Here is a 114,335-nt window from a genome sequence, read left to right on the forward strand (position 1 = left end):
GTGGCGACAACATCACCACGTCTACCAGCGAAGGCGGCACCGAGCGCGAGATCTTCAATCAGTTCAAATACGTCGTGCAGTCTGGCCCGGCCAAAGACCTGAGCGTGAAGCTGCGCAGCTCGATCCTGCGTGTTTCGCAGAAATCCAGCGAGTACAACGTCAGCGGTAACGAACTGCGTGTATTCGTGGATTATCCGATCAACATCTTCTGATGCCTGATCAAGTGTAAGAAACATGAGAAAAACCCCGACTGGTTCGGGGTTTTTTTTCGACGGTTTTTCGATGGAAACCGGAAAAAACCGGTGTTTTTGTCATGTAAAAGTTGTTTTCAGGTGACTGCAAACGCCGTTTCAAACAGGGCTTTAAATGCCTGAAATTCTTTCTCATGGACGCAAATTCTCCACCTAATAGATTAGGCCGCTCAACGCAGCGGAGAATTTGGTAATGATCGTTTTGAACAGAGAAGTGGGCGAATCGCTACGGCGCGACAAATATGTCAACGTCCAGGGTGGTGACTTCAATCTCTACGGTCATTTTGCCGACTTCGTCAGACTGACCAAAAGTTGGGAAAACATGGAGCCTGACAGTTACTACGGTCAGGCCGAAGCCGGCATGCGTTACCGTCGTTACAGCGACTTTGAGTACAACCCGAAGACGCGCGAGTTGAAGCAACTCGAACATCGCGCCTATGTGCAATCCAAGGAAAACAACGCCTATGTCGGCGGCCTGGTGCGGCACTTTCAGGACTTTTCCGATGAAGTGATTACTTCGCCGGTGATGCGCAGCCTGATCGACACCGATTTTGAAGTGTACAAAAGCGTACTGCCGGAAGAGCTGCACGATGAAATCTGGCAGTGCCAGATCCATCAGATCCGCATCGAGATCAAACCCGGCAAGCAGTTGGAAATCACTCCGGAAGGGATCCACTGCGATGGCTATCCATTCAGTGGTGTGCACTTCTGGGGCCGCAACAATGTCGAGGGCGCGGAGAGTCGTCTGTACGACATCCACGAGCACCAATTGGCGTCGACCACCTACCAGGAAATTCTCGACACCACTTACTTTCTCGACCGCGACATGCGCCACTACGTGACGCCAGCGCGCAACAATCACACCCATGCCATGGCGTATCGGCAGATTCTGGCGATTTCCTTCTCGCGGCCCGGGACCGCTTTCGACATTGTTCGCTAATCAGATCACCCCAATCGACGGCGTCGAGTGCTCGACGCCGGTGGTGCTGCGACGCGCCACGGCCAAGGATGCGCAGCGCATGGAGCGCTTCTTCCGCCAGTTCGACGAAGTGTCCTTCTGCGAATGGCAGGACGCCAAGTGCCTGCGCGGCGTGCTGATCCAGAAAACCACCACGGCGTATCTCGCCTTCGATGTGGACGGCGAAATCGTCGGCGCAGTGCTGGGCGGCATGCTCGGCAGTCGCGGCACCATCAATCATCTGGCAGTCAGCCCGCGCTATCGCAGTCAGGGTGTCGGTCAACGGCTGGTTGAAGCGGCCTCATCCGATATGAAACGGGTCGGAGTGTTGCGGATGTTTCTGTTCGTCGACGATGCTAACCTCGCGGGCAAGCGTTTTTGGACCGCCCAGGGTTTTTGCGAGCCTCATGGCGAACGGACATTTGAGAGGGATCTATGAATGAAACGTCCGGCAGTGCGCCGTTGATGGCTGCCCATCAGCCATCGCGCACGTTTGCCGAAGCCAGCCCGGTGGTCGCCGGGTATTTCACGGTGTCATTCGTGTTCGGGCTGATGGCCGTCAACGCCGGGTTGCCGATGTGGCTGCCGGTGGCGATGTGCTTGTTTGTGTATGCCGGCGCATCGCAATTCGCCGCGTTGGCGCTGATCTCCAGCGGCGCTTCGCTGACCACCATTGTGCTGACCACGTTCCTGATCAACGCGCGACACATGTTGATGTCGGTTTATATGGCCAAGGCCCTGCGCGCACTCGGTTTGAGCCGCATGGAGCGCTGGGCTTATGCCGGTGGTCTGACCGATGAATCCTTCGCGTTCCACAGCGTCAAACTCGGCACTGGCGCGCCAGTCAATGTGCGCTATTTGATCGGCTTCAACCTGTTCTGCCACACCTCGTGGGTGCTTGGCGGTTTGCTCGGCGCGGTCTGCGCGCAGTACGCGGCGCACCTGATCAAATATCAGCTCGACTACGCACTGACGGCGATGATGCTCTACGTGCTGGTGTCGCTGTGCAATACGCGCAACAAACTCATCGCCGCCGGGGCTGCGGTGCTGTGCATGGGCGCGCTGAGCCTCGTCGGTAGCTCGCCGTTCAATGTGTTTATCGCCACGTTTGTGGGCTGCGGAGTGGGTGTATGCCTGACCAAACGTTCCTGATTCTGGTGGTTGCGCTGATGATGGCCGTGACCTTTCTGCCACGCGCCTTGCCACTGCAAGTCAACACCGAGCACTGGCCGCCGTTTATTGCGCGAGCGCTGGAATACCTGCCGGTGGCGATCGTCGCTGCGATCAGCCTGACACCCCTGTTGATCAAGGATCAGCACATACAGCTCGATCGCCCGGAATTCTATGCCGCAATTCCGACGTTGTTATGTGCGTATTTCAGCAAAAACCTCTTTCTCAGTGTGGCGGTTGGGACGGCTGCGTACATTGCGCTCGGCTCGTTCATGTAACGGCAGATCGACAACGTCGCTCAGCGCCTGGCTCGACAACTCCGGATTGTTCACCGCCAGGCGTACTTCGAGGAAATCCTCGAACCCGGGGAAAATCGTCAGACCGTTCTTCTGCGCGGCCTCACGGGAGACCATGCCGACCGCATCCATCTGCGTGATCAGCGACAGCGTCAACGTTTCACTGCACGAATAGACCATGCGCTGGCCGTTCTCGTGATTGCCCAGCCCAGCGTCGAGAAAGCGCAAAAAGCTGTGGGAATACGGACAATCTTCCGCAGGACGTACCTGAAACTTATTGCCCAGCAACGTCAGCGGATCGTTCTCCTGGCCGCAATGTGCACCGACCACCTGCACCTGCACATCGGGCAGGACGATGCTCGGCAAACCCGGCCGCTGCGGACCGATCAGCACCGCAAGATCAAAGTCCTCATTTTTCAGCTTGCTGAGGTTTTCCATCGACTCGGCGTAGCTGAATTCCATCTGATAATCGGGAAACACCTCGATCAGGCGTCCGATCATTCGCCGGTTGAAGTCCGGCGACAAGGTGTTGTTCAACGCAACCTTCAACGTGCGCTGGCCCGGCACTTTCAGCGCCTCGACTTTTTCTTCCATCTGTCGCGTGGCAATCAGCACTTTGTCCATATAGGGCGTCAGCTCAGTGCCTTGCGGCGTCAGCGTGAGCCCTTTGTTGGAACGTCGAAACAAGCGGAAACCGAACTGCTCTTCGACCTTGTTCAACTGCGCGGCCAACGCCTGCACAGTCAGGCACGAATGCTCGGCTGCGGCCGACAATGAGCCGGTCTGCACGATGCGCATGAGGTTGCGTAAGGTTCTGCTATCCATGGGTAATGCCCTCTGAAGTGGGCTGGGTATTGTTGTTTACGAGACTGCCGGTCAGGCGCCATATGCTGGCTATATTCCTGTACCTGAGCATAGTTGTCGCGGGTTTAGTAGCGAATTGATGTCCTCGCCGATGGCTGGAGGCTGACACAGGATCGGGGTTTTTGGTGACGTGGGGGTGATGGGGGTCAAAAAAAGTGCCCGGATTGAAGGGTCCGGGCACTTTTTTTCGTTTGGAATCTAATAGCTGTGGCGATTTTTCCCACATTCGTTCGGCAGCAATCCTTCCCGATACCAGAAGCGTCCGATTGCAAACGAGGATGTAGCTGATTTACCCCGCCGCCAAAACCCAGCGAAATATGGACTTGTTACTTCGAGGATTTTGTTAAGGCCGAATCTATTGGAATTAAGGATATTTCCGCCTAGCGAAGGCGCGACCGGGTGGGGTACCAATGAATTTGCCAGGAAAGCGCGCTACTCCCAATCAAACCAACTGGAAATCCCTTGGTTTACCGGACATACGCGATATAGAAGTGAGGTTATTGAATTCGAATGCTCGAGAAATTCCTGGTGCTACAAGTTTGGAATTGGCTTGGGAGCAGGTTGCGTTGGGGTTTGGGTTGTCGGAAGGCAAGAGTTATTCCGTTATACAAACGCCTTACGTCGCAGTCACTGTCAGACGCGAATATCTATTACATATCGTGGAAAAAAGGCCCAATGCGCGAGAGCGATTCACCGAGTTTGCATTGGATACCGTTCAGAATCCGTTGGAAATCTGGCAAATTTCCTACGATGACGGTTCGATACGACTGGCATTTATCGGTGCGTACAACACGAAATATCAGATGCTTGTGGTGATCCACGCTGACTATGGACACTCTCTCTGGAATTTCATGAACTGCGACAAGAAAGCCTTGAATAAGCATCGCCACGGGATGCTGGTGTATCAGCGTTTCCAAAGCGCCAAACAAAAAAAGCAGCCTGAAGAGGCTGCTTTTTCTGAGGTGGGCGCTTGATATTGTGCTCCCTCAAGCAGGGGAGAAGAGGTCTCACCCGAGCGCTGATATTCAGGTCATCAACGGGGTTCCTAACGCCGACTATTACCACCTGAAGGCAGTCGGTTTCGCGCTCTTGGGGCCGATTCTCTGTCAGGCGTATTGGCAAGTCAAACGGAAAATAGATAATAGGTATCCGCATATGAAGAACTTTATTGGCTTGGTTCATATGTGTACTAATCTTGATGTGTCACATAACGAGTTGGTAACGATCTGATGCCTACTTCACCTCCAGCCCTCACCCCACGCGAACAACTCGACGCCCCCGAAGCCGGCCGCGTCGCGCTGAAGTTCTTCTTCAACCTCATGGAGCGTTGGGGCTGCAGCGCTGAGCAGCAACGCACATTGCTGGGCGGTGTCGGTAACACCACGTTCTACAAATACAAACACCTGCCGAACATACGTCTGCCTAACGACACCCTTGAGCGGATCTCCTATCTGATGGGTATTCACAAGGCGCTGAGCATCATCTTCAGCAATAGCCGTGAACGCGCCTACACGTGGGTCAGCAGCCCGAACACGGCGGCGCCGTTCAATGGGCAAACGGCGCTGGATTACATGCTGGCTGGGCGCGTGATCGATATCGCCGACGTTCGCCGCTACCTCGACGGGGTGCGCGGTTGAAAGTGCCTGATTTGGTGGATGTGCAATGGCCGCGAGCCTACCGGATCGTCAACAGCAGCTTCCCGCCGATTGCGCTGTTCGAAGATGTGCTCGATCCCGAAGACCTGGAAGTTGCCTACGCGCTGGAAGCGCTGACCAACGATCGCCTGATCGAACAGGCCGGGGTTCTCGCCCGTGTGAGAACCGAAGACCGACTCTCCGGCCCCGGCTCGACTCCGGTGATGGCTGCGTTTACCCACATCGGCAAACGCAGTCGATTCTGCGACGGTACCTTCGGCGTTTACTACGCTGCGAGCAGCCAGGCAGCAGCCATCGCCGAGACCTGTTATCACCAGGAGCGATTTCTTGCGGCAACCCAGGAAGCGGATCTTGAGTTGACCATGCGGACTTACGTCAATCGGGTGGTTAAAGCGTTACACGACATTCGTCACGATCACCCCGAGCTACACAATCCGGATCCGGAGGCTTATGGGCCGTCTCAGCTATTCGCCCGTCAACTGCGCGAAATCGAGTCGTGGGGTCTGCTCTACAACAGCGTTCGCCTGCCGGGCCATGAATGTGTCGCCGCGTTTCGACCTCCAGCTGTATCGATTCCGAAACAGGGCAAGCATTTGCGGTATGTGTGGAGTGCGAGTCAGCAGAAGATTTCGTTTGTGCTTGAGATCAGTCAGGTCTGAAACGCAAAAGCTCTCGCATCGGCGAGGGCCTGACACCGGCGTTTACATCAACGGCTTGTCCGGCGGCGCATCCATCACTTTCACTACATCATCGATCAGCGCTTTGCTCAATTCCTGCAAATACTGCGAGGCATAAGCGTGAAGATCAGGGTCGCGCGAGACTGAAGTGTCCGTAGTGAGTAATCCTCTCAGGCCCGGTCGCTGAATTGGCAGTGACGAACTGGACGGTTGCTTGAGGGAGAGCCGATGCACAATCGTGGCTAGTAGTGGCTTTGCTTGGCTTCTCGTTACAACAAATTTCTCAGGATTTCGTGCCATGCGTTTTGTCGGTCATGGCTTGTCCTTAGCCTTTTCCAAGCAATAAAACGAGGAGATCAGCGATGGTCGATGAACTGGAGCAATTCCAGCAGGACTTACTGGAGTCTGTACATCAGATGAAGGCCGGTGAGGCCGCGCGCGTAACCCACGTACCGTTTTCTGCGGCGGAAGAACCGAGCGTCGAAGCGCCAAGCGATATTGGATTGGGAAGCCTGATTTCCATTGAGTCCGCCAGTTAAGGACACTGAGAAAAGCTGTTTAAGCTATTACACATTTTTATGGGCACGTCATAATTATTGCCAGTTCATAATTTGGCATAAAGACGGAAATTTGAGCTTAGGGAGTGGTGCTTTCTGAGGGAAGGACGTCAGGCGAGTAGATCGACATGCGAGGAAAGGAGGCGCTATTTCTACCGAAGCAGAAACGCTGCCAAAAATATAAACACCCCAGAAACAACAAAGCCCCTGCATTTCTGCAGGGGCTTCGTTTGTATGGTGCCGGCACCAGGAATCGAACCCGGGACCTACTGATTACAAGTCAGTTGCTCTACCATCTGAGCTATACCGGCGTTGTGGGCGACGATTATAGCGATTGGGTGGTTTCTGTAAACCCCTGAATTCAGACTATTTTTGCGGGAGGCCGGATCATGCCCGGCGCAGCACGTTATGCAGTTTCTGCAGAGCACGCCAGGCGCGATTGTTCTGCATGGCGTGGAGTTGCGCTTCGGCGCGTTCGGCGCGTTGTGTGGCGGCGCTGATTTGGGCCAGGGCGTCGGCTTCGCTGGGGCTGACGGGGTGGGCGAAAGGGTGGCCCAGGCACAGCTGGAAGTTGTCGAGCTGGCAGGGCGGCATGTCGAAGGCCGGTTTGAGGTTCAGGTGTTCGTCGGCGAGAAAATAGCTATTGAGGCCGTCGAAGCAGACGTTCTGGTAGCCGGCGTCGGTGACCAGGTGTTCCCAGGTGTGGTCACGTTCGAACGGGGTTTCGATAAGGATAAGCCACGGGCGGAAGCGACTGAAGTCCATGCCGCGCAACACGGTTTCTTCGTGGCCTTCGACGTCTATTTTGAGGAAATGGATGGGGCGGTCGGCGGCGTGTTCTTCGCAGATCGAGGTCAACGTGCGGGCCTTTACGGTCAGGCTCTGCACCTCCAGGCCACGCTCCTTGCGCTCTTGAGCGATCACCGGGTCGGCGGTGGACAGGCCGGTTCCGGGAATACCATAGAAGGTGATTTCCCCGGGCGCATCGCTGGCGATGCATTGCAGAATGGTATCGCGTGGGCGTTGCTGGACCAGGGCGTCGTGGAAGCTTTGCATCGGCTCGATGTTGATGCCGCTCCAGCCGCGATCATAAAAGGCCTTCGTCACTGAATCATGGATTGGATCGTTGGCGCCGACGTCGATGTAGAAGCCGTTTTCAAAGAATTTGAGTGCGCGCCACAGGCGGATGTCTTCGAAATTCTGTGCATATGAAATGAACGTCACGGTCGCTCCCTGTCAGTGGTTTGTTCTTATTGGTTGCAGTGCTGCCTGCCCGGTGTGAGCTTGTATAGCAAGGGCGGAGGGTGGGCGCAATTTACTCCTGAAACAGTCCGTCATTCGGCGGTTATGTCATTTCGATCTGAAGCTTATGCACAACGGGAAGCTGCATCGGGGCGCCTGCGGGGGATTTTGTGGACGCATTCTCAATTTGTTCGCAAATCCCTGTTTTACAGGTTTTTTATTTATATGAACAAAAAATGACCAGTGCTGTTAAGGGCTCGTAACAGGCGTGGATATTGGATCCATGGGAAATCCATCAACAGAGTTATCCACAGGTTGGAGCGTTTAAGCGCGTTCGGCCAATAGCAGCAAATTACGGGGTGTGAGTGGGGCTGCGCAAAAAGTGCCGAGACGTACAGCGTAGCCTTGTTCTTCCAGAAAAACGGCTCGGTCCAGATTCAGCCAAAGCTCCAGTGGCCGTCGGAACAATCCTCGGAGCAATTCCAGGTTGCGAACTTCGGCCAACCGCTGCCAACCGGCCGCTTCCAATGCTGACCAATCTGGCGAGCCGATTGTGGATAACTCTTTGAGTGCGGCCAGATCGCGACAGTAATCGGCGAACGGTTTATCCAGCCAGGCACTGGGCAGAGATGGCGTCGGCAGGTATTCGTCGACGCCGCGCACTTGGCGTTGCAGCAGGTCGAAAGCCAGGCGGCGGGCCATGGAAATGTCGCGCTGACGTCGGACGCGTGCACCGGCGGTGACGGTTTCGCTCATCGGTAGCGCCAGATCTTCCAGCGAGAGCTGTAGGAGTGATCGCGAGCCGGCACGGGACAATGCCTGATATTCGCTGCGGCGGATGCGGTTGTAGCAACAAGGTGCGATCGCCATTTGTTGGCATCCGGCAGCGCTGGCCAGTTGCATCAAGCGCACATGAAGATCACCGCAGGCATGGAGAGCGACGGGCGTGTGAGCGGCGTTCAATACGGCTGAGGCGTCCGCCGCCAGTACATCCTGTTCCACGTGCAAAGCGTGCAACTGATGAAGCTGACTCAACGCCTGCCCGCTGGCGACCAATAAAGGATCGTATTCAACGCAAGTCAGTTGCTGCCCCCCGCCCAACAAGCGTCGTCCCAAATGCCCCTTGCCCGAACACCAGTCCAGCCAATGCGTCGGCTGCGAGGCGAAAGACAAACGACTGGCAAACGCCTCGATCTGCTGCCACTTGCGTCCAGGCACGTCGACATTCAATCGATGTCCGGCGGCTTCGAGCGCGTGTTCCGGTAGCTCACCGACCGCGCTCAACTCAGCCGACAACGCCGCCAATGAAGCGAACGGCTCCGGCGCATCGACAAGATCAGCAGGTTGGTTGTGAGCACTTTCCGCGTCTTCCAGCGACCGTCCGCGCAGCCACAAGGCCAGTTCCGGGTAGGACGCTTCCCAATCAAGCGAAAGATGAGTGAACGGTCGAGGTTTCCACAACGCCTGATGCGTTGTGAGAAATGTGTCCAGCGCCGTGAAGCGGGCGAGTAAGTCCTCGCCCGTCAGCACGTGGGAAATGTCAGCGCCCTTGGCAGGCATCGACGCGCAGCCAGCGCTCCAGCAGCTTGAAGCCGCGTACGAGAACGTAAGCCATCAGCAGATAGAACACGCCAGCAGCGAAGAAGATTTCCACCGGCAGATAGGTGCGGGCGATGATCGTGCGTGCCATGCCGGTCAGTTCCAGCAAAGTCACGGTGCTGGCCAGCGCACTGGCCTTGAGCATCAGGATCACTTCGTTGCTGTACGCCGGCAGGCCGATGCGCGCAGCACGCGGGAGGATGATGTAGAACATCGCTTTTGGCTTGGACATGCCCAAGGCTCGCGCCGCTTCGATCTCGCCCGGCGGAATCGCCTGAATCGCCCCGCGCAAGATCTCGGCGATGTACGCCGCCGTGTGCAGGGTCATGGTTACCGTTGCGCACCAGAACGGATCGCGCAGGTACGGCCACAATGCGCTTTCCCGCACCGCATCGAACTGCGCCAGGCCGTAATAGACCAGGAACAGTTGAACCAGCAACGGCGTGCCACGGAAAAAGAAGATGTAAGCGTAGGGCAGCGAGCGCACGTACCACAGCTTCGAAGAGCGGGCGATGCCCAGCGGAATCGCCAGCAGCAGACCGGCGATTACAGCGATGGCCACCAGTTCCAGGGTCAGGGTCGCGCCCTGTGCCAGTTTCGGCAGCCACTTGATGATCACTTCCCAGTTCATTAAGCGCTCCTCGCAAAGCCGCGAGCGGCGCGTTTTTCCAGGAAGTGCATGCCGGTCATCGCCAGCACGGTCAGGCCCAGGTACATGATCGCGGCGACCATATAGAAAGTGAACGGTTGTTTCGACACGGTCACGCCGATTTGCGCGTGACGCATGATTTCTTCCAGGCCGATCACCGAGACCAGTGCGGTGTCTTTCATCAGGATCATGAACAGATTGCCCAGGCCGGGCAGGGCGATGCGCCACATCTGCGGCATGATCAACCGGGTGAAGATCCGCCATTTCGACAGGCCCAGGGCCTGGCCGGCCTCACGGTGGCCTTTGGGAATGGCGAGGATTGCACCACGGAACACTTCCGTGGCGTAGGCGCCGAAGCACAGGCCGAGTGCGATCACGCCGGCGGCGAAGGCGTTGAGTTGCAGGTCGGGGTTGCCGAAGAATTCACCGAGGGCGCGCATCAGGTTGACCGTACCGAAGTAGATCAACAGCACCCAGAGCAATTCCGGGACGCCGCGCACCAGGGTCGAATAGGTGCCGCCAAGCCATTGCAGCGGCTTGTACGGGGAAGTCTTGGCCAAGGCGCCGAGCAGGCCGAGCACCAGTCCCAGGCACAGGGCGGTGAGAGCCAGTTGGACGGTCATCAGCGCGCCGGCAGCGAGGGCCGGGCCGAATCCGTAGAGGTCGATAATCATGGAATTCTGTTCAAATTGCGGCAGGCAAAGTCGGGAGCCGGCGCCGTTGCATCACGGCGCCAGTCCCACAGGTCAGGATCAGTAGATGCTGAACGGGAAGTACTTGTCGTTGATCTTCTTGTAGGTACCGTCTGCGACGATTTCCTTCAGGGCGGCGTTCAACTTCTCACGCAGGGGATCGCCTTTACGCACAGCGATGCCGATCTTGTCGCTTTCTACAACAGGGTCACCTTTGAACTCGTAGTTCTTGCCAGCGTCGCTTTTCAGCCAGTCATAGTTGGCATACTTGTCGGCGAGGATCGCGTCGACACGACCGGAGGTCAGGTCGAGGTAGGCGTTTTCCTGGGTGTCATAGAGTTTGACGCTGAGATCGCTGCCGTAGGTGTCATCCAGCCAGGTCCCGGCCAGGGTCGCACGCTGTGTCCCGATGGTCTTGCCTTTCAGCGAGTCCTTGTCGGTTTTGAAGTCGACGTTTTTCGGTGCGATGAACTGCAGCTTGTTCGAGTAGTACGGGTCGGTGAAGTCGACCGCGCCTTTGCGCTCGTCGGTGATCGACAGCGAGGAGATCAGGAAGTCGAACTTCTTCGCGTTCAGGGCCGGAATGATGCCGTCCCAGTCGGAAGTGACCACGGTGCATTCGACTTTCATCTTCGCGCACAGGGCGTCGCCGATGTCTTTGTCGAAGCCGACCACGTTGCCGCTGGCGTCTTTATTGTTGAACGGCGGGTAAGCCGCTTCGATGCCCATCTTCAGGGTCTCGGCCATGGCACCGGCGCTGAACGCGAGGGTGACGGTGGCGGCCAGGAAGACCTTTTTAAAATTCTGCATGCATGTTGCTCCGTTAGCGGTTGCTGGACATGAATTGTTTGCAGCGCGCCGAAAGCGGGTTTTCGAACACCTGCTGAGGCGATCCTTGCTCTTCTATAAGGCCTTGGTGAAGGAACACCACTTCGCTGGAGACCTGACGGGCGAAACCCATTTCGTGGGTCACGAGCAGCATGGTGCGGCCTTCTTCGGCCAGTGCGCGGATGACACTAAGTACTTCCTGAACCATTTCCGGGTCAAGCGCCGAGGTGGGCTCGTCGAACAGGATCACCTTCGGCTGCATCGCCAGCGTGCGGGCAATCGCCGCGCGTTGTTGCTGACCACCGGACAATTGCGCCGGGTAGGCGTGGCGCTTGTCGGCGATGCCGACCTTGGCCAGCAGCGCTTCGGCGACTTCGATCGCCTCCGCTTTGCTCTGGCCGAGCACGCGACGCGGTGCCTCGATGATGTTGTCGAGGATGCTCATGTGCGGCCACAGATTAAAGTTTTGAAACACAAAACCAATCTCGGAGCGCAGGCGGTTGATCTGCTTGCCATCGGCGGCAACCAGTTCGCCATTTTTGGCGGCCTTGAGCTTGAGTTCTTCACCGGCCACCAGAATCTGGCCTTGGTGCGGGTTTTCCAGCAGGTTGATGCAACGCAGGAACGTGGACTTGCCGGAACCGGAGGAACCGAGGATCGAGATCACATCGCCGTCGCGGGCGGTCAGCGAGATGCCTTTGAGCACCTCAAGCTGTCCGTAGCGTTTGTGCAAGTTGCGGATTTCAAGCGCGGGCGTGGCCTCAGCCATGTGCGTTCCTCATATATGTTGCGCTCCTGCTGTTGGATGGCCTTCCTGGCGAGGCGGCCAAGCTAGCATAGCGTTTCAATGGCAGCCAACAGCGCTACGAGCGGTTAACGGGTGGCATGTGGCAGGTTGTCGCATCGGCACAGCAGACTGTCGCCCCATCAACAACCGAACGGGTGTTTGATCGTGCAAACCCGTGGGTGTCGCGTAAAAAAAGGCGCGATGTTGCCAGCTTTGGCGGGGTGTTGGAAGCGCTATCCGGCCGAACGTTCCTGATTCGCCCTTTTATTGTGCATCCCACACTTTTTCAGTGTGTTTCTGGTGCGCGAATTCGTCCTGAAAGTGAGTCGCAGGGTAACGCTCTGGCGAATCGCCATTAATCTCAAGGACTTGCGATGACTGTCCGGTCGCGCGCAAAGCCCCGAGCCAGAAGACTTTGAAACATTTTGGCGCATTTATTGCGTGCAGAATCCGGAACGCCCTGTTGGTTTCTTTTTACGAGAAAGAACATACCAGGCAGGTCGGACTGAATCGCTTTCCTTGCAAAGGTAGTTTCGATGAGCAGTACCCCAAGCTCCAATGGCCTCGAACAGGGGCTCAAACCGCGTCATGTGACTATGTTGTCGATCGCCGGTGTCATCGGCGCCGGTCTGTTCGTTGGCTCCGGCCACGCCATCGCTGCCGCCGGCCCTGCCGTGCTGCTGGCTTATGCTGCCGCCGGTACCCTGGTGGTGTTGGTGATGCGCATGCTCGGCGAAATGGCTGTTGCCTCGCCGGACACCGGTTCGTTCTCGACGTACGCCGACCGTGCCATCGGGCATTGGGCCGGTTTCACCATTGGCTGGTTGTACTGGTGGTTCTGGGTGTTGGTGATTCCGCTGGAAGCCAACGCCGCTGCGACCATCCTGCACGCATGGTTCCCAGACGTCGGTATCTGGGCCTTCGCGCTGGTTATCACCATGCTCTTGACCATCACCAACCTGTTCAGCGTAAAGAATTACGGCGAGTTCGAATTCTGGTTTGCCCTGATCAAAGTGCTGGCAATCATCGGCTTCATTGCCCTCGGTCTGGCGGCGATCTTCGGCTTCCTGCCGAACAGCCAGGTCAGCGGTGTGTCGCACCTGTTCGACAGCGGCGGCTTCCTGCCAAACGGTATGGGCGCGGTGCTGGGTGCAATCCTGACCACCATGTTCTCCTTCATGGGTACCGAAATCGTGACCATTGCGGCCGCGGAATCGAAAAACCCGGGCAAACAGATCTCCAAGGCCACCAACTCGGTGATCTGGCGGATCGGCTTGTTCTACCTCGTGTCGATCTTCATCGTTGTGGCCCTGGTGCCATGGAACGATCCTACGCTGGCCAACCTCGGTTCCTATCAGACTGTACTTGAGCGCATGGGCATCCCTAACGCGAAAATGATCGTCGACATCGTGGTGCTGGTCGCGGTGACCAGCTGCCTGAACTCGGCGCTGTACACCTCGTCGCGCATGCTCTTCTCCCTCGGCAAGCGTGGCGATGCCCCGGCCATGTCGACCCGTACCAACAAAAGCGGCACGCCTTACTGGGCGGTCATGCTGTCCACCGGCGCAGCGTTCCTGTGCACCTTCGCCAACTACGTGGCCCCGGCGGCGGTGTTTGAATTCCTGCTGGCCAGCTCCGGTGCTATCGCGCTGCTGGTGTACCTGGTAATCGCCTTCTCGCAACTGCGTATGCGTAAACAACGCATGGCGCGCGGCGAGAAAATCGTCTTCAGCATGTGGCTGTTCCCGGGCCTGACCTACGCGGTGATCATCTTCATCGTCGCGGCCCTGACCATCATGCTGTTCCAGGAAGCGCATCGCGTGGAGATCCTTGCGACTGGTCTGCTGAGCCTGATGGTGGTGGCTGCCGGTTTGTTGGTGGCACGCCGTCGCAAGCTGGAAAAACGTGGCGCAGTGGTGTTGAACTGATCCGTAACACGTAATGCAAAACGGCCGCTGTCAGTGATGACTAGCGGCCGTTTTTGTTTGTGCTACCGGTGACGAAATATTCTGCGCTTCAGACCCGAATCAGCTTTGCTCTCGCGAGAGCATGAAGTCTGCGCTGCATTTCTCTCCATCGTCGAACCATTCATCCCAAGCTGTTTGCTTGAGAGATTTAACAGGGTCGCTCTCGAGGTTTGCTGCTGAGTCTTCTGCTTTCGGGATTTGCCCGTCCTCGCGTGAGTCTGCTGTCTTCATCTGACGTCCTTTTCTTGACCATACGTGAGCCTGAAGCGCAAAAAATTACTCGGCCTTGGGCTCGCCGTCTTCAACCGACTTGCCATAAGCATCCAGCGCAACCCCGAAATCGGTGATGAACTGCGGTTCGCTCAGCCAGGCCTGGGCTTCTTCGATCGTTACGCCTTCGGCCCACATGCGATAGTCGATCAGCATGTCGGCGGCCAGGTGAGTGGCGGCCATGCCTTCGTTGTCGGCGTTTTCCATGTCCAGCAGTTCAGGATGATCAACGATGATGAACGCCAGTTCGCGCAGCAGCGTCAGCAGCATCTCGTTGCGACTGACGGCTTCGGCGTCGCGCATTTTGCTGAACATCGCCAGGGTGTATTCCGGGATCGGCTCGGCGAGGTGGTCGAGGTCTTCGTCCTGCTCCAGCGGCTTGCGGCCGACCATACGGATTTGCTTGGCTTTGGCCTTGGCGCGTTTGGCGCGTTTCTGTTGCTTGTTCAGGGATGCCATGGGAACTCAGTTCTTCTGTTGGGTTTGCGCGGCGATTGCGTCGGACGCCGCCACATAGTCGGCCTGGAAGGCCGGCGATTCGATCCACGCCAGGGCGCCGGCCTCGTCGGTTTCCTGCGACCACTGGCGATACTCGATCAGCGCGGCGAGGATGAAATCCATCGCGCCTTCTTCGCCTTCCTGCTCGTAAACCAGCTCCAGCAACGGGTCCTCAAGGAACGCGGTGCACAGCGCTTGCTGGCTGATCTTCTCGGCGTCGATCATTTTCTTGAACAGCTCGGTCAGGTCCACCGATTCGAAGTCGATGCGGTCGTCGTTCGGGTCCAGCTCGACCGGCGCTTCGGCGCGTTTGGTGCGGTTCTGCTTGGCCTTGGCTTTGGCCCGGGTGGCGCGTTTTTGCTGCTTGTTGGCGGAGGCCATGATGTGTTCCGTCGTGCGTTAAGAGGGGCTCAACTGCGCGGGACTTGCCGCCCGGGTGTATCGGGGGCCAGTGCGCCGGTTTGCAGCCAGGTCAGAGCGATGGGCCATAGTGTGGCTTGGTATGCGCTGCGAAAAAAGGCGAAATGTCCGACTTGTTGTTCGTCGATGTCCTGCGGTTCGATGCGCAGGTGGGTTTTTGCCGCGTTGCTGAAGTAGCCGAGCAGGCGTTCGATGGCTGAAACCGTGCCGTAGGGATCGTCGCTGATGCTGATCGCCAGAGTTTGTGCGCGGACATTGGCGAAGGGCAGGGCGCTGGCCTTTTTCATCAGCGCGCGACCACTGGGGCGCCGTTCGTAACGCGCGGCAGGCCTGCTCCAGTCGCGTACAACGCCCGCTGGCGTGTCCTCCAGCCAGCCGAGTCGTTTGCCGGGGAAGAAGCCGCAGAACAGCGTCAGCAACGGCATCACGACATGCCATTTGCCGAACATGCGCCAGCGATGCTCGGGGGCGTAATCGCGCCAGTAGGCGAACTGCGCGCCGACGGTGACCAACCGTCGGATAACCCGCCCGGATTCGCCCAGACCTGCCGCGCAACCGCCAAAGCTGTGTCCGACCACATCAATCGGCTGACCGGGAAACTCTCGTTGCGCGCGTTTGAGCATCGCTTCGAAATCCAGTGCGCCCCAATCTGTCCACGAGGCGTTCAAGCCTTTGATCGACGCGGATCGTGATTCGCCGATGCCGCGGTAGTCGTAGGTCATCACGTCGAAGCCGTTTGCGAACAGATAAGCCGCGAAACGCGAGTAGTGGCGGCAACGTACCGACGTGGCGGCGCTGATGATCACTACCGGGCGTTGGCTATCAGGCAAGAACTGACGCCAAGTGAAACCGCCAAGTGCAAAACCGTCGGCGGCAGCTTCTTTGAAAGGCTCACCTTGCTCAGCAGTCAAGGTTGGCGACCCTGACTGCATGTCTTGCCTTGCGGGCGTGTCCTGACAGCTCATGACGCTCGACCTTGAAGAGTAAGCAGACAACGATAGTCTCAGCGCCGCCCAGCAACAATCCGCAAGTTTTACTCGGTGGATTGAGTGAGCCTCCGCTCTTCGATCAACGCCTGCTCGCGATTGAGTTCCGCGCGTAACTCGTCTTCACTCGGTAGGATCGTCTTGTAACTGCTGGCAAACAGTTGCTCATTGCCCTTGAGCATTGAGTAGCGCGCCACCGAGTCGTTGCTCTCGGCAGACAGAATAATCCCGACTGTCGGCTTGTCGCCCTCGCTGCACATGAGTTCGTCGTACATGCGCACATACATGTCCATCTGTCCGACATCGCGGGCGCTGAGCTTGCCGCGTTTGAGATCAATGATCACAAAGCATTTGAGCAGGTAGTTGTAGAACACCAGATCGATGTACAGATCGACGCCGTCGGTACTGATACGTTGTTGGCGGGCGACAAAGGAAAAGCCTTTGCCCAGCTCAAGCAGAAAGCCCTGCAGATGGTCGATCAGAGCTTGTTCGAGACCGTCTTCCCTGTCCTTGCCCGCACGCAGGGCTCCCTCTTGTTCAAACTCGACAATATGCCTGCCGATCTGCCAGCAGGTCTGCACTTGAATCGTGTCCACCGCACGCAGCACTTTTTGCCGCGCCTGGCGAATCAGTTCGCCCAACTCCCCCAGTAACGATTCGATTTTCGGGTCTTGCGTGTCAGCAGGTTTTAGCGGGCTCATCGGCTCTTCCACATCGTTGGATACGGGCGTCAAAGCATGCCAAGAGTCGCTGCGTGGATATGTCGGGCGAGCCGGTGATATGGGAAGGAAGAAGGGTTTGATGTTGCAGGACGTTGCCATTGAAAGCTGCGTCAGAGAGCAATGGTCTGTAGTCCATTTCGTACACGCGCCAAGTTCCAAACAATCTGAAACCCACTCCGATACGCAAAATCTAAAAGGAGTAACGGTTGGGTTCTGCAAGAACCCGGGAGTCGTGATCATGAAACGCGTTCTTTCATTCATGCTGCCCATCGCCGCAGTCGCTGCACTGTTGTTTCCGGTGATGTTGCAGGCCTCCAGTCTTGAGCCCATCGACAGCGCGGGGGTGCAAGTTCAGCAGCAACAACAGAACGGCGTCACTTATCTGGCCGGCGGGATCGGTGAGGATGAGGCGAAGGCCATTCAACAATCCAGCGGTTACAACCTGCACATGACATTCGCCGTGGGCGCGCAAGACGAGTACACCGCTGATGTCGATTTAATGATTCAGAAGTCGCCAGGGCAAACCGTGCTGATGCTTAACCAGACAGGCCCGTTGGTATACGTGCAACTACCACCCGGCAAGTACACGGTGGTGGCCACGCGAAAAGGCGAAACGCGGCACGATGTGACCGACGTTGGCAGCGGCACGGCGCGCAATCTGGTGTTCCACTGGAATGACGCGGGTTAGCGATGGATGTGATTGCAAAGCCGAGGCGCGGGTACAATCCCGCGCCTCATCTTTGTGACGTAGGGAAGCGCTGATTTGAAAGGGATTTTGCGTGCTGTTTGTGTCATCGGCCTGGTATTGCAGTTGACCGGCTGCGGAACGTTTGTCGGGCGTTTGAATGATGGTTTGTCCGATGCCCAGTATTACCGAGGGGTTGATGGCAACCTTCACCTGCTGGGCGTGCGTGGAGGCGGCAGCGATGGCATGCCGGCGGCGATCGTCTGTTACATGATGATTGTCTGTCCGGTCATTACCGTCATATCCCTGCCGGTGGATGCCGCGCTGGATACGGTTCTGTTGCCGATCGATTACATCAATACGCTTTAGGTTTTCTTTGCGCGACGCTTGCTCTTCGGCGTGTGCACGGGCTCTTGAACCTTGCGATAGATCCACACGCCGAACACACCCACCGCCAGCAGAAACACTGTGCCAACGCTCTGCCAGACAAACTCGAACCAGAACTGCCGCGGTTGCAGGGCAAGGGTGTAAGTGCTGCGCGGGCCGCGATTATTGGTGGTGATAGAGCCGGTGATCCAGCTGTCGACCAGCATCCAGATCGACAACCCGATGGCTAAAGTAATCAGCAGCGCGGCCAGGACGGTCAGCCAATACGTCACGCGGCTTGGGCGATAGGGTGGCGGATGGGGCAGGGGGACGCGGGTTTTCCTTTGATTCATGACGCTAAGGACCTGTTTCCGGCATTGATGAACCGCGCTATCTCGTTGGCCAGTTCCACTGCGCGCGGCGGGTTTTCCCTGAGCCACGTTGATACCGCGTGGTCGCAGCCTGGCAGGACGATTTTTTTCAACTCATGAGGTGCCAGGCTCTTTTCAATGGCCTCGATGACTTCAAACGGAATCGCGCTGTTGATCTCGCGAGCGCCGATTTGCTGCGTCCCGGCAGACGTACCAGCGTTCCCGCCAAAAGTGGTTGCCTGAAGACCATCGTATTCGCCGATCACCAGCAAGACTTCCCCGTCAAACGTGCGCAGGAACTCCAGCGATGGCGAGTCAAGAAAACCGTAAGGCACCGAAATGGCGCTTTTGAAGGGTGACCCAAACGGTTGCTGCCAGGCTGCCTCCGCGTACAGGGCCGGACAGAACAGCACGATGCGTCTGACTGAAGCGCGATGCGCTTGCGCTACCTTGAGCGCCAGTGCGCCGCCCAGACTGTGACCGATCACTGTGCTGAGTTCAGCGCCAAGATGATCGGCAAACTGCAAGGCCTCCTGAAGGTTCTGCGCCAGTGAAGTGTCTTCAAGGGCAACATCGGTGCTGGGGCCGTGGCCGGAAAGATTGAAGCTCAGGCTGGCAATTCCCTGCGCCTGCAAGGGATACAGGATGGCGTTGAGTCGCGAATAGTCAGAGCGAGCACCGTGAATGGCCAGCACCTTCGGCGTTGACGCTTCCGCAGCGGAACCGGCCAGTACGCGACCTTCCAGTTGGTAGCCGGCGAAGGTTTGCGCAAAGAAAAATTCAGGACCGGTTGGCGCCTCGTTGAACTGCAATCGAGAGCGAAGTCGAGACGCGCCGGTCAGCGCCAACCGATTGATCACAAGGCTGCCAGGGTGTGCAGGACTGCAACACGCAATGGATTGGTCTCCACGCTCAGCAGCTTGATCGCCAGGGCGCAGCAGACCACGATCAACATGGGTTTGATCAAGCGTGGGCCGACCCGGACAGCGGCTCTGGCGCCCAGTTGTGCGCCGAGGAAAGCTGCCAGAGCCATGGCAATCGCGATCGGCCAGATGATCACGCCTTTGGTGATGAAGACTGACAGCGAACCCAGGTTGCACGACGCGTTGGCCAGTTTGGTGAAACTCATCGCCCGCATCATGCCAAGCCCGCAGAGCAGCACGAAACCGACGATAAAGAACGAGCCTACACCCGGGCCGAAGATACCGTCGTAGAAGCCCAGTATCGGCGCCACAGTGAACGAGAACAGCAGAATGCCGATTCGCTTGCGTCGATCCTCATTGGCCAGCTTCGGCGAGAGCGCAAAGTAGATCGCCACCAGAATAAGCATGACGGGCACGCACACTTCCAGATAGCGCTTATCAATCGAACTGACCAACAGTGCCCCGCTGGCGCCACCCAGAAATGCACAGATAACCAGGAAGCGTCCCTCGCGCCATTCAATCATTCCCTTGCGAGCGAAAGTGACAGTGGCCGAGATAGTGGCCGAAGCGGCCTGGAACTTGTTGGTGGCAATCGCACTGATCGGATCGACACCGGCCAGAAACAAGGCAGGCAAAGTAATCAAACCGCCACCCCCGGCAATCGCATCAAAAAAACCGGCGCAAAATGCCACAAGCGCCAACATGCCAATTACATCCCAAGCCATTACGTTTTCCCTTTTATAGTTATTGGCCAGCCATCCACATGACTGGCCGTTGAGCAGCCTTGCCGTGCGGTGAATATCAGCCCTGTATCAGCAGCGGATCGTCTGAAATGACAATCGGAGACGAGAACTTCGACAGGCCGAAGATGCGCACCAGCACACGTCGGTTGTCTTTGATGACATCGCGACAATGCAGCGCCCGAACGTTATTGATCACCATGGCCGACTCTTGCGTCAGTGTGTATTGCACCGGTGTTGCTTTACCCACGCTTTGGCAAAGTGCGGAGTAAGCCTCTTTTACAAAGTCCGAGGCGTTGTCGTTGACTGAAAAGCGGTACGAGTTGAATCGCGCGGCGAATCCGACGTTGTCATCGAACTCCAGAATCGAAACATTGCGGCCATCCTCGCCCTTGCCGTTGACGAAAGAGTCGCTACGGGTGAACTGGAAGCTGCCCGTCGTCAGTGCCAGGCATCCGGTGACACCGATTTCGTCCAGCAGGGGTGGCAACGGAATTACCGAGGTGGGCTCCAGGCTTGGATTCCATAGCGCCGACAGTATCAACGACGAGGGCGAGGGCGAATGCCCGTCCTGCGCGTTCACAGCGCACCAGTAAGGCGCTTCGGTGTGCGGGCCGAGGGCGAGACCGGAATGGGAACTCAGCTCTTTGATTTCCGGTTCGTCATTGATTTTGGTCAGTCCGCCGCCCTTGAAGTTAGCGACAATTCGGACCAGTTTGCCTTCGTTGTCCATGTCGTAGGCAAAGGAGCTGTTATCCACCAGTTTCAACAGAATCTGATTACGTGCCGCCAGACACAGTACGTCGTGACGATTCTCCAGAGCGGCCAGCTCGGGAAGTTCATCCGGTGGGCTGGTGTCGGTGACTTTTTGCATCCCCTCAAAAATCAGCAGGGAAACCAGGCCGTCGGAGTACGCGCCAAGCAGTTCGCATTGATCCTTGGAAAACGAAAACCTCAACTCTGTCGCAGCTAGTGAGGCTTTGGACTTTGCGCCTGCGGCTTGTGGCCCGCCCATGGCTGCCAGTTCTTCAGAGAAGGTGTGCAGCAGCTTGGCTTGTTGCGTATCAAAACTGAAAGTTCTGACTTCCTGTTCAACTAAAGACTCAACGGTTTTATTAGTGTGTTGTAGGACTTCGGTCATTGTTTACATCCCTGTCGTATCGGCTCCCTTTGTATTTTTTTGTGGGAGCTGTTGGCTGTTTCGATGCTGCAATGCGTGCCGAGCGCACGCACTGATGCGGACGTGGGCGAGTTGATACAGGTTTGGTTTTTTCAGGAGGGCACAGGGCGCTGTGACGCGACAGTTCAAACAAAATGCTGAATGCCTGGTCAGTGTTTGCTGTCGCTTGCCTGACAGCTGAAACAACAGCAGATGACCTGCGCTGAGGTCTTGTCCTCCATGACAACTTTTTGATGGGTGTTAGTTCTGCGAGCGTTCCTGCTCGCAGACGCAACTGTCCGGGTGCCAGCAACAACTTCGGTAGGTTCCGATGTTGGAGGGCGCGGAGTGCGTTGATTGGGTGATGCGTTAAATGCTGATCGTCAGGGCTGAAGTGCCCGGCGATTATTCCGGGCAGTCAACAATGACCTGCCGGAAAAGCTGACGGAGCCTAACATCAAAATAATGGCCAGCAAAAGCACTGCAAGAGGGGGTGAGGGACGGCTTATCAAATCGCAGGCATAAAAAAACCCTGAATCTTGCGATTCAGGGTTTTCGGTATTTGGTGCCCAGAGACGGAATCGAACCGCCGACACGGGGATTTTCAATCCCCTGCTCTACCGACTGAGCTATCTGGGCAACGGGGCGCATTAAAAGGGTTTTTCGGATTTACGTCAACGACTTTTTTAAAATTTCTTAAATTAATTCCGTCGCTTACGATCCGACCCCCGATTTTGCAGGGTTTACTCTGCAGGCGGAACGTAGCCTTCAGCCTTGGCGTATTCCTCGCCGGAGAAGTACTTGTCCATTTCGCCCTGAAGATATTTGCGGTCTTCGGCGTTCATCATGTTCAGACGCTTTTCGTTGATCAGCAGGGTCTGGTGTTTCTGCCAGTCAGCCCAGGCCTTGGCCGAGACGTGGTCGAAAATATCCTGACCTTTGGCGCCCGGGAAAGGGGCGCGGTCCAGCGCGGGCAGTTCTTCTTTGTACTTGCGGCACATTACGGTGCGGGTCATGGCGACTCTCCTGCGTTCAATACGGCGGCCGCGCGTTCGAGCAAGGTTTTGACCGGGGCAGCGAGGCCCAGGCGCGGCGGGGTGGCGAGGTTATACCAGAGCCAGTCGGCCTCGGCCACGTGATGGGCGGCCTCCTGCACCTGAACCAGCCAGGGTTCGATGGACAGCTGGAAATGGCTGAACGTGTGGACGAGGCTCGGCAGCGCCTGCTGCTCGCCCATGGTCAGCGAGTGCTGAGCGGCGAGATGTTGCAGGTCGTCGAGGTCATCGAGTTCCGGCAGGCTCCACAGACCGCCCCACAAACCCGTCGAAGGGCGGCGGTACAGCAGAATCGCGCCGTCGCCGTTGGCGAGCATCGGCATCAACGTGCGCTTTTGCGGGATGGCTTTGCGCGGCTTGGGGATCGGGTAGCGGGTTTCGAGGCCGAGCATGTGCGCCTCGCAACCACGCTCCAGCGGACATAGCAGGCAGCTTGGCTTGCTGCGCGTACACAGCGTGGCGCCGAGATCCATCATCGCCTGGGTGTAGGCGTTGACCCGATCGTGCGGCGTAAAGCGCTCAGCGTTGGCCCAGAGCTGTTTGGCGACTTTCGGCTCGCCGGGGTAACCCTCTTGCGCGGTAAATCGCGCCAGCACGCGTTTGACGTTGCCGTCGAGAATCGGCGCGCGCAGGCCCATGCTGATGCTGGCGATGGCGCCAGCGGTGGACAGGCCAATGCCCGGCAGATCGGTGAGCTTTTCAACGTCACGGGGAAACTCTCCACCGTACTGGCTGACGACGATCTTCGCAGTCTTCTGCAAATTGCGCGCACGGGTGTAGTAACCCAGCCCCGTCCACAGGTGCAGCACTTCGTCTTCCGGCGCTTCGGCCAGTGCTTCTACCGTTGGCAGCGCGGCCATGAAACGGTCGAAATAGTTGAGCACGGTGCTGACCTGGGTTTGCTGCAACATGATCTCCGACACCCACACCCGATACGGGTTGATGTCCTGCTGCCAAGGCAGATCGTGGCGGCCGTGGCGGTCGAACCAATCCAGCACCGCCGTGGAAAATTGCTCCGCTCTCATCGCTTGAACAGCCCCTTCAATGCGTTTTTCAGTTCCGGGCTGACCTTGTCACCGAGTTTCTCGTCGATCTTCTCACTGAGCTTGTCGCCGGCCAGTTTGGTCGCGACCTGACCGAGGCGATCGTTGTCGACGCGACAAGCTTTGGCGCCCAGCTCCAGTGGGCCACGGCAGCGCAGCGGCCACTCGATGCCGACGAATTTTTCGCCGACCTGACACGCTGGATCCGGCATGGCGCTGGTGTCGCCTTCGACGATGATGCCGACGCGGTAATCCATGCCGAGCACACGCAGGTCGATGTCGCCGTCACCGTTGACGGTCATGCCGGGGATGCGCACTTTCAGATCCGGGTTGCTGGCGACGCCGTTGCGGAAGGTCAGGTTGCCCTTGAGTTCCTGGAAAGGTGTGTCCTTGCCGCGTGGCTCGCCGCTGAGGGTTTTGCGATTGAGCGTGGCGATGCCTTTGCACAATTGCTGCTCAAGGTTGGCGTTGAGCAGCACGCCGTTGTTGATCACGAAACTGGCGTTGCCGTTGAGGGTGTCAATCAGCGCCTGCTGGCTGTTGCCGCTGCCGGTCACGGTGCTGGTGAGGGTCACCAGACCTTTGACCGGCGGATTCTTGCCTTGGCTTTCGAGGATTTTTTCTACAGGCACACGATTGAGTTTGGTCTGCAGGTTCAGCACCGGCGCGCTTGGGCGAACGTCAAGGGTGCCGTTGGCGGCAAAACCACCGTTGTACAACTCACCACTGAGGTTGGTCAGAGTCAGCAGACCGCCCTGGCCGTTGGCCTTTAGTGCGGCGTTCTGAATCGGCAGTTTGTCGAGGGTCAACTGGCCGAAGGTCAGGTCGGCGTCCACGTCGAGTTTGGCCAGGCGTTCAACCGGCAACAGGCGCTCGGTACTCCAGGCGGTTTTGCTTGGTTTGTCCGGCAGAGGCGTTGAGCCCGCGCCGGCCATGGCATCGGCTTCAGTGCTGGCCACTTCGGCCTGACGTACCTGCGTGGCGTTATTGGCCTGCGCCGATTTTGGCGGCAGATAACGGTCAGCGTTGAATGTGTCAGCCTTGAGGATCGCGCGCAGTGACTGCTTGGCGAAGTCTTCGACGGCGATGCGACCGCTGAAGCTGCTGTCGTCGAGTTTCAGGTTGATGTTGTCGAGTGCGATGCTGGTCGGCGTGGCGGCCACACGGCTGACCAGTTCGACCTTGCTCAGACTGCCTTCGGCCATGGCCGGGAGTTTCTGACCAATGCTGTCGACAAATTTCGCCAGGTCGAACTGGGCGATGGAGATGCCGCCGGTGATCTGCGGTGTCTTGTCGAGGTCGTTGACTTTCAGTTCGCCCAGGGCACGCAATTGGTTGGCAGAGATCTTGATGCCAGTCCATTCGGCGACGTTAGCCGCTTTATCCAGTAATAACTGCCCCTGTGCGGCGAAGGTCATGGTCTTGCCTTGTAGCGGATCGCCAGCCAGTTCGCCGGACAGCTTCAGGTCTTCCAGCTTGTAGCGTTGCAGTGCGCGTTCAATGCGCAATTCGCCGGTGAGCTCGGTACGCACGCGCAGAACGGGTTGATTGGTGCCAAGGAATGCGGTGGCTTTTACCGGGATATTGGTCGAATCGTGTACCGGGCCGGTGCTCAACTGGATGCTTTCGGCGCTGAACTGCTTGCCGGTCTTCTCGTCGTTGTACTCAACGCGGGCGTTGTTGACAGTCAGGCTGTCGATATCGAGACGGATCGGCTGCGGTGGTTTTTCCACCGCAACAGGAGCTTCGCTGGCCGGTTGACCTGCCGTAGCGGCTGGCGGCGTTGCACCCGCCGGGGCAGGCACCTTGCCGATGTCTTCCCAATTGCCATGGCCGTCCTTGTCGCGATTGAGGCGCAGGTTCAGACCTTCGACGCGCACGTCGCTCATTTGCACTTCACGGCGCAGCAGCGGCAGCACGCGCACGGACAGGCCGAGCATCTGCAAGTCGGCGAACGGTTCGGCAGGTTTGATCAGGGTGGCGACGCTGGCCTCATGCAGCTCGAGGCCGAGCCACGGGAACAGGCTCCAGCCGATATCGCCATTGAGCGTCAGCTCGATGTGGGCCTTGTCGCGGGCAATCTGGCGAATCTCGTCTTTGTAGTCGTTGGGATCGAAGAGGTGGGTCAGGGCAAAACCTGCCGCCACAATGATCAGCAACAACCCGAGAAGTACCAGACCCAGGATTTTGCCGAACGCTTTCATGGGCGAGTCCTTGTAATTAGTCGAATTCGTAAATTAGCCGGGGAGTATAGCGCTGCAACCGCCCGGTTCGCTGTGACGTCATGTTGCCAGGACTTCCAGCCGCACCTGCAACCTGGCGGCGAGTGCCTGAGCTTCAAAATGCCCTTCAGGCGCCAGCAGACGCAGTTCAGCCCCCGCTTGCGACGCCATTTTCTGCGCTTGGTTCACCAGGCGTTCGGCGACTCCACGGCGACGGGTAACTTTTCGTACGCATAAATGGGACAAATACCAAACGTCGTGGTGCCTTTGCAGACGACCGGCACCGAGCAAGCGGTCGTTGAAGCGCCCGGCGATGAAAGTCCCGTCTGCGAGGACGCTGTCGATCAGGTCGGTCTCCCCGGAAAACGGCGCAAACAGCCATTCTGGCGCATCGCGATAAATCTTCTGCAAATCCTGCTGATCCTGATAACTGGCGTCTTTCAGGGCTTGGACAATGATCGGCATGGCGCTTTCCTGAGTGGTACGAGAACAGATGACATAAAAAAGGTGATATCAGTTTGGTTTTTCTGTCACGTGCAAATGGTAACCTTCGCCCGTTCGTCCGTCCTTCTGCGACTTAACGTCGCGCCTAATAGGAGCTTCACCCAAAAAAACGGTCATGCCTGCGTGCATAAAGGCCGGGGGTGAACAGTGGCTGGCGAACCATACTAATAATTGGGGGATACACAATGAGCACGAGCATCACGGCGGACGGCCTTCGCGCCGACCAGCCTGCGTTCCTGTCCAAGGAACGCATCATCGCCAAGCCCGGTTTCAACCGCTGGCTGGTTCCACCGGCCGCTCTGGCCATTCACCTGTGCATCGGCATGGCCTACGGCTTCTCGGTGTTCTGGTTGCCGCTGTCCAAGGCGCTGGGCGTTACCGCTCCGGTAGCTTGTGCACCGGACATGAGCTTCATCGCACAAGTGTTCTCGTCGCAATGTGACTGGCCGATCTCGATGCTCGGCTGGATCTACACGCTGTTCTTCATCTTCCTCGGCTGCTCGGCAGCGATCTGGGGTGGCTGGCTGGAACACGCCGGGCCACGCAAGGCTGGCGTTGTATCGGCTCTTTGCTGGTGCGGCGGTCTGCTGATCTCGGCGCTGGGTATTTATACCCACCAGATCTGGCTGATGTGGATTGGCTCCGGCGTGATCGGCGGTATCGGTCTCGGCCTGGGTTATATCTCGCCAGTATCGACCCTGATCAAGTGGTTCCCGGACAAGCGCGGTATGGCGACCGGCATGGCAATCATGGGCTTCGGTGGTGGCGCGATGGTCGGTGCACCGCTGGCAACCGCGCTAATGAGCCACTTCGGCTCGGCTGAAGGTGTTGGCGTCTGGCAGAGTTTCGTGGCCATGGCCGCGATCTACTTTGTGTTCATGATCGGTGGCGCACTGTCGTATCGCGTGCCACCAACCGGCTGGAAACCTGAAGGCTGGACCGCTCCGGCGAAAAAGGCTTCCAACTCGATGATCACTCATCGCCATGTGCACGTGAATGTGGCGTGGAAAACCCCGCAATTCCGTCTGGTCTGGCTGGTGCTATGCCTGAACGTTTCTGCTGGTATCGGCATTCTCGGCATGGCTTCGCCACTGCTGCAGGAAGTGTTCGGTGGCAAGCTGCTGGGCGTTGATGTGCCGTTTGGCCAGCTCGATGCCGGCCAGTTGGCTTCGATCGCTGCGATTGCTGCAGGCTTCACCGGTTTGCTGAGCCTGTTCAACATTGGTGGTCGCTTCTTCTGGGCCTCGTTCTCGGACTACCTGGGCCGCAAAAACACCTACTTCGTGTTCTTCGCCCTGGGTTTTGCCCTGTACGCGCTGATTCCGAACATGGGTCACCTCGGCAACGTTGCGCTGTTCGTGGCGGCGTTCTGCATCATTCTGTCGATGTACGGCGGCGGTTTCGCCACTGTTCCGGCTTATCTGGCTGACCTGTTCGGTACGCAAATGGTCGGCGCGATCCACGGTCGTCTGTTGACCGCTTGGGCTGCCGCTGGCGTGCTCGGCCCGGTGCTGGTGAACTACTTGCGTGAATATCAGTTGAGCATCGGTGTCGAACGCGCTGCCGCTTACGACATCACCTTGTACATCCTCGCCGGTCTGCTGGTGTTGGGCTTCCTGTGCAACCTGATGGTGCGTCCGGTGGCCGACAAGTACTTCATGACTGACGCTGAACTGGCCGCCGAACAGGCGCTGGGCCACGACAAGGGTGCTGACGCCAGCACCGTTCTGGAGTGGAAAGCGGCGCCGGGCAGCAAGCCGCTGGCAATTGCTGCGTGGCTGGCGGTGGGGATTCCGTTGGCGTGGGGTGTGTGGGTGACCCTGCAGAAGACGGCGGTACTGTTTCACTAAGGTGTTAGCTGCATAAACACCGAACCTGTGGGAGCGAGCCTGCTCGCGAAGACGGAATATCAGTCAACTTAGTTGTTGGCTGACCCACCGCATTCGCCAGCAGGCTCGCTCCCACATTTGTTTCTGCGCTGCCTGTAATGGCTTGTATGGACATGTCTACCCGCGACAGCCGGGCGTTCTATCCGTCAGCCATCTCACCTCTCGTGTTTCTGTTTCGGCCCCGCGTGCCTATAATGGCTGCCTTTTTCGCCCAATGATTTTGCGGAGCTGGTGATGGCCGAACGTAAGGCTTCTGTCGAGCGCGACACTCTGGAAACCCAGATCAAAGCCTCGATCAACCTTGATGGCACCGGAAAGGCCCGATTCGATATCGGTGTTCCTTTTCTTGAGCACATGCTGGATCAGATCGCCCGTCACGGGTTGATCGACCTGGATATCGAATGCAAGGGCGATCTGCATATCGACGACCACCATACGGTGGAAGACGTCGGTATCACCCTCGGCCAGGCATTTGCCAAAGCCATTGGCGATAAAAAAGGCATCCGTCGCTACGGTCATGCCTACGTGCCGCTCGATGAAGCGCTGTCGCGTGTGGTGATCGACTTCTCCGGTCGCCCAGGTTTGCAGATGCATGTGCCGTACACCCGCGCCACCGTGGGCGGCTTCGACGTTGATCTGTTCCAGGAATTCTTCCAGGGCTTCGTCAACCACGCGCTGGTCAGCCTGCACATCGACAACCTGCGCGGCACCAACACCCACCACCAGATCGAAACCGTGTTCAAGGCTTTCGGCCGCGCGCTGCGCATGGCCGTCGAGCTGGATGAGCGCATGGCCGGGCAAATGCCATCGACCAAAGGCGTTCTGTAATGCAGACGGTTGCAGTTATCGATTACGGCATGGGTAACCTGCATTCGGTGGCCAAGGCCCTCGAGCACGTCGGTGCCGGCAAGGTGTTGATCACCAGCGATGCGGCGGTGATTCGCGAAGCTGACCGCGTGGTGTTCCCCGGTGTTGGCGCGATTCGCGATTGCATGGCGGAGATCCGTCGCCTCGGCTTCGACTCGCTGGTGCGCGAAGTCAGTCAGGATCGTCCGTTCCTCGGTATCTGTGTCGGCATGCAAGCGTTGCTCGACACCAGCGAAGAGAACGACGGCGTTGACTGCATCGGCCTGTTCCCGGGCGCGGTGAAGTTCTTCGGCAAAGACCTGCATGAAGACGGCGAACACCTGAAGGTCCCGCACATGGGCTGGAACGAGGTGAAGCAGAAGGTCAGCCACCCGTTGTGGCACGACATTCCGGACATGGCGCGTTTCTACTTCGTGCACAGCTACTACATCGCCGCCGCCAACGCGCGGCAAGTGGTCGGTGGCGGTCATTACGGTGTCGATTTTGCTGCAGCGCTGGCCGATGGCTCGCGTTTCGCCGTGCAGTTCCACCCGGAGAAAAGCCATACCCATGGCCTGCAGTTGCTGCAGAACTTCGCCGCGTGGGACGGTCGCTGGTAAATGGCCGCCAAGAAAACCAAACCGCCGATCCTGACCCTCACTCCCGAACAGGAGAACGAGGCCAATCGCAAGATTCAGCGGTTCATGGAAGACCGTTTCGAGCTCGACCTCGGTTCGTTCGAAGCGGCAGAAATTCTTGAGCTGTTTACCCGCGAAATTGCTCCGCACTATTACAACAGGGCGATTTTCGATGTGCAGACCCACCTCAAAGAGCGGTTTGAAAGCATCGAAAGCGACCTGTGGGCGCTCGAGAAAAACTGATTTCCGAGCCAAGCTGAACATTCAAATTTGAAGGTTTGCCAGATGCTGATTATTCCCGCTATCGATCTTAAAGACGGTGCCTGCGTACGTCTGCGCCAGGGCCGCATGGAAGATTCCACAGTGTTCTCCGATGACCCGGTGAGCATGGCTGCCAAGTGGGTGGAGGGCGGTTGCCGCCGTCTGCATCTGGTCGATCTGAACGGCGCTTTCGAAGGCCAGCCAGTCAACGGCGAAGTGGTCACCGCGATCGCCAAGCGCTACCCGACCCTGCCGATCCAGATCGGTGGCGGCATCCGTTCGCTGGAAACCATCGAACACTACGTCAAAGCTGGCGTCAGTTACGTGATCATCGGCACCAAAGCCGTTAAAGATCCTGCATTCGTCGCTGAAGCGTGCCGCGCGTTCCCGGGCAAGATCATCGTCGGTCTGGATGCCAAAGACGGTTTCGTCGCCACCGATGGCTGGGCTGAAATCAGCACCGTGCAGGTCATCGATCTGGCCAAGCAGTTTGAAGCCGACGGCGTGTCCTCGATCGTTTATACCGACATCGCCAAAGACGGCATGATGCAGGGCTGCAACGTGCCGTTCACCGCTGCGCTGGCCGCTGCCACCAAAATCCCGGTGATCGCGTCCGGCGGCATCCACAATCTGGGTGACATCAAGTCGCTGCTCGACGCCAAGGCGCCAGGCATCATCGGCGCCATCACTGGCCGGGCGATTTACGAAGGCACCCTCGACGTCGCCGAAGCGCAAGCTTTCTGCGATTCGTACCAAGGCTGAGGACTGACCATGGCGCTGGCCAAACGCATCATCCCTTGCCTGGACGTGGACAACGGCCGGGTCGTCAAAGGTGTGAAATTCGAAAACATCCGCGACGCCGGTGACCCGGTGGAAATCGCTCGTCGCTACGACGAGCAGGGTGCCGACGAGATTACCTTTCTCGACATCACCGCCAGCGTCGATGGCCGCGACACCACGCTGCATACCGTCGAGCGCATGGCCAGCCAGGTGTTCATCCCGCTGACCGTCGGCGGTGGCGTGCGTACCGTGCAGGACATTCGTAACCTGCTCAATGCCGGCGCGGACAAGGTATCGATCAACACCGCTGCCGTGTTCAATCCGGAATTCGTCGGTGAAGCGGCGCAGCATTTCGGTTCGCAGTGCATCGTCGTCGCCATCGATGCGAAGAAGGTTTCTGGCCCGGGCGAAACCCCGCGCTGGGAGATCTTCACCCACGGCGGGCGCAAGCCAACCGGCCTCGACGCGGTCGAGTGGGCGAAGAAAATGGAAGGCCTCGGTGCCGGTGAAATCCTGCTGACCAGCATGGATCAGGACGGTATGAAAAACGGTTTCGACCTCGGCGTGACCCGCGCGATCAGCGATGCGCTGGGCATTCCGGTGATCGCGTCCGGTGGTGTCGGCAACCTGCAGCATCTGGCCGATGGCATTCTCGAGGGCCATGCCAGTGCGGTGCTGGCGGCGAGTATTTTCCACTTCGGCGAATACACCGTGCAGGAAGCCAAGGCCTATATGGCGCATCGCGGGATCGTGATGCGGTAGATTGCCGTCGGTGCTGTGGCGGACTTCGCGTCGAGCGAGACCCGCCACATGGCTCATTCTGCTATCCGGGATTGCGTAGGATGCAGTTGATCAGTCCGAACCTCTGAAACACTCAGGTTTCGATCCATCGTGAAGCTGCATAGCGTCAATGGCAGCGCCTGAATGGGGGTGTAAAACCCGTCGTCGACTTTGCTGTAGTGCTCAGGATTGATATCGGCGCAATTGGTTTCATCTGCCGGGCCCGTGTAGATCTGGGTCCAGAGATTGCGATCCGCCTCTTCACGGTACTTTATAAAAAGATAATCTCCGTCTGGCTCAATCGTGAGCGACGGTGCGGGTAATTGCATCGGAATGGGCGTTACGACTCTTGCTGCGAGGATTTGGGCGTTTCCAAGAAGTCGGCTATCGGTTTGTTGATCGATTGAGTTCACGCCAATCAAACATAAATAATGCAGTCCGGCTTCTCGGCCAATCTCTGATTGCACTGTTGCGTTGGTTGTACTGATTCGATCGCTGTAGTTGTCAGGTGAATAACAAGCCTGTGCATCCCGAACAGTCTTGAAGCGATAGAACTCGGTGCTCATGGAGAAATTGATATCCCACTTGGGTGTTGGCTGGCTGGTGCGGGTGGGTGCTTTGTGCAGTCTGATATCTGTAATTGCTCTTGAGTTTGATCTGAGCTGAAAGTTTGAGTTTGGAGTGAGTGCGCAGTTATCTGCGTCGAGGCGGAATGTTCCATTGGCGAAACAAGCAGTCAGATAGTCGACAGGAAAACTTTGGCTGGCCTGATGCGGCAATAAAGATACTGTCTTTTCATCGCCACACAGACCATGCCAGAAACACAAGTCATCCGAAGGGATACCGTAAGTAGTGCCGGATAATATGCCGGTCACTTGTCCCGTTTCAGCATCGATCACCGGGGCGCCGGATGAGCCAGGCTCAATTCCTTTGCAGTTCTGCTTTTGGTAGTCGGTGTGAATGGTCAAATACTTGATAAGGGGTGTGTGGGTCGGCTCTTGTGTGCAGGTGGAAAGCCTCAGGCCGGCTGCAGTGCCCGGCGCGCTTACCAGGTTTACCTGACTGACGTTGCGTGGCGCTGCCGCCGCGAGCTTGAGTGGGGTTATTCCGTCTTTCAGCAGACTGTCCAGTGAGGCGCCTAACTGCAATATTGCGATATCCGTACTGGCAAGACTGGCCCAGTTGACCTTGTCGATGTCATAACGCTTGGCGCCTGCGAGCGTGTCATGGAAAAAATTGAACTGCATCTGGCCTTGGTAAGCAATGTCAGCGATGGTGCCGACTCTGATGGAAGTGCAGTGCGCATTAGTCATTACGTAAGCAGGCCCGTTTGCATCTTTACCTGTTTCGCGAGTATCGAGCAGGAATGCGCTGCAATAAGGCCTGTCGTCTTTGAAAATCTTGCCAACGCCGTTCCAGTGATTAAATTCGCCACCCGCGTTACTTAGCAGAATTGCTTCCGGCGCTTCGGCTGTAGTGCCTGTGCAGGAGGTTAAGGGAAGTGCCAGTGCTATTGTTGAGCACGCAAAAAATATTCGGACTTTATTTGTCATGATCAATCCTTGATCGTATTTCAGGAGTTAATGTAACAGCTGTGTTTCTCTGGTGAGTTTAATGGGTTGTGCTGTTCGTTATGTGCTGGCTAATGTGACTTGTTGTGAGTGCTGTTATCTGCAAGTCAAATATGAGGGGTCGGTGAATGCCGCAGGGATCTCTGATACGGCTGATAACTGTTCTTTCGCATGCTCTTTTTTTGATTCTTCAGCACGTGCTGATGCTTTTTAATCGGGTCAGGATCGAAAACCATACAGGCCAGTGGACAGCATGGCGCACCCAAGGCACTCTTGGGCACGCCATGGATTTCGGTAGCCCGACATGATCAAACGCCTGCTTCTTGTTCTCGCCAGCACATCAATGTTGCTCATCAACACTGTCCGCGCCGAAAACAGTCCCGACACCGATCTGGTGCTCCTCACCGAAAACTTCCCGCCGTACAACATGGCGAAAGATGGCAAGAACTTCGCCAAAGGCGAAAACATCAACGGCATCGCCGCCGACATCGTCCGCGAGATGTTCAAGCGTGCGGGTATCACCTACAGCCTGACGTTGCGTTTCCCATGGGAGCGCGTCTACAAACTCGCCCTGGAAAATCCCGGGTACGGCGCCTTCGTGATGGCGCGCCTGCCGGATCGCGAAAAACTCTTCAAATGGGTCGGCCCGATCGGCCCGGACGACTGGATCATGCTGGCCAAGGCTGACAGCAAGATCACCCTCGAAACCCTCAATGACGCGCGCAAGTACAGAGTTGGCGCCTACAAGGGCGATGCAATTGCCGAGACGTTGGCCAAACAAGGCCTGAAGCCGATCGTGGTGCTACGTGATCAGGACAACGCGAAGAAACTGGTCAATGGTCAGATCGATCTGTGGGCCACCGGTGATCCTGCCGGGCGCTATCTGGCACGGCAGGACGGTGTCACCGGCCTCAGAACGGTGTTGCGCTTTAACAGCGCGGAACTGTATCTGGCGCTGAACAAGGACGTCTCCGACGAAGTCGTCGCCAGGCTTCAGTCCGCACTGGATCAATTGCGCAAAGAAGGCGTGGTGGACGAGATCATGGGGCGGTATCTGTAGCCACAACCAGGTCCGGTAATAGCTGCGCGTTAACGTCGGCGCCATCGATGTCCGGTTCTGCCGGGGTGTCTGTCGTCAGTGGCGGACACGAGCTGACGACCTCCACGGACTCCGGCGGATATTGCGTCAGCAGAACGCTTGAATCATCGGTATAACCAAAGTCGACCGCCACTTGAGTGCCGTCTTCCCGTACCAACTCGTAATGGCTTTGCATCTGATAAACCGCCACGGCTGTTTGCTTCGGTGCCATGACAATCACCACTTGAGGTCGAAGCTCGTTCCAGCCGCTGGAAGACGTTTCGGTTTGGTTAAAACGCTTCGGCAGGCAGGCTGAGAATTTTGTCATGCGAATATCGCTCAGAGGCACGGTCGGCCAGGCTTTGACGATTTCCATAGCGGTAAAACTATTGAACATACGCATCGTCACCGCGTTTTGCGTGCGCGGCGCGGTCCATTTAACGGCCCGATACTTGTCCGATTCATTGCGCTCGTGACCAATGAGCACGTATTCGTCAGTTCTTTTCAGTTCGTAGTAGGGCGAATTGCGAAATTGTTCGCCCGGATGAACATGGTCTCGCACTGCGAACCAGGGCAGGCGGGCAATCTGAGTGACGCTGGCGGGTTCGTTTACTGCAGGCTTCGCGTACCCGGTCAGGGTCGGAGTTTGCGGCGACGCGCTGACTTGTAGCGGGATTTGCATGCGCAGGCTGTACGCCGTCGAAGGTGCTAAAGGCTTGCTATAGCCCTGGACACCCACGAAAGTGCCGGGCGCAAAATGGATGTCGCCTGCGGCGGCAGTCGGCGGTTCGATGGCAAAGGCGCTGAAACTGAGCTTGGCGCCGCTGCCCTTGTCATTCCAGATCAGCTCGCCGACGTTCGCTGCGATGACCAGGTCGAGCCTGACGCAGCGTACTGAGTTCAATGAAGGTTTGCAGTGATCGTTGGAGCACACGAGCCCCAGTGCGACGTAACCGACAGGGGGCAAAGGTCGCCAGATCGACATGCGCGTGACACTGGGCGCTCCGGTTTCTTTCCAGACCAGTTCAAAATCGACAGGGCGGCCGAGGGCCTTTCCTTTAGTGCTTTCGACCCCTTCGATACCTTTCTCGCAGACCACGGCTGCGACCATTTCGCCATTGATATTGGTGTCGCCGGGAATGAGCACGTCGCCCAGCGGAAAGTAGCCCGGTAGTGCATCCGGAGCAGGGGTGGGGCGCCAGAACGTGGCGGGTTTTGCTTTTGAACCGTTGGTGCTCCAGATCCGGTGAAACTCCGTGGTGAAGTTGATCAGCAGATTGTCCAGCGTGATCGGTTCCATCTGCTTGGGATGCGCTGCGGGATTGTCTTCAATAGTCATGATGATTCCTGATAGTTGAAAGCGACGCGGGGGCGTCACGACCTGTTGCAGGTCGCACTATCGGGAACGGGGGTGGTTATCGGGTGGTAACTATGTATGTGTCAGCGTCACAAAGTGTTACCGATACACGCCGTCCTTGCCATGGCCAGCCATGGCGCGATTGCTGCGCACGCTGATCATCTGTTTGATATCGATCCATTCGATTCCCTGAGCCTTCAACCTGGGCAATTCGCGCTCCAGCACCGCCAATGTCTGCGGGTACGGATGGCCGATCATCACTGCCGAACCTTGCTTGCGCGCCAGGCTGATCGCGGTCTGCAACTGCGTGGAGATCGCTGCCTCCGTACGCTCGTCATCGAGAAAAACATCTCGCGAAACGCTGGCCAGATCGATCTTCTGCGCCTGCTGCGCGGCGACAGTCTGTGCGCTGGTGCGGCTGTCGACGAAGAACTTGTGCCGGCGTTGCAATTCGCCCATCAACCACGCCATCGCCACGGGTTGCGCAGTCATGCGGCTGCCCATGTGGTTATTGATGCCAGCGGTGTAGGGGACCATTTTGAACGCCGCGTTGAGACGTTTTTCCAGCTCTTCGATCGGCAATTCCGGATGCCAGGCATAAGGCCCGGTGGCCGGGTCCATCGGCATGTGCAGGATGACGATCTTGCCGGCGCGATGGGCTTCGCGGGCAAACTCGGTAGCGTGCGGGGTATCAGGCATGATCGCCGTGGTCACCGGGCCGGGCAGGGCCAGCACGCGGCGATCCCGGGGCAGGTTCTGCCCCAGGTCGTCGATGATCAGTGTCAGGTAGGCTTTGTGTGGTTTCGTGCTGGCGGGCTCTGCATGAGCAGCACCCGCCAGACAGCACAACAGAACGAAGACGAAACGCAAAGACATCCTCAACGGCCGGACGTGATGCTCAGCCCTTTGAGCAGGCTCAAGGCCTGGGCCAATTGGTAATCGTCATCCTGCGGCATGGCCTTGGCCTTGCTGCCAGACCCGGTCGGTTTGTCCGCGCCGCCGTTGCCGTTGCCCAAGTGACCTTGCAGGTCGGCTTCCTTGAAGTATTCGCCATCGGCCTCGCTGGTGATCTTGGCCTTGCGTACTTCTATGTCCGGGACAATGCCCTGAGCCTGGATCGAGCGGCCATTCGGCGTGAAGTACAGCGCGGTGGTGATCTTCAGTGCGCGGTCGTTGTTCAGCGGCAGCACGGTTTGCACCGAGCCCTTGCCGAAACTGGTAGTGCCCATGACTACCGCGCGTTTCTGATCCTGCAGGGCGCCGGCGACGATTTCCGAGGCCGAGGCGCTGCCACCGTTGATCAGCACCACCATCGGCACCGCTTCGCTTTCGTCTTTGCCGGTGGCCGAGAAGCGCAGTTCGGAGTTGGCGATCCGGCCTTTGGTGTAGACGATCAGGCCTTTGGTGATGAAGTGGTCGACTACTTCCACCGCTGCCTGCAACACGCCGCCCGGGTTGTTGCGCAGGTCGAGAATGATGCCGTTGAGCTTCTTGCCGTTGTCCTTGCGCAGCTTGGCCAGAGCCTTGGAAACCTCTTCGCCGGTCTTGACCTGGAACTGGGTGATGCGGATGTACGCATAACCGGTTTCCAGCAGCTGCGCCTTGACGCTCTTGACCTGAATCACCGCGCGGGCGAGGGTCACGTCGAACGGCGTGCCGCCATCGCGTACCAGGGTCAGGGTGATTTTCTGGCCGATCTTGCCGCGCATCTTGTCGACGGCTTCGGTCATGGTCTGGCCGCGCGTCGGCTGGCCGTTGATCTTGACGATGAAGTCGCCGGCCTGGATGCCGGCCTTCGACGCCGGGGTGTCATCGATTGGCGAGACGACTTTGATGAAACCGTCTTCGGCGCCGACTTCGATGCCCAGACCACCGAACTCACCGCTGGTGCTTTCCTGCAGCTCGGTGAAGTCTTCCGGGCCAAGATAAGCCGAGTGCGGATCAAGGTTGCTGAGCATGCCCTTGATCGCGTTTTCCAGCAGCGTCTTGTCGTCCACCGGCTCGACGTAAGCGGCTTTGATCCGGTCCATGACCTCGGCAAAGGTGCGCAACTCTTCCAGCGGCAACGGCGCCTTGGAGGTCGCGGCAGTGCCTGCCGGAGCGACGGCCGGAGCCGGTTGAGCGGCGAACGCCAGAGGCGCGCCGATCACCAGGGCGATCGTCAGGGCCAGCGAGGTAAGGCGGGACAAATGCAGCATGTCGAACGAACTCCTAATGTAGGTGACTCAACGCCTATCCTTGCGCGCGGCACCATTGCGCTGGATCACTCGGGTGACCCTGCTGACGAATTGCGAAATACAGCGCTGGTGTGTCCTGACCGCCACTGTTACCGACAGTGGAGATGGACTCACCGGCTTTAACCACGTCACCGGCCGACTTGAGCAGCGTCTGGTTGTGACCGTAAAGACTCAGAAAACCGTTGCCGTGATCGAGGATCACCAACAACCCGGCGCCGCGAAGCCAATCGGCGAACACTACGCGCCCCCCGTGTACGGCGTGCACCTGGCTGCCGGCAGAGGCGCTGATCATCACGCCGTCCCACTTGGTGCGGGCGTCGTCGCCACGGGTTTCGCCGAAGCGCGCCAATAGTCGACCATCAACCGGCCACGGAAGTTTTCCCCGGGTTGCAGCAAAAGGGCCACCGAAGGTCTCGCCGCTGCTGGACACCAGCGCGCCGGGAGTGGATCTGGCGGGTTTTCGTGGGGCGTCGCTGTTTTCAGCCTGCGCCTCACGCAAGCGCTTTTTTTCCGCTTCCTGCTGGGCGATCAGCGCTTTCTGCCGCGCTTCTTCTGCCTCACGGGCCTGGCGGGCCAGGGTTTCTTCAATGGTTTTAAGGACTTTAGACAGGTCTGCCTGATCCTGCTCACGGGCGGCAAGTTTCTGATCGCGCGCTTTCACGTCGTCGTTGAGCTTGGCGAGGACCTGCTGGCGCTCCTTGCGAACATTTTCCAGTTCGTCGCGCTGGCTATCGAGGCTGCTTTTCTGCACCAGCAATTGGGCCTGCTGGGCGGCAATGTCTTTTTCGACATTGGCCAGTTGGCGCAGGGTTTCGTTGAAGTTCTTCAACTGTTCCAGGCGGGCCTGGCTCAGGTAATCGTAATAGGTGAGGGTGCGGGCAAATTTCTCGGGATTCTGCTGGTTGAGCAGCAGCTTGAGGTATTCCTGCCGACCGTTCTGATAGGCCGCTCGGGCCTGAATGGCGATCAGTCGCTGCTGTTCAGTGCGCGCGCTCTGGAGTTTTTTTTTCTCTGCATCGAGCCGCTGCAGCTCGGATTCGCTTTTCTGCAGTTCTTTCTGCAGCGCATCGACCTGCTTCTGCAGCTTGCCCAGCTCGGTTTCAGTGCCCTTTAGCTCTTTCTGTACGCCGGACTTTTCTTCCTGGACTTTGCTCAGCAGCTTTTTCAGCTCGGCAATGTCCTGACGCGTGGCGTCCAGCTGCTGTTGGGTTTGCGCGCGCTCGTCAGCGAAGGCCGGTTGGAGCAGGCAGGTCAGAGCGAGGGCGATCAGGACGCGGAGCATAGAGGCGGGCGGCACCAGGGTAATGGACGGCCTAGTATGCCCGCCCGAGGCTGCAAAAAAAACGCCCAATTAGGGCTGTGTGATAACTGGCCTGAAAAACACCACAAACCTTTGTAGGAGTGAGCCTGCTGGCGATGGCTTACTGACATTCAACAGAGTAGTTGACTGTCAGATGGCTATCGCCAGCAGGCTCACTCCTACAGGGTTTTGCGGTGTTCTGGTGATCCGGGTCAGACCAGGATAGAAGTGCCGGTCATCTCCGCCGGTTTTTCCAGACCCAACAGTTTCAGCATGGTCGGGGCCACGTCCGCCAGCACGCCGCCTTCACGCACCTTAAGGTCACGCTTGCCGACATAAATGAACGGCACCGGCTCGGTGGTGTGCGCGGTGTGCGCCTGGCCGGTAGATTCATCGGCCATTTGCTCGACGTTGCCGTGGTCAGCGGTGATCAGCGCTTCGCCGCCAACTTTTTCCAGTGCATCAACGATACGGCCGACGCAGGTGTCGAGGCATTCAACAGCCTTCACTGCCGCGTCGAACACGCCGCTGTGGCCAACCATGTCACCATTGGCGTAGTTGACCACGATCACGTCGTAACGCTGGTTTTCAATGGCGTCGACGATGCGGTCGGTCACCTCTGGTGCGCTCATTTCCGGCTGCAGGTCGTAAGTAGCGACTTTCGGCGACGGGATCAGGATGCGCTCTTCACCCGGGAACGGTTCTTCACGACCGCCGGAGAAGAAGAAGGTCACGTGCGCATATTTCTCGGTTTCAGCGATGCGCAGCTGGGTTTTGCCGTTCTTCGCCAGATAATCGCCGAGGACGTTTTCCAGGCTGCCCGCCGCGAACGCCGACGGTGCAGGAATGCTCGCCGCGTATTGGGTCAGCATGACGAAACCGGCCAGTTTCGGCTGGCGTGCGCGTTCGAAATCCTTGAAGTCGTCTTCGACGAACACGCGAGTCAGCTCGCGGGCACGGTCGGCGCGGAAGTTCATGAACACCACCGCATCGCCGTCTTCGACTTTCACCGGCTCACCGATGGTCGTGGCTTTGACGAATTCGTCGCTTTCGCCGCGCGCATAAGCGGCTTCGAGACCTTCCTGCGCGGTGGCCGCGTTGAATTCGCTGTTACCGTCGACGATCAGGTTGTACGCCTGAGCCACGCGATCCCAACGGTTGTCACGATCCATGGCGAAGTAGCGGCCGATGATGCTGGCAATGCGACCCTTGCCGAGTGCCTGGAAGGTCGCATCGAGCAGTTCGATCGACGAGGCGGCGCTTTTCGGCGGCGTGTCGCGGCCATCGAGGAAGGCGTGCAGGTAGATTTTTTCGGCGCCGCGCTTGAAGGCCAGTTCGGCCATGGCGATCAGGTGATCCTGGTGGCTGTGCACGCCGCCATCGGACAGCAGGCCCATGAAGTGCACGGCTTTGCCGGCGGCCACGGCTTTATCCACAGCGGCGCAGATCGTCGGGTTTTCGAAAAACTCGCCGTCACGGATCGATTTGGTCACGCGGGTGAAGTCCTGATACACCACGCGGCCCGCGCCAAGGTTCATGTGGCCGACTTCGGAGTTGCCCATCTGACCGTCCGGCAGGCCGACGTCCATGCCGCTGCCCGAGATCAAGCCGTTCGGCACTGTGGCCCAGAGGCGATCGAGAACAGGCTTCTTCGCCGCGAAAACGGCGTTGGATTCGGGGCTGTCGCTGTGACCGAAGCCGTCGAGAATCATCAGGACCAAAGGTTTAGGCGTAGTCGTCATGGAATCCACTCGTGGCTAATAAAGAAGAGGGCGATGGAAAAGGGAGTTGGAGTTTAAAGCTAAGTTCCGACCGCGTCACCGCCGGACGGGGTTTGGCCGACCATAGTGGCTGTGTATACTGGCCGACATTTTAACGCCCTGGAACCTCCTTCGATGGTTGCTCACCTGATTGAATTTGCCACTAACCACTACATTCTTGTCGGTATCTTCGTCGTACTGCTGGCTCTGCTGCTGGCGCACACGATGCAGGGCGGCGGTAAAAGCCTGAGCACCGGCGAGCTGACCGCGCTGGTCAACAAAGATGCAGGCGTGGTGGTGGACATCCGTCCGGCCAAGGATTTCGCTGCCGGCCACATCGTTGGCGCGGTGAACATTCCCCAGGACAAACTGGCTGCGCGCGTTGCCGAGCTGGAAAAGCACAAGGCCAAGACCATCATCCTGGTCGACGCCCTGGGCCAGACCGCCGGCACCCACGCCCGTGAACTGATGAAATCCGGCTTCACCGCCGCCAAGCTGTCCGGCGGGATTTCCAGCTGGAAAGGCGACAACCTGCCGTTGGTGAAGTGATATGAGCGAAGTCATCGTCTACTCCAGCGATTACTGCCCTTATTGCTCGCGAGCCAAGTACCTGCTCGAGAACAAAGGCGTGGCCTTCGAAGAGATCAAGGTCGATGGCAAGCCGCAGGTGCGTGCCGCCATGGCTCAGAAAGCCGGGCGCACGTCCGTGCCACAGATCTGGATCGGCAGTAAGCACATCGGCGGTTGTGATGATTTGTACGCCTTGGAGCGCGCCGGCAAGCTCGACGCGCTGCTCAAGGCCTGAACGGCTGCACCCACGTACAGCACTCCCTAAAAGACCCAAGATCGATAAGGATCTGAGATGACTGACCAACAGAACACTGCAGCCAGCGAAGAAGAAACCGCACCGCAATTCTCCTTGCAGCGCATCTACGTACGCGACCTGTCCTTTGAAGCCCCGAAAAGCCCGGCGATCTTCCGCCAGCAGTGGGATCCGGCGGTCGCACTGGATCTGAACACTCGCCAGAAAGCACTGGAAGGTGATTTCTACGAAGTCGTGCTGACCCTGTCGGTTACCGTGAAAAACGGTGAAGAAGTCGCCTTCATCGCTGAAGTGCAACAGGCCGGTATCTTCCTGATCAAGAACCTCGATGCGGCTTCGATGAGCCACACCCTGGGTGCGTTCTGCCCGAACATCCTGTTCCCGTACGCGCGCGAAACCCTGGACAGCCTGGTGACCCGTGGTTCGTTCCCGGCGCTGATGCTGGCTCCGGTGAACTTCGACGCTCTGTACGCGCAAGAATTGCAGCGCATGCAGGAAAGCGGCGAGACGCCAACCGTTCAGTAAGACGGTTCAGCAACACCCCATGTGGGAGCGAGCCTGCTCGCGAAGAGGGCGTGTCAGATGACAGTTTTGTCGACTGATACACCGCTTTCGCGAGCAGGCTCGCTCCCACATTTGTTTTGCGGTGTTATTTGAAGTCGTTCTGGCGCCAGGCTTCGTACACGGCGACGGCAACTGTGTTGGACAGGTTCAGGCTGCGGCAGCCTTCACGCATCGGCAGACGCAGGCGCTGTTCTGGCGGCAGCGCGTCGAGTACTTCCGGCGGCAGGCCACGGCTTTCCGGGCCGAAAATGAACGCATCGCCAGGAACAAACGCGGCATCATGAAACGGTCGCGAGCCTTTGGTGGTGAACGCGAACAGCCGTGGATTGCCCAGGCTCTCCAGGCAACTGGCCAGATCCGCATGACGTTGCAGCGTGGCATATTCGTGGTAGTCGAGACCGGCACGACGCAAGCGCTTGTCGTCCATCTCGAAGCCCAACGGTTCGATCAAATGCAGGTGGCAGCCGCTGTTGGCGCACAGCCTGATAACGTTGCCGGTATTCGGCGGAATTTCTGGTTGAAAAAGGATGACGTGAAACATGCACGGCTCCGAAGGTAAAGATGAGCGGCATTCTACGCCGCCTGTGGACAACCGTTCGAAACTATTGCCGCGAGTCATCGGTTCGCTGGCGATTGTCGGCATGATGATCGGTTTGATGATCGGCCGCCTGACCACGCCGGATCCGACTGTGCTGCAGCAGGTTGAAGTCACCGATGGCGGTTTGCTGGTGTGGTTCAACAACGAACCCAAGCTGCACGGCGAAATCATCGATGGCACGGTGGCGCTGCTGTTTCAGGCTGAAGGCCCAGCGCAGAAGGGACAGCTCAAGCTCACTGGCAAAGACGTCAACTGGCGTACGCGAGCGAGTGACGGTGGCTTGCTGCTGACGGTGCTGGCGGCGCGGCCATTACAGGGAGACTGGGTCGGCAGCAAGGTCGACGACCGCTGGCGGCTGGAGATTCGCTTGCAAACGAACTGATCGCAAACCTGCCGTTCCTCTCATGTACTCCTACGTTTGCTGGCGTTCTTTCCCACTGCGCCAGTCTGCCTTTCCTATCTCTTTCAACACTTGCGCACGCTATTGTGCGCTTCTCTTTCAAACCGGCAGGATGCCGATACCTTCGTCCCTCAGGCGAATGCCGAGGGTGACTTTTTCAAGGATGAAAAAACATGCCAGTAAAACCACCGCGCGGTGGCGGTACTCACGTGGATGTTCCCGGCAGCCCGGGCCGATCGGTGGATGTGGACACTTCGCTCCCCGGTCCCTCAGGCCGCAGAGGCGTCGACTCAGGTATTACTCTCGACAATCCGCAGTCGCGAGCCGGCGCAACAGACACTGATGTCACACATCCGGCTCCGGCCGTCGTCGTTCAGACAATCCCCGTTGAAACTCGCTTGCCGACACCTCAGCCGGCGCTGGACCACTACGTAATCAACGCCCGGGCAATTCTTCCGGAAGTGAATAGTGAGGGTTTAACGGTATTCAAGAAGCGCACCTACGCTGAAGTGGCCGATGGCGAATTTGTGCTTGTCGCCGTGGACCCCGAGACGGGGCTGCATCGAGCTAAGCTTCCAGGCGAACTGCTGCCCTCCGGCCCAGTGCTGCTGCGCGACACCGACAGTGGCATTTGGCGCCTGCGTGAGGACGTTACCTCCACTAACCGGGCACAGGTCAAAAAATACTTTCCCGAAGCGACCGATCAACATGCGGATGACTTCATCGATCGTTTTGATGACAGTGATGCAGCCGAAGCTGAACTGAAGCGGATTCAGGTCGGGTTTCTTCAGCTGGATCGCGATCTCAGTGTTTGGGAGCGTAAATTCAAGCATGTCGATCACTATGGGGTCGAAAGGCTTCAGCCGGTATGGCGCAAATTACGCCGACTGTACAAATGGCAAGGTGAACCAGAGGAGCGGGTTTACCACGAGGGCCGACTGGTTGGATTCAAGATTGAAATTGACCTCACGATATGGCCGATTCATCAATATCTTTCAACCCGATTCAGCTCCATTGTTTCCCTCACCCTGAGAGGGGAAATTCCGCTGAATCCGAAGGTTTTTCTCGCGCAGTTTCCCAATATTGAAATACTGACGGCGGCCAGCCAGATGCGATTGGGGCCAGGAATGGGCTTGAACAGGCAAATAACTTACGTAAGGCCCAGCATAGGGCCGGACATCGTCGAACAGTTGACCAAGCTGCCCCGTTTACGGGAACTGGATCTGCAGGATTGTAACTTCCAGCCCGGTTTTTCCCTGGCCGGCATGACCGAGCTGCAGATTTTGAAGCTTGTTAACGCTCGGGGAATGTCAGATCTGACTACCGTGGTAAACGAAATGCCTGATCGAGCGCGCTTGCAGGTGCTCGATCTGCATCAGAATGCTTTTTTGAGAGTGGCACCGGACGTTACCGGGATGTACGCGTTGCGCGTCCTGAATCTGTCGCAGACTGGAATCAACCAGGCTCCAGTAGGGCTTGGCACCGAGAATGGGCCTTCACGATTAGAGGTATTGAAGCTCGGCGGCAATTCGCTCTCTATTGTGCCTTCACTCAAAGGAATGACTGCGTTGCAGGAGCTGGATCTTTCTAGCACCGTTGCAGACAAGTTTCCGGAGGGCATCACGTCTGAGATCCCCGGGAAAATATTGAATCTCGCGAACAATCATATTGCTTCGATCCCCGAATCCGTGGAGATCAGAGCCGGCTTCAATCTCATGGGCAATCCTGTATCGGATCCAGCTTCCCTTCGCCGTCTGATACATGCGCGTATAAAAACAGGCACTGACAGTTGGCTGGGAGAGGAGAGTCTTGATCGGTCGGCATACCTTTGGCTGCGAAATGTGCCACCAAAGGAGTTATCTGAGAAATTGAGTCTCTGGGACAGTTTTGGCGATTCTGAGCGCCACGTGATGACCGGGATCCGAAAACTGAGCGGGACGCCTGAGTTTCACGTTGAGTATCCGCTTCTGCAGCGGCGGGTCTGGTGGTTTCTCGAGGTCTACGTCAAAGCTGACGCTAGCGAAAAGGCACGGCTGACAGACATTCTGATCAATGAACCCAGCCCCGGAAAAATGCTGGACAGGCTTGAAGCAGAAATCCGTGCATATGACTCGGGGCGGCAAAACCAGCCCCTGCATCATTTACCCAAACGTCCCAAGCTCGATTAACGCCGGGCTGAACGCCTCGGCGAGGGGTGTAAAAGCGGGAATCCCTGACCTGCCTGTATCAGGGTTCCCAAAAGGATGGACTTCGCTGTTGGCGTCGGTCCGGTGTAAAGAGGGAACCCCCAGCCTGCCTGTACCAAGGATCCCAAAAGGGTGGGCTCGTCGCGTTGCGGTATGAGCCCGATGTAAAGAGGGGAATCCCCGGCCTGCCTGTACCAAGGTCCCCGAAACGGGTGGTGAAACGAATCACCTGTGAGAGGTATTGCAGGGGGCGTGCCAGGTTTTAATCTGTTGAAACAAAAAAGCTGATGAGGAACGCGAAAGCCCCGGAATTCGGGGCTTTCGTTTATATGGTTAGTTGATTTTTCATTGGTTTCAGAAGCGAATGTGACGATGCGGCTGTGCGCGATCGCGGGTCATTGTGCATTGATGCGGTGCACGGTGGCCCCTCACCCTAACCCTCCCGAAACGTCGGACCGCCCATAGGGAGAGGGGACTGACCGCGGGGTTTGTGAGAAATACGCCGACGTGAAATACCGAGCCGAACTCAGATTTTGAACATCACATAAATCGGCTCCCTTCCCCCTCTACCCCTTGGGGGAGAGGGCTGGGGTGAGGGGGGGATCCTGAGTACACAACTACCCTCAAGCGAACAAGGTTTTAACCCTCATCTCCCTCATCATCATCCCCACCATCCACCTTCATCCCCAATTCCTTGATCTTGCGCGTCAGGGTATTGCGCCCCCAACCCAGCAACACCGCGGCATCACGCCGACGTCCGGCGGTATGCTTCAACGCCGTCTCGATCATGATCCGTTCAAACGCCGGCACCGCACTGTCGAGCAGGCTCGACTGACCGCGCGCCAAGGCCTGATCCGCCCACTGACGCAACGCTTGCTCCCAGTTGGTCACAGGCGCCGAGTCCTGCGGCAGGTTCAGCAGTTCCGGTGGCAGGTCGCTGATGTGCACTTCGCGCCCGGACGCCATTACCGTGATCCAGCGGCAAGTGTTCTCCAACTGACGCACGTTGCCGCCCCACGGCAGATTCTTCAGGTATTCCTCGGTCTCGCTTTTCAGCAGCTTCGGCTCGACCGCCAGCTCCTGCGCAGCGCGGCTGAGGAAGTGCTTGGCCAGGGTCGGAATGTCTTCGCGACGATCCGACAGGCGCGGGATGTGGATGCGGATCACGTTGAGGCGATGGAACAAGTCCTCCCGGAATTTGCCGGCGTGCACCAGGGTTTCCAGATTCTGGTGCGTCGCGGCGATGATGCGCACATCGACCTTGACCGGCACATGCCCGCCCACGCGATAGAACTCGCCATCCGCCAGAACCCGCAGCAGACGGGTTTGCGTATCCGCCGGCATGTCGCCGATTTCATCGAGAAACAGCGTGCCGCCGTCAGCCTGTTCGAAGCGGCCGCGACGCAGATTCGCCGCGCCAGTGAACGCGCCTTTCTCGTGGCCGAACAACTCGGATTCCATCAGATCCTTGGGGATCGCCGCCATGTTCAGTGCAATGAACGGTGAGGCCGCGCGCGGGCTGTGGCGGTGCAGGGCGTGGGCGACCAGTTCTTTACCGGTACCTGATTCGCCGTTGATCAGCACGGTGATGTTGGAGTGGCTCAAACGCCCGATGGCGCGAAACACTTCCTGCATCGCCGGCGCTTCGCCGATGATTTCCGGGGTGCGGGTCAGTGCGGGCACGACTTCCAGGCCTTGCTGTTCTTGCGCGTGCTGATTGGCACGCTTGACCAGCGACACCGCCTCATCGACGTCGAACGGCTTCGGCAGGTACTCGAACGCGCCGCCCTGATACGAGGCGACAGCGCTGTCCAGATCGGAATGAGCGGTCATGATGATGACCGGCAACCGTGGGTGCTGCTCGCGAATCCGCGCCAACAGGTCCAGACCACTGGCCCCCGGCATGCGGATATCGGAAATGATTACGTCAGGCTGCTGACGGGCCAGACGACTCATCACGCCATCGGCGCTGTCGAAGCTCTGGGTGGTCATGCCTTCCTGCTGCAAGGCTTTTTCCAGAACCCAACGGATAGAACGGTCGTCATCGACGATCCATACGGTTTCACTACGGCTCATGTCGATGTGGCTCCTTGTTCCAGTGGCAGAAAGATCGAGAACGTGGTGTGGCCTGGATGGCTGTCACACTCGATCAGGCCCTGGTGCTGGCTGATGATGTTCTGGGTAATGGCCAGGCCCAGCCCGGTACCGTCCGGGCGTCCGCTGACCATGGGAAAGAAAATGGTTTCCTGAAGTTCCGCCGGGATCCCCGGGCCGTTGTCGATGATCTCGATCTTGGTTACCAGACGATGGCGGATGTGGCCGATGGTGAACTGGCGCATGGCGCGGGTGCGCAGGCTGATGCGGCCCAGACGCAGCTCGTTCTGGCTGCTGATCGCCTGCATCGCGTTGCGCACGATGTTCAACACCGCCTGAATCATTTGCTCGCGGTCGATCAGTACGTCGGGAATGCTTGGGTCGTAATCGCGCACCAAGGTGATGCAGCCCTGACTTTCCGCTTCGACCAGTTGGCAGACGCGCTCGAGCACTTCGTGGACGTTGCACATCGCCAGCGACGGCAGTTTGTTCGAGCCGAGCATGCGGTCGACCAGATTGCGCAGGCGGTCGGCTTCTTCAATGATCACGTTGGTGTAGTCGCGCAGGCTTTCTTCCGGCAGTTCGCGGGCCAGCAATTGCGCTGCGCCGCGGATGCCGCCGAGCGGGTTCTTGATCTCGTGGGCGAGACCGCGCACCAGCATCTTGCTGGTTTCCTGCTTGGACAGCTGTGCCTCTTCCTTGGTGATCCGCAGCAGGCGGTCACGCGGATGAACCTCCAGCAGGAGCATGGTCGCGCCATTGCTGAGGATTGGCGTCACCGCGTAATCAACGGTCAACGTCTGGCCGGTGAGGGCAGTGAGCATCGCTTCGCGTTTAGTGAACGGATGCGCCTGTTCCACCGCCTGACGCAGGGAATTCAGTGCCTCGGTGGATTCAGTGAACAGCTCGCTGATGAATTGCCCATGGCTGCGCTGCCCGCTGATGGCGAGCAGCATCTCCGCCGCCGGGTTCATGTACTCGAGGCGCAATTCGGCGTCGAGCAGGATGGTGGCGGTGGTCAGGTTGTCGAGCAGCAAACGGTGGATTGCGTCACTTATAGTCATCAGGGCCTCTTTTGGGGGCGGAGCGTGCGCAAGAAGCAGGCGTCGTTAAACGCAAAATGCAAAAACCAAACCAAGGCTCCGAAAAGAAGCGTTTAACCCGTGAAACAGGCGTTTGACGCTCGTTTGCGTGGCACAGGGCCAGCTCTCACGGGTAGTTTCGAACCAAAATGGGTTGGATTGTGGGTACGGTGCAGCCTATCGCACCAATATAGTGCGCAAAGCTGAACGGCGTTAGAAGAAGCGCAGGAAGGGGTTTTTCGGCTCTTCGGGTTTGTCTTTCAGTGGGCATTCCGGGCGCACGCCGTAGTCTTCGGCGACGCAGGGTTTGATCTGGCGTTTTTGCGCAAGAGAAATGCGCTGCATGTGGAAAGGCTGGTTGGCGGTGCGTTCGACGGTGCGGCCTTCGGCGTCGAGGATTTCCACTGAAAGGTTATGGCTGCCACGATCAATGTTGTTCAGCGGGAACACCGGACTCAGACCTGGTTCGCCGGTAGCCTGTCCATCCAGCAACAGCCGATAGCGATGGCCTTTTTGCAGGCCCGGCTCGCTGGTGACGCTGACGATGATTTCGCCGGCACTGCTGCGAATCGTGGCATCGGGCTCGGGCACCAGAATGCGCAGCATGTCGTAGCGGAACAGTGGCTGCTCCGGGGATTTTTTCGCCGTAGAGATCGGCGCGGCGGCTGTTGGATTGGCCGACATGCGATTGCTGGTCGCGATGGGCACTCGCTTGGCGTTGCCACGCGGCTGGTCGGTGTAGACGCGATTGCCTTGTGCGTCGGTGTAGGTGAAGACCTCCGCTGAAGCCTGCAGCGTCAGCAGCGCTAATGCAGCGAGGAGCCACGCGCGGATCATGGCTTGTGCACTCGCTGTACGCTGAGGGGGATTGGCGGGCTTTGCTGGATGATCGTCTGCCCGTCAATCACCTGCACCGCTAGACGATGTTCACCGCGATCGACGTTGACCATTTGCAGAATCGGCACGTTGCTCGGCTGGCCGTAGGGCACGTCATCCAGCACCAGCCTTAATTGATGTGGCGGATGCAGGCGCGGCTTGATCAGTACTTGGACGGTGAACGTGCCGTTGTTGGCGCGCAGGGCTTCTTCGCTGGGCAGGCCCGCGAGTTCAAGAATGTCATAGGCGTTGTGCGCAGGCTCACGGTTGTCGGCTTCGGGCGCGGGTGGTGCGCTCGGCGCCTGAGGCTCGACACGGTTGAGCGGCGGCAACTCCACCGGCTGCGCCTGCACGCCGTCCGGCGAATGATCGCTGTAAACGGTGTTGCCGTTGGCGTCGGTGTACTTGTAGATCTGCGCGGCGGCGGGCAGGGCGATCAGCAGCAGAATGTAGAAAAAGGTGCGACCCATGAAATCGACCGGGATTGAAAGCGATGGGGTGCAGCATAGGCCAGACGCGGCGGTTGGCCCAACCCTGCACACATTCCGAGATCATTCAGACACCACAATTCCCCTGTGGGAGCGAGCCTGCTCGCGAATGCGGTGCATCATTGACAGTGATGGCGACTGATACGACGCCTTCGCGAGCAGGCTCGCTCCCACAGGGATCTGCGTGATGCCATAAATCGCGGGCAATAAAAAAGGCCTCCCGAAGGAGGCCTCTTTCACTCACGCCACGTAACGCGGCGCTACCGGATCAGCAGCTGTAGTACAGCTCATATTCCAGTGGGTGTACGAAGGTGCGAACCTTGATTTCTTCTTCCGATTTCAGCGCGATGTAAGCGTCGATGAAGTCGTCAGAGAACACGCCGCCCTTGGTCAGGAACGCGCGGCCCTTGTCCAGCTCTTCCAGGGCTTCTTTCAGGCTACCGCAAACTTGCGGGATCTCTTTCGCCTCTTCAGGCGGCAGGTCGTACAGGTTTTTGTCAGCAGCGTCGCCTGGGTGGATCTTGTTCTGGATGCCGTCCAGACCAGCCATCAGCAGTGCTGCGAAGGCCAGGTACGGGTTGGCAGCCGGATCCGGGAAGCGTGCTTCGATACGGCGGGCTTTCGGGCTCGACACGTAAGGAATACGGATCGAAGCGGAACGGTTGCGAGCCGAGTAGGCCAGCATAACCGGAGCTTCGAAGCCTGGTACCAGACGCTTGTAGGAGTTGGTCGCCGGGTTGGTGAAGCCGTTCAGGGCCTTACCGTGTTTGATGATGCCGCCGATGAAGTACAGAGCGGTATCGGACAGGCCGGCATAGCCTTCACCGGCGAAGGTGTTCTTGCCGTCTTTCCAGATCGACATGTGGACGTGCATGCCCGAACCGTTGTCGCCGTACAGTGGCTTCGGCATGAAGGTCGCGGTGCGGCCGTATGCATCAGCAACGTTGTGGACAACGTACTTCAGGGTCTGGGTTTCGTCGGCTTTCTTCACCAGAGTGTTGAACTTGACGCCGATTTCGTTCTGGCCGGCAGTCGCCACTTCGTGGTGGTGAACTTCAACGGTCAGGCCCATTTCTTCCAGTGCGTTGCACATGGAGGTACGGATTTCGTGGTCGTGGTCGAACGGCGGAACCGGGAAGTAGCCACCTTTGACGCCTGGACGGTGACCCTTGTTGCCGCCTTCGATGTCCTGGTCGGACATCCACGAACCTTGCTCGGAGTAGATCTTGAACATCGAGCCGGAGATGTCCGACTTGAATTTCACCGAGTCAAAGATGAAGAATTCTGGCTCTGGACCGGCGAACACGGTGTCACCGATACCGGTGGCTTTCAGGTGTTCTTCAGCACGCTTGGCGATCGCACGTGGGTCGCGGTCGTAGCCTTGCATGCTCGAAGGTTCGATGATGTCGCACACCAGGATCAGGGTGGCGTCTTCGGTGAACGGGTCGAGAACGGCAGTTTCGTCAACCGGCATCAGGATCATGTCGGAGGCTTCGATGCCTTTCCAGCCAGCGATGGAGGAACCGTCGAACATCTTGCCGACTTCGAAGAAGTCTTCATCCAGCGCATCGCGAGCCGGCATGGTCACGTGGTGCTGAGTGCCTTTGGTGTCCGTGAAGCGCAGATCAATCCACTTGACGTCATGATCTTTGATGAGTTGAACCGTCTTCGACATATGTCCTCCGGGTGGCTTCGGGCTTGTTAGTGGATGCCCTTGAATTTGGGTGATGCCGGCGCGAATACTCTGCCAAGGCAACCTGCCTCACAAGGGAGCAAATTGCATGCCAGTGCCCCAGCATGGGTTTTTTGCCCCAAATTCACGCTTATTAAGGTGCAAAGCGCCTCAATGCGGAAAATCTCGCCCTTTAATGTAGCGTCATAAAACGAAAATGACCTGTTTTGGTGCGCGCAAAACCTTCTGCACATTAACTGGTTAAACCTTGAGCAATTTCCGCTATAATCCGCGCCCCCCTTTTTCGGCTGGCCGTTCGCGCGCTGTTTTCATGAAACTAATCGTAAAAGTCTTCCCCGAGATCACCATCAAAAGCCGACCTGTCCGGACGAAATTCATCCGCCAGTTGGCCAAGAATATCCGCACCGTGCTCCGCGACCTGGATCCGGCCGTGGTGGTGAACGGTGTGTGGGACAATCTCGAGCTGGAAACCCGCGTTACCGACCCCAAAGCCTTGAAAGAGATGGGTGAGCGCCTGACCTGTATGCCGGGCATCGCGCACTTCCTGCAGATCGACGAGTACCCGCTGGGCGACTTCGACGACATCACCGAAAAGTGCAAACAGCACTACGGCGATGCACTGGCCGGGAAGATTTTCTCGGTGCGCTGCAAGCGTGCCGGCAAGCACACCTTCAGCTCTATGGACGTCGAAAAATACGTCGGCAGCAAGCTGCGCCGTGAGTGCGGTGCCGCCGGTATCGACCTGAAAGCGCCGGAAATCGAAGTCCGTATCGAAGTTCGCGACAAACGGTTGTTCGTTATTCACAGCCAGCACAACGGCATCGGCGGCTACCCGCTCGGCGCCCTGGAGCAGACGCTGGTATTGATGTCCGGCGGCTTTGACTCGACGGTTGCGGCCTACCAGATCATTCGTCGCGGCCTGATGACGCACTTCTGCTTCTTCAATCTGGGCGGTCGTGCCCACGAATTGGGCGTGATGGAAGTCGCGCATTTCATCTGGAAGAAGTACGGCAGCTCGCAACGCGTGCTATTTGTCAGTGTTCCGTTCGAAGAAGTGTTGGGCGAAATTCTCGGCAAAGTCGATAACAGTCATATGGGCGTCGTATTGAAGCGTATGATGTTGCGCGCGGCCTCCGACATCGCCGACCGTCTGCACATCGACGCGCTGGTCACCGGCGAGGCGATCTCCCAGGTGTCGAGCCAGACGCTGCCGAACCTGTCGGTGATCGACTGCGTGACCGACAAACTGGTCCTGCGTCCACTGATCGTGGCGCACAAGCAGGACATCATCGACACGGCCAACGAGATCGGCACCGCCGATTTCGCCCGGCACATGCCGGAATACTGCGGGGTCATTTCGGTCAATCCGAAGACCGCCGCCAAACGCGGTCGCGTTGAGCACGAAGAGAAAGAATTCGACATGGCGGTCCTCGAGCGTGCGCTCGAAAACGCCAAACTGGTGCCGATCGATCGGGTGATCGACGAATTGGGCCAGGACGTACAGATTGAAGAAGTCAGCGAAGCACTGGCCGGTCAGATCGTGATCGACATCCGTCACCCGGATGCCGCCGAGGATGAGCCGCTGGAACTCGCTGGCGTAGAAGTACAGACGATGCCGTTCTACGCAGTGAACGCTCGTTTCAAGGAGCTGGATCCGACTCGCCAGTACCTGCTGTATTGCGACAAAGGCGTGATGAGTCGCCTGCATGCTCACCATTTGCTCAGTGAGGGGCATGCCAATGTGCGCGTTTATCGACCGAGCTAAGTGCCCGGGGCTGTTTGCCTGTGGCCTGCGTCACCGGCCCCCCGACACCGCCGTCAAGCTGTAACGGCCATGCCGGACACTACTGCTAATCGCTGCCAAGACTTGTCAGCAAACCGAATCCTCTGATCGAGATACACAAGTGATCGAAAATCTACGCAACATCGCCATCATTGCCCACGTTGACCATGGTAAAACCACCCTGGTAGACAAACTCCTGCGTCAATCCGGCACTCTGGAGCGCAACGAGCTCAACGACGAGCGCGTGATGGACTCCAACGACCAGGAAAAAGAGCGCGGTATTACCATTCTGGCGAAAAACACCGCCATCAACTGGAACGGCTACCACATCAACATCGTGGACACCCCGGGCCACGCCGACTTCGGCGGCGAAGTTGAACGTGTAATGTCGATGGTTGACTCCGTTCTGCTGCTGGTTGACGCTCAAGACGGCCCTATGCCGCAGACCCGTTTCGTGACCAAGAAGGCTTTCGAAGCCGGCCTGCGTCCGATCGTGGTAATCAACAAGGTTGACCGTCCAGGCGCGCGTCCGGACTGGGTTCTGGATCAGATCTTCGACCTGTTCGACAACCTCGGTGCTACCGAAGAACAACTGGACTTCCAGGTTGTGTACGCCTCGGCCCTGAACGGCATTGCCGGTCTGGATCACACCGCCATGGCGGAAGACATGACCCCGCTGTACCAAGCGGTAGTCGACCACGTTCCGCCTCCGGCTGTTGACCGTGATGGCGCATTCCAGATGCAGATCTCCGCTCTGGACTACAACAGCTTCCTGGGTGTTATCGGCGTTGGCCGTATTGCTCGTGGCCGCGTCAAGCCGAACACCCCGGTTGTGGCGATCGGTGCCGACGGCAAGCGCCGTAACGGCCGTATCCTGAAGCTGATGGGTCACCACGGTCTGCACCGCATCGACGTTGAAGAAGCTGCAGCAGGCGATATCGTTTGCATCAGCGGTATGGACTCGCTGTTCATCTCCGACACCCTGTGCCACCCGGACACTGTCGAGGCGATGAAGCCTCTGACCGTTGACGAGCCAACCGTTTCGATGACCTTCCAGGTAAACGACTCGCCATTCTGCGGTAAAGAAGGCAAGTTCGTGACGTCCCGTAACATCAAGGACCGTCTGGACAAAGAGCTGCTGTACAACGTTGCACTGCGCGTTGAAGAAGGCGACACCGCTGACAAGTTCAAGGTTTCCGGCCGTGGTGAGCTGCACCTCTCGGTACTGATCGAAACCATGCGTCGCGAAGGCTTCGAGCTGGCTCTGGGCCGTCCTGAAGTAATCATTCGTGAAGTGAACGGCGTTAAACAAGAACCGTTCGAAAACGTGACCATCGACATCCCTGAAGAAGCTCAGGGCAAGGTCATGGAAGAGATGGGTCTGCGTAAGGGCGACCTGAGCAACATGGTGCCGGATGGCAAGGGCCGTGTTCGTCTGGAATACAACATCCCTGCTCGCGGTCTGATCGGTTTCCGTAACCAGTTCCTGACCCTGACCAACGGTGCTGGCATCCTGACCTCGATCTTCGATCGCTACGACACCGTCAAGTCGGGCCACATGTCCGGCCGTCAGAACGGCGTTCTGGTTTCGGTTGAAACCGGTAAGGCACTGACCTACTCGCTGGAAACCCTGCAGGCTCGTGGCAAGCTGTTCGTAGAACACGGCCAGGAGATCTACAACGGTCAAATCGTTGGTCAGAACAGCCGCGACAACGACCTGGGTGTAAACCCGACCAAAGGCAAGAAGCTCGACAACATGCGTGCTTCGGGTAAAGACGAAACCATCGCTCTGGTTCCACCTGTTCGCTTCACCCTGGAACAGGCTCTGGAATACATCCAGGAAGACGAGCTGTGCGAAGTGACTCCTAAGTCCATCCGTCTTCGCAAGAAGATCCTGGACGAAAGCGAGCGTACCCGCGCTGCCAAGAAAGCCAAGGCGTAATAATTAGCCTGGCTTGAAAAAACGCCCCCGGTCGCGAGACCTGGGGCGTTTTTGTTTGTCTGGGGGAAATGTGTTTAGTCTGAAAAGCCCCTCACCCTAGCCCTCCCGAAACGTCGGACCGCCCGTAGGGAGAGGGGACTGATTGGGGGATGCTCAGGGGATACACCGACTTGAAAGAATTCTGCCGAATCCAAAATCGATTTTATCGGGCTGTAACGAATCCATAATCGACTGGATTTTTCAGGTCGATGTCAGGCGCCAGACACCTCGGTCGGCCCCCTCTCCCTTTGGGAGAGGGCTGGGGTGAGGGTTGGCTTTTAGAACTTCTCGATCGCGCGGAAATTCTGCACGCGCTCAACTTCCTTAGGCTTATAAGCGCAATACCCCGGGCGCGGCCCGATCTTCGGGTGATTGCGGCAGGTGTCCGGGCGCTTGTCATAAATGGTGCACAGGCGGCTCTTACGATCCAGGTAGTAGCAATCGTTGTTGCTCATGCGCTGCAGGGTAAAGATGCCGGACTTCTGATTGAAGCGCTCGACCAGGCCTTCCTTCTGCAAACGCTTGGCGATGTTCTTCGGCGGGTCGCCCAGTTCGAACTCGTCGACCACACCGATGCGCACCAGATCCTTGATCTTCACCTCAACCGGCAGCGTGCAGCAGCTGGACACGCAGGAACCGCACATCGGGGCTGAGTATTTCGCCCACGTATCGAGACGATCGATCTCGGCGGCGGCAATCAGGTTGGGCTTCATCATCGGGAGTTACCAGGTGTGTATGCATCAGGGCGCGCGATCATACCGGGACTGGTGGATTTTTGAACAACCTTTCGCCAGATTTTTTCTGCGTGCAGGCACATTGCCGGACAATTCGGCACGGCCCCTGCATTCATTAGCTCACTCGACAAGGTAATGCCGGGCTATCTCACAGTCTCGGGAAAAACTGCCGAACCAGAGCCGCTACCGTCGGTCAGACCGTCTAGGCTCAGACAATTCCCCGCTCGCTCGAGGTCCTATCGATGACTCAAGAACCACTAGTTCGCGAAGCAGAGGTGGCCGCATTCCGCGACGCCGTCCTGACCAAGCTCACCTACGCGGTGGGCAAAGACCCCGATCACGCCTTCGACCATGACTGGTTCGAAGCCATCGCCCTCGCGGCGCGTGATCACATGGTCGAACACTGGATGGACCACACCCGGCAGATCTACCGCAAAGGCCAGAAGCGGGTTTATTACCTCTCGCTGGAATTTCTTATCGGCCGTTTGCTCTACGACAGCCTGAGTAATCTCGGCCTGCTCGACGTCGCCCGTGAAGCGCTGACCGAACTCGGTGTCGATCTGGAACGCATTCGTTTGCTGGAGCCCGATGCTGCGCTTGGCAACGGCGGCCTTGGTCGTCTGGCGGCGTGCTTCATGGAAAGCATGTCGACCCTCGGTATCGCGGGCCATGGTTATGGCATTCGGTATGAGCACGGCTTGTTCCGCCAGGCCATCGTCGACGGCTGGCAGCAGGAGCAGACCGAGCACTGGCTGGATTTCGGCAACCCGTGGGAGTTCGAGCGGCCAGAGGTCGTCTACTCCATCGGCTTCGGCGGCAGCGTCGAAACCGTCACCGATGTCAGTGGCAAATCCAAACAGGTCTGGTCGCCGGCAGAAACCGTCCGCGCGATCGCTTATGACACGCCGGTGGTTGGCTGGCGCGGGGCGAGCGTCAACACTTTGCGCCTGTGGCGTGCCCGCGCCATGGAAGATTTGCATCTGGAACGCTTCAACGCCGGTGACCACTTGGGCGCCGTCGCCGAAGTAGCCCGTGCCGAAAGCATCTCCCGCGTGCTTTACCCGGCGGACAGCACCGAAGCAGGGCAAGAACTGCGCCTGCGCCAGGAATATTTCTTTGTCGCCGCGTCGCTGCAAGATCTGCTGCGTCGTCACCGCAATATGCACACCTCGGTATTGACCTTGGGCGATCACGCGGCGATCCAGCTCAACGACACCCATCCCTCGATTGCCGTAGCCGAATTGATGCGCCAACTGGTCGACGTCTACGACGTGGCGTGGGATGCGGCGTGGCAAGTGACGGTCGATACGCTGTCGTACACCAATCACACGCTGCTGCCGGAAGCGCTGGAAACCTGGCCGGTGGGCCTGATGGAACGCATGCTGCCGCGGCACATGCAGATCATTTACCTGATCAACGCCCAGCACATCGATTCGCTGCGGGCCAAGGGCATTCATGATTTCGACGTGCTGCGCGCGGTGTCGCTGATCGAAGAAGACAACGGTCGACGGGTGCGCATGGGCAACCTAGCGTTCCTCGGCTCGCACAGCGTCAACGGCGTGTCCGGATTGCACACGCAACTGATGCGCAAAACCGTATTCGCCGAACTGCACAAGCTGTATCCGGAGCGGATCAACAACAAAACCAACGGCATTACCTTCCGCCGCTGGTTGTACCAGGCCAACTCTGAACTGACCTCGATGCTTGTCGATGCACTGGGGCCGGATTTGCTGGATAACCCGGAAGAGCTATTGCTCGATCTCGAGCCGTTCGCGGAAAAAACCGCGTTCCGCAAAGCCTTCGCCGAGCAACGCCTGCACAGCAAAAAAGCCTTGGCCTATCTGATTCATGAACGGCTGGGCATCGCGGTCAATCCGGCGGCGATGTTCGATGTGCAGGTCAAACGGATCCACGAATACAAACGCCAGTTGCTTAACCTGCTGCACACCGTGGCGCTGTATCAGGCGATTCGCGCCGAGCCGGAAGTCGACTGGGTGCCACGGGTGAAAATCTTCGCCGGTAAAGCGGCGGCGAGTTATCACCAGGCCAAACTGATCATCAAGTTGACCAACGACATCGCGCGGGTGGTGAACAACGACCCGACCGTGCGCGGCCTGCTGAAAGTGGTGTTCCTGCCCAACTACAACGTCAGCCTGGCGGAGAGCATCATTCCGGCGGCGGACTTGTCCGAGCAGATTTCCACTGCCGGTTTCGAGGCCTCGGGTACCAGTAACATGAAGTTCGGCCTCAACGGCGCGTTGACCATTGGCACGCTGGACGGCGCCAACGTGGAAATGTGCGAGCGCATCGGTGCCGAGCACATGTTCATTTTCGGCCTCAGCGCGCAGCAGGTTGAAGCGCGTAAACAGAACCACGAGTTCAGCGCGTTGCCGGACATCGCCGCCTCCCATCGTCTGAACGATGTGCTGCAAGCGATCCGCAGCGGGGTGTTCTCGCCAGATGACACTTCGCGCTATACCGGGTTGATCGATTCGCTGGTGGATTACGACCGCTTTCTGGTCTGCGCCGATTTCGACTCGTATTGGGAGGCTCAGAAACGCGTTGAAGAGCATTGGCACGACAGCAACAACTGGTGGCGTTCGGCGGTGCTCAACACGGCGCGGATGGGCTGGTTCTCGTCAGACCGGACGATTCGCGAGTACGCCACGGATATCTGGAAAGCGTTGGAGTAGTTTTTCGCGACAATTGTGCGCGAGGCCCAACGTTTATTGGGCCGCATCGATATACTGAGCGCCGGTAACCGGATGCTCCAGTCAGCATCGATCCAATGTGGGAGCGAGCCTGCTCGCGAAGCGGTTGTCATGTTAAACAGAAATGTTGGCTGACAAACCGCTTTCGCGAGCGGGCTCGCTCCCACAGGGTTTGTGCCTAGACTGAAGCAATCGCCGGACTCGCCCCGTCTTGGGGCTGCTTAGGGATATCGACCATGCAATGGATGTTCATGTTGATCGGGCTGGTGCTCGGCTGGCTGCTCGACGAGTCGTTCAGTGCGGCGCTGTTGGGCGCGCTGCTCGGACTGGCTATCGGGCAGACGATCCGCATCGCGCGGCTTGGCTCGCAGGCGCTGGAGCAACAACGTCAACTTGAGCAGGCGAAGGTCGCTTTGCAGGGCGTCGAGCAACGCCTGTTTTTGCTCGAAGGCGCGCCCCTTCATGTTGCGCCGCCACCGACTTCGGCGCCGGCCGCCGAGCCTGTCGTAGAACCCGTCAAAGCCGCTGAAGAAGTCCCGGAACCCGAACTGGTCTGGGAACTGCCGCCCGAACTCGAACCGATTTCCGCCGTCGCCAGTGAAACCAGCCAACCGCTGCCCGCTGATGTGTGGCGCCTCGACGCCGTCACGCCGGAACCGCAAATACTTGCTGAACCCCGTGGCCCGAACCTCATCGAACGCGGCATCAGCGCCGCGCGTAACTGGCTGTTTGGCGGTAACACCGTGCTGCGCGTTGGCGTGGTGTTGTTGTTCTTCGGTCTGGCGTTTCTGCTGCGCTACGCCACCGAAGGCATGGTTGTGCCGATCGAGGTACGTTACGCCGGTGTCGCGGCAGCCGCGTTGGGCCTGCTGGCGCTGGGCTGGTGGCTACGGCGGCGCAACAGCAGTTACGCCTTGATGCTGCAAGGCACCGGGATTGCGGTGCTGTACCTGACGGTGTTTGCGGCGATGCGTCTGCACCCGTTGCTCGATCCGTCCGCAGCGCTGGGATTATTAGTCGCGGTGACGGTGTTCTCGGCGATTCTGGCGATCACCCAAGACTCGCTGGCGTTGGCTGCCGTCGCCGCACTGGGTGGATTCGCCGCACCGATCCTGACCTCGACCGGCGCCGGCAACCACGTCGCGCTGTTCAGTTATTTCGCGCTGCTCAACGCCGGCATTCTTGCCATCGCCTGGTTCAAGGCTTGGCGTCTGCTTAACCTGATCGGCTTCGTCGGCACCTTCGGCATCGGCTTCGCCTGGGGCCTGCGTTCGTATGCGCCGGAGCTGTTGTGGAGCACTGAGCCGTTCCTGATTCTGTTCTTCCTGATGTACCTCGCCATCGGCCTGATGTTCGCCCGGCGCAAATTGCTCGATATGCGCGATGCCCCGGCGGAAGGTGATCGCGAGGCGTTGCTGCACTGGTCGGCGCGCAAAGGCGATTATGTCGACGGAACGATGCTGTTCGGCCCGCCGATCATTGGCTTTGGTTTGCAGTTTGCGCTGGTGCAGCATCTGGAGTTTGCTGCCGCTTTCAGTGCGCTGGCGTTGGGCATGATCTACATGGCGCTGGCCAAGGTGTTGATGGGCGGGCGCGCGATGCTGCTGGGCGAAACCTGTCTGGCGCTCGGAGTGATTTTTGCCAGTCTGGCGATTCCGCTGGGACTGGATGCGCGCTGGACCTCCGCGGCATGGGCGGTAGAAGGCGCGGGGATTTTCTGGCTCGGTCTGCGTCAGCATCGACCATTCGCCCGGGCCTTTGCCTTGCTGCTGCAACTGGGGTCGGCGTTGGCCTTCCTCAGCCAATTGCGTATCGGCGAAAGCAGTTTGCTCGATGGTGCGCCGCTGGGCGCGTTGATGCTCGGGATTGCGTTGCTGTTCAGTTTCTATCAACTGCGCAAGGCTGCGCTGGAACAGGCATCGCCGTGGGAGCGCCAGGGCCTGCCAGTGCTGGCAGCTCTGGGCCTGACCTTCCTCTATCTGTTGGCGCCGCTGTTTTTCTTCGTGCAGGGCACGGCGATCAGTTGGGCGCTGGCTGGTTTGGTGACGTTGTTTGTCGGCCTGCGGATTCAATCGCGCACCTTCCTGTTCAGCGCGTTTGCCGTGCAGTTGCTCGGTGGCGCGTTATTTCTGTTGCGTCTGCAAGGGGCGGGTGAGGACTCGACGGCGGTGTTCAAGGCCGGTTGGAGTGGGCTGCTCAGTGCGTCGTTGATCGGTCTGGCATTGATCGCCGGCATGCTGGTAGCGGCTCGCGATGAAATGGTGCGCAGCGATGTGCGCCTATTGCGTGGTCTGTCGGTGGTGTTGCTGGCCGGCCTGGTGCTGATCAATCTGGCGGTGTTGTTTGTGCTGCCGTGGCAAACAGCGAGCGCGGTGTGGGCGGCCAGTGGCCTGCTGATCATCTGGCTGAGCCTGTACCTCCAGCAGCGAGTGAGTTTTGTCTTCGGTCTGCTGTTGCAGGTGATCGGCGGCGCGGCGTTCTTGTTCGCAGGCCCTGAGCTGCTCGGGCCTCTGTCCAGCGAAGGCGTGAAGCCGTTGGCCCATGGCGGATTCTGGACGCCGCTGGTGTTGGGCCTGGCTGCGATGATCGGTGCGTGGCGCCTGCAACTGGGCAATCACGCCTCGGCATTCGATGCGTTGAGTTTGCAGCGCTTGTCCGAGGTATTGCTGGTGTGGGGCGCGGGTTGGTGGGCGCTGGCTTGGATTAGCGAGGTACTGCGTTTTGCTGCTCCGAATCTGCAAGGCACGTTGCTGCTCTTGGTTGCAGCCGTAAGCGTGGGGTTGTGGACTGTGTTGTCGCTACGTTTGAATTGGCCGGCGCTGGGCTTGCTCTGCACCTTGCTGATTCCGGCGGCTGGTCTCGTGCTGCTCGCCGCATGGCATTCGCGTTATCACCCGGCGGCCGATTTCGGTTGGCTGGCGTGGGCGGTGGTGTTCGCCGTGCATTTCTTCAGTTTGCGACGCTTGGCGCCGATGCTGCCGGCGCGGGCCTTGAGCACGGCGCATGTGCTCGGTTGCTGGCTGCTGATCGGCGTGCTGGCGCTGGAATTGCGCTACGGTCTGCTGCTGTTGTCCGAGCAATACAACGCCTGGCGCTGGCTGGGTTGGGCGATTCTGCCGAGCCTTTATCTGCTGCTGGCGGCTGCACCGCGTAACTGGCCATGGCCGGTGGCGACGTTTGCCCGTGAGTACCGCTTGTACGCCGCGGCGCCGTTGGCAGTATTGATGCTGGCGTGGTTCTGGCTGGCCAATGGCGTCAGCGATGGCAATGCTGAACCATTGCCATACGTGCCGCTGCTTAACCCGTTGGAGTTGGGCCTGCTGTTTGCTTTGTTCGGCGTCTATGTGTGGTCACGCAGTGCGATATCGCAATTGTCGATTCGACAGGACTACGCCGATAACGCCACGCAATTGATTGCCGGGATTTCGCTGTTCGCCTTCTGCACTGCGCTGGTCACCCGCGCAGCGCATCATTGGGCTGGCATCCCGTTCGAGCTGGATACGCTGCTCGCCTCAATGCTGGTGCAGGCTGGCTTGTCGATCGTCTGGACGCTCATGGCGCTCGGGCTGATGATCGGCGGCCATCTGCGTCATCGTCGCGAAGTCTGGCTGATCGGCGCGGCGTTGATCGCACTGGTCGTGGCCAAACTGATTTTTGTCGAACTGAGCAACCGTGGCGGTCTCGCCCGGATCGTCTCGTTTATCGGCGTCGGTGTGTTGTTGCTTGTGGTCGGCTACTTCGCGCCGCTGCCGCCCAAACGCGTCGATGCTGACCCGGCGGCGGACAAACCGGTCCCGGACACCGAAGGAGTTTCATCTTGAGTCGCATGCGAAATCTGGGTTGGTTGGCGTTGGGCGTGGTGATGGCGGCCGGCGCTCAGGAAAAACCGGCGGACTTCGCCACGCAGGTGCCGTTGTCGGTCAGTGGCAACGGCCCGTGGTACCGCCTCGAATTGCCGTTGAGCGTGCAATTGCAGGCACGCCAGACAGATCTCAGTGACTTGCGGGTATTCAACGCCGCTGGCGAAGCGCAGGCCTACGCCTTGGCGCGCGAGTCGGCGCAGACCCGCGATGACGGCCAGTTGCACGAGGTGAAATGGTTCCCGCTGTACAACGCCGCCGACGCCAGTGAGCGCGCGCCGAATGTGCGCGTGCAATCGACCACCAGCGGCACGCTGGTCGAAGTGCAGCCGTCCAGTCAATTGGAGGCGGGTGAAGAGGTGCTGCGCGGCTGGCTGCTGGATGCCAGCGCGATCAAGGCGCCGTTGCAGCAATTGATCCTCGACTGGACCAGCGAGCGCGACGGCTTCCAGCGTTTCAGCATCGAGGCCAGCGATGACTTGCAGCACTGGCAGCCGTGGGGCGAAGGTCAGGTCGCACGACTGACCTTTTCCGATGAGCGCATCGAGCAGCATGAGGTGACGTTGCCGGGGCAATCGGCGCGTTATGTACGGCTGTTGTGGGAGTCGCCGAACTCGGCGCCGATTTTGACGGCGGCACAATTGAAAAGCAGTGATCCGCGCGATTTGCCGCTGCCATTGGTCTGGTCGCAGGCATTGGCCGGCAGCAGCACCAAGGCCGGGGAGTACACCTGGCAGTTGCCGATGGGTCTGAATGTCGAGCGCGTGCAGGTTGAGCTGAAACAGCCGAACAGTCTGGCGCCGGTGACATTGGCGGGGCGACGTGAAAGCAGTTTGCCGTGGCAGGAGTTGAGCAGCGGTTTGCTCTATCGCCTGACGCAGAATGGCCAGGATGTGGTGCAGAACGAGTTGCAGCTCTACGGGCAGACCGTGCAGCAGATGAAGCTGACGGTGGATGAACGTGGCGGTGGTCTGGGCGAGCAGGCGCCAAGCGTGAAGTACGCGGTGCGAGCCACGCAGGTGATTTTCCTCGCCCGGGGAGAGGGGCCGTACAGTTTGGCATTGGGTAATCCGACGGTGAAAACGGCGAACTTGCCATTGGCGACGCTTATTCCGGACTTCAAACCGGAGAAACTGGCGGCGTTGGGTAAGGCTGCGGTCCAGGGGGAGGTGGTGGCTACGCAGACTTCCACGGCGACAACGGCGGCAGTGACTGAGACCAATTGGAAGAAGATCGGCTTGTGGGCGGTGTTGTTGTTGAGTGTGGTTTTTCTCGGGGCGATGGCGTTTAGCTTGTTGCGCAAGCCACCGACCAACACCTGAGAATGGCTGTCGCTGCGCGCCATTCGCGAGCAGGCTCGCTCCCACACTGGATGTGTGAACGACGCAGATCCAATGTGGGAGCGAGCTTGCTCGCGAAGGCGGCTTCTCAATCAATACATATCCCAAGCTGATCACCTTCGTCCGATTTCCAACTACGCTAAACCCGCTACCTGAACTCTCCACCCACATTCACGTCTCATGCAGGCAATTACACCCCAACGCACGTTACCGGGCGTCTTCGCTCGCTACGGTTTCAGACTCCCTGTAAACTGCGCGGGTTTTTAGCCCCCCATTCCACCGGAGCCGTCCATGTCCCGCGTTACCCTGAGTCGCTATTTGATTGAGCAGACCCGCAGCAATAACACTCCTGCCGATCTGCGTTTCCTGATCGAAGTGGTGGCGCGTGCCTGCAAGGAAATCAGCCACGCCGTGTCCAAAGGCGCCCTGGGTGGTGTTCTGGGCAGCATGGGCACTGAAAACGTCCAAGGCGAAGTGCAGAAGAAACTCGACGTGATCTCCAACGAGATCCTGCTCGAAGCCAACGAATGGGGCGGTCACCTGGCCGGCATGGCGTCCGAAGAAATGGACAATGCCTACCAGATCCCGGGTAAATACCCGAAAGGCGCCTACCTGCTGGTATTCGACCCACTGGACGGTTCGTCGAACATCGACATCAACGCCCCGGTCGGCACCATCTTCTCGGTACTGCGTTGCCCGAACGAATACCTGAGCCAGAACGAGCCGCTGAACGAGAAAGCGTTCCTGCAGCCAGGCACTCAGCAAGTTGCCGCCGGTTATGCAATCTACGGCCCGCAGACCATGCTGGTACTGACTCTGGGCGACGGCGTCAAAGGCTTCACCCTCGACCGCGAAATGGGCAGCTTCGTGCTGACCCACGAAGACATCACCATTCCTGAATCGACCCAGGAATTCGCCATCAACATGTCCAACCAGCGTCACTGGGAAGCCCCGGTACAACGCTACGTGGGCGAGCTGCTGGCCGGTGAAGAAGGTCCGCTGAAAAAGAACTACAACATGCGTTGGGTTGCAGCGATGGTCGCCGACGTACACCGCATCCTGACCCGTGGCGGTCTGTTCATGTACCCGCGCGACAGCCGTGAGCCTTCCAAGCCAGGCAAACTGCGTCTGATGTACGAAGCCAACCCGATGTCGTTCCTCGTGGAACAAGCGGGCGGCGCGTCCACTGACGGTCACCAGCGCATTCTCGACATCCAGCCTGAAGGCCTGCACCAGCGCGTAGCGGTGTTCCTCGGTTCGAAAGAAGAAGTTGCCCGCGCTACGGCCTACCACAAGGAATAAATCATGACCGCGCCTTGGCAGCCGTTGCTCGATTGGTGGTTCGGACATGCCGAATCACCGGATGAGATTTCGGCTGACAAGGGCAAGTTGTGGTTTGGCAAGCGAGACAGCCAAGACCTCGAAGCGCGTGAGCGCTTCGGGGTCTTTGTCGATCAGGCCCTGGCCGGCGAATTGATCGCGTGGACGCAACGTCCCGAAGGTTGGCTGGCGGTAGTGCTACTGCTCGATCAACTGCCGCGAATGATCTTTCGCGATACCCCTAAAGCGTTCTCCGGCGATCTGCGCGCGCAGAAACTTGTCGCGCAAGGCATTGCGGCGGATTTTGATCGGCAGTTGAAACCGATTCAGCGTGTGTTTATTTATCTGGTGTTTGAGCACTGCGAGAATCTTGCGGTGCAGAATGAGGCGGTTTCCCGGTTTATCGAACTGGTGGCTGAACAGCCGGAGACGGAGCGGGCGGTGTTTGCCGATAACCTGGACTATGCCGAGCGGCATCGAAAAGTGATTGCGCAGTTTGGCCGGTTTCCGCATCGCAATGCGGTGTTGGGGCGGGAGTCTACGGCTGAAGAGTTGGTGTTTCTTTCTGAGCCGGGGTCGCGGTTTTAAGGGCTTGCCCTCTCCCGGGGGGAGAGGGGACTGACCGAGGTGGATGTTGTAGGTACATCGACTTGAGAGACCTGAGTCGAACTCAGGTTTTGAAAGGCTTGAAGATCTGCTCCCTTTCCCCCTCGCCCCCTGGGGGAGAGGGCTGGGGTGAGGGGGTAAAGCCCTTGATCTTAAATGCGGAAACTACCCACCAACTGCTTCAACCGCGCCGCCTGCTGCTCCAGATCCGAGCACGCCCGCAACGTCGCTTGCAAGTTCTCCACACCTTCCTGATTCAGCGTGTTGATCTCGTTGATATCGACATTGATCGACTCGACCACAGCGGTCTGCTCTTCAGTCGCAGTCGCCACCGACTGGTTCATCCCGTCGATCTCGCCGATACGCTGAGTCACGCTGCCCAGACGTTCGCCAGCCTGATTGGCGATGCCGACGCTGCTTTCGCTCTCGCGCTGGCTCTCGGTCATGATGCTGACTGCCTGCCGCGCGCCGACTTGCAGCTCTTCGATCATCTTCTGCACTTGCTGCGCCGAATCCTGAGTGCGGTGGGCGAGGTTGCGGACTTCATCGGCAACCACGGCGAAACCACGACCGGCTTCACCGGCACGCGCCGCTTCGATCGCAGCATTGAGTGCCAGCAGATTGGTCTGCTGGGAAATGCTGGTGATCACTTCGAGAATCTGGCCGATGTTCACCGTGTTGCTGTTCAGGGTTTCGATGTTACCGCAGGAATCGCTGATCTTCGCCGACAGTTGCTGCATGGCCTGAATGGTTTTATCCACGACTTGTTGACCGTCGACTGCGAGGCTGCGCGCATCGCTGGAATGCTGCGAGGCGAGGGCGGCGTTCTGAGCGATTTCCTGTGCGGCGGCGCCGAGTTGGTTGATCGCCGCGGCCACACTGTTGGTGCGCGAGGCTTGCTGGTCGGAGTTGTACATCGACGAGTTCGACGCTGCGACGACGCGCAGGGCGACTTCGTTGACCTGGCCGGTGGCCGAGGACACTTCGCGGATCGAGGTGTGGATACGCTCGACGAAACGGTTGAACGAGGTGCCCAGTGCGCCGAACTCGTCGTTGCCGTGGATCACCAGACGTTTGGTCAGGTCGCCTTCACCTTCGGCGATGTCATGCATCGCGCGGCCCATGGTCAGCAGTGGTTGCATCAGCACGCGGATGAGCATGCCGAGCAGGGCGATGATGATCACCACGGCAATGACCATGGCAATCAGCGCCGAGGTGCGGAATTCGCTGAGCATTGCGAATGCGGTGTCTTTATCGAGCACCAGCGCCACGTACCAGTCGGCCGACGGCACGCCGTTGACGCGGGTGAAGGAGATCAGCTGGGTCTTGCCGTCGAACTCGACTTCTTTCAGGCCCGGGCTGACTTTCGGCGCACCGTTCGGATAAGCCTCGGCGAGGGTCTTGAGCACCAGTTTGCTGTCTGGGTGGATCAGGATCTTGCCATCGGCGCTGACGATGAACGCGTGACCGTGACCGCCGAAGTTCAGCGAATTGATGATCGCGCTGACGCTGGTCAGATCGATGTCAGCACCGGCGACGCCGAGCATCTGGCCCTGACGTTGCACCGGAGTGGCGACGGTGATCACCAGTTTGCCCGAGGACGCGGCGATGTACGGTTCGGTGACGATGGTTTGCTGCGCGCTGTTCGCTGCTTTGTACCAGCCGCGTGCGCGTGGATCGTAGTCCGGCGCGCGGTTGCCGGCTGGCACTGAGAACATCACGCCGTCGGCGCCGCCGAAATAGCTGAGCTGGAAATTGCCGGTGTAGGCGGGCAAGTCGATGATGCGTTTCAGGCTGGCGGGAGCGTTACCGTCGACGGCCACTTGCTGCGACAACGATTGCAGCAACTGAATGCGGCTTTCCAGCCAGGTCTGGATGTTGCTGGTGGTCAGGCTGCCCAGCTCCTGCATCGAGGCTTCGGTGCTGCTGCTCAGGGCTTCGCGCTGTCGATAGTCGTTGAAGAAAATGAAACAGGCGAACGCAACGGCCACCACGAGGGCGGCCGCCAACAAGATCTTGTGGCTGAATTTCATGTTTCTGGTCATCGAATGAACTACCGCGAAGGGGCTGGTCAAGAAAGGGCGGCAATTTGCCACACTCGGGGGCTTTGCGCTGCTCTTATTTCGACCGCGGCGCGCCAAAGATTAGGCGTCTTTGGCGAAAGGCGACGAAATGCTCAATAGCCCTACAAAGTGTCTGATTTACCGGCAAATGCCAGACGGGCGGGCTAATAAATAGCCATTCCCCCACGGAACCAGATGAGGGTTTTCTCTTCTAAGCTTCTGGTTGGCACCATGCCATCCCCCCCTCGTTCCAGGAGTTACACCATGTCGCTGCGATCTCTGGCCCTTCTGACGTTTTGCGTGCTGCTGGCCGCATGCAGCAAGGTCAATCAGGAAAACTACTCGAAGCTCTCGGCCGGTATGGCCAAGGCCGAAGTCGAGACTCTGCTCGGCAAGCCCACCGATTGCTCGGGCGCGCTCGGCATGTCCAGTTGCACCTGGGGCGACAAGAACAGCTTTATCAGCGTGCAGTACGCTGGTGACAAAGTGCTGATGTTTTCCGGCCAAGGCCTGAAGTAAACCGGGGCTTCGCGCCCACGGAGAAGAAAAATGAAGCGGTTATTGCTGATCCTTTTTGCCGGCCTGGTACTGGCCGGCTGCGCCACTTCCGGCGTCGACCCGTTGGCGCCGAAGACCGTCAACAGCGTCAATCTCAAGCGTTATCAGGGCACCTGGTATGAACTGGCGCGCTTGCCGATGTACTTCCAGCGCCATTGCGCGCAGTCCGAAGCCCATTACACCCTCAAGCCTGACGGTAATGTTGCGGTGCTCAATCGCTGCCTGACCCCGGACTGGCAGTGGGAAGAGGCCAAGGGTACGGCTTATCCACAGGTACCGGGCAAGACCGATAAACTCTGGGTCGAATTCGATACCTGGTTCTCGCGTCTGATTCCGGGTGTGGCGAAAGGTGAATACTGGGTGTTGTACGTCAGCGATGACTACAAGACCGCCATCGTCGGCGATCCGAGTCGCAAGTACATGTGGTTGTTGTCGCGCACGCCGACCGTCAACGGTGTGGTGCGTGAAGAACTGCTGAGCAAGGCGCGTCAGCAGGGCTATGACACCACGCGATTGATCTGGCGCGCGTCGGATCGGCAGATGGCCAAGACCTCGAATTAAGCATCGCCACCAATCAAAATGTGGGAGCGAGCTTGCTCGCGAAAGCGGTGTATCAGTCAACATTTCAGTCGACTGATACGGCCTCTTCGCGAGCAAGCTCGCTCCCACATTTTTGTTTTGTGTCAGCCTAAAAGATCGCGCAGGACCTGGGTGAAGGCGCGTGCACTGTCCTCTTCCCCTGCATGCCGACCATCACGCACCACCCACCGGCCATTGACCAACACATCGCGCACCTGACGATCGCCACCGGCAAACAACCAGCGATTCAAAATCCCGTCGCCATTGGCCGTCGCCAGATATGGATCGCTGCCATCGAGCACAATCCAGTCCGCACGCTTGCCCACTGCCAAAGCACCAATCGGCTGTCCCATCGCCTGCGCACCGCCATCCAGCGCTGCGTCATACAGTGTGCGTCCAACCATCGGCTGATCCGCGCCATACAAACGGTTACGGCGCTGATCGCGCAGGCGCTGGCCGTATTCCAGCCAACGCAGCTCTTCCACCACGCTGAGCGAGACATGGCTGTCGGAACCGATGCCCATGCGTCCGCCCTGGGCGAGGAAATCCACCGCCGGGAAAATCCCGTCGCCCAGGTTCGCTTCAGTGGTCAGGCACAGTCCGGCAATGGCGCGACTCTTGGCCATCAGCGTGACTTCTTCCGGGTTGGCATGGGTCGCGTGCACCAGGCACCAACGCTGATCGACTTCGGTGTTCTCGTACAGCCATTGCAGCGGACGCCGACCGCTCCAGCTCAGGCAGTCATCGACTTCTTTCTGCTGTTCGGCGATGTGAATATGCACAGGGCATTGCTTGTCGCTGGCCGCCAAGACTTCGCTGATCTGCTGCGGCGTGACCGCGCGCAACGAATGGAAGCACAGGCCCAGCGACTGCGCCTTTTGCTGCGCCAGTAACGGCTGCAAACGAGCTTGCAGATTCAGGTAGTTTTCGGTGCTGTTGATAAAGCGGCGCTGGCCATCGTTGGGCGTCTGGCCGCCAAAACCGGAGTGGCTGTAGAGCACCGGCAGCAAGGTCAGACCGATGCCGCTTTCACTCGCCGCCTGACTGATGCGCAACGCCAGCTCAGCCGGATCGGCATAAGGCTGGCCATTGCTGTCGTGGTGCACGTAATGAAATTCGGCGACCGAGGTGTAACCGGCCTTGAGCATTTCGATGTACAGCTGACGGGCAATGACGCCGAGCTGATCCGGGCTGATTTTTCCGACGAGCCGATACATCAGATCGCGCCACGTCCAGAAACTGTCGTTCGGATTGCCAGCCACTTCGGCCAGACCCGCCATCGCCCGCTGGAAGGCGTGGGAGTGCAGATTAGGCATACCCGGCAGCAGCGGGCCGCTCAGCCGTTCGGCGCCATCTGCGGTGGAATCGGCCTGGATTTGGGTCAGCAAGCCGTCGGCGCTGACTTCAAGACGTACATTGTTGGCCCATCCATTAGGCAGCAGCGCGCGTTCGGCAAAGAAAGCGGACATGGTTCAGCACCCCATCGTGTGTTATTTGTATATACATATACAGACGTTTGCCTGCCCGGTAAACTCCGGCAAGCTAGCCACTTTCATCCAATGAACAGGGATCCACCGTGCCGACTCCGCCTCCAGTCTCCCCGTTGGCCGCGAACATGGGCGACAGTCCGGCGCCCTTGTACGCCCGCGTCAAACAGATGATCACCCAGCAGATCGACAGCGGAAACTGGCCGCCGCACTACCGCGTGCCGTCCGAGAGCGAGCTGGTCAATCAACTCGGTTTCAGCCGCATGACCATCAACCGCGCGCTGCGCGAAATGACCGCCGACGGTCTGTTGGTGCGCATGCAAGGCGTCGGCACGTTCGTCGCCGAACCGAAAAGCCAGTCCGCGCTGTTCGAAGTGCACAACATCGCCGACGAAATCGCTTCCCGTGGTCATCGCCACACCTGCCAGGTCATCACGCTTGAAGAAGAGGCCGCCGGTTCCGAGCGCGCGCTGGCGCTGGACATGCGTGAAGGGCAGAAGGTCTTCCACTCGCTGATCGTGCATTACGAAAACGATATTCCGGTGCAAATTGAAGACCGCTTCGTCAACGCGCTGGTCGCCCCGGAATACCTAAAGCAGGACTTCACTCTGCAAACGCCTTACGCCTATCTCAATCAGGTCGCGCCACTGACTGAGGGCGAGCACGTGGTTGAAGCGATTCTGGCCGAGCCCTCCGAGTGCAAGTTGCTGCAGATTGAAAAAGGCGAGCCGTGTCTGCTGATTCGTCGCCGCACGTGGTCGGGGCGTCAGCCGGTTACTGCGGCTCGGCTGATTCACCCGGGTTCCCGTCATCGTCTGGAAGGGCGGTTCCATAAATAGAGAGCATAAATGAGTCAGGTGAAGGTTTTACGCGCTGAAGGTTACCCGCGCATGCCGTGGAAAAACGGTGGTGGCAGCACTGAGGAAATCACTCGTGATGCCGGTGCCGGTCTGGACGGTTTCGGCTGGCGCCTGTCGATTGCCGACATCGCCGAGTCGGGCGGTTTTTCGACCTTCGCCGGTTACCAGCGGGTGATCACCGTGTTGCAGGGTGACGGCATGACCCTGTGCGTCGATGGCGACGATACGCGGCCGCTGTTACCGCTCGACCCGTTTGCTTTCAGCGGTGAAAGCCAGGTGTCGTGCACGCTGCTTGGCGGCGCAATTCGCGACTTCAATCTGATCTACGCGCCGCAGCGTTACAGCGCGCGGTTGCAGTGGCTGGACGGTGAGCAGCGGCTCTTCAGTTCGGCGGGGACGGTGTTGGTGTTCAGTGTCAGTGAGCTGTTGGACGTACAGGTCGGCGACACTGAATCGCAACTCGGTCGCCATGATTGCCTGCAATTGGACGGTAACGCCGGGTTGGTCGAAGTCTCCGTCAATGCGGGTTGCTGCGTCATTGAACTGACTGCACGCTGATTCCGAAATCTTAAAAGATCGCAGCCTTCGGCAGCTCCTACATTGGGATTGATGTACGCCCTGTAGGAGCTGCCGAAGGCTGCGATCTTTTGCTTTTGGGGTGTTCCCAACCCACGCACCAACTTGTTACCGAACGCCCCAGCGTGGCGCAAAACCACGCTCACGTAACAAAGTCCCGTCGCCCTAAATCATCCCCACGAAAAATTTCATCCACGCCCGAACCCTTGATTCAGGCGCTCTCCAGCCCTGGCCGCAATTTTTCTTGAACGACCCTCCAACAAGTTGGCCGCTTGATTGCATATGCTTGTATGTACAAGTAAAGACGTATGCGTATGAGTCGCTTGAGACTCTCCGCAGCGTCCACTGATTCGCTTGTCGCGCATCGAAGCGCACAGGCTGCTTGCCCACTGCCAGGGTTGGTTTGAATTGATCGCTGAGGAGTCTTTTTCGTGACTGACAATAAGCCTACAAAGTTTCGCAACGTTGAGATCCGTGCCGCCCGCGGCAACAAGCTGACCGCCAAGAGCTGGCTGACCGAAGCGCCGCTGCGCATGCTGATGAACAATCTCGACCCGGAAGTCGCCGAGAACCCGAAAGAGCTGGTTGTCTACGGTGGTATCGGTCGCGCCGCGCGTAACTGGGAGTGCTACGACAAGATCGTCGAAAGCCTGACCAACCTGAACGACGACGAGACCCTACTGGTGCAATCCGGCAAGCCGGTCGGCGTGTTCAAGACCCACAGCAACGCCCCGCGCGTACTGATCGCCAACTCCAACCTCGTACCGCACTGGGCGAGCTGGGAACACTTCAACGAACTCGACGCCAAAGGCCTGGCCATGTACGGCCAGATGACCGCCGGCAGCTGGATCTACATCGGCAGCCAGGGCATCGTGCAAGGCACCTACGAAACCTTCGTTGAAGCCGGTCGCCAGCACTACAACGACAACCTCACCGGCAAGTGGGTGTTGACCGCTGGCCTCGGTGGCATGGGCGGCGCACAACCTCTGGCGGCAACCCTGGCCGGCGCTTGCTCGCTGAACATCGAATGCCAACAAGTGAGCATCGATTTCCGCCTGAAAAGCCGTTACGTCGATGAGCAAGCCAAAGACCTCGACGACGCCCTGGCGCGCATCGATAAATACACCAAGGAAGGCAAGGCGATCTCCATTGCCCTGCTGGGTAACGCCGCAGAAATCCTCCCGGAACTGGTCAAGCGTGGCGTGCGCCCGGACATGGTCACCGACCAGACCAGCGCCCACGACCCGCTCAACGGTTACCTGCCTGCCGGCTGGACCTGGGACGAATACCGCGCCCGCGCCAAGACCGAACCGGCTGCTGTAATCAAAGCCGCCAAACAGTCGATGGCCGTGCACGTCAAAGCCATGCTGGAATTCCAGAAGCAAGGCATTCCGACCTTCGACTACGGCAACAACATCCGTCAGATGGCGCAGGAAGAAGGCGTCGAAAACGCGTTCGATTTCCCGGGTTTCGTACCGGCCTACATCCGTCCGCTGTTCTGCCGTGGCATCGGCCCGTTCCGCTGGGCTGCACTGTCAGGTGATCCGCAAGACATCTACAAAACCGACGCCAAGGTCAAAGAGCTGATCCCGAACGACGCGCACCTGCACAACTGGCTGGACATGGCCCGCGAGCGCATCAGCTTCCAGGGTTTGCCGGCGCGGATCTGCTGGGTCGGCCTGGGCCTGCGCGCCAAGCTCGGTCTGGCCTTCAACGAAATGGTCCGCAGCGGCGAGCTGTCGGCGCCAATCGTGATCGGTCGCGACCACCTCGACTCCGGCTCGGTCGCCAGCCCGAACCGCGAAACCGAATCGATGCAGGATGGCTCCGACGCCGTGTCCGACTGGCCACTGCTTAACGCACTGCTCAACACCGCGAGTGGCGCGACCTGGGTTTCCCTGCACCACGGCGGCGGCGTCGGCATGGGCTTCTCGCAGCACTCGGGCATGGTGATTGTCTGCGACGGTACGGACGAAGCGGCCGAGCGCATTGCGCGCGTGCTGCACAACGACCCGGCCACCGGTGTCATGCGTCACGCCGATGCCGGCTACCAGATCGCCATCGACTGCGCCAAGGAACAGGGCCTGAACCTGCCGATGATTACCGGTAAATAAACGCACAACCCTGTGGGAGCGAGCCTGCGCGCGAATGCGGTCTGTCAGCCAGCCACATGTTGAATGTGCTGACGCCTTCGCGAGCAGGCTCGCTCCCACAGTAGTGCGCAAGACGCGCAGTGAACTCGAATAACAATCCACAGAGGTTGAATCATGGCTGTCAACACCGATCGTGCAAGCAACAAACCGTTGATCGAAAGGCGTTCGATCGACTACATCCCGGAAGCGGAAAGACACGGTCGTCTGTTTAGCCAGTTCACCCTGTGGATGGGCGCCAACCTGCAAATCACCGCGATTGTCACCGGGGCCTTGGCCGTGGTGCTGGGCGGTGATGTGTTCTGGTCGTTGATCGGTCTGTTGATCGGTCAACTGCTCGGCGGTGGGGTGATGGCGCTGCATGCCGCGCAAGGACCGAAACTGGGCCTGCCGCAGATGATTTCCAGCCGTGTGCAGTTTGGCGTTTACGGTGCGGCGATCCCGATCGTGCTGGTGTGCCTGATGTACCTGGGTTTCACGGCGACGGGCACCGTGCTGTCGGGCCAGGCGCTGGGTCAGTTGTTTGGCGTCAGCGACAGCGTCGGCATCCTGATTTTCGCCAGCGTCATCGTACTGGTCACGGTGCTCGGTTATCGGGTGATCCACTGGATCGGCCGTGTCGCCAGCGTCATTGGCGTGGTTGCCTTCGTGTTCTTGTTCTGGCGGCTGATGAGCCAGACCGACGTCGGCGCACTTCTGCAGATCCGTCATTTCAGCTGGAGCAGTTTCCTCCTCGCGGTGTCGCTCGCGGCCTCTTGGCAGATCGCGTTCGGCCCTTACGTGGCTGACTATTCCCGTTACCTGCCGAGCAATACCTCGGCGGTGAAAACTTTCTTCGCCGCCGGTGCCGGTTCAGTGGTCGGCGCGCAAGTGGCGATGATCCTCGGCGTGTTCGCGGCGGCTTCGGCCAACGGCCAATTCGCCGGTCACGAAGTCGCCTACATCGTCGGTCTGGGCGGCACCGGTGCCACCGCTGCGCTGCTGTATTTCAGCATCGCATTCGGCAAGGTGACCATCTCGACGCTGAACTCCTACGGCAGCTTCATGTGCATCGCGACCATCATCAGTGGTTTCAAAGGCCATCTGACCGTTACGCGTATGCAGCGTCTGGTGTTTGTGCTGGTGATCGTCGGTGCGGCGACCTTGATCGCCTTGCTCGGTCAGCACTCGTTCCTCGGTGCGTTCAAGTCTTTCATCCTGTTCCTGCTGGCGTTCTTCACCCCGTGGAGCGCGATCAACCTGGTGGATTACTACTGCATCACCCGTGAGCGTTACGACGTGCCGGCACTGGCCGATCCGAACGGACGCTACGGTCGCTGGAACCTGCTCGGTATCAGCGTCTATGTGTTCGGTGTGCTGGTGCAGCTGCCGTTCATCTCCACCAAGTTCTACACCGGCCCGCTGGTGGCGGCCCTCGGTGATGTGGATATTTCCTGGATCATCGGCCTGTTGCTGCCGGCCGTCGTCTACTACGTGTGCGCAAAAAAATGGCACAGCGCGGTGCCCGATCAACTGATTCTGCCGGTCGAGCAGAACAGCGTTGTACAACCTAAAACAAGTGGGGCCGGCCGCGCTGCGGCGCAGGCCTGATTGGACGTGGACAGGGCTGGATGCCTCTTGACTGCCGTAAGCCAATTCATGATTAGGAGCGTCACAACAATGAAATCGAACAAGACCCTGCTGACCACATTGCTGTCCATGGGCCTGTTGGCCAGTGCCGGTGCAACGCAAGCCGCCGGCTGGTGCGAATCGGGCAAACCGGTGAAGTTCGCCGGCCTGAACTGGGAAAGCGGCATGCTGCTGACCGATGTTCTGCAAGTGGTGCTGGAAAAAGGTTACGACTGCAAGACCGACAGCCTGCCGGGCAACTCCATCACCATGGAGAACGCCCTGAGCAGCAACGATATTCAAGTGTTCGCCGAAGAGTGGGTCGGCCGCAGCGAGGTCTGGAACAAGGCCGAGAAAGCCGGCAAGGTCGTCGGTGTCGGCGCTCCGGTAGTGGGCGCGGTGGAAGGCTGGTACGTGCCGCGTTACGTGATCGAAGGCGACGCCAAGCGCAAGCTTGAGCCGAAAGCCCCGGACCTGAAAAACATCGCCGATCTGGGTAAATACGCCGCCGTGTTCAAGGATGCTGAAGAGCCGTCCAAGGGCCGTTTCTACAACTGCCCGGCCGGCTGGACTTGCGAGCTGGATAACAGCGAAATGCTGAAAAGCTACGGTCTGGAAAACAGCTACACCAACTTCCGTCCGGGCACCGGCCCGGCGCTGGATGCTGCGGTGCTGTCGAGCTACAAGCGTGGCGAGCCGATCCTGTTCTACTACTGGTCGCCAACCCCGCTGATGGGCCAGGTGGATCTGGTCAAACTCGAAGAAAAACCCGGCGTCGACAAGACCGTGAGCATCAAGGTCGGTCTGTCGAAAACCTTCCACGACGAAGCCCCGGAACTGGTCGCCGTGCTGGAAAAGGTCAACCTGCCGATCGATCTGCTGAACCAGAATCTGGGCCGCATGGCCAAGGAACGTATCGAGTCGCCAAAACTGGCGAAAATCTTCCTCAAGGAACATCCTGAAGTCTGGCATGCGTGGGTCAGTGCAGACGCAGCCAAGAAAATCGACGCGGCGCTGTAGGTCGATACCTCCCGGTCAACCGTGAGGCTGGCCGGGAGATATGCCGTAAACGCTTGATTGAGATTGCTGATTGAGAGCCGCTTATGTTTCCCGAAAGCTTTACCTTTTCCATCGCCGACTGGGTCAACGGTTGGGTCGATTCGCTGGTGACCAACTACGGTGATGTGTTCCGCCACATCTCCGACACCCTGCTCTGGGCCATCGTCAACCTCGAAGGCCTGCTGCGCGCAGCGCCGTGGTGGTTGATGCTGGCGATCGTCGGTGTCGTCGCCTGGCATGCCACGCGCAAAGTCGTGACCACGGCGGTCATCGTCGGTCTGCTGTTCCTCGTCGGCGCCGTTGGCCTGTGGGACAAGCTGATGCAGACGCTGGCGCTGATGATGGTCGCGACGATCATTTCGGTGCTGATCGGCATTCCGCTGGGGATTCTCTCGGCGCGCAGCAATCGCCTGCGTTCGGTGCTGATGCCGCTGCTCGACATCATGCAGACCATGCCAAGTTTCGTGTACCTGATTCCGGTGCTGATGCTGTTCGGTCTGGGCAAGGTCCCGGCGATTTTCGCCACGGTGATCTACGCCGCGCCACCGCTGATTCGCCTGACCGATCTGGGTATTCGCCAGGTCGACGGCGAAGTCATGGAAGCGATCAACGCGTTCGGCGCCAACCGCTGGCAGCAGCTGTTCGGCGTGCAACTGCCGCTGGCCCTGCCGAGCATCATGGCCGGGATCAACCAGACCACCATGATGGCCCTGTCGATGGTGGTGATCGCCTCGATGATCGGCGCCCGTGGCCTCGGTGAAGATGTGTTGGTGGGGATTCAGACCCTCAACGTCGGACGAGGCCTTGAGGCCGGTCTGGCGATCGTGATTCTCGCAGTGGTCATCGACCGCATTACTCAGGCGTACGGTCGGCCACGGCATGAGGTGAGCAAATGAGCAACGCAACCGTGAGCAAGATCGAAGTCAAAAACGTCTTCAAGATTTTCGGCAACCGCGCCAAAGATGCGCTGGCCATGGTCGGCCAAGGCAAGACCAAGGATCAGGTGTTGAGCGAGACCGGTTGTGTGGTCGGCGTTAACGATCTGTCGCTGAGCATCGGCACCGGCGAGATCTTCGTGATCATGGGCCTGTCGGGCTCGGGCAAATCGACGCTGGTACGCCACTTCAATCGCCTGATCGACCCGACCAGCGGCGCGATCCTCGTCGACGGCGTCGACATCCTGCAATACGACATGGATGCCCTGCGCGAATTTCGCCGGCACAGGATCAGCATGGTGTTCCAGAGCTTCGGCCTGCTGCCGCACAAGTCCGTACTCGACAACGTCGCCTACGGCCTGAAAGTCCGTGGCGAGAGCAAGCAAATGTGCTCGGAACGCGCGCTGCACTGGATCAACACCGTGGGCCTGAAGGGCTACGAAAACAAATACCCGCACCAGCTCTCCGGCGGCATGCGTCAGCGTGTCGGCCTGGCCCGCGCCTTGGCGGCGGACACCGACATCATCCTCATGGACGAAGCGTTCAGTGCCCTGGACCCGCTGATCCGCGCGGAGATGCAGGATCAGTTGCTGGAGCTGCAGAAGACTCTGCACAAGACCATCGTCTTCATTACCCACGACCTTGATGAGGCGGTGCGTATTGGTAACCGCATTGCGATTCTCAAGGATGGGCGGCTGATTCAGGTCGGTACGCCGAGAGAGATTCTGCATTCGCCGGCGGATGAGTATGTCGACCGGTTTGTGCAGCGGCGGGCGGCGGTGGTTTAACAGACTTGCGGTGATGCGGCCGGCCCCTTCGCGAGCAAGCTCGCTCCCACAGGAGACCGCATTCCAATGTGGGAGCGAGCTTGCTCGCGAAGGGGCCGGCAGAGCTGCATCAATATTACGGTTGAGGTTTTAGATGTCCCAGGCTGAAAAAATCGTTATCACCGGCGCCCCTCTGCGTTGGCAGGACGTGGTCGCCGTCGCCCGTCACGGTGCCCAACTTGAGCTGTCCAGCGACACTTGGGCGTGCATCGAAAACGCGCAAGGCATCGTCCAGCGCATCGTCGAAAGCGGCGAGCGTGCCTATGGCGTCAACACCGGTCTGGGCGGTTTGTCCAACGTCTCGCTTAAAGACGAACAACTCAGCCAGCTCTCGCGCAACACCTTGCTCAGCCACGCCTGCGGTGTCGGTCCGGTACTCGCCGACGAGCAGACCCGCGCGATCATCTGCGCGGCGATTCACAATTACAGCCACGGCAAATCCGGGATCCATCGCCGGGTCGTCGAAGCGCTGCTGGCGCTGCTCAATCGCGGCATTACCCCGCAGGTGCCATCGCAAGGTTCAGTGGGCTACCTGACGCACATGGCGCATATCGGCATCGCGCTGCTTGGCGTTGGCAATGTCAGCTATCGCGGCCAGGTTATTTCCGCACAACAGGCGTTGGCCGAGGAAGCTCTTGAGCCAGTGCGACTCGGCGCGAAGGACGGTTTGTGCCTGGTCAACGGCACGCCGTGCATGACCGGCCTCAGCTGTCTGGCGATTGCCGATGCGACGCGGCTGCTGCAGTGGGCCGATGTCATCGGCGCCATGAGTTTCGAAGCCCAGCGCGGTCAGATCGATGCGTTCGATGCCGAGATCATCGCGCTGAAACCACACCCGGGCATGCAGCAAGTCGGGATCAATTTGCGCGCATTGCTCGACGGCAGTGAAGTGATCGCGTCGAGCAAAGGTATTCGCACTCAGGATGCGCTGAGTATCCGTTCGATCCCGCAGGTGCACGGCGCTGCACGGGATCAACTGGAACATGCGATCAAACAAGTCGAAACCGAACTCAATGGCTGCACCGATAACCCACTGTTGCTCGGTACGCCGGACAACTTCCGGGTGATGTCGCAAGCCAACCCGCACGGCCAGTCAGTGGCGATGGCGGCGGACCTGCTGGCGATTGCCATGGCCGAAATCGGTTCGATTGCCGAGCGTCGTCTCGATCGTCTGGTGAACCCGCACGTCAGCGGTTTGCCTGCATTTCTGGTGGCCAATCCGGGGGTGAACTCCGGGATGATGATCGTGCAATACGTCGCCGCATCGCTGTGTGCGGAAAACCGCCAATTGGCGCAACCGGCGGTACTCGACAACTACATCACCTCGGGCCTGCAGGAAGACCATTTGAGCATGGGCACCAACGCCGCGCTGAAGCTGCATCGTGCGCTGGAAAACTGCACGCAGATCCTTGCGATCGAATACTTGCTGGCGGCACAGGCGTTTGAATTCCTCAAGGAACAGCGCTTTGGCGTGGGCACTGACCGTGCGTGGCGACTGCTGCGCGAAACGGTTCCGGCCTACGATCAGGATCGCTGGCTGGCGCCGGATATCGCCGCCGCCGCGAACGTTTTGAAAAACCCGAATTCGCTGCACAACGTTCTATCGAATTTGCACTGAAAAACTACCCTGCCAGCGTGCCAAGGCGCCGGATGCCCACAAGGCTGAAAGCGACGGATAACGGAATGCTCCGGAGCGAATGGCAAGTTAATAACAAACTCTCAAAAGGAGCATTTAAATGACTGCGCTGAACCTGATTCCCGGCCAACTGAGCCTGGCCCAACTGCGTGACGTCTACCAGAACCCGGTCAAGCTGACGCTCGACAACAGCGCCTCGGAGCAGATCGAAGCCAGCGTTGCTTGCGTCGAGCAGATCCTCGCCGAGAATCGCACCGCTTACGGCATCAACACCGGTTTTGGCCTGCTGGCCTCGACGCGCATCGCCAGTGAAGACCTGGAAAACCTCCAGCGTTCGCTGGTGTTGTCCCACGCTGCGGGCGTGGGTCAGCCGATCAGCGATGAGCTGGTGCGCCTGATCATGGTGCTCAAGGTCAACAGCCTCAGCCGTGGTTTCTCCGGTATTCGCCGCGTGGTGATCGATGCGCTGATCGCGCTGATCAATGCCGAGGTCTATCCGCACATTCCGCTGAAAGGTTCGGTAGGTGCATCGGGTGATCTCGCACCGTTGGCGCACATGTCGCTGGTGCTGCTGGGCGAAGGCAAGGCGCGTTACAAGGGCGAGTGGATGGAAGCCGTTGAAGCGCTGAAAGTTGCTGGCCTGACGCCGCTGACTTTAGCGGCTAAAGAAGGTCTGGCGCTGCTCAACGGTACTCAGGTTTCCACCGCGTTCGCGCTCCGCGGTCTGTTTGAAGGTGAAGATTTGTTCGCTGGCGCACTGGCGCTGGGCGGTCTGACGGTTGAAGCGGTGCTGGGTTCACGCTCGCCGTTCGATGCGCGCATTCACGCGGCGCGTGGCCAGAAAGGTCAGATCGATGCGGCTGCGGCTTATCGTGATCTGCTCGGTGAGCGCAGCGAAGTGTCCGACTCGCATCAGAATTGCGAGAAGGTTCAGGATCCGTACTCGCTGCGTTGCCAGCCGCAAGTCATGGGCGCCTGCCTGACCCAGTTCCGTCAGGCCGCTGAAGTGCTTGCGGTTGAAGCCAACGCCGTTTCTGATAACCCGCTGGTCTTCGCCGCTGAAGGCGACGTGATTTCCGGCGGCAACTTCCACGCCGAGCCAGTGGCCATGGCCGCTGACAACATGGCCCTGGCCATCGCCGAAATCGGCTCGCTGAGCGAGCGCCGCATCTCGCTGATGATGGACAAGCACATGTCCCAGCTGCCGCCGTTCCTCGTCGCCAATGGCGGCGTGAACTCCGGGTTCATGATCGCGCAGGTGACTGCAGCCGCACTGGCCAGCGAGAACAAGGCGTTGTCCCATCCGCATTCGGTGGACAGTCTGCCGACCTCGGCCAACCAGGAAGACCACGTTTCCATGGCGCCTGCGGCTGGCAAGCGGTTGTGGGAAATGGCTGAAAACACCCGTGGGATTCTCGCGGTGGAATGGCTGGCGGCGGTGCAGGGGCTGGATCTGCGTAACGGCCTGAAGACCTCGGCGAAGCTGGAGCAGGCGCGGGCGATTCTGCGTAAGGAAGTGCCGTTCTACGAGAAGGACCGGTTTTTTGCTCCGGACATCAATGCGGCGACTGAGTTGTTGGCTTCGCGGTGTTTGACGGAGCTGGTTTCGGCAAAGCTTTTGCCTAGTTTGTAAGTGGACTGTCTGGGGGATTTTTGTTGTTCAGGACATCGATCCCCCTCACCCCAGCCCTCTCCCCCAGGGGGGAGAGGGGGAAGGGAGCCGATTTTCGTGGTTTTCAGAGCCTGAGTTCGGCTCAAGAGTTTCAGGCCGGTGTACCTCGACAGAACAACCCGGTCAGTCCTTCTTCTCCGGGAGTGAGAGGGGGAAGTGAGCCGATCCTCGTGGTTTTCAGAGCCTGAGTTTGGCTCAAGATTTTCAGATCGATGTACCTCGACAGAACAACGGTCAGTCCTTTTTCGTCCCTGTGAGAGAGAGGGAAAAGGAAGTCGATCTCGGTGAGCTTCAAGGCTTGAGTTCGACACTAAAATTTCAGGTCGGTGTACCTCGACAGAACAACCCGGTCAGTCCCCTCTCCCTCCGGGAGAGGGCTAGGGTGAGGGGCTTTTCAGAGGTCACCCACCAAACCAACCCCAACGGAGGCCAACAGTGAAAACCCTCTGGCAACACTGCCACGTCGCAACCATGGCGCAAGGCGTCTACTCGATTATCGAGGATGCGGCCATCGTGACGTCCGGTGCGCTCATCGAGTGGATCGGCCCGCGCAATCAATTGCCGTCCGGCGAATACCCGGCGGTCAACGACCTGCAAGGCGCATGGGTCACCCCTGGCCTGATCGACTGCCACACCCACACCGTGTTCGGTGGCAACCGCAGCGGCGAATTTGAAAAGCGTCTGCAAGGCGTCAGCTATGCGGAAATCGCGGCATCCGGCGGTGGCATCGCCAGCACCGTGCGCGCGACTCGCGAAGCGACTGAAGACGAGCTGTTCGCCAGCGCCGCCAAACGTCTGAAAAGCCTGATGCGCGACGGCGTGACCACGGTCGAGATGAAATCCGGCTACGGCCTCGATCTGGCCAATGAACGCAAGATCCTCCGCGTTATCCGGCGCTTGGAAAAAGAGCTGCCGATCAGCGTGCGCAGCACCTGCTTGGCCGCCCACGCATTGCCACCGGAATACAAAGATCGCGCCGACGACTACATCGACCTGATCTGCACTCAGATGCTGCCAGCGTTGGCCGCCGAAGGTCTGGTCGACGCCGTGGACGCGTTCTGCGAATACCTGGCGTTCTCTCCCGAGCAAGTCGAACGCGTGTTCATCGCCGCGCAAAAACTCGGTCTGCCGGTGAAGCTGCACGCGGAGCAACTGTCGTCGCTGCACGGCTCCAGCCTCGCCGCGCGCTACAAGGCGCTGTCTGCGGATCACCTGGAGTTCATGGACGAGGCCGACGCCATCGCCATGGCCGAGGCCGACACTGTCGCCGTGCTGCTGCCGGGCGCGTTCTACTTTCTGCGTGAAACCCAACTGCCGCCGATGGATGCCCTGCGCAAGCACAAGGTGAAAATCGCCATCGCCAGCGACCTCAACCCCGGCACCTCGCCAGCGCTGTCATTGCGCCTGATGCTGAACATGGCCTGCACCTGTTTCCGCATGACCCCGGAAGAAGCCCTGGCCGGCGCGACGATTCACGCTGCGCAAGCGCTGGGCATGGCTGATACCCATGGCTCGCTGGAAGTCGGTAAGGTCGCGGATTTCGTTGCCTGGCACATCGATCGTCCGGCGGATCTGGCCTATTGGCTCGGCGGTGATCTGGACAAACGCGTCGTGCGTCACGGCGTCGAATCAAGTTTGTAGGAGAGCGGTTGTGGATAAGGTTCTGAACTTCAAACAAGGTCGCGTGCCGCTGCTGATCAGCATGCCGCATGCTGGTGTGCGCCTGACCCCGGTGGTGGAAGCCGGGTTGATCGCCGATGCGAAAAGCCTGCCGGACACTGACTGGCATATCCCCCAGCTGTACGATTTCGCCGAAGAACTGGGTGCCAGCACGTTGGCCGCAGAGTACTCACGGTTTGTCATCGATTTGAACCGGCCGTCCGACGACAAACCGTTGTACGCCGGTGCAACCACCGGGCTGTATCCGGCGACGTTGTTCGATGGCATTCCGTTGTTCCGTGAAGGTCTTGAACCGTCGAAAGAAGAGCGCGCGACTTATCTGGAACAGATCTGGACGCCGTACCACCGCACGCTTCAAGAAGAGCTGGCACGGCTGAAAGCCGAATTCGGTTACGCGCTGCTGTTCGATGCGCACTCGATCCGCTCGATCATCCCGCACCTGTTCGACGGCAAACTGCCGGATTTCAACCTCGGCACCTTCAATGGCGCCAGTTGTGATCCGCAATTGGCCACGCAACTGGAGGCTATCTGCGCGCGCCACGCTGATTACAGCCATGTGCTCAACGGCCGCTTCAAGGGCGGCCACATCACCCGCCATTACGGCAACCCGGCCGAGAACATCCACGCGGTGCAACTGGAGTTGTGCCAGAGCACCTACATGGAAGAGTTCGAACCGTTCCGCTATCGCGCCGATCTGGCCGAGCCGACGCAAGTAGTGCTCAAGCAACTGCTGCAAGGCTATCTGGCGTGGGCAAAGTCTCACTACGCCGCGTAACCCCTGTGGGAGCGAGCCTGCTCGCGAAGGCGTCCATTCAGCCAACATCTACGTTGAATGACACACCGCATTCGCGAGCAGGCTCGCTCCCACAGGATGGTGTCCAGCCTGCGAAGTTTACGGCTGACAAACGGTGACTGCTCTGGAGCATGCTCATTGACGTAAATCGGGTTTATGATGCCCAACGGCAGAATAATAGAAGTCCCCCCAGGGATGACCTCGACCCCTTACGGAGCGCGCAATGCAGACTTTGTTTCCGCAGATCAAACCTCACGCCCGGCACGATCTGGCTGTCGATGACACCCATACGCTGTACGTCGACGAAAGCGGTTCACCGGAGGGTTTGCCGGTTGTGTTCATCCACGGCGGCCCCGGCGCTGGTTGCGACGCGCAGAGCCGTCGTTATTTCGATCCGAATCTTTACCGTATTGTCACTTTCGACCAGCGCGGCTGCGGTCGCTCCACCCCGCACGCCAGTCTGGAAAACAACACCACCTGGGATCTGGTCGCCGACCTTGAGCGCATCCGCAAACACCTGGGCATCGACAAATGGGTGCTGTTCGGCGGTTCTTGGGGGTCGACCCTGGCGCTGGCTTACGCGCAAACCCACCCTGAGCGTGTACACGGTCTGATCCTGCGCGGGATCTTTCTCTGCCGTCCGCAGGAAATCGAGTGGTTCTATCAGGCCGGCGCCAGCCGTCTGTTCCCTGATTACTGGCAGGACTACATCGCACCGATTCCGCTGGACGAGCGCGACGACCTGCTCAGCGCTTTCCACAAGCGCCTGACCGGCAACGACCAGATTGCCCAGATGCACGCGGCCAAAGCCTGGTCGACCTGGGAAGGGCGTACCGCGACCTTGCGGCCGAACCCGCTGGTGGTCGATCGCTTCTCCGAACCGCAGCGCGCGCTATCGATCGCGCGGATCGAATGCCATTACTTCACCAACAACGCCTTTTTTGAGCCGAACCAGCTGATTCGCGACATGGGCAAGATCGCCCACCTGCCGGGCGTGATCATTCACGGCCGTTACGACGTGATCTGCCCGCTCGACAATGCCTGGGAATTGCATCAAGCCTGGCCGAACAGTGAATTGCAGGTGATCCGTGATGCGGGCCATGCGGCCTCCGAACCGGGCATTACCGATGCGCTGGTACGCGCGGCGGGCAACATGGCCCGGCGCCTGCTCGATCTGCCGCCCGAAGAAGCATGAAGGGGCTCCTACAGCGCGTACGTGGGGCGCGGGTTGAAGTCGCGGGTGAGGTGGTTGGCGCGGTAGATCACGGTTTATTGGTGCTGGTGGCGGTCGAACCCGACGACACGCGTACCAGCGCCGACAAACTTCTGCATAAACTGCTTAACTATCGGGTATTCAGTGATGCGGAGGGCAAGATGAACTTGTCCCTCGCCGATGTCGGCGGTGGGTTGCTGCTGGTCTCGCAGTTCACCCTCGCGGCCGACACCAAAAGCGGGTTGCGCCCGAGCTTTTCGACGGCCGCGCCTCCGGCCTTGGGCGAGGAATTGTTCGACTATCTATTGAGCAGTGCGAAACAGGTGCATGGCACTGTGGCATCAGGTAGATTCGGCGCCGATATGCAGGTGCATTTGGTCAACGATGGCCCGGTTACCTTTTTGTTACAGACCTGAAAGCGCTTGAAACACCTTTTTAGGAAATTTCGACTGTTTTTAAGGTGTTTTCGCGATAAATACTTTGTTACCCCTGATGCGTTGTCATGCGGGCTACTAGATAATCGCGCGCACTGGGATCAGCGTTCGCTGGTTCATTTTTGACTTAGGTAGAGACTTGTCTGGATCCGGTTGGGGAATCATTTTGCCCCTGCGGAGTCGGAACAATGCTCGCCAACCTGGCATATAGATAGCTGGCCGTTGGTTTATTGATCTGTTTTCGGCGAGGGTTGCTCGTGATTGTTAGTCCCTGTAATGCAGCAAAAATGTCTGCCAAACGCATGCGAAGTGCCCTGGTAGCGGGTTCGGCGCTCCTGTGCCTGCTCAGCGCCGGCCAGCTTTGGGCGTTCAATCTTGACGATGTATCGGCGAAGGCTAAAGAACTGGCAGGGCAGAAGTTCGAAGCCCCGCGCAGCAACCTGCCGAACGAATTCCGCGATATGAAGTTCGCGGACTATCAGAAAATCCGCTTCCTCACCGAAAAGGCTGAGTGGGCTGATCAGAAGACCCCATTCAAACTGTCCTTCTATCACCAGGGTATGCACTTCGATACGCCGGTGAAAATCAACGAAATCACGGCGAACACCGTCGAAGAGATCAAATATGATCCGACGCGCTTCGATTTCGGCGACCTGAAATTCGATCCGAAAGCCACCGAACAACTGGGTTATGCCGGTTTCCGTGTGCTGTACCCGATCAACAAGGCCGACAAGCAAGACGAAATCATGACCATGCTCGGCGCGAGTTACTTCCGCGTTGTCGGCAAGGGCCACACCTACGGCCTCTCGGCCCGTGGTCTGGCGATTGATACCGCGCTGCCGTCGGGCGAAGAATTCCCGCGTTTCCGCGAGTTCTGGATTCAACAGCCGAAGCCGGGCGACAAGCACCTGGTGATCTTCGCTCTGCTGGATTCGCCGCGCGCTACCGGTGCCTACCGTCTGATCCTGCGTCCGGGCAGCGACACCATTGTCGACGTCAAAGCGCAGATGTTCCTGCGTGACAAGGTCGGCAAACTGGGCATCGCGCCACTGACCAGCATGTTCCTGTTCGGCGCCAACCAGCCGTCGAAAGTCCTCAACTACCGTCGTGAACTGCACGACTCCAGCGGTCTGTCGATCCATGCCGGCAATGGCGAGTGGATCTGGCGCCCGCTGAATAACCCGAAACACCTGGCCGTGAGCAACTTCAGCATCGAGAACCCGCGCGGTTTCGGTCTGCTGCAACGTGGTCGCGACTTCAGCCATTACGAAGACCTCGACGACCGCTACGACAAGCGCCCAAGCGCCTGGATCGAGCCGAAGGGCGAGTGGGGCAAGGGCACCGTTGATCTGGTAGAGATTCCGACCGCCGACGAAACCAACGACAACATCGTTGCGTTCTGGAGCCCGGAAAAAATGCCGGAGCCGGGCCAGCCACTGGACTTCGCCTACCGTATGCACTGGACCATGGACGAAGCGGCGATTCACGCGCCGGACAGCGCCTGGGTATCGCAGACTCTGCGTTCGACCGGTGACGTCAAGCAATCGAACCTGATCCGTCAGCCGGATGGCAGCGTTGCTTACCTGGTCGACTTCGAAGGTCCATCGCTGGCTGCTCTGGCACCGGATGCCGACGTGCGCAGTCAGGTCAGCGTCGGCGACAACGCCGAACTGGTTGAAAACAGCGTGCGCTACAACCCGGAAACCAAGGGCTGGCGCTTGACCCTGCGGATGAAAATCAAGGACGCGAGCAAGTCGACCGAGATGCGTGCTGCCCTGGTGCAGCCAATCGTCACGGCTGATCTGGCCAAGTCTTCGGTGCCGGCGTCCAACTCGTCCGTTGCCAAGGCCGACAAGGTTGCCGCCAAGCAACAAGAGAAAATCGACAAGGAAGCCAAGGCCGCCGAGGCTAAACAGGCCGACGCCAAGCCAGCTGCAGATGCCAAGGACAAGGCCAACAAAGACGCCAAGCAGCCAGTTGCTGCCGACGCGGCCCCAGCCACACCGGAATCGGCGCCGACTGAAGAAGTCCTGACCGAGACCTGGAGCTATCAGTTGCCTGCCGATGAGTAACTCTCAAGTACAGCCAGAGACTCTGTCCGAGTATCTGGCGCATCTGCCGATGACCGACGAGCAGCGCGCGGAACTCGCGGGCTGCCAGTCGTTCAGCGAGTTGCATGAACGCCTGTCGTCCTCGACGTTCGACGCCCCTGCCGAGGCCGCCCAGGCCTCGGTGGGCAAGCGCCTGACCCTGAGCACCGCCGAAGAACTTGAAGACGCGGAGATGCTGGTGCTCGACGCCAGTGGCCGCGTCAGCATGAAGGCCACGCCGCCGATCCGTAGGACCAAGGTCGTGCCGGAGCCATGGCGCACCAATATTCTGGTGCGTGGCTGGCGCCGCATGACCGGTCGCACCAACCCGCCGCAGCCGCCGAAGGACGAAAACGTCTTGCCGGCCGCGCGCTGGCGCACCGTTGGTTCGATCCGTCGCTACATTCTGTTGCTGCTGATGCTTGGCCAGACCATCGTCGCCGGCTGGTACATGAAAGGCATCATGCCGTACCAGGGCTGGTCGTTCGTCGATCTCGAAGAAGTCCTGCACCAGCCGCTGCTGCAAACCGCCACGCAAGTGCTGCCGTATGCGCTGCAAACCAGCATTCTGATTCTGTTCGGGATTCTGTTCTGCTGGGTATCGGCCGGTTTCTGGACCGCGTTGATGGGCTTCCTCGAGTTGCTCACCGGTCACGATAAATACCGTATCTCCGGCAAAAGCGCCGGCAACGAGCCGATTGCCAAAGACGCGCGTACCGCGCTGGTCATGCCGATCTGCAACGAAGACGTACCGCGCGTGTTCGCCGGTCTGCGGGCGACGTTCGAGTCGGTCGCTGCCACCGGAGATCTGGATCGTTTCGACTTCTTCGTTCTCAGCGACAGTAACGACACCGACATCTGCGTCGCCGAGCAACAGGCCTGGCTGGATGTCTGCCGCGAAGCCAAGGGCTTCGGCAAGATCTTCTATCGCCGCCGCCGCCGTCGCGTCAAACGTAAAAGCGGCAACCTCGACGACTTCTGCCGTCGTTGGGGCGGTGACTATAAATACATGGTCGTTCTCGACGCCGACTCGGTGATGAGCGGCGAGTGCCTGACCAGTCTGGTGCGCTTGATGGAAGCCACGCCGGACGCCGGGATCATCCAGACCGCGCCGCGTGCGTCGGGTATGGACACTCTTTACGCACGCATGCAGCAGTTTGCGACCCGCGTGTACGGCCCGCTGTTTACCGCCGGTCTGCACTTCTGGCAGTTGGGTGAATCCCACTACTGGGGTCACAACGCGATCATCCGCATGAAGCCGTTTATCGACCACTGCGCCCTGGCGCCGTTGCCGGGCAAAGGTGCGTTCTCCGGTGCGATTCTGTCTCACGACTTCGTTGAAGCCGCGCTGATGCGTCGTGCCGGTTGGGGCGTGTGGATTGCCTACGACTTGCCGGGCAGTTACGAAGAACTGCCGCCGAACCTGCTCGACGAACTCAAGCGTGACCGTCGCTGGTGCCACGGTAACCTGATGAACTTCCGTCTGTTCCTGGTCAAAGGTATGCACCCGGTGCACCGCGCGGTGTTCCTGACCGGCGTGATGTCGTACCTGTCGGCGCCGTTGTGGTTCTTCTTCCTGGTGTTGTCGACCGCGCTGCTGGCGGTGAACACGCTGATGGAGCCGCAGTACTTCCTGGAACCGCGTCAGCTCTATCCGCTATGGCCACAATGGCACCCGGACAAGGCGATCGCGCTGTTCTCGACGACCATCGTGCTGCTGTTCCTGCCGAAACTGTTGAGCATCATCCTGATCTGGGCCAAGGGCGCGAAAGAGTTCGGCGGCAAGTTCAAAGTGACCCTGTCGATGCTGCTGGAGATGTTGTTCTCCATGCTGCTGGCGCCGGTGCGGATGATTTTCCACACCCGTTTCGTCCTCGCCGCGTTCCTCGGCTGGGCCGCGACCTGGAACTCGCCACAGCGTGACGACGACTCGACGCCTTGGAGCGAAGCGGTCAAACGCCACGGCCCGCAGACCCTGCTGGGTTTCTGCTGGGCGCTGCTGGTGATCTGGCTGAATCCGAGCTTCCTCTGGTGGCTGGTGCCGATTGTCGGTTCGCTGATGCTGTCGATCCCGGTATCGGTGATCTCCAGCCGTGTCGGTCTGGGTCTGAAGTCCCGTGACGAGAGCCTGTTCCTCATCCCTGAGGAATACAATCCGCCACAGGCGCTGCTGGCGACCGATCAGTACACCCACGAAAACCGTTACCACGCCCTCAACGACGGCTTCGTCCGCGCGGTGGTCGACCCACAGCAGAACGCTTTGGCGTGCTCGCTGGCGACCTCGCGTCACGGTCAGGCCGAGCCGATCGAGTGGCTGCGTCAGGAACGTGTGCGTCACGCGATCAAGGTTGGCCCGGCCGGGCTGAACAACCATGATCGTCTGCAACTGCTGAGCGATCCTGTTGCCCTGGCACGTCTGCATGAGCAGGTCTGGGCCGAAGGTCACGCCGAGTGGCTGGATGCGTGGCGGGCGTCGGTGAAGGCCGATCCGCATGCACCGTTGCTGCCGTTGCGACCGGTGAGCTTGCAGGCGCAGCCGGCCTGATGAAGAAACCCCGCGATAATGCGGGGTTTTTTTATGGCGCTGAAAAGCCCCTCACCCTAGCCCTCTCCCAGAGGGAGAGGGGACCGACCGCGTTGAATATTCGAGTTACACCGGCCTGAAATATCTAGTCGAACTCGGATTTGAACAGCATGAAGATCGGCTCCCTTTCCCCCTCGCCCCCTTGGGGGAGAGGGTTGGGGTGAGGGGGTAGCTCTTGATTGTTAAACAAATCGTCCATTAAACCTTGTGCAAAAAAACGAGTGCGTTAGCATCCGTCCCCGAATTGGCGCACCCGGGCTTTTTTGCCCGTCACTGTTGGTTTTCGCGCCGCACACGCAATGGTTTTGGGGACTTGAAGATGAAGAAGTATCTGTCGATGCTGCTGGTCGGCGTCACGGCACTGGTTGCAGTCAATGCGGCGCAGGCTGGCGCAATCGATGACGCGGTCAAGCGCGGCACGTTGAAAGTCGGGATGGATCCGACCTACATGCCGTTCGAAATGACCAATAAGCGCGGCGAAATCATCGGTTTCGAAGTCGACATCCTCAAAGCCATGTCCAAGGCCATGGGCGTCAAACTGGAACTGGTTTCTACCGGTTACGACGGCATCATCCCGGCGCTGATGACCGACAAGTTCGACATGATCGGCAGCGGCATGACCCTGACTCAGGAACGCAACCTGCGCCTGAACTTCAGCGAACCGTTCATCGTTGTCGGCCAGACCCTGCTGATCCGCAAGGAGCTGGAAGGCACCATCAAGTCCTACAAAGACCTGAACACTGCCGACTACCGCATCACCTCCAAGCTCGGCACCACCGGCGAAATGGTCGCCAAGAAGCTGATCTCCAAAGCCAAGTACCACGGCTACGACAACGAGCAGGAAGCTGTACTGGACGTGGTCAACGGCAAGGCTGACGCCTTTATCTACGACGCGCCGTACAACGTTGTTGCGGTGACCAAGGTCGGCGCCGGCAAACTGGTGTTCCTCGACAAGCCGTTCACCTACGAGCCACTGGCTTTCGGTCTGAAGAAGGGTGACTACGACAGCCTCAACTTCATCAACAACTTCCTGCACCAGATCCACGAAGACGGCACCTACGATCGCATCCATGACAAGTGGTTCAAGAGCACCGAGTGGCTCAAGGACATGGAATAAGCCCGGTCAGATAGACCGAGTCGCCCCATTCGCGATCAAGCTCGCTCCCACAGAGGAATGCATTCCAATGTGGGAGCGAGCTTGCTCGCGAAGAGGCCCTCCAGAGCAACACAAAATCCGGAACCTGCAATGAAACATAAAAAAGCCCAATGGCCCTGGCACGTCCTCACCGTGCTGGTGCTGGTCGGCCTGGCGGGCGCGTTGTATTACGCGACGTCGCTGATGTCCTACGAATGGCGCTGGAACCGCGTGCCGCAGTACTTCGCCTATCAGGCTGAAGAAACCCAGCGTGCCACTGACATTTCCACCGTCACCGAACTGGTGCGCAAGGGCAGCAGCGCGCAAGTCACCCTGCGCAATGACGCCGGTGACGAGCAGCACCTGACCGTCGACGAGAACAGCCTGCAATTCGCTCAGGGCGACGATGTGGCCGAAGGCGACGTCGTGGGCGTGACCCGGCATTGGGCGGCAGGGCCGCTGTTGTGGGGCCTATGGACCACGCTTTGGTTGTCAGTCGTTTCCGGCATCCTGGGTTTGCTGATCGGTCTGGTCACCGGCCTCTGCCGGCTGTCGAACAACCCGACCCTGCGCGACCTCTCGACGATCTATGTCGAACTGGTGCGCGGCACACCATTGCTGGTGCAGATCTTCATTTTCTACTTCTTCATCGGTACGGTGATGAACCTGTCCCGCGAATTCGCCGGGATCGCCGCGCTGTCGCTGTTTACCGGCGCGTATGTGGCGGAAATCATCCGTTCCGGCGTGCAGTCGATTGCCCGTGGCCAGAACGAAGCGGCGCGCTCCCTCGGCTTGAGCGCTGGTCAGTCGATGCGTCACGTGGTGCTGCCACAAGCGTTCAAACGCGTGCTGCCGCCGTTGGCCGGGCAGTTCATCAGTCTGGTCAAGGACACCTCGCTGGTGTCGGTGATTGCCATCACCGAGCTGCTGAAAAGTGGCCGTGAAGTCATCACCACATCGTTCTCGCCGTTCGAAATCCTGTTCTGCGTCGCCGGTCTGTACCTGTTGATCAACCTGCCGCTGTCGAAAATCGCCAGCCGGCTTGAGCGGAGGCTCGCGCAAAGTGATTGAAGTCCGCGATCTGGTAAAAGTCTTCGACACCCGTGGGCAAGTGGTGCGTGCGGTGGATAACGTCAGCACCACGGTGGCCAAGGGCGAAGTGCTGGTGGTCATCGGCCCTTCGGGTTCCGGCAAGTCGACCTTCCTGCGCTGCCTCAATGGCCTGGAGGAGTTTGACTCGGGCTCGGTGAGCATCGACGGTCTGCAACTGGCCGACCCGAAAACCGACGTCAACGCCTACCGCCGTGAAGTTGGCATGGTGTTCCAGCATTTCAACCTGTTCCCGCACATGACCGTGCTGGAAAACCTTTGTCTGGCGCAGAAGGTCGTGCGCAAGCGCGGCAAGAAAGAGCGCGAAGCCAAGGCGATGGAGTTGCTGAAAAAGGTCGGGATTGCACAGAAGGCTAACGAGTTTCCGTCACGCCTGTCCGGCGGTCAGCAACAGCGCGTGGCGATTGCCCGGGCGCTGGCGATGGAACCTAAGGTGATGTTGTTCGATGAGCCGACCTCGGCGCTCGACCCGGAAATGGTCGGTGAGGTGCTGGACGTGATGAAGAACCTGGCTGTGGAAGGCATGACCATGGTCTGCGTCACCCACGAAATGGGTTTTGCCCGGGAAGTGGCGGATCGGGTGTTGTTCTTCGATCACGGCAAGCTGCTGGAAGATGCCGCACCGGCTGAGTTCTTTGATGCACCGAAGGATCCGCGCGCTCAGGCCTTCTTGCGTCAGGTCTTGTAATTTCAGCGTCTCTCAGGACGCCTTCGCGAGCAGGCTCGCTCCCACAGTTGACCGAGTTGTCCAAGCGGACGCGGCCCAATGTGGGAGCGAGCCTGCTCGCGAATGGCATCACCTCGGTTCACAGCGAACCGAGGTGGATGAATCACCTCAAACCTTGAAGCGCCCCACCAGCATCTGCAAGTGAGTGCCCAAGCGCGCCAGCTCAACGCTGGAAGCCGCCGTCTCTTCACTCGCCGCCGACGTCTGATCCGACACATCCCGCACATTCAGCACGCTCCGGTTGATCTCTTCAGCTACCGCGCTTTGCTGCTCGGCCGCTGCCGCAATCTGTTGGTTCATCGCCTGAATCGCCGACACGGTGCGGGTGATGCTTTCCAGTGAACCGCCTGCGCGACGGGTCAGCTCAACGCTGCTGTCGGTGAGGGTGCGGCTGTTGTCCATGATCGTTGCCACTTGCTGGGTGCCGTTCTGCAGGCCGACGATCAGCTCTTCGATCTCTTCGGTGGACTTCTGCGTGCGCTGCGCGAGGCTGCGTACTTCATCGGCCACCACGGCGAAGCCGCGTCCGGCTTCACCGGCACGCGCAGCCTCGATGGCCGCGTTGAGGGCCAGCAGGTTGGTTTGCTGGGCCACGGATTTGATCACGTCGAGGACGCTGCCGATCTTGTCGCTTTCGCGCTTCAGTTCGCCCATGGCCTCGGTGGAGTGGCCGACTTCAAGCGCCAGACGCTCGATCTGCGCGATGGCTTCGCCGACGACTTTGTCGCCTTCGCGGGCTTGTTGGTCGGCAGCCACGGCAGCTTCAGACGCTTCCTCGGCGTTGCGCGCGACTTCCTGCACGGTGGCGGCCATTTCGTTCATGGCGGTGGCGACCTGATCGGTCTCGATTTTCTGATTGTTGACCCCGGCGCTGGTCTGCTCGGTCACGGCGGAGAGTTCTTCGGCGGCGCTGGCGATCTGGGTGACGCCGTCGCTGATCCCGCCGACCAGTTCACGCAGGCCTTGGGTCATGCTCTGCATCGAACGCTGCAACTGGCCGAGTTCGTCGCGGCGCAAGGACACCAGATTGTGGGTCAGGTCGCCGGCGGCAACGCGCTCGGCGACTTTCAAGGTCTGGTTCAGCGGGATGATGATCTGGCGAGTGATCGCCCAAGCGGCGAGCAGACCGAACGCCACGGCAAGTAGAGTGGCGATGATCAGCATGTTCTTGGCGTGAGCGGCGTCGGTGTCGCGCACGATGGTTTGCGATTCGGTGAGTTTCTTGCTGACGTCGATGAGGATGTCGCCCTGCGTCGACATGCGCGCGGCGGCCTTGGCGTTGTTGACCTGCGAGTCACGGAACTGCGCAACGGCCGCGCGATAGGCTTTGATCGAGTCAGTAGCCTGTTGCAGGTTGGCGATGTGCTGTTCCGGCAGTTTTGCCGGCAGGCTGTCGAGGTTTTTCAGGGCGTTGTCGATGGCGTCGAGCGCCGGTTGCTCGGCTTCGGCCTTGCCGCTGTAGGTGTAGCCGCGCACTTGGTAGCGTGCTTGCTGCAGCAGTTTGCTCAGCTCGATCACACTGTTGAATTGCGCGACGCTGTCACCCGCCAGCATGGATTTTTCCACCTCCGCGACTTTCGCCACGGCATTGTCGGCGCTGGCGCCGAGCTTGCTGCGGGCGTCTTCGCGCTGCACGGTGGCCTGGGTCATGTCGGCAAAGGCGCGTTTGTATTCCGTAACGGCGGCCAGTTGTTGATCGACCATCGCCGCGTCGGACGGCTGTTCAATCAGGCTGCGCGCGGTTTGCAGGCCGCTGTCGAGTTTGTTGAGCAGATCGGTGACCGCGCCAGGACCTTGTTCGCCGCGGCGTGCTTCGTAGTCCAGACGCGCGAGGCGCAGGTCCTTGGTCAGCTCGTTGAGGCTGGAGATAAAGCCGAGTTTGTCACCGCGGCTGATGATGCCGCTCATGCCGGTCCAGCCGGTGAAGGTGATCAACAGTGTCAGCAACAACACCAGGCCGAAACCGATACCCAGCTTGCGTTTGACGCTGACGTTTCCAAGACTCTCGGCTAACCAACGGTACATGCCACCACTCCCTTCGGACCACTAATTGGACTTATGGAGAAGGTATCGGCCGAATGATGGCAATCTGTAACGCCATTTATCCGCCGGCCCCGCACAGTGCAAATGTAGGAGCTGCCGAAGGCTGCGATCTTTTGATCTTGCTTCTAAAACAACATCAAAAGATCGCAGCCTTCGGCAGCTCCACAGGGGAGCGGTGTTTGGTTAGAAGAGCCGGGCGAGTAGGGCAGTGACGGCGGTTTCGACACGCAGGATGCGTTCGCCGAGTTGCACCGGTTGCAGGCCGGACTTGGCCAGCAGATCGATTTCGTAGGGAATCCAGCCGCCTTCAGGGCCGATGGCCAGGGTCACGGGTTCGTTGAGGGCGCGTGGGCACGGCGGATAGTTACCGGGATGGCCGACCAGACCGAGGGTGCCTTCGGTAATCGCCGGCAGCCGATCTTCAACAAACGGCTTGAAGCGCTTCTCGATGATGATTTCCGGCAGCACGGTGTCGCGGGCCTGTTCGAGGCCGAGGATCAAATTTTCGCGAATCGCCTCAGGCTCAAGAAAAGGCGTCTGCCAGAAGCTTTTTTCGACCCGATAGCTGTTGACCAGAATCACATTGGACACGCCCATGGTCGCCACGGTCTGAAATACTCGGCGGAGCATTTTCGGACGCGGCAGCGCCAGCACGAGGGTCAATGGTAGTTTGGCCGGTGGCGGCTGATCGAGAGTGACGCGCAGCTCAGCTTCGCCTGTTTCCAGTCGGAGCAACTCAGCCGAACCCATCAGCCCGTTGATGCGCCCGACGCGCAAGCTGTCACCGACTTCCGAACGATGAACTTCCTGCATGTGCGTCAAGCGCCGATCACGCAGCACCACGCGGTCGGCCGCAATGAAATCGGCCTCTTCGAGCAACAGCAGGTTCATGCCTGGGTCGCTGGCGGCTGGTCGTTGTGGTCGTCGGCCGGGTTCTCGTCCGGGCGTTCGCGCTTGCTGATCAAACCACCGAACAGAATGCCGATTTCAAACAGCATCCACATCGGCACGGCCAGCAGGGTCTGCGAGAAGATGTCCGGCGGCGTCAGGATCATGCCGACCACGAAGCAGCCGATGATCACGTATGGGCGGATCTTCTTCAGGTAGGCGACGTCGACCACGCCGATCCACACCAGCAGCACCACGGCGACCGGGATCTCGAACGCCACGCCGAAAGCGAAGAACAGCGTCATGACGAAATCGAGGTAACTGGCGATGTCGGTCATCATTTCCACGCCGGCCGGGGTGGCCGCGGCGAAGAACTTGAAGATCAGCGGGAACACGAAGTAATAGGCGAACGCCATGCCGGTGTAGAACAGCAGAATGCTCGACACCAGCAGCGGCACTGCGATGCGTTTCTCATGCTTGTACAGGCCCGGCGCGATAAAGCCCCAGATCTGATGCAGGATCACCGGTATCGCGAGGAACAGCGAGACCATCATCGTCAGCTTCAGCGGTGTCAGGAACGGCGACGACACATCGGTGGCGATCATCGTCGCGCCGACCGGCAGGTACTGGCGCAGCGGCGTCGAGACGAAGGTGTAGATCTGCTGGGTGAACGCGAACAGCCCGGCGAAGATGATGAAGATCGCCGCCACACAACGCAGCAGGCGGGTGCGCAACTCGGTGAGGTGCGAAACCAGCGGCATGTGCTGGTCGTTTTCGGGGAGATCGCTCATGGGGCTCGCGGCGGCAATGTTGGGTCGTGAGGCGCTGGTTGGATCGGCGCGGCGGTTGGAGATACATATTCAACCGAAGTTTCTGCAGGCGCGACCGCCGGTACTGCCGGCGTTACAACGGCAGCAGGTGCAGGTGTCGGAGCAGGTGCAGCAACAGGCGCGGTTGGCGCATGAATCGTCTGCTGACCCACATGCTCAACCGGCGTCGGTTCCTGCTGAACCGGGCTGAAAATCTTCCGCGCCTCCTGCTCCAGCGACAGAATGTGCTCGTTGTGCAGTTGCCGACGGATCTCGTCGGCACCGATTTCACGTTCAACTTCCTGTTTGATCGCGTTGAAGCTGCGCTTCAGCCGACCGACCCACAGGCCAGCAGTGCGCGCAGCGCCCGGCAGACGCTCGGGGCCCAGCACCAGCAGGGCCACGAGGCCGACGAGCAGCAGTTCAGAGAAGCTGATACCAAACATTAGTCAGTGCTCACACGTCTTTGCGGATCGGCTCTTCGACTTTCTGCGCCTGCACGTCGATGGTGTGCGGCGGGTTGGCCTGAGCGGTGGCTTGCGGCTGCACCGGTGGCACTGGCTGTGCAGGCGTCACGGTAGGATCAGCGGCCGGTTTTTCGTCGTCGTTCATGGCTTTGCGAAAGCCCTTGATCGACTCGCCAACGTCGGTGCCGAGGTTTTTCAGTTTCTTGGTGCCGAACACCAGCACCACGACAACCAGAATGACGATCCAGTGTTTCCAGTCAAAAATGCCCATGTTGCTGTTCCTCTCTAAAAATTGTTCAGGCGGACGGACGCGAGGCTTTCTCGACGTGTCCGGACAGGCCGAAGCGACGGTCCAGTTCATCCAGCACGGCCTGCGGATGCTGCCCCAGTTGGGCGAGCATGACCATGCTGTGGAACCACAGGTCGGCGGTCTCGTAGATCACGTCGCTGCAGTCGCCGCTGATGGCGGCGTCCTTGGCGGCAATAATGGTTTCGACCGACTCTTCGCCGACTTTCTCCAGAATCTTGTTCAAACCCTTGTGATACAGACTAGCCACATAGGAGCTGTCGGCGGCTGCGCCTTTGCGCTCTTCAAGTACCTGAGCGAGGCGGGTCAGGGTGTCACTCATGTTTGTGTCCTGCGGAATAGATTGCGTGCGGATCTTTGAGGACCGGGTCGACTGTCTTCCAGTCGCCGTTTTCGAAGACACGGTAAAAGCAGCTTTGACGGCCGGTATGGCAAGCGATGTCGCCGATCTGTTCAACCATCAGGATGATCACGTCGGCGTCACAGTCCAGACGCATTTCATGCAAGGTCTGTACATGGCCGGACTCTTCGCCCTTGCGCCACAGCTTGCCACGGGAACGTGACCAGTAGATTGCACGGTTTTCCGCAGCGGTCAGTTCGAGCGCCTCGCGGTTCATCCAGGCCATCATCAGCACGCGTCCGGTCTTGTGATCCTGGGCAATCGCCGGCACCAGGCCATCAGCGTCCCACTTGATCTCGTCCAGCCAGTTGTTCATTTTCGACTCCGACAGCGAACCCCACACTTCAATAGTCGGGTTCAGGCATTGAAACAGTGTGCCAGCCGATCACGAAACTGGCTATCGGCGAGCGACCAGATACAAGCCGACTGCCACCATGATTCCCGCCGGCCAATGCCCCAATTCGTGCAGCGGGCCACCGATGGCGAGGATCACCCCGCCCGCCAGATGCGCGCAACCGAGCAGGCGCAGGAACCAGTCGTCCTTGCGTTTGTGCCACGGTGGCGGCGGGTCATAGGCGTGCGGTTGCGACATGCGTTCGAGCAGATCACGAGCCATGTTGGCCAGGTGCGGCAGTTGTTCGAACTGGCTCTGCACGTTGCCCAGCAAGGCTTTCGGGCTGACGCGCTCGCGCATCCAGCGTTCGAGGAATGGCTGCGCGGTGTTCCACAAATCCAGATCCGGATACAACTGGCGGCCGAGGCCTTCGATGTTCAGCAAGGTTTTTTGCAACAGCACAAGTTGCGGCTGCACTTCCATGTTGAAGCGCCGTGCGGTCTGGAACAGGCGCATCAGCACCTGGCCAAATGAAATATCTTTTAACGGTTTTTCGAAGATCGGTTCGCACACGGTGCGGATTGCCGCTTCGAATTCGTTGAGTTTGGTTTCCGCCGGCACCCAGCCCGAGTCGATGTGCAGTTGCGCCACACGACGGTAGTCACGCTTGAAGAAGGCGAACAGGTTGCGCGCCAGATAATCCTGATCTTCCGGGGTCAGGCTGCCGACGATGCCGCAGTCGATCGCGATGTACTGCGGGCTCCACGGATTGACGGTGCTGACGAAAATGTTGCCCGGGTGCATGTCGGCGTGGAAGAAACTGTCGCGGAACACTTGGGTGAAGAAGATCTCCACACCGCGTTCGGCAAGCATTTTCATGTCGGTGCGCTGATCGGCGAGGGTCGCCAGATCGGTGACCTGAATGCCGTAGATGCGCTCCATCACCAGCACTTTCGGCCGGCACCAGTCCCAATAGACTTGCGGCACATACAGCAGCGGCGAACCTTCGAAGTTACGCTTCAACTGGCTGGCGTTGGCCGCCTCGCGCAGCAGATCGAGCTCGTCGTAGATGGTTTTTTCGTAGTCCTGCACCACGTCGACCGGGTGCAGCAGACGCGCGTCGGCCGAGAGCTTTTCGGCGGCGCGGGCAAGAATGAACAGCCACGCCAGATCCTGCGCGATGATCGGCTTCAGGCCCGGCCGGATCACCTTGACCACGACTTCTTCGCCGGTTTTCAGCTGCGCGGCATGCACCTGCGCCACCGATGCCGAGGCCAGTGGTTCAACATCGAAGCGGCTGAACACGTCGCTGATTTTCTTGCCCAGCTGTTCTTCGATCAGCTTGATCGACAGCTGCGAATCGAACGGCGGCACGCGGTCCTGCAACAGCATCAGCTCATCGGCGATGTCTTCCGGCAGCAGGTCGCGGCGGGTCGAGAGAATCTGTCCGAACTTGATGAAAATCGGCCCGAGATCCTGCAACGCCAGGCGCAGACGCGCGCCCCGGTTCAGCTCCAGCGGCTTGCGCGGGAACCAGCGCCACGGCAGCACATAGCGCAGCGCCAGGAGAAACCAGGGCAGCGGCAGATCGAACAGCAGGTCATCGAGGCGGTAGCGGATCACGACAGACTGGATGCGCAGCAGACGGCGGACGGCGAGCAGCTTCATGCGTTATCGCTTGGGTCGAGGGATCGGGAAAGGCGCTCGAAACGCGCCTCGAGACGTTCCAGATCAAGTTTGATCCGGTCCAGTTCGCTGAACCGTGCTTCGGCTTCGCGCTGCCCGACGAGGGTGCGCGATTCTTCGGCGAGGTATTCGGCGAGATTCTGGTTGAGGCTGGCAAATCCTTGTTGATACCAGCGCGCGCGGCTGCGCAGATGGCCGCCGACCAGTTGCGTGGCGACCGGGCCGAGCCAGCGCGAGAGTTCGTACTCCCAGTCCAGCTCAAGATCCTGCAGCACACCGGCCAGCTCCAGCAGCACGCCGCTGTCGCCATCGAGCTCGACTTCCGGGGCGTGCAACACCGCGGTCTTGTCTTTGCTCACGGCCAGTTTGATCAGGCTCGAGGCCGGGGCGCGCAGGGTGCAGTCGACAGCGGTTTCCCAGTGCGAGGCCAGCATCAAACCTTCGTCGCTCGGCAGGATGAACAGTTGCAGCGCCGGGCTGCGGCAGTCGACGGCAATCACCTTGCCGGTCAAATGCGCCAGCCGCGGCAGCGCCGTGCTGTCGAGACGCAGCACCCGGTTGAGGCCGAGTTCAACGCTGGCGAGCAGCCCGGTGAGCAACATCAGGGCTTGATGCCACGGTGCAGGGCGACGATGCCTGCGGTCATGTTGTGATAGGTCACGCGGTCGAAACCGGCGTCGACCATCATCGACTTCAGGGTTTCCTGATTCGGGTGCATGCGGATCGATTCGGCCAGGTAGCGATAGCTTTCCGAGTCATTGGTGATCAGCTTGCCCATCAGCGGCATGAAGGCGAACGAGTAAGCGTCGTAGGCTTTCGACATCAGCGCGTTGGTTGGCTTGGAGAACTCCAGCACCAACAGACGACCGCCGGGCTTGAGCACGCGCAGCATCGAGCGCAGGGCGTCTTCTTTGTGTGTCACGTTGCGCAGGCCGAAGGCGATGGTCACGCAATCGAAATGATTGTCCGGGAACGGCAGTTTTTCCGCGTCCGCCTGAACGAATTCGACGTTGCCGGCGACACCCAGATCGAGCAGACGATCACGGCCGACCTTGAGCATCGACTCGTTGATGTCGGCCAACACCACCTGACCGGTCGGGCCGACCAGGTGCGAGAATTTTTTGGTCAGGTCACCGGTACCGCCGGCGATGTCGAGCACGCGGTTACCGCTGCGCACGCCCGACAGTTCGATCGCGAAACGCTTCCACAGACGGTGCATGCCGCCCGACAGAAGGTCGTTCATCAGGTCGTACTTGGCGGCTACCGAGTGGAAAACCTCAGCGACTTTTTCCGCTTTCTGGCTTTCCGGAACGTTTTTGAAGCCGAAGTGAGTGGTGGGTTCGGCATCGCTGCCTTTGCGCTGATCAGTCATATCGCTGTCACCAAAAGAGAATGCGCGACATTCTAATCCCCAAGCCATGCTTTGTCTTGGAATGGCTAAAGGTAAGATGGGCAACCTTCGGGACGATTTGCCGCAGCGGCGGTCAAGATTTACCGACACATCTTTTTCGCCCCATTCAAAAAGCAGGAGTCAATCAATGGCCAAAATCACTGTTGAGCGTGCCCACAACCTGGGCAAGGAAGCCGCCCGCGAGAAGGCCGACAAGCTGGCGCAAAAACTCTCCGAACAATATGGCCTGGAGCCGCAATGGTCGGGTGACACCCTGAACCTCAAGCGCTCGGGCGTGAAAGGCGCGGTGCATGTGGCGGACGATTCGATCAAGGTCGACGTGGAACTGGGCATCATGATGTCGGCCATGAGCGGCATGATCAAAGCCGAGATCGAGAAGGCCCTCGACAAAGCGCTGGTCTGATCGCGATTTTTCGGTAACCCGAGATCCCCTGTGGGAGCGAGCCTGCTCGCGAAAGCGGTGCGTCAGTCGACTCGAATATTGACTGATACACCGTTTTCGCGAGCAGGCTCGCTCCCACATTTTTTTTGTGGTGCTCCCTCTGTTTATGTCAGTTGTTAGGGTGCCGTTTCTAATTTTTCTGCCTACTTTGTGCCAGAGCCCGACACTTTCCCGGGCAGTTCCTCAAACCTTCTGCGCGTGAGGTGCACCATGGCCAAAGTAATTTTGAAGAAAAAAATCGACGCTTCGACTTCTGCTCTGAGCGACGTCAAATCCTATGCCCGCAAGATCTGGCTGGCAGGCCTGGGTGCCTACGCCAAGGTCGGCCAAGAGGGTAGCGACTACTTTCAAGAGTTGGTCAAGGCTGGTCAAAGTGTTGAAAAGAAAGGCAAAAAAGCCGTCACCGAAAAACTCGAAGCGGCCAACGCCGAGATCGATGAAGCCAAGAGCGAAGTGAGTTCTTTCAAAGGTCGCGTCGAAGTTCAGCTCGACAAGGTCGAGAAGGCATTCGACACCCGCGTAGCAAGCGCCTTGAATCGTATCGGCATTCCGTCTAAACATGACGTTGAGACACTCTCTGCTAAGCTCGATGAGCTGACGGCATTGCTCGAACGCGTCGCGCGAAAATCTTAAGGAGAACGGGATGGCTGGTAAAAAGAACACCGATAAAGAAGGCAGCTCGTGGATCGGGAAAGTCGAAGACTACTCCCGCAAAATCTGGCTGGCTGGTTTAGGCGTGTACTCGAAGATCGACACTGACGGCAGCAAGCTCTTCGATACATTGGTCAAAGACGGCGAGAAAGCCGAGAAGCTCACCAAGTCCGCAGTCGGCAAAAAAGTCGATGCCGCCAAGGACTCCGCTTCTTCGGCCAAGTCGCGCATCAGCGGCGTGAAAGATCGCGCACTGGGCAAGTGGGACGAGTTGGAAGGGGCTTTCGACAAGCGCCTGAACAGCGCGATTTCGCGCCTGGGTGTACCGAGCCGCAATGAGGTCAAGGCACTTAACAGCAAGGTCGACACACTGACCAAACAGATCGAGAAGCTCACCGGTCTGAAGGCTCAACCTGTGGCGGCGAAAACCGCTGCGGCAAAACCGGCGGCGAAAACCGCAGCGGCCAAACCAGCGGCAAAATCCGCTGCCAAGCCATTGGCTAAAGCTGCCGCTAAACCTGCGGCAAAAGCAGCGGCCAAGCCTGCAGCCAAAACCGCTGCCGCCAAGCCAGCAGCCAAAGCCGCCGCCAAACCGGTTGCTGCCAAAGCCGCTGCGAAACCGGCAGCAAAACCGGCAGCCAAAACTGCAGCGAAACCAGCCGCCAAGCCAGCAGCGAAAACCGCTGCCGCCAAACCGGCAGTGAAAAAACCGGCCGCGCCGAAAGCCGCAGCGCCGAAGCCAGCAGCACCTGCTGCAGCCAAACCGGCCACCGCGGCCACCCCGGCAGCACCGGTGAGCGCGTCGAACTCCGCCGCCGCACCGGCTCCAGTGGCTACCCCGACTGCTGCATCGACGCCGTCGACGCCAACCAGTCAGTCCTGATTCATCAGGGCAAAACAAAACGCCCGGCCTGCGAAGGTCGGGCGTTTTTGTATCTGAATTTCAACAGCCCCTCACCCTAGCCCTCTCCCAGAGGGAGAGGGGACCGACCGAGGTGTCTCACGCTATACGCCGACCTGAAAGACCTTATCGATTATGGATTCGGTAACGCACTGTCAGGTCGGCGTACTTCTACAGCATCCCCCAATCAGTCCCCTCTCCCTCCGGGCGGTCCGACGTTTCGGGAGGGCTAGGGTGAGGGGCTTTTGATTCAGTCGTGATCTTCAAGGTATTGCAGGGCCATCCGCTCCGTGGCGACCTTAACCGGCGGCAGCAAATGCGGCGCTACCAGCATCATGATCTGGTAAACAACCAGCCTGACCTCACCCTCACGATCCAGAATCCGCTGATAATCCAGCGAAAACAGCAACGTCATGGTGATCTGCTCCACCAACTGCCCCAACGCCTGGGTATCACTGACCAACTGCCCCGAAGCCTTCAACCGCGCCAACAGCGACGCCAGTGTGCGCTTCAGCGCATTGAGCAAATGGCGAATCCCCTTCGCCAGTTTCGGCAGCCGCCCGGCCAGGTTCGACAGGTCCTGAAACAAAAACCGATATTGCGCCAACCGCTCGACGATCAAATGCAAAAACAGCCAGTAATCCTCCGGCGCCAATTCCACATCCGGCGGCGGATCGAGCAGCGGCGCCAGTTCATTCTGGAAGCGTTCGAACAACCCGAGAATCAGCGGTTCCTTGCCGTGAAAGTGGTAGTAGAGGTTGCCCGGGCTGATGCCCATTTCGTTGGCCACCTCCATGGTGGAGACGTTCGGCTCGCCCTTTTCGTTGAACAGTTGCAAAGCACATTCGAGAATCCGGTCGCGGGTTTTCATCCAGTCTTCTTAGAAAAGTTCGGTTAAGCGTCAGCGCACACGCACGTAAGTACCGGGCGCGGCCTCCATCGGTGGATAGTTCGGGTTGCCGAGGGTGAACGATGTTTCGTGCTGCGCCCCGGAGCGTTGCTGAATCCATTCCAGCCACTGCGGCCACCAACTTCCGTCAACGTGCTTGCCGTCGTAATACCAGGCGCGCGGGTCGCTGCTCATCTTGCCGTTTTCGACGTAGGCGGCTTTCGGGTTGCTCGGCGGGTTGAGAATGCTCTGCACGTGGCCGCTGTTGGACAGCACGAAACGCCGTTCGCCACCAAGTAGCAGGGTCGAGCGATACACCGCATCCCACGGGGTGATGTGGTCATTCATGCCGGCGACGCTGAAGCTGTCGACAGTGACTTTCTGCAGATCGATGGGCGTGCCGCAAACCTCCAGCCCACCCGGATGGGTCAGCGGGTTGTGCTTGAAGAAGTCCAGCAGGTCACCGTGAAATGCCGCCGGCAGACGGGTGTTGTCGTTGTTCCAGTAGAGGATGTCGAAGGCCGGCGGTTCTTTGCCCAACAGGTAGTTGTTGACGAAGTAGCTCCAGATCAAATCGTTGGGGCGCATCCAGGCGAAGATCCTGGCCATGTCGCGACCGTCGAGCACGCCTTTCTGATAGGAACGGCGCTTGGCGGCTTCGAGGGTTTGTTCGTCGGCGAACAGCGTGGCCGGGGTTTCGATCTGGCTGTCGAGCAGGCTGACCAGATAGGTTGCGCTGGAGACGCGGCGCAGTTGCCGCTTGGCCTGCAAATGGCCTTGCAGGGCGGCGATGGTCAGCCCGCCGGCGCAGGCGCCCATCAGGTTGACCTCGCGGGCGCCGGTGATCGCCCGACAGATGTTCATCGCTTCTTCCACTGCTTCGACGTAGGTCGACAGGCCCCATTCGCGATGGCGCACATCGGGGTTGCGCCAACTGATCATGAAGGTTTGCAGGCCATTCTTCAGCGCGTACTGGACGAAACTGTTGTGCGGGCTCAGGTCGAAAATGTAGTACTTGTTGATTTGCGGCGGCACCACCAGCAGCGGCTTGGCGTACTGCTTTTCGCTCATCGGTCGGTACTGGATCAGCTCAAGCAGATCGTTGCGAAACACCACCGAACCGGTGGTGGTGGCGACGGTCTTGCCGACCTCGAAAGCCTGTTTGGTTACCTGACGTGGCAGGCCGTCGTTGTGCAGCAGGTCATCGAACAAATGGCTGAGGCCGCGCACCAGACTGTGCCCACCGGAGTTGAACAGCTCCTTGACCGCCAGCGGGTTGAGCAGGGTGTTGGACGGCGCCACGGCGTCGTTGAGCAGGGTGAAGGCGAAGTGCGCGCGGGCGCGATCGTCATCGCTCATGCTGCTTTCGTCGATCCAGCTTTTGACCTGCTTCTGCCAAGCCAGATAAGCCTGCAGGCTGCGCCGGTAAAACGGGTTCAGGCTCCACGCCGGATCCGCGAAACGGCTGTCGTTCGGATTGGTCGGGTGCAGGGTTTCGCCGAGCAGCACGCGGCCCAATTGACCGCCGAGTTTCAACGCGTGCTTCGCACTGTGAATCGGATTGCGCAGGCCATGGGCGGCGACGCTTCGCAAGGTCGAGATCAGGTCCCGGCCACGCAGACCGGTGATCGCACTTTGTGCGTTGATGAACACGGCGGGGCTGGGCACTCCGCCCGTCGCTGGTTTGTCGCGCATGACTCAACACTCCTTCGTCTTCAGGCCAAAAACAAACTCACCGAACCAGAACACCATAGACGCTGTTGCGGGTTGCTGCCTGCGCGGCGTCCTGCCGCGCACTCTTTCTTGAAGCACTGCATAAAGCCTGCCGCCGGCGTTAACCGCCGAGCGGTGTCGGATGCGGGTGCATCACTGCACGCTGACGTTCCTCCTGGAGGAATTTCATGATGATCGGCGCCACCGCTTCGGCGCGGGTAATCAGGAACAGATGACCGTCGTCGATGATGTGCAGTTGGGCGTTGGGAATGCGCCAGGCGAGCATGCGCATGTTGATCAGCGGGATCAGCGGATCGTCATCGCCGGCCAGCACCAGCGTTGGCTGATGGATCTTGTGCAGCCAGTGAATGCTGGTCCAGCCGAGGCCGGCGAACAGTTGCCAGTAGTAACCGAGCTTGCCCGCCGAACGCACTTTCGCGGCGTGGCTGGCCGCCAGAGTCGGGTCGCGACGGAACGAGCCGCCGTAGATCAGCGGGGCGATGCGGATCACGTGGGAAGGCTGAATGTAGCGCCGTGGACTGGCCATCATCCACAGCACTTTCGGTTTGCCCGGCACCATCACGGCACCGGCCGCAGTCGCCGCCAGCACCAGTTTCTTGCAGCGCTCGGGGTAGTCGTAGGCGAACTGCTGCGCGAGTGCGCCACCCCACGACACGCCGATGACGTTGACCTGACCGTAGTCGAGGTAATCGAGCATCCGCGCTGTCAGCTTGGCCAGCCCGGGAAAGCGATACGGCCGGTTCGGCGTCGAGGAACCGCCGACACCGGGCACGTCGAAGGCGATCACTTCCAGATCCGGGTCCAGTGCCGCGACAAACGGAAACACCAGCTCCAGGTTGGCGCCGATGCCGTTGAAAATCAGCAAGGGCGTCAAGTGAGGCTTGCCGGGGCGTACCGCCGTGCGGAGGGTCTGGCCATCCAGATCGACGGTACGGAATATGAACGGTTGCGGCATGCTTCAGGCCCTGTGGATTTCAAGTACACCCCGCCCCCTGTGTAAGAGCCGCCGAAGGCTGCGATCTGTTGATCTTGATTTTAAAAACAGAATCAAAAGATCGCAGCCTGCGGCAGCTCCTACATTGGGCCGGGTGTGTCAGTTACCGCTCGTGAACGTAAGTGCCCGGCGATGCTTCACCCGCCGGATACGCCTTGTTGCCCAGTTTCAGCGGGGCCTTTTTCAGGTTGCCCGAGCGCTCGGCCTGCCATGCTTGCCAGTACAGCCACCAGGAGTCGGTGTGCTTGGTCGAGTTCTCTTGCCACTCATCGGCATTGGCCGCCATCTCTTCGCCGGTCATGTAACGCGATTTCGGGTTGCCCGGCGGATTCAGGATGCTCTGGATATGCCCGCTGCTCGACAGCACGAACTCGACTTTGCCACCGAACAACTGCGCCGACTTGTAGCAGGACTTCCACGGGGTGATGTGGTCGTTGGTGCCGGCCAGCGAGAAGATGTCGGCCGTGACCTGCTTGAGGTCGATCGGTGTGCCGCACACTTCCAGTGCATTCGGGCGGATCAGTGGGTTGTTTTTGAACATCTCGATCAGGTCGCCGTGGAACGCGGCGGGCAAGCGGGTGGTGTCGTTGTTCCAGAAGAGGATGTCGAACACCGGCGGTTCATTGCCGAGCAGGTAGTTATTGACCCAGTAGTTCCAGATCAAGTCGTTGGGGCGCATCCACGCGAAGACCTTGGCCATGTCTTTGCCTTCGAGCACGCCGGCCTGGTACGAGTGGCGCTTGGCGGTTTCCAGGGTCTGCTCGTCGACGAACAGGGCGACGTCGCTGTCCAGCGTCGTGTCGAGCACGCTAACCAGCAGGGTGAGGGCATTGACCTTCTTCTCGCCGATCGCCGCGTAGTGGCCGAGCAGGGCGGTGCAGGTGATGCCACCGGAGCAGGCGCCGAGCATGTTCACGTCTTTGCTACCGGTGATCGCGGTGACCACGTCGACCGCTTCTTTCAGCGCGTCGATGTAGGTCGACAGGCCCCATTCGCGCTGGGCCTTGGTCGGGTTGCGCCAGCTGACGATAAACGTCTGCACGTTATTGCGCAGGCAGAAGCGCGCCAGACTCTTGTCCGGGCTCAAATCGAATACGTAGAACTTGTTGATCTGCGGCGGCACCACCAGCAATGGACGCTCGTGGACTTGCTCGGTGATCGGCTTGTACTGGATCAGCTCCAACACGTCGTTGCGGAACACCACCGCGCCTTCGGTCACGCCGAGGCTTTTGCCGACTTCGAACGCGCCCATGTTGACCTGGCTCGGCATGCCGCCGTTGTGTACCAGGTCCTTGGCCAGATGCGAGAGACCGTCGAGCAAACTCTTGCCGCCGGTTTCGAAAAAGCGTTTCACCGCCGCCGGATTGGCCGCAGTGTTGGTCGGGGCCATGGCTTCGGTCATCAGATTGATGACGAAGTGGCCGCGCGCGATGTCTTTGGGTGACAGGCTGCTGTCGTCGATCCAGGCATGGAGTTCCTTACGCCACGCCAGATAAGTTTGCAGATAACGTTTGTAGAGCGGGTTCTGGCTCCACGCAGGATCGGCGAAGCGACGGTCATCGCCAGCCGGTTGCAGTTCGGATTTACCAAACAACACGTTCTTCAGTTCGAGGCCGAAATGAGTGACGTGCCTGACGCTATGGATCGGTTGTCTGATGGCCTGTTTCAGCACCATACGAGCAGAGGCCAGCAGATCCTTTCCGCGTAGCCCAACGACGGGATTAAGCCCCAGGGTATTTTCCGAGGCTTGGTACTTCAGGTCATCGTTATTCTTGTTACTCATCTACGACGCTCCATTGTCCTGAGACGAGTACCCGGTTTTCTGCTGTGCAGTTCCACAGCCAATGCCAGGTACTACTGCTCGGGTGACCGTTAATTCTGCATAGCTGCTTTACAGTCGTAGAGCACTGCAGGGAACTTGCCAGCTCCATTGGTTACCCGAGTTTAATTTTTTTCGCAAGCGGGCCGATCCTCGGCCACACAGCAGAGCATTCAAACAGATGAATTTAGAAAATGCCCTCTAATGAGCGCAAGGCACGGGCTAGAGCATCAGCTTGACGACTGACTCGTTCGGATCGCGGGTCTTGCCCGCCGCTTTGAGCTCGGCCAGATAATCGGCCCAGAGTGCGTCATGACGTCGCCCCAGCTCGTAGAGATAATCCCAAGTGAACAAGCCGCTGTCGTGACCGTCGTCGAAGGTCAGTTTCAGTGCGTAGTGACCAGCCGGTTCCAGCTTGCTCAGACCGACGTTGAGCTTGCCGAATTGCAGGATCGGTTTGCCGTGGCCCTGGACCTCGGCGGAGGGGGAATGCACGCGCAGGAATTCGGCGGGCAGTGTGTATTCTTCGCCGGACGCGTAGGTGAGCGTCAGGGTTTTCGAGGCTTTGTGCAGTTTGATGTCGGTGGGGATCATGAGCAGGTATCCGTCTTGTGCGGAACCTTGTGGGAGCGAGCCTGCTCGCGAAAGCGGTGGTTCAGTCAACACAAGGGTTGAATGTACTGCCGTCTTCGCGAGCAGGCTCGCTCCCACAGTTCCATTACATCTGTAAGTATGGCTTACAGGATATAACGGGACAGGTCTTCGTTCTGCGCCAATTCGCCGAGGTGGCTGTTGACGTATTCGGCGTCGATCAGAATCGGCTGCTCATCGTGCGTGCTGGCCAGATCACCGGCGCTGAACGACACCTCTTCGAGCAGGCGCTCAAGCAGCGTGTGCAGGCGACGGGCACCGATGTTCTCGGTCTTCTCGTTGACCTGCCAGGCGATCTCCGCCAGACGCTTGATGCCTTCCGGCTGGAACTGGATGTTCAGGCCTTCGGTTTTCAGCAGCGCGCAATATTGCTCGGTGAGCGAAGCGTGCGGTTCGCTGAGGATGCGTTCGAAGTCCGACGGGCTCAGGGCCTTGAGTTCGACGCGGATCGGCAGACGACCTTGCAGCTCAGGCACCAGATCGCTCGGCTTGCTCAGGTGAAACGCGCCGGAAGCGATGAACAGGATGTGGTCAGTTTTGACCATGCCCAGTTTGGTGTTGACGGTGCAACCCTCGATCAGCGGCAGCAGGTCGCGCTGTACGCCTTCACGGGAGACATCGGCGCCGCCGACGTTGCCGCGTTTGGCGACTTTGTCGATCTCGTCGATAAATACGATACCGTGCTGTTCAACCGCTTCCAGCGCTTTGGCCTTCAGCTCTTCTTCGTTGACCAGACGCCCGGCTTCTTCGTCGCGTACCAGCTTCAGGGCTTCTTTGACCTTGAGCTTGCGCGCCTTCTTCTTGCCCTTGCCCATGTTGGCGAACAGCGACTGCAACTGGTTGGTCATCTCTTCCATGCCGGGCGGCGTGGCGATTTCGATGCCGGCGACTTCAGCGACTTCGATCTCGATTTCCTTGTCATCCAGCTGACCTTCGCGCAGGCGCTTGCGGAACAGCTGACGGGTGTTGGAGTCGCTGCTCGGCGTTTCTTCATTGCTGAAGCCCATGCGCGCCGGCGGCAGCAGTGCGTCGAGGATGCGATCCTCGGCGGCGTCTTCGGCACGGTGGCGCACACGGGTCATTTCCTGCTCGCGAAGCATCTTGATCGCCGCGTCGGCCAGATCACGGATGATCGATTCGACGTCACGGCCAACATAGCCGACTTCGGTGAACTTGGTCGCTTCGACCTTGATGAACGGCGCGTTGGCCAGTTTCGCCAGGCGACGGGCGATCTCGGTTTTACCGACACCGGTCGGGCCGATCATCAGGATGTTCTTCGGGGTCACTTCAACACGCAGCTCTTCAGGCAGCTGCATGCGGCGCCAGCGGTTGCGCAGGGCAATCGCGACGGCGCGCTTGGCATCGTCCTGGCCGATGATATGGCGGTTAAGTTCGTGGACGATTTCGCGGGGAGTCATGGACATAATAATTGACGGTCCTCAAGCAGAAACAAGCCGTGGCACAGGGCCGCGTCAGGCTTATTCAGCGAGATCCTGCTCCTCAATGGTCTGGGTGTGGTTGGTGAATACACAAATGTCGCCAGCGATGCCGAGGGCGGTTTCGACGATTTCGCGGGCCGACAGGTCGGTCTTTTTCAGCAGAGCGCTGGCGGCGGCTTGCGCATAGGCGCCACCGGAACCCATGGCGATCAGGCCGTCTTCGGGTTCGACCACGTCACCGTTGCCGGTGATGATCAGCGAAGCGTCTTTGTTGGCAACCGCGAGCATGGCTTCGAGGCGGCTCAGGGAGCGGTCAGTGCGCCATTCTTTGGCGAGTTCGACAGCGGCGCGCACCAGGTGGCCCTGATGTTTTTCAAGCTGGCCTTCGAAACGTTCGAAGAGGGTAAAGGCGTCGGCGGTGGCACCGGCAAAACCGGCGATGACCTGACCGTGGTACAGGCGACGGACTTTTTTCGCGTTGCCTTTCATCACGGTATTGCCGAGAGAAACCTGGCCGTCGCCGCCCATGACGACTTTGCCGTGACGGCGGACTGAAACGATGGTGGTCAAGGGAAGAGTCTCCACACAGCGGGGCGAAAGTGCCTTATGCCCATTCATATGGGGGTGCTGGAGAGGATTTCAACCGGGGAGGGTGCGGAGGGACGAACGGCGCAGGGCAGATCAGAATTATCTTGTGCTGGTTATGACGCCTTCGCGAGCAGGCTCGCTCCCACAGGGACAGCGCATATCCTGTGGGAGCGAGCCTGCTCGCGAATGAACGATGACGCGGTACTACTGGTGGAATCAGCGGCTCTGGCGTTGTTGTAACAACAGGTTGCTGAAGCCGGCACCGGCCAGCTGTTTCTGCGCAGTGGTCAGCTGTTCACGGTTGCTGAACGGACCAACCAAAACGCGATACCAGGTTTCGTCCTTTACTGTGCCGGACTCAACCGCCACCGCTTGACCGAGCAGAATGATCTGCGCACGGACCTTGTCGGCATCGGTTTCCTTGCGGAACGAACCGGCCTGCAAGAAGAACTTGGTTACTGGCGCCGCTTTGCTCACCGGTGGCGCTGGCGGCGGAGTAATCCCGGCCAGTGCGGCCTGTGCGCGCGCGGTGTCGATCTTCGCCGCTTCCGCCGGTGTCACTGGCGTGGTCGGAATGGCCGGCACTTGTGGCGTCGGCAAGGTCTTCTCCGGCACGGCGTCCGGCGGCACGATCACTTCCGATTCCGGCAGCAGGGTGTAGAAGTCGTACTTCGGCTTCACCGGTTGCGTCGGGCTCGGCGGGGTCTTGTTGGCCTCGGCGATCTTCGACGCTTTCTGCTGTTGTGCCTGTTCGACCTTCTCGCGCTTGACCGTATCGCTGCCCTTGCCCGGCTCGAGCTTCATCAGGAACACGATGAACGCGCCGACCGTGAGGCCGATGGCCATCCACAGCCAACCCGGGATCGGTTGCTTCGCAGGAGCTTGGTAACGGCTGGCGCCACGCTTGGGTGCAGGTTTTTTCTTGGCAGCCAACTTACATACGCTCCAGAGTTTCCAGACCCAACAGCTCCAGGCCTTGCTTGAGGGTGCGACCGGTCAGCGCGGCCAGGCGCAGACGGCTCTGCATCTGGGCCGGGGTCTCGGCGGCGAGGATCGGGCAGTTCTCGTAGAAGCTGGAGAACAGACCGGCAACGTCGTACAGGTAAGTGCAGAGAATGTGCGGCGTGCCTTTCTCGGACACGTTGTTCAGCACTTCGCCGAACTGCGCCAGCTTCGCCGCCAGCTCTTGTTCGTGCGCCGCTTCGAGGACGATCTGGCCATCGACTTCGCTGAAGTCCTTGCCCAGTTTGCGGAATACACCGGCCACACGGGTGTAGGCATACAGCAGGTACGGCGCGGTGTTGCCTTCGAAGTTCAGCATCAGGTCGAAGTTGAAGCTGTAGTCGCTGGTGCGGTGCTTCGACAGGTCGGCGTATTTCACTGCGCCGATGCCGACGACTTTGGCGATGTTGCGCAGTTCGTCTTCGGCCAGCTCCGGGTTCTTCTCTTTGACCAGGCTGTAGGCGCGTTCCTGCGCTTCGGTCAGCAGATCGATCAGCTTCACGGTGCCGCCGTCACGGGTCTTGAACGGACGGCCATCGGCACCGTTCATGGTGCCGAAGCCCATGTGTTCCATTTCCATCGGATGGGTGACAAACCCAGCCTTGCGCGCCACGGCGAACACTTGCTGGAAGTGCAGGGCCTGACGCTGATCGACAAAGTACAGCGCGCGATCGGCTTTCAGCTTGCCGCTGCGGTAGCGTACGGCTGCCAGGTCAGTGGTGGCATAGAGGTAGCCGCCGTCAGCCTTGACGATGATTACCGGCAGCGGGTCGCCGTCGGCGTTCTTGAACTCGTCGAGGAACACGCACTGCGCGCCGTTGCTTTCGACCAGCATGCCAGCGGCTTTCAGGTCGTTGACTACGTTGATCAGGTCGTCGTTGTAGGCGCTTTCGCCCATTACGTCAGCCATGGTCAGTTTGACGTTGAGCAGTTCGTAGATCTTCTGGCAGTGCGACAGCGAGATGTCCTTGAACTTGGTCCACAGCGCCAGGCACTCGGCGTCGCCGGCCTGCAGCTTGACCACCAGACCACGGGCGCGGTCGGCGAATTCTGCGGACTCGTCGAAGCGCTGCTTGGCGGCGCGGTAGAAGTTTTCCAGGTCAGACAGCTCGTCGCTGGTGATCGGGTTTTCCTGCAAATAAGCCATCAGCATGCCGAACTGGGTGCCCCAGTCGCCAACGTGGTTCTGACGGATCACTTCATCGCCGAGGAATTCGAGTACGCGGGCCACGCCGTCGCCGATGATGGTCGAGCGCAAGTGGCCGACGTGCATCTCTTTGGCCAGGTTCGGTGCCGACAAATCGACCACGGT

The 114,335-nt window shown here is 59.1% G+C and carries 108 protein-coding genes, 2 tRNA genes and 3 pseudogenes (2 of these 113 running past the window's edge); 54 read left to right on the top strand and 59 right to left on the bottom strand.

Annotated features, from left to right (window positions below):
• The 5 genes from F8N44_RS08065 to F8N44_RS08085 form a co-directional block, all read left to right on the top strand.
• On the top strand, positions 1-212 hold the 3' end of the coding sequence (locus F8N44_RS08065; protein ID WP_150649959.1) for an OprD family porin. Its footprint begins 1,093 nt before the window's first position; only the last 212 of its 1,305 coding nucleotides appear in the window; its start codon lies beyond the left edge, outside the window; the stop codon is at positions 210-212.
• Positions 213-444: 232 nt separating this feature from the next.
• Positions 445-1,191, top strand: a complete 747-nt coding sequence (locus F8N44_RS08070) for a 2OG-Fe dioxygenase family protein (protein ID WP_116029292.1) — start codon at positions 445-447, stop codon at positions 1,189-1,191.
• Between the two features lie 79 nt (positions 1,192-1,270).
• Complete coding sequence (locus tag F8N44_RS08075) at positions 1,271-1,648, top strand: GNAT family N-acetyltransferase (RefSeq protein WP_042608609.1); 378 nt, start codon at positions 1,271-1,273, stop codon at positions 1,646-1,648.
• Entirely contained in the window at positions 1,645-2,361 is a 717-nt protein-coding gene (locus F8N44_RS08080; RefSeq protein WP_016986310.1) for an AzlC family ABC transporter permease, read from the top strand. The genes F8N44_RS08075 and F8N44_RS08080 overlap by 4 nt, the downstream gene beginning before the upstream one ends.
• Complete coding sequence (locus tag F8N44_RS08085; RefSeq protein WP_007909127.1) at positions 2,340-2,657, top strand: AzlD domain-containing protein; 318 nt, start codon at positions 2,340-2,342, stop codon at positions 2,655-2,657. Before F8N44_RS08080 ends, F8N44_RS08085 begins: the two co-directional genes overlap by 22 nt.
• On the opposite strand, the gene F8N44_RS08090 is transcribed toward F8N44_RS08085, so the two are convergent.
• Positions 2,574-3,500 carry a LysR family transcriptional regulator gene (locus tag F8N44_RS08090; RefSeq protein WP_008080520.1) on the bottom strand — a complete coding sequence of 309 codons (927 nt, stop codon included), beginning with the start codon at positions 3,498-3,500 and terminating at the stop codon, positions 2,574-2,576. The genes F8N44_RS08085 and F8N44_RS08090 overlap by 84 nt on opposite strands.
• Positions 3,501-3,949: 449 nt before the next feature.
• Between F8N44_RS08090 and F8N44_RS08095 the strand changes: the two genes are divergently transcribed.
• The 3 genes from F8N44_RS08095 to F8N44_RS08105 all read left to right on the top strand — a co-directional run bounded on the left by F8N44_RS08095 (position 3,950) and on the right by F8N44_RS08105 (position 5,853).
• A complete protein-coding gene (locus F8N44_RS08095) occupies positions 3,950-4,513 on the top strand; it encodes a PBECR2 nuclease fold domain-containing protein (protein WP_158013171.1) in 564 nt (187 codons plus the stop codon).
• Positions 4,514-4,768: 255 nt separating this feature from the next.
• Positions 4,769-5,176 carry an MbcA/ParS/Xre antitoxin family protein gene (locus F8N44_RS08100; RefSeq protein ID WP_150649960.1) on the top strand — a complete coding sequence of 136 codons (408 nt, stop codon included), beginning with the start codon at positions 4,769-4,771 and terminating at the stop codon, positions 5,174-5,176.
• 11 nt (positions 5,177-5,187) lie between these two features.
• Positions 5,188-5,853: an RES family NAD+ phosphorylase gene (locus F8N44_RS08105; protein ID WP_150650066.1), complete on the top strand. Its 666-nt coding sequence runs from the start codon at positions 5,188-5,190 to the stop codon at positions 5,851-5,853.
• 42 nt (positions 5,854-5,895) lie between these two features.
• Here the strand turns inward: F8N44_RS08105 and F8N44_RS31655 are convergent, their stop codons facing one another.
• The gene (locus F8N44_RS31655; RefSeq protein ID WP_224794750.1) at positions 5,896-6,171 is read right to left on the bottom strand and encodes a DUF3077 domain-containing protein; all 276 of its coding nucleotides are present in this window, start codon (positions 6,169-6,171) and stop codon (positions 5,896-5,898) included.
• A gap of 62 nt (positions 6,172-6,233) precedes the next feature.
• On the opposite strand from F8N44_RS31655, the pseudogene F8N44_RS08115 reads away from it, so the two are divergent.
• Positions 6,234-6,344 (top strand): annotated as a pseudogene (locus tag F8N44_RS08115) (transcriptional regulator); the annotation flags it as partial.
• A 319-nt stretch (positions 6,345-6,663) separates the two neighbouring features.
• On the opposite strand, the gene F8N44_RS08120 reads toward F8N44_RS08115, so the two are convergent.
• The 7 genes from F8N44_RS08120 to F8N44_RS08150 form a co-directional block, all read right to left on the bottom strand.
• A tRNA-Thr gene (locus F8N44_RS08120) sits at positions 6,664-6,739 on the bottom strand.
• Positions 6,740-6,815: 76 nt separating this feature from the next.
• Positions 6,816-7,652, bottom strand: a complete 837-nt coding sequence (locus tag F8N44_RS08125) for an FkbM family methyltransferase (RefSeq protein WP_127925472.1) — start codon at positions 7,650-7,652, stop codon at positions 6,816-6,818.
• Positions 7,653-7,994: 342 nt separating this feature from the next.
• The gene (locus tag F8N44_RS08130; protein ID WP_150649961.1) at positions 7,995-9,230 is read right to left on the bottom strand and encodes a methyltransferase; all 1,236 of its coding nucleotides are present in this window, start codon (positions 9,228-9,230) and stop codon (positions 7,995-7,997) included.
• Complete coding sequence (locus tag F8N44_RS08135; protein ID WP_007909164.1) at positions 9,211-9,900, bottom strand: ABC transporter permease; 690 nt, start codon at positions 9,898-9,900, stop codon at positions 9,211-9,213. The genes F8N44_RS08130 and F8N44_RS08135 overlap by 20 nt, the downstream gene beginning before the upstream one ends.
• Positions 9,900-10,592, bottom strand: a complete 693-nt coding sequence (locus tag F8N44_RS08140) for an ABC transporter permease (RefSeq protein WP_007909165.1) — start codon at positions 10,590-10,592, stop codon at positions 9,900-9,902. Before F8N44_RS08140 ends, F8N44_RS08135 begins: the two co-directional genes overlap by 1 nt.
• A gap of 78 nt (positions 10,593-10,670) precedes the next feature.
• Positions 10,671-11,420, bottom strand: a complete 750-nt coding sequence (locus F8N44_RS08145; protein WP_150649962.1) for an ABC transporter substrate-binding protein — start codon at positions 11,418-11,420, stop codon at positions 10,671-10,673.
• A gap of 13 nt (positions 11,421-11,433) precedes the next feature.
• Positions 11,434-12,207 carry an ABC transporter ATP-binding protein gene (locus tag F8N44_RS08150; protein WP_007909167.1) on the bottom strand — a complete coding sequence of 258 codons (774 nt, stop codon included), beginning with the start codon at positions 12,205-12,207 and terminating at the stop codon, positions 11,434-11,436.
• A 554-nt stretch (positions 12,208-12,761) separates the two neighbouring features.
• Here F8N44_RS08150 and gabP point away from each other — a divergent pair.
• The gene (gene gabP, locus F8N44_RS08155) at positions 12,762-14,153 is read left to right on the top strand and encodes a GABA permease (protein WP_150649963.1); all 1,392 of its coding nucleotides are present in this window, start codon (positions 12,762-12,764) and stop codon (positions 14,151-14,153) included.
• Between the two features lie 99 nt (positions 14,154-14,252).
• Here the strand turns inward: gabP and F8N44_RS31295 are convergent, their stop codons facing one another.
• The 5 genes from F8N44_RS31295 to F8N44_RS08175 all read right to left on the bottom strand — a co-directional run bounded on the left by F8N44_RS31295 (position 14,253) and on the right by F8N44_RS08175 (position 17,067).
• A complete protein-coding gene (locus F8N44_RS31295; RefSeq protein WP_191630875.1) occupies positions 14,253-14,423 on the bottom strand; it encodes a hypothetical protein in 171 nt (56 codons plus the stop codon).
• Positions 14,424-14,468: 45 nt separating this feature from the next.
• Positions 14,469-14,921, bottom strand: a complete 453-nt coding sequence (locus tag F8N44_RS08160) for a hypothetical protein (RefSeq protein ID WP_150649964.1) — start codon at positions 14,919-14,921, stop codon at positions 14,469-14,471.
• 6 nt (positions 14,922-14,927) lie between these two features.
• Positions 14,928-15,341: a hypothetical protein gene (locus F8N44_RS08165; protein WP_008080543.1), complete on the bottom strand. Its 414-nt coding sequence runs from the start codon at positions 15,339-15,341 to the stop codon at positions 14,928-14,930.
• 29 nt (positions 15,342-15,370) lie between these two features.
• The gene (locus F8N44_RS08170) at positions 15,371-16,345 is read right to left on the bottom strand and encodes an alpha/beta fold hydrolase (protein WP_150649965.1); all 975 of its coding nucleotides are present in this window, start codon (positions 16,343-16,345) and stop codon (positions 15,371-15,373) included.
• Between the two features lie 68 nt (positions 16,346-16,413).
• Positions 16,414-17,067, bottom strand: coding sequence for a PDDEXK nuclease domain-containing protein (locus F8N44_RS08175; protein ID WP_150649966.1), 654 nt, complete (start codon positions 17,065-17,067; stop codon positions 16,414-16,416).
• Between the two features lie 259 nt (positions 17,068-17,326).
• On the opposite strand from F8N44_RS08175, the gene F8N44_RS08180 reads away from it, so the two are divergent.
• Positions 17,327-17,776: a carboxypeptidase regulatory-like domain-containing protein gene (locus F8N44_RS08180; protein WP_150649967.1), complete on the top strand. Its 450-nt coding sequence runs from the start codon at positions 17,327-17,329 to the stop codon at positions 17,774-17,776.
• A gap of 75 nt (positions 17,777-17,851) precedes the next feature.
• Complete coding sequence (locus tag F8N44_RS08185) at positions 17,852-18,142, top strand: YceK/YidQ family lipoprotein (protein WP_150649968.1); 291 nt, start codon at positions 17,852-17,854, stop codon at positions 18,140-18,142.
• Here the strand turns inward: F8N44_RS08185 and F8N44_RS08190 are convergent.
• The 9 genes from F8N44_RS08190 to F8N44_RS08230 form a co-directional block, all read right to left on the bottom strand.
• The gene (locus F8N44_RS08190; protein ID WP_150649969.1) at positions 18,139-18,492 is read right to left on the bottom strand and encodes a hypothetical protein; all 354 of its coding nucleotides are present in this window, start codon (positions 18,490-18,492) and stop codon (positions 18,139-18,141) included. The genes F8N44_RS08185 and F8N44_RS08190 overlap by 4 nt on opposite strands.
• On the bottom strand, positions 18,489-19,358 hold the full coding sequence (locus tag F8N44_RS08195) for an alpha/beta hydrolase (protein WP_224794752.1): 870 nt from the start codon (positions 19,356-19,358) through the stop codon (positions 18,489-18,491). The genes F8N44_RS08190 and F8N44_RS08195 overlap by 4 nt, the downstream gene beginning before the upstream one ends.
• Positions 19,359-19,366: 8 nt before the next feature.
• The gene (locus tag F8N44_RS08200; protein WP_007909181.1) at positions 19,367-20,158 is read right to left on the bottom strand and encodes a TSUP family transporter; all 792 of its coding nucleotides are present in this window, start codon (positions 20,156-20,158) and stop codon (positions 19,367-19,369) included.
• A gap of 76 nt (positions 20,159-20,234) precedes the next feature.
• Positions 20,235-21,314 carry a hypothetical protein gene (locus tag F8N44_RS08205; protein WP_150649971.1) on the bottom strand — a complete coding sequence of 360 codons (1,080 nt, stop codon included), beginning with the start codon at positions 21,312-21,314 and terminating at the stop codon, positions 20,235-20,237.
• 581 nt (positions 21,315-21,895) lie between these two features.
• Positions 21,896-21,971: transfer RNA gene (locus F8N44_RS08210), tRNA-Phe, on the bottom strand.
• Between the two features lie 104 nt (positions 21,972-22,075).
• Complete coding sequence (locus tag F8N44_RS08215) at positions 22,076-22,348, bottom strand: oxidative damage protection protein (protein WP_016986336.1); 273 nt, start codon at positions 22,346-22,348, stop codon at positions 22,076-22,078.
• Entirely contained in the window at positions 22,345-23,412 is a 1,068-nt protein-coding gene (gene mutY / locus F8N44_RS08220) for an A/G-specific adenine glycosylase (RefSeq protein ID WP_150649972.1), read from the bottom strand. The genes F8N44_RS08215 and mutY overlap by 4 nt, the downstream gene beginning before the upstream one ends.
• A complete protein-coding gene (locus F8N44_RS08225) occupies positions 23,409-25,634 on the bottom strand; it encodes an AsmA family protein (RefSeq protein ID WP_150649973.1) in 2,226 nt (741 codons plus the stop codon). The genes mutY and F8N44_RS08225 overlap by 4 nt, the downstream gene beginning before the upstream one ends.
• 78 nt (positions 25,635-25,712) lie before the next feature.
• On the bottom strand, positions 25,713-26,117 hold the full coding sequence (locus F8N44_RS08230; RefSeq protein ID WP_150649974.1) for an acetyl-CoA sensor PanZ family protein: 405 nt from the start codon (positions 26,115-26,117) through the stop codon (positions 25,713-25,715).
• Between the two features lie 224 nt (positions 26,118-26,341).
• Between F8N44_RS08230 and F8N44_RS08235 the strand changes: the two genes are divergently transcribed.
• The 6 genes from F8N44_RS08235 to hisF all read left to right on the top strand — a co-directional run bounded on the left by F8N44_RS08235 (position 26,342) and on the right by hisF (position 31,332).
• Complete coding sequence (locus F8N44_RS08235) at positions 26,342-28,006, top strand: OFA family MFS transporter (RefSeq protein WP_150649975.1); 1,665 nt, start codon at positions 26,342-26,344, stop codon at positions 28,004-28,006.
• 273 nt (positions 28,007-28,279) lie between these two features.
• Positions 28,280-28,873, top strand: coding sequence for an imidazoleglycerol-phosphate dehydratase HisB (hisB, locus tag F8N44_RS08240; protein ID WP_007909204.1), 594 nt, complete (start codon positions 28,280-28,282; stop codon positions 28,871-28,873).
• A complete protein-coding gene (hisH, locus tag F8N44_RS08245) occupies positions 28,873-29,511 on the top strand; it encodes an imidazole glycerol phosphate synthase subunit HisH (RefSeq protein WP_007909206.1) in 639 nt (212 codons plus the stop codon). Before hisB ends, hisH begins: the two co-directional genes overlap by 1 nt.
• The gene (locus F8N44_RS08250) at positions 29,512-29,772 is read left to right on the top strand and encodes a DUF2164 domain-containing protein (RefSeq protein ID WP_008080554.1); all 261 of its coding nucleotides are present in this window, start codon (positions 29,512-29,514) and stop codon (positions 29,770-29,772) included.
• Between the two features lie 42 nt (positions 29,773-29,814).
• Positions 29,815-30,552, top strand: coding sequence for a 1-(5-phosphoribosyl)-5-[(5-phosphoribosylamino)methylideneamino]imidazole-4-carboxamide isomerase (gene hisA, locus F8N44_RS08255; RefSeq protein WP_003220753.1), 738 nt, complete (start codon positions 29,815-29,817; stop codon positions 30,550-30,552).
• A 9-nt stretch (positions 30,553-30,561) separates the two neighbouring features.
• Positions 30,562-31,332: an imidazole glycerol phosphate synthase subunit HisF gene (hisF, locus tag F8N44_RS08260; RefSeq protein ID WP_007897430.1), complete on the top strand. Its 771-nt coding sequence runs from the start codon at positions 30,562-30,564 to the stop codon at positions 31,330-31,332.
• A gap of 53 nt (positions 31,333-31,385) precedes the next feature.
• On the opposite strand, the gene F8N44_RS08265 is transcribed toward hisF, so the two are convergent.
• A complete protein-coding gene (locus tag F8N44_RS08265; RefSeq protein ID WP_150649976.1) occupies positions 31,386-32,903 on the bottom strand; it encodes a trypsin-like serine peptidase in 1,518 nt (505 codons plus the stop codon).
• 322 nt (positions 32,904-33,225) lie between these two features.
• Here F8N44_RS08265 and F8N44_RS08270 point away from each other — a divergent pair, with 322 nt between their 5' ends.
• On the top strand, positions 33,226-33,981 hold the full coding sequence (locus tag F8N44_RS08270) for a substrate-binding periplasmic protein (RefSeq protein WP_150649977.1): 756 nt from the start codon (positions 33,226-33,228) through the stop codon (positions 33,979-33,981).
• Here the strand turns inward: F8N44_RS08270 and F8N44_RS08275 are convergent.
• The 5 genes from F8N44_RS08275 to gpmI form a co-directional block, all read right to left on the bottom strand.
• Positions 33,962-35,338 carry a Vps62-related protein gene (locus F8N44_RS08275; protein ID WP_150649978.1) on the bottom strand — a complete coding sequence of 459 codons (1,377 nt, stop codon included), beginning with the start codon at positions 35,336-35,338 and terminating at the stop codon, positions 33,962-33,964. The genes F8N44_RS08270 and F8N44_RS08275 overlap by 20 nt on opposite strands.
• 117 nt (positions 35,339-35,455) lie before the next feature.
• Complete coding sequence (locus tag F8N44_RS08280; protein ID WP_150649979.1) at positions 35,456-36,232, bottom strand: divergent polysaccharide deacetylase family protein; 777 nt, start codon at positions 36,230-36,232, stop codon at positions 35,456-35,458.
• 2 nt (positions 36,233-36,234) lie between these two features.
• On the bottom strand, positions 36,235-37,554 hold the full coding sequence (locus F8N44_RS08285; protein ID WP_150649980.1) for a S41 family peptidase: 1,320 nt from the start codon (positions 37,552-37,554) through the stop codon (positions 36,235-36,237).
• 34 nt (positions 37,555-37,588) lie between these two features.
• Positions 37,589-38,875, bottom strand: coding sequence for a murein hydrolase activator EnvC family protein (locus tag F8N44_RS08290; RefSeq protein WP_150649981.1), 1,287 nt, complete (start codon positions 38,873-38,875; stop codon positions 37,589-37,591).
• A 230-nt stretch (positions 38,876-39,105) separates the two neighbouring features.
• On the bottom strand, positions 39,106-40,635 hold the full coding sequence (gene gpmI / locus F8N44_RS08295) for a 2,3-bisphosphoglycerate-independent phosphoglycerate mutase (RefSeq protein WP_150649982.1): 1,530 nt from the start codon (positions 40,633-40,635) through the stop codon (positions 39,106-39,108).
• A gap of 153 nt (positions 40,636-40,788) precedes the next feature.
• Here gpmI and F8N44_RS08300 point away from each other — a divergent pair, with 153 nt between their 5' ends.
• Genes F8N44_RS08300 through secB form a run of 3 tightly spaced genes read left to right on the top strand, consistent with a single transcriptional unit; the run spans position 40,789 to position 42,001 of the window.
• Positions 40,789-41,202: a rhodanese-like domain-containing protein gene (locus tag F8N44_RS08300; RefSeq protein ID WP_016986346.1), complete on the top strand. Its 414-nt coding sequence runs from the start codon at positions 40,789-40,791 to the stop codon at positions 41,200-41,202.
• Position 41,203: 1 nt separating this feature from the next.
• Positions 41,204-41,458, top strand: a complete 255-nt coding sequence (gene grxC, locus F8N44_RS08305) for a glutaredoxin 3 (RefSeq protein WP_150649983.1) — start codon at positions 41,204-41,206, stop codon at positions 41,456-41,458.
• Positions 41,459-41,515: 57 nt separating this feature from the next.
• Complete coding sequence (gene secB / locus F8N44_RS08310; RefSeq protein ID WP_007909233.1) at positions 41,516-42,001, top strand: protein-export chaperone SecB; 486 nt, start codon at positions 41,516-41,518, stop codon at positions 41,999-42,001.
• Between the two features lie 124 nt (positions 42,002-42,125).
• On the opposite strand, the gene F8N44_RS08320 is transcribed toward secB, so the two are convergent.
• Positions 42,126-42,581 carry a tRNA (cytidine(34)-2'-O)-methyltransferase gene (locus F8N44_RS08320; RefSeq protein ID WP_007909235.1) on the bottom strand — a complete coding sequence of 152 codons (456 nt, stop codon included), beginning with the start codon at positions 42,579-42,581 and terminating at the stop codon, positions 42,126-42,128.
• On the opposite strand from F8N44_RS08320, the gene F8N44_RS08325 reads away from it, so the two are divergent.
• Positions 42,580-43,020 (top strand): hypothetical protein, encoded by a 441-nt coding sequence (locus F8N44_RS08325; protein ID WP_150649984.1) that lies wholly within the window; start codon positions 42,580-42,582, stop codon positions 43,018-43,020. The genes F8N44_RS08320 and F8N44_RS08325 overlap by 2 nt on opposite strands.
• Before the next feature lie 191 nt (positions 43,021-43,211).
• Positions 43,212-45,206 (top strand): leucine-rich repeat domain-containing protein, encoded by a 1,995-nt coding sequence (locus tag F8N44_RS08330; RefSeq protein WP_224794753.1) that lies wholly within the window; start codon positions 43,212-43,214, stop codon positions 45,204-45,206.
• A gap of 657 nt (positions 45,207-45,863) precedes the next feature.
• Here F8N44_RS08330 and ntrC read toward each other — a convergent pair.
• The 5 genes from ntrC to glnA form a co-directional block, all read right to left on the bottom strand.
• Positions 45,864-47,300 (bottom strand): nitrogen regulation protein NR(I), encoded by a 1,437-nt coding sequence (ntrC, locus tag F8N44_RS08335; RefSeq protein WP_007909238.1) that lies wholly within the window; start codon positions 47,298-47,300, stop codon positions 45,864-45,866.
• Entirely contained in the window at positions 47,297-48,382 is a 1,086-nt protein-coding gene (gene glnL, locus F8N44_RS08340) for a nitrogen regulation protein NR(II) (protein WP_122593979.1), read from the bottom strand. The genes ntrC and glnL overlap by 4 nt, the downstream gene beginning before the upstream one ends.
• A gap of 231 nt (positions 48,383-48,613) precedes the next feature.
• Complete coding sequence (locus F8N44_RS08345) at positions 48,614-49,237, bottom strand: DUF4124 domain-containing protein (protein ID WP_150649985.1); 624 nt, start codon at positions 49,235-49,237, stop codon at positions 48,614-48,616.
• Positions 49,234-49,746 carry a DUF4124 domain-containing protein gene (locus tag F8N44_RS08350; RefSeq protein ID WP_150649986.1) on the bottom strand — a complete coding sequence of 171 codons (513 nt, stop codon included), beginning with the start codon at positions 49,744-49,746 and terminating at the stop codon, positions 49,234-49,236. Before F8N44_RS08350 ends, F8N44_RS08345 begins: the two co-directional genes overlap by 4 nt.
• Before the next feature lie 286 nt (positions 49,747-50,032).
• On the bottom strand, positions 50,033-51,439 hold the full coding sequence (glnA, locus tag F8N44_RS08355; protein ID WP_007909254.1) for a type I glutamate--ammonia ligase: 1,407 nt from the start codon (positions 51,437-51,439) through the stop codon (positions 50,033-50,035).
• Between the two features lie 328 nt (positions 51,440-51,767).
• On the opposite strand from glnA, the gene thiI reads away from it, so the two are divergent.
• Together thiI and typA are read left to right on the top strand one after the other, a co-directional pair.
• On the top strand, positions 51,768-53,222 hold the full coding sequence (thiI, locus tag F8N44_RS08365) for a tRNA uracil 4-sulfurtransferase ThiI (protein ID WP_150649987.1): 1,455 nt from the start codon (positions 51,768-51,770) through the stop codon (positions 53,220-53,222).
• A 139-nt stretch (positions 53,223-53,361) separates the two neighbouring features.
• Entirely contained in the window at positions 53,362-55,182 is a 1,821-nt protein-coding gene (gene typA, locus F8N44_RS08370; protein ID WP_034153003.1) for a translational GTPase TypA, read from the top strand.
• Between the two features lie 317 nt (positions 55,183-55,499).
• Here the strand turns inward: typA and F8N44_RS08375 are convergent, their stop codons facing one another.
• Positions 55,500-55,937, bottom strand: coding sequence for a YkgJ family cysteine cluster protein (locus tag F8N44_RS08375; RefSeq protein ID WP_016985748.1), 438 nt, complete (start codon positions 55,935-55,937; stop codon positions 55,500-55,502).
• A gap of 260 nt (positions 55,938-56,197) precedes the next feature.
• Between F8N44_RS08375 and F8N44_RS08380 the strand changes: the two genes are divergently transcribed.
• From F8N44_RS08380 to F8N44_RS08400, 5 genes are all read left to right on the top strand, one after another.
• Complete coding sequence (locus F8N44_RS08380) at positions 56,198-58,648, top strand: glycogen/starch/alpha-glucan phosphorylase (RefSeq protein ID WP_150649988.1); 2,451 nt, start codon at positions 56,198-56,200, stop codon at positions 58,646-58,648.
• 254 nt (positions 58,649-58,902) lie between these two features.
• The gene (locus F8N44_RS08385) at positions 58,903-62,487 is read left to right on the top strand and encodes a DUF2339 domain-containing protein (protein ID WP_150649989.1); all 3,585 of its coding nucleotides are present in this window, start codon (positions 58,903-58,905) and stop codon (positions 62,485-62,487) included.
• Entirely contained in the window at positions 62,484-63,848 is a 1,365-nt protein-coding gene (locus tag F8N44_RS08390; RefSeq protein ID WP_150649990.1) for a DUF3999 domain-containing protein, read from the top strand. The genes F8N44_RS08385 and F8N44_RS08390 overlap by 4 nt, the downstream gene beginning before the upstream one ends.
• A 309-nt stretch (positions 63,849-64,157) precedes the next feature.
• On the top strand, positions 64,158-65,168 hold the full coding sequence (locus F8N44_RS08395; protein ID WP_007909265.1) for a class 1 fructose-bisphosphatase: 1,011 nt from the start codon (positions 64,158-64,160) through the stop codon (positions 65,166-65,168).
• A gap of 3 nt (positions 65,169-65,171) precedes the next feature.
• The gene (locus F8N44_RS08400; protein ID WP_150649991.1) at positions 65,172-65,774 is read left to right on the top strand and encodes a DUF924 family protein; all 603 of its coding nucleotides are present in this window, start codon (positions 65,172-65,174) and stop codon (positions 65,772-65,774) included.
• A 170-nt stretch (positions 65,775-65,944) separates the two neighbouring features.
• Here F8N44_RS08400 and F8N44_RS32145 read toward each other — a convergent pair whose 3' ends face one another.
• Both F8N44_RS32145 and F8N44_RS32150 read right to left on the bottom strand, forming a co-directional pair.
• Positions 65,945-66,709, bottom strand: a complete 765-nt coding sequence (locus tag F8N44_RS32145) for a methyl-accepting chemotaxis protein (protein ID WP_371920137.1) — start codon at positions 66,707-66,709, stop codon at positions 65,945-65,947.
• 93 nt (positions 66,710-66,802) lie between these two features.
• Positions 66,803-67,837: pseudogene (locus F8N44_RS32150) on the bottom strand (cache domain-containing protein); the annotation flags it as partial.
• 282 nt (positions 67,838-68,119) lie between these two features.
• Here F8N44_RS32150 and F8N44_RS08410 point away from each other — a divergent pair.
• Both F8N44_RS08410 and F8N44_RS08415 read left to right on the top strand, forming a co-directional pair.
• The gene (locus F8N44_RS08410) at positions 68,120-68,374 is read left to right on the top strand and encodes a hypothetical protein (RefSeq protein WP_064388903.1); all 255 of its coding nucleotides are present in this window, start codon (positions 68,120-68,122) and stop codon (positions 68,372-68,374) included.
• Positions 68,375-68,404: 30 nt separating this feature from the next.
• The gene (locus tag F8N44_RS08415) at positions 68,405-68,974 is read left to right on the top strand and encodes a lipocalin family protein (protein ID WP_122609145.1); all 570 of its coding nucleotides are present in this window, start codon (positions 68,405-68,407) and stop codon (positions 68,972-68,974) included.
• Between the two features lie 122 nt (positions 68,975-69,096).
• Here the strand turns inward: F8N44_RS08415 and F8N44_RS08420 are convergent, their stop codons facing one another.
• Complete coding sequence (locus F8N44_RS08420; RefSeq protein ID WP_150649993.1) at positions 69,097-70,461, bottom strand: formimidoylglutamate deiminase; 1,365 nt, start codon at positions 70,459-70,461, stop codon at positions 69,097-69,099.
• A 146-nt stretch (positions 70,462-70,607) separates the two neighbouring features.
• Here F8N44_RS08420 and hutC point away from each other — a divergent pair, with 146 nt between their 5' ends.
• From hutC to F8N44_RS08510, 18 genes are all read left to right on the top strand, one after another.
• Complete coding sequence (gene hutC / locus F8N44_RS08425; RefSeq protein ID WP_163013658.1) at positions 70,608-71,318, top strand: histidine utilization repressor; 711 nt, start codon at positions 70,608-70,610, stop codon at positions 71,316-71,318.
• A gap of 9 nt (positions 71,319-71,327) precedes the next feature.
• Positions 71,328-71,897, top strand: coding sequence for a HutD family protein (locus F8N44_RS08430; protein ID WP_150649994.1), 570 nt, complete (start codon positions 71,328-71,330; stop codon positions 71,895-71,897).
• A gap of 449 nt (positions 71,898-72,346) precedes the next feature.
• Positions 72,347-74,029: a urocanate hydratase gene (gene hutU / locus F8N44_RS08435; protein ID WP_150649995.1), complete on the top strand. Its 1,683-nt coding sequence runs from the start codon at positions 72,347-72,349 to the stop codon at positions 74,027-74,029.
• A 153-nt stretch (positions 74,030-74,182) separates the two neighbouring features.
• Positions 74,183-75,655 carry a purine-cytosine permease family protein gene (locus tag F8N44_RS08440; RefSeq protein WP_150649996.1) on the top strand — a complete coding sequence of 491 codons (1,473 nt, stop codon included), beginning with the start codon at positions 74,183-74,185 and terminating at the stop codon, positions 75,653-75,655.
• Positions 75,656-75,724: 69 nt separating this feature from the next.
• Positions 75,725-76,693: an ABC transporter substrate-binding protein gene (locus F8N44_RS08445; RefSeq protein ID WP_150649997.1), complete on the top strand. Its 969-nt coding sequence runs from the start codon at positions 75,725-75,727 to the stop codon at positions 76,691-76,693.
• 83 nt (positions 76,694-76,776) lie between these two features.
• Entirely contained in the window at positions 76,777-77,628 is an 852-nt protein-coding gene (locus F8N44_RS08450) for an ABC transporter permease (protein WP_007949591.1), read from the top strand.
• A complete protein-coding gene (locus F8N44_RS08455) occupies positions 77,625-78,455 on the top strand; it encodes a quaternary amine ABC transporter ATP-binding protein (protein ID WP_150649998.1) in 831 nt (276 codons plus the stop codon). The genes F8N44_RS08450 and F8N44_RS08455 overlap by 4 nt, the downstream gene beginning before the upstream one ends.
• A gap of 133 nt (positions 78,456-78,588) precedes the next feature.
• Positions 78,589-80,112, top strand: coding sequence for an HAL/PAL/TAL family ammonia-lyase (locus tag F8N44_RS08460; protein WP_150649999.1), 1,524 nt, complete (start codon positions 78,589-78,591; stop codon positions 80,110-80,112).
• A gap of 118 nt (positions 80,113-80,230) precedes the next feature.
• A complete protein-coding gene (gene hutH, locus F8N44_RS08465) occupies positions 80,231-81,763 on the top strand; it encodes a histidine ammonia-lyase (protein ID WP_150650000.1) in 1,533 nt (510 codons plus the stop codon).
• Between the two features lie 474 nt (positions 81,764-82,237).
• Entirely contained in the window at positions 82,238-83,443 is a 1,206-nt protein-coding gene (hutI, locus tag F8N44_RS08470; RefSeq protein WP_150650001.1) for an imidazolonepropionase, read from the top strand.
• Positions 83,444-83,453: 10 nt separating this feature from the next.
• Entirely contained in the window at positions 83,454-84,257 is an 804-nt protein-coding gene (gene hutG, locus F8N44_RS08475) for an N-formylglutamate deformylase (protein WP_150650002.1), read from the top strand.
• 241 nt (positions 84,258-84,498) lie between these two features.
• Positions 84,499-85,470, top strand: coding sequence for a prolyl aminopeptidase (gene pip, locus F8N44_RS08480; RefSeq protein ID WP_150650003.1), 972 nt, complete (start codon positions 84,499-84,501; stop codon positions 85,468-85,470).
• A complete protein-coding gene (gene dtd, locus F8N44_RS08485; RefSeq protein ID WP_007909321.1) occupies positions 85,467-85,904 on the top strand; it encodes a D-aminoacyl-tRNA deacylase in 438 nt (145 codons plus the stop codon). The genes pip and dtd overlap by 4 nt, the downstream gene beginning before the upstream one ends.
• Before the next feature lie 305 nt (positions 85,905-86,209).
• Entirely contained in the window at positions 86,210-87,994 is a 1,785-nt protein-coding gene (locus F8N44_RS08490) for a glucan biosynthesis protein G (RefSeq protein WP_163004807.1), read from the top strand.
• Positions 87,987-90,557, top strand: a complete 2,571-nt coding sequence (mdoH, locus tag F8N44_RS08495; protein WP_095120741.1) for a glucans biosynthesis glucosyltransferase MdoH — start codon at positions 87,987-87,989, stop codon at positions 90,555-90,557. The genes F8N44_RS08490 and mdoH overlap by 8 nt, the downstream gene beginning before the upstream one ends.
• 358 nt (positions 90,558-90,915) lie before the next feature.
• Positions 90,916-91,713, top strand: coding sequence for a transporter substrate-binding domain-containing protein (locus tag F8N44_RS08500; protein ID WP_034152980.1), 798 nt, complete (start codon positions 90,916-90,918; stop codon positions 91,711-91,713).
• Between the two features lie 129 nt (positions 91,714-91,842).
• Positions 91,843-92,802 (top strand): amino acid ABC transporter permease, encoded by a 960-nt coding sequence (locus F8N44_RS08505; RefSeq protein ID WP_150650004.1) that lies wholly within the window; start codon positions 91,843-91,845, stop codon positions 92,800-92,802.
• Positions 92,795-93,529 (top strand): amino acid ABC transporter ATP-binding protein, encoded by a 735-nt coding sequence (locus F8N44_RS08510; RefSeq protein ID WP_064388890.1) that lies wholly within the window; start codon positions 92,795-92,797, stop codon positions 93,527-93,529. Before F8N44_RS08505 ends, F8N44_RS08510 begins: the two co-directional genes overlap by 8 nt.
• Before the next feature lie 147 nt (positions 93,530-93,676).
• Here the strand turns inward: F8N44_RS08510 and F8N44_RS32155 are convergent, their stop codons facing one another.
• From F8N44_RS32155 to ubiE, 11 genes and pseudogenes are all read right to left on the bottom strand, one after another.
• Positions 93,677-94,549: a methyl-accepting chemotaxis protein gene (locus F8N44_RS32155; RefSeq protein ID WP_371042266.1), complete on the bottom strand. Its 873-nt coding sequence runs from the start codon at positions 94,547-94,549 to the stop codon at positions 93,677-93,679.
• A pseudogene (locus F8N44_RS32160) lies at positions 94,532-95,593 on the bottom strand (methyl-accepting chemotaxis protein); the annotation flags it as partial. The gene F8N44_RS32155 and the pseudogene F8N44_RS32160, both read right to left, overlap by 18 nt.
• Positions 95,594-95,794: 201 nt before the next feature.
• Positions 95,795-96,502: a 16S rRNA (uracil(1498)-N(3))-methyltransferase gene (locus F8N44_RS08520; protein WP_150650006.1), complete on the bottom strand. Its 708-nt coding sequence runs from the start codon at positions 96,500-96,502 to the stop codon at positions 95,795-95,797.
• Complete coding sequence (tatC, locus tag F8N44_RS08525; protein ID WP_007909342.1) at positions 96,499-97,290, bottom strand: twin-arginine translocase subunit TatC; 792 nt, start codon at positions 97,288-97,290, stop codon at positions 96,499-96,501. Before tatC ends, F8N44_RS08520 begins: the two co-directional genes overlap by 4 nt.
• Positions 97,287-97,754 carry a Sec-independent protein translocase protein TatB gene (tatB, locus tag F8N44_RS08530; protein WP_150650007.1) on the bottom strand — a complete coding sequence of 156 codons (468 nt, stop codon included), beginning with the start codon at positions 97,752-97,754 and terminating at the stop codon, positions 97,287-97,289. Before tatB ends, tatC begins: the two co-directional genes overlap by 4 nt.
• Positions 97,755-97,764: 10 nt before the next feature.
• Complete coding sequence (locus tag F8N44_RS08535; RefSeq protein WP_003220847.1) at positions 97,765-98,046, bottom strand: twin-arginine translocase TatA/TatE family subunit; 282 nt, start codon at positions 98,044-98,046, stop codon at positions 97,765-97,767.
• Between the two features lie 25 nt (positions 98,047-98,071).
• On the bottom strand, positions 98,072-98,404 hold the full coding sequence (locus F8N44_RS08540; RefSeq protein WP_003220849.1) for a phosphoribosyl-ATP diphosphatase: 333 nt from the start codon (positions 98,402-98,404) through the stop codon (positions 98,072-98,074).
• The gene (gene hisI, locus F8N44_RS08545) at positions 98,397-98,798 is read right to left on the bottom strand and encodes a phosphoribosyl-AMP cyclohydrolase (protein WP_064117075.1); all 402 of its coding nucleotides are present in this window, start codon (positions 98,796-98,798) and stop codon (positions 98,397-98,399) included. Before hisI ends, F8N44_RS08540 begins: the two co-directional genes overlap by 8 nt.
• Before the next feature lie 81 nt (positions 98,799-98,879).
• A complete protein-coding gene (ubiB, locus tag F8N44_RS08550; protein WP_150650008.1) occupies positions 98,880-100,484 on the bottom strand; it encodes a ubiquinone biosynthesis regulatory protein kinase UbiB in 1,605 nt (534 codons plus the stop codon).
• Positions 100,481-101,104 carry an SCP2 domain-containing protein gene (locus F8N44_RS08555; RefSeq protein WP_034152973.1) on the bottom strand — a complete coding sequence of 208 codons (624 nt, stop codon included), beginning with the start codon at positions 101,102-101,104 and terminating at the stop codon, positions 100,481-100,483. Before F8N44_RS08555 ends, ubiB begins: the two co-directional genes overlap by 4 nt.
• A complete protein-coding gene (gene ubiE, locus F8N44_RS08560; RefSeq protein ID WP_008080626.1) occupies positions 101,104-101,874 on the bottom strand; it encodes a bifunctional demethylmenaquinone methyltransferase/2-methoxy-6-polyprenyl-1,4-benzoquinol methylase UbiE in 771 nt (256 codons plus the stop codon). The genes F8N44_RS08555 and ubiE overlap by 1 nt, the downstream gene beginning before the upstream one ends.
• A 166-nt stretch (positions 101,875-102,040) precedes the next feature.
• Between ubiE and F8N44_RS08565 the strand changes: the two genes are divergently transcribed.
• The 3 genes from F8N44_RS08565 to F8N44_RS08575 all read left to right on the top strand — a co-directional run bounded on the left by F8N44_RS08565 (position 102,041) and on the right by F8N44_RS08575 (position 103,889).
• Entirely contained in the window at positions 102,041-102,316 is a 276-nt protein-coding gene (locus F8N44_RS08565) for a polyhydroxyalkanoic acid system family protein (RefSeq protein ID WP_077570393.1), read from the top strand.
• 249 nt (positions 102,317-102,565) lie between these two features.
• On the top strand, positions 102,566-102,988 hold the full coding sequence (locus F8N44_RS08570; RefSeq protein ID WP_150650009.1) for a phasin family protein: 423 nt from the start codon (positions 102,566-102,568) through the stop codon (positions 102,986-102,988).
• A 10-nt stretch (positions 102,989-102,998) separates the two neighbouring features.
• The gene (locus F8N44_RS08575; protein ID WP_150650010.1) at positions 102,999-103,889 is read left to right on the top strand and encodes a phasin family protein; all 891 of its coding nucleotides are present in this window, start codon (positions 102,999-103,001) and stop codon (positions 103,887-103,889) included.
• A gap of 268 nt (positions 103,890-104,157) precedes the next feature.
• Here F8N44_RS08575 and F8N44_RS08580 read toward each other — a convergent pair whose 3' ends face one another.
• The 9 genes from F8N44_RS08580 to argS form a co-directional block, all read right to left on the bottom strand.
• Complete coding sequence (locus F8N44_RS08580) at positions 104,158-104,778, bottom strand: TetR/AcrR family transcriptional regulator (protein ID WP_150650011.1); 621 nt, start codon at positions 104,776-104,778, stop codon at positions 104,158-104,160.
• A 30-nt stretch (positions 104,779-104,808) separates the two neighbouring features.
• Positions 104,809-106,491: a class II poly(R)-hydroxyalkanoic acid synthase gene (gene phaC / locus F8N44_RS08585; protein ID WP_150650012.1), complete on the bottom strand. Its 1,683-nt coding sequence runs from the start codon at positions 106,489-106,491 to the stop codon at positions 104,809-104,811.
• Between the two features lie 139 nt (positions 106,492-106,630).
• Positions 106,631-107,485: a poly(3-hydroxyalkanoate) depolymerase gene (phaZ, locus tag F8N44_RS08590; RefSeq protein ID WP_007909378.1), complete on the bottom strand. Its 855-nt coding sequence runs from the start codon at positions 107,483-107,485 to the stop codon at positions 106,631-106,633.
• Between the two features lie 142 nt (positions 107,486-107,627).
• Complete coding sequence (phaC, locus tag F8N44_RS08595) at positions 107,628-109,307, bottom strand: class II poly(R)-hydroxyalkanoic acid synthase (RefSeq protein ID WP_007909380.1); 1,680 nt, start codon at positions 109,305-109,307, stop codon at positions 107,628-107,630.
• Positions 109,308-109,565: 258 nt separating this feature from the next.
• Positions 109,566-109,937, bottom strand: a complete 372-nt coding sequence (locus tag F8N44_RS08600; RefSeq protein WP_161986582.1) for a gamma-butyrobetaine hydroxylase-like domain-containing protein — start codon at positions 109,935-109,937, stop codon at positions 109,566-109,568.
• Between the two features lie 143 nt (positions 109,938-110,080).
• On the bottom strand, positions 110,081-111,418 hold the full coding sequence (gene hslU / locus F8N44_RS08605) for an ATP-dependent protease ATPase subunit HslU (protein WP_077570407.1): 1,338 nt from the start codon (positions 111,416-111,418) through the stop codon (positions 110,081-110,083).
• 54 nt (positions 111,419-111,472) lie between these two features.
• The gene (gene hslV / locus F8N44_RS08610) at positions 111,473-112,003 is read right to left on the bottom strand and encodes an ATP-dependent protease subunit HslV (protein WP_003186641.1); all 531 of its coding nucleotides are present in this window, start codon (positions 112,001-112,003) and stop codon (positions 111,473-111,475) included.
• A gap of 234 nt (positions 112,004-112,237) precedes the next feature.
• Entirely contained in the window at positions 112,238-112,954 is a 717-nt protein-coding gene (locus tag F8N44_RS08615) for an SPOR domain-containing protein (RefSeq protein ID WP_007909385.1), read from the bottom strand.
• A gap of 1 nt (position 112,955) precedes the next feature.
• Positions 112,956-114,335 carry the 3' portion of an arginine--tRNA ligase gene (gene argS, locus F8N44_RS08620; protein WP_150650013.1) on the bottom strand. It continues 357 nt past the right edge of the window, so the window shows 1,380 of its 1,737 coding nt (coding positions 358-1,737); its start codon lies beyond the right edge, outside the window — the gene reads right to left on this strand; the stop codon is at positions 112,956-112,958.

The organism is Pseudomonas fluorescens (genome assembly GCF_902497745.1).
GTDB classification, from domain to species: domain Bacteria; phylum Pseudomonadota; class Gammaproteobacteria; order Pseudomonadales; family Pseudomonadaceae; genus Aquipseudomonas; species Aquipseudomonas fluorescens_BM.

Coding starts and splice junctions, on each gene's coding strand:
- ubiE (WP_008080626.1), bottom strand. CDS start 101,874: ATGACTGATCAGCGCAAAGGCAGCGATGCCGAACCCACCACTCACTTC.
- F8N44_RS08140 (WP_007909165.1), bottom strand. CDS start 10,592: ATGATTATCGACCTCTACGGATTCGGCCCGGCCCTCGCTGCCGGCGCG.
- F8N44_RS08555 (WP_034152973.1), bottom strand. CDS start 101,104: ATGTTGCTCACCGGGCTGCTCGCCAGCGTTGAACTCGGCCTCAACCGG.
- hisH (WP_007909206.1), top strand. CDS start 28,873: ATGCAGACGGTTGCAGTTATCGATTACGGCATGGGTAACCTGCATTCG.
- F8N44_RS08275 (WP_150649978.1), bottom strand. CDS start 35,338: ATGACTATTGAAGACAATCCCGCAGCGCATCCCAAGCAGATGGAACCG.
- hslU (WP_077570407.1), bottom strand. CDS start 111,418: ATGTCCATGACTCCCCGCGAAATCGTCCACGAACTTAACCGCCATATC.
- F8N44_RS08400 (WP_150649991.1), top strand. CDS start 65,172: ATGACCGCGCCTTGGCAGCCGTTGCTCGATTGGTGGTTCGGACATGCC.
- F8N44_RS08440 (WP_150649996.1), top strand. CDS start 74,183: ATGGCTGTCAACACCGATCGTGCAAGCAACAAACCGTTGATCGAAAGG.
- gabP (WP_150649963.1), top strand. CDS start 12,762: ATGAGCAGTACCCCAAGCTCCAATGGCCTCGAACAGGGGCTCAAACCG.
- F8N44_RS08200 (WP_007909181.1), bottom strand. CDS start 20,158: ATGGCTTGGGATGTAATTGGCATGTTGGCGCTTGTGGCATTTTGCGCC.
- hisF (WP_007897430.1), top strand. CDS start 30,562: ATGGCGCTGGCCAAACGCATCATCCCTTGCCTGGACGTGGACAACGGC.
- F8N44_RS08175 (WP_150649966.1), bottom strand. CDS start 17,067: ATGAGCCCGCTAAAACCTGCTGACACGCAAGACCCGAAAATCGAATCG.
- F8N44_RS08430 (WP_150649994.1), top strand. CDS start 71,328: ATGAGTCAGGTGAAGGTTTTACGCGCTGAAGGTTACCCGCGCATGCCG.
- F8N44_RS08165 (WP_008080543.1), bottom strand. CDS start 15,341: ATGGCCTCCGCCAACAAGCAGCAAAAACGCGCCACCCGGGCCAAAGCC.
- F8N44_RS08135 (WP_007909164.1), bottom strand. CDS start 9,900: ATGAACTGGGAAGTGATCATCAAGTGGCTGCCGAAACTGGCACAGGGC.
- F8N44_RS08320 (WP_007909235.1), bottom strand. CDS start 42,581: ATGTTTCACGTCATCCTTTTTCAACCAGAAATTCCGCCGAATACCGGC.
- secB (WP_007909233.1), top strand. CDS start 41,516: ATGACTGACCAACAGAACACTGCAGCCAGCGAAGAAGAAACCGCACCG.
- phaC (WP_150650012.1), bottom strand. CDS start 106,491: ATGCGCGACAAACCAGCGACGGGCGGAGTGCCCAGCCCCGCCGTGTTC.
- F8N44_RS08445 (WP_150649997.1), top strand. CDS start 75,725: ATGAAATCGAACAAGACCCTGCTGACCACATTGCTGTCCATGGGCCTG.
- F8N44_RS08145 (WP_150649962.1), bottom strand. CDS start 11,420: ATGCAGAATTTTAAAAAGGTCTTCCTGGCCGCCACCGTCACCCTCGCG.
- F8N44_RS08150 (WP_007909167.1), bottom strand. CDS start 12,207: ATGGCTGAGGCCACGCCCGCGCTTGAAATCCGCAACTTGCACAAACGC.
- F8N44_RS08235 (WP_150649975.1), top strand. CDS start 26,342: ATGAGCACGAGCATCACGGCGGACGGCCTTCGCGCCGACCAGCCTGCG.
- hutH (WP_150650000.1), top strand. CDS start 80,231: ATGACTGCGCTGAACCTGATTCCCGGCCAACTGAGCCTGGCCCAACTG.
- tatB (WP_150650007.1), bottom strand. CDS start 97,754: ATGTTTGGTATCAGCTTCTCTGAACTGCTGCTCGTCGGCCTCGTGGCC.
- F8N44_RS08250 (WP_008080554.1), top strand. CDS start 29,512: ATGGCCGCCAAGAAAACCAAACCGCCGATCCTGACCCTCACTCCCGAA.
- F8N44_RS08330 (WP_224794753.1), top strand. CDS start 43,212: ATGCCAGTAAAACCACCGCGCGGTGGCGGTACTCACGTGGATGTTCCC.
- F8N44_RS08395 (WP_007909265.1), top strand. CDS start 64,158: ATGTCCCGCGTTACCCTGAGTCGCTATTTGATTGAGCAGACCCGCAGC.
- F8N44_RS31295 (WP_191630875.1), bottom strand. CDS start 14,423: ATGAAGACAGCAGACTCACGCGAGGACGGGCAAATCCCGAAAGCAGAA.
- F8N44_RS08460 (WP_150649999.1), top strand. CDS start 78,589: ATGTCCCAGGCTGAAAAAATCGTTATCACCGGCGCCCCTCTGCGTTGG.
- F8N44_RS08075 (WP_042608609.1), top strand. CDS start 1,271: ATGGAGCGCTTCTTCCGCCAGTTCGACGAAGTGTCCTTCTGCGAATGG.
- F8N44_RS08450 (WP_007949591.1), top strand. CDS start 76,777: ATGTTTCCCGAAAGCTTTACCTTTTCCATCGCCGACTGGGTCAACGGT.
- grxC (WP_150649983.1), top strand. CDS start 41,204: ATGAGCGAAGTCATCGTCTACTCCAGCGATTACTGCCCTTATTGCTCG.
- F8N44_RS08205 (WP_150649971.1), bottom strand. CDS start 21,314: ATGACCGAAGTCCTACAACACACTAATAAAACCGTTGAGTCTTTAGTT.
- F8N44_RS08080 (WP_016986310.1), top strand. CDS start 1,645: ATGAATGAAACGTCCGGCAGTGCGCCGTTGATGGCTGCCCATCAGCCA.
- F8N44_RS08325 (WP_150649984.1), top strand. CDS start 42,580: ATGCACGGCTCCGAAGGTAAAGATGAGCGGCATTCTACGCCGCCTGTG.
- pip (WP_150650003.1), top strand. CDS start 84,499: ATGCAGACTTTGTTTCCGCAGATCAAACCTCACGCCCGGCACGATCTG.
- tatC (WP_007909342.1), bottom strand. CDS start 97,290: ATGAGCGATCTCCCCGAAAACGACCAGCACATGCCGCTGGTTTCGCAC.
- F8N44_RS08095 (WP_158013171.1), top strand. CDS start 3,950: ATGAATTTGCCAGGAAAGCGCGCTACTCCCAATCAAACCAACTGGAAA.
- F8N44_RS08575 (WP_150650010.1), top strand. CDS start 102,999: ATGGCTGGTAAAAAGAACACCGATAAAGAAGGCAGCTCGTGGATCGGG.
- F8N44_RS08500 (WP_034152980.1), top strand. CDS start 90,916: ATGAAGAAGTATCTGTCGATGCTGCTGGTCGGCGTCACGGCACTGGTT.
- F8N44_RS08385 (WP_150649989.1), top strand. CDS start 58,903: ATGCAATGGATGTTCATGTTGATCGGGCTGGTGCTCGGCTGGCTGCTC.
- F8N44_RS08170 (WP_150649965.1), bottom strand. CDS start 16,345: ATGAGCTGTCAGGACACGCCCGCAAGGCAAGACATGCAGTCAGGGTCG.
- F8N44_RS08375 (WP_016985748.1), bottom strand. CDS start 55,937: ATGATGAAGCCCAACCTGATTGCCGCCGCCGAGATCGATCGTCTCGAT.
- F8N44_RS08580 (WP_150650011.1), bottom strand. CDS start 104,778: ATGAAAACCCGCGACCGGATTCTCGAATGTGCTTTGCAACTGTTCAAC.
- F8N44_RS08380 (WP_150649988.1), top strand. CDS start 56,198: ATGACTCAAGAACCACTAGTTCGCGAAGCAGAGGTGGCCGCATTCCGC.
- F8N44_RS08130 (WP_150649961.1), bottom strand. CDS start 9,230: ATGCCTGCCAAGGGCGCTGACATTTCCCACGTGCTGACGGGCGAGGAC.
- F8N44_RS08410 (WP_064388903.1), top strand. CDS start 68,120: ATGTCGCTGCGATCTCTGGCCCTTCTGACGTTTTGCGTGCTGCTGGCC.
- F8N44_RS32145 (WP_371920137.1), bottom strand. CDS start 66,709: ATGTACAACTCCGACCAGCAAGCCTCGCGCACCAACAGTGTGGCCGCG.
- phaC (WP_007909380.1), bottom strand. CDS start 109,307: ATGAGTAACAAGAATAACGATGACCTGAAGTACCAAGCCTCGGAAAAT.
- hisB (WP_007909204.1), top strand. CDS start 28,280: ATGGCCGAACGTAAGGCTTCTGTCGAGCGCGACACTCTGGAAACCCAG.
- F8N44_RS08215 (WP_016986336.1), bottom strand. CDS start 22,348: ATGACCCGCACCGTAATGTGCCGCAAGTACAAAGAAGAACTGCCCGCG.
- gpmI (WP_150649982.1), bottom strand. CDS start 40,635: ATGACGACTACGCCTAAACCTTTGGTCCTGATGATTCTCGACGGCTTC.
- F8N44_RS08280 (WP_150649979.1), bottom strand. CDS start 36,232: ATGTCTTTGCGTTTCGTCTTCGTTCTGTTGTGCTGTCTGGCGGGTGCT.
- F8N44_RS08100 (WP_150649960.1), top strand. CDS start 4,769: ATGCCTACTTCACCTCCAGCCCTCACCCCACGCGAACAACTCGACGCC.
- F8N44_RS08345 (WP_150649985.1), bottom strand. CDS start 49,237: ATGATCCGCGCGTGGCTCCTCGCTGCATTAGCGCTGCTGACGCTGCAG.
- F8N44_RS08190 (WP_150649969.1), bottom strand. CDS start 18,492: ATGAATCAAAGGAAAACCCGCGTCCCCCTGCCCCATCCGCCACCCTAT.
- ntrC (WP_007909238.1), bottom strand. CDS start 47,300: ATGAGCCGTAGTGAAACCGTATGGATCGTCGATGACGACCGTTCTATC.
- glnL (WP_122593979.1), bottom strand. CDS start 48,382: ATGACTATAAGTGACGCAATCCACCGTTTGCTGCTCGACAACCTGACC.
- F8N44_RS08225 (WP_150649973.1), bottom strand. CDS start 25,634: ATGAAAGCGTTCGGCAAAATCCTGGGTCTGGTACTTCTCGGGTTGTTG.
- hisI (WP_064117075.1), bottom strand. CDS start 98,798: ATGAACAACTGGCTGGACGAGATCAAGTGGGACGCTGATGGCCTGGTG.
- hisA (WP_003220753.1), top strand. CDS start 29,815: ATGCTGATTATTCCCGCTATCGATCTTAAAGACGGTGCCTGCGTACGT.
- F8N44_RS08455 (WP_150649998.1), top strand. CDS start 77,625: ATGAGCAACGCAACCGTGAGCAAGATCGAAGTCAAAAACGTCTTCAAG.
- thiI (WP_150649987.1), top strand. CDS start 51,768: ATGAAACTAATCGTAAAAGTCTTCCCCGAGATCACCATCAAAAGCCGA.
- F8N44_RS08520 (WP_150650006.1), bottom strand. CDS start 96,502: ATGAACCTGCTGTTGCTCGAAGAGGCCGATTTCATTGCGGCCGACCGC.
- F8N44_RS08265 (WP_150649976.1), bottom strand. CDS start 32,903: ATGACAAATAAAGTCCGAATATTTTTTGCGTGCTCAACAATAGCACTG.
- phaZ (WP_007909378.1), bottom strand. CDS start 107,485: ATGCCGCAACCGTTCATATTCCGTACCGTCGATCTGGATGGCCAGACC.
- F8N44_RS08270 (WP_150649977.1), top strand. CDS start 33,226: ATGATCAAACGCCTGCTTCTTGTTCTCGCCAGCACATCAATGTTGCTC.
- F8N44_RS08420 (WP_150649993.1), bottom strand. CDS start 70,461: ATGTCCGCTTTCTTTGCCGAACGCGCGCTGCTGCCTAATGGATGGGCC.
- F8N44_RS08070 (WP_116029292.1), top strand. CDS start 445: ATGATCGTTTTGAACAGAGAAGTGGGCGAATCGCTACGGCGCGACAAA.
- F8N44_RS08505 (WP_150650004.1), top strand. CDS start 91,843: ATGAAACATAAAAAAGCCCAATGGCCCTGGCACGTCCTCACCGTGCTG.
- F8N44_RS08350 (WP_150649986.1), bottom strand. CDS start 49,746: ATGGGTCGCACCTTTTTCTACATTCTGCTGCTGATCGCCCTGCCCGCC.
- F8N44_RS32155 (WP_371042266.1), bottom strand. CDS start 94,549: ATGCAGAGCATGACCCAAGGCCTGCGTGAACTGGTCGGCGGGATCAGC.
- F8N44_RS08600 (WP_161986582.1), bottom strand. CDS start 109,937: ATGATCCCCACCGACATCAAACTGCACAAAGCCTCGAAAACCCTGACG.
- F8N44_RS08570 (WP_150650009.1), top strand. CDS start 102,566: ATGGCCAAAGTAATTTTGAAGAAAAAAATCGACGCTTCGACTTCTGCT.
- glnA (WP_007909254.1), bottom strand. CDS start 51,439: ATGTCGAAGACGGTTCAACTCATCAAAGATCATGACGTCAAGTGGATT.
- dtd (WP_007909321.1), top strand. CDS start 85,467: ATGAAGGGGCTCCTACAGCGCGTACGTGGGGCGCGGGTTGAAGTCGCG.
- F8N44_RS08160 (WP_150649964.1), bottom strand. CDS start 14,921: ATGGCATCCCTGAACAAGCAACAGAAACGCGCCAAACGCGCCAAGGCC.
- F8N44_RS31655 (WP_224794750.1), bottom strand. CDS start 6,171: ATGGCACGAAATCCTGAGAAATTTGTTGTAACGAGAAGCCAAGCAAAG.
- F8N44_RS08490 (WP_163004807.1), top strand. CDS start 86,210: ATGTCTGCCAAACGCATGCGAAGTGCCCTGGTAGCGGGTTCGGCGCTC.
- F8N44_RS08540 (WP_003220849.1), bottom strand. CDS start 98,404: ATGAGTGACACCCTGACCCGCCTCGCTCAGGTACTTGAAGAGCGCAAA.
- ubiB (WP_150650008.1), bottom strand. CDS start 100,484: ATGAAGCTGCTCGCCGTCCGCCGTCTGCTGCGCATCCAGTCTGTCGTG.
- F8N44_RS08285 (WP_150649980.1), bottom strand. CDS start 37,554: ATGCTGCATTTGTCCCGCCTTACCTCGCTGGCCCTGACGATCGCCCTG.
- F8N44_RS08535 (WP_003220847.1), bottom strand. CDS start 98,046: ATGGGCATTTTTGACTGGAAACACTGGATCGTCATTCTGGTTGTCGTG.
- F8N44_RS08290 (WP_150649981.1), bottom strand. CDS start 38,875: ATGCTCCGCGTCCTGATCGCCCTCGCTCTGACCTGCCTGCTCCAACCG.
- F8N44_RS08090 (WP_008080520.1), bottom strand. CDS start 3,500: ATGGATAGCAGAACCTTACGCAACCTCATGCGCATCGTGCAGACCGGC.
- F8N44_RS08085 (WP_007909127.1), top strand. CDS start 2,340: ATGCCTGACCAAACGTTCCTGATTCTGGTGGTTGCGCTGATGATGGCC.
- mdoH (WP_095120741.1), top strand. CDS start 87,987: ATGAGTAACTCTCAAGTACAGCCAGAGACTCTGTCCGAGTATCTGGCG.
- F8N44_RS08230 (WP_150649974.1), bottom strand. CDS start 26,117: ATGCCGATCATTGTCCAAGCCCTGAAAGACGCCAGTTATCAGGATCAG.
- F8N44_RS08180 (WP_150649967.1), top strand. CDS start 17,327: ATGAAACGCGTTCTTTCATTCATGCTGCCCATCGCCGCAGTCGCTGCA.
- F8N44_RS08300 (WP_016986346.1), top strand. CDS start 40,789: ATGGTTGCTCACCTGATTGAATTTGCCACTAACCACTACATTCTTGTC.
- F8N44_RS08565 (WP_077570393.1), top strand. CDS start 102,041: ATGGCCAAAATCACTGTTGAGCGTGCCCACAACCTGGGCAAGGAAGCC.
- mutY (WP_150649972.1), bottom strand. CDS start 23,412: ATGAGAGCGGAGCAATTTTCCACGGCGGTGCTGGATTGGTTCGACCGC.
- hutC (WP_163013658.1), top strand. CDS start 70,608: ATGGGCGACAGTCCGGCGCCCTTGTACGCCCGCGTCAAACAGATGATC.
- F8N44_RS08415 (WP_122609145.1), top strand. CDS start 68,405: ATGAAGCGGTTATTGCTGATCCTTTTTGCCGGCCTGGTACTGGCCGGC.